The organism is Achromobacter sp. HZ34 (assembly GCF_002209485.1).
Taxonomy (GTDB): Bacteria; Pseudomonadota; Gammaproteobacteria; order Burkholderiales; family Burkholderiaceae_B; genus Bordetella_C.
The window spans coordinates 288358-402221 of sequence record NZ_NJIX01000006.1 but is presented as its reverse complement, the minus strand read 5'-3'; the positions used below and the strand labels follow the sequence as shown (position 1 = coordinate 402221).

The window sequence follows — 113864 nt, the reverse complement described above, 5'->3', positions numbered from 1 at the left end:
AACTGGGCGGCGTGGCAGATCGCCAAGGCCCTGGGCATTTCACAACGCCTGGGCCTGGCGCGCTTCGAGTCGCTGCAGGCCTACTACACCATTGCCGGGCGCGACCTGGAACGCGAACTCGTTCCCATGCTCAAGAGCGAGGGCGTGGGATTGATGGTGTGGAGTCCGCTGGCCGGTGGCCTGCTCAGCGGCAAGTACAGCCGCGACACGCAGGCCGAAAGCGGCAGCCGCCGCGTCAGCTTCGACTTCCCGCCGGTCAATCGCGACCGCGCCTACGACTGCGTCGACGCCATGCGCACGATCGCGCAAACGCACCAGGTCTCGGTGGCCCAGGTGGCCTTGGCCTGGTTGCTGCACCAGCCGGTAGTAACGTCGATAATCATCGGCGCGAAGCGGCTGGAACAACTGCACGACAACGTCGGTGCGACACAGTTGCGCTTGAACGAAGAGGAGTTGGCAATGCTGGACCGTGTCAGCGCCCTGCCCGCCGAATACCCGGGCTGGATGCTGGAACGCCAAGGCGGCGCGCGCCTCAATCAGCTGCACGCCGCTGATAAGCGATAAGCCTTTCAGCAAGGCCATCGCGTTGCACGGCGCGATGGCTGCCACCGCGGCGCCTGCCACCGCGAAGCTGGCCACCACCGGCCCTCGAAATGCTGGCCGTTCCTACGCCGACTCCAAACGCACTGTCGCGCTGACCGATGGCGTCGGCCGCATCACGGTGATTCGTTGTTCGTCGGTGTAGCGCTCCAATGCGCGCATACCCGCCGCGGCAGCGGCACTGGCCGCCATGTAATGCGTGCCGCGATCGACCAAAGTCCCTTTGCCGGTCTCGCGCGACATCGCAATGTAGATCAACCACACATACTCGCCGTTTTCCGCACGCTCTACATCCAGGGCCAACCGGTAGCCATCGGCGACCGCCATGTATAGCTCCATCTTTTCCCCCGCCTTATTTTTGCTAAGGCACTCTATAGCACGACTCGTGGGCTCAATGCACTAGTGGGCGATAAGGTTTTTTGACCGATGAAAGGGGACTGAAGGCAGAACTCAACACAGCGCAATTCTTGGAAATAGACCAACATTGTCGTTGCAAGAACGTAAGCGCGTTCGTTCACGCACCGCTCATTCGGAATCAGTTTCGTTCCGTAAAACAAGGCGATTCCTCGTTGCACGGCGAGAAAAAAATGCAAAAGGCCTTGACGCATTCAGACACAGTCGAAACGCGAGGCGGCGCAGCGCGTGCTACTTGTAATGCGTTGATCAAGCAGCGTCAGTAGCAGTGCGCCACTTGATCGATGCACACGACTTTGGCCACGGTCTTTACACCGTGGCCGCTTTTTTAGCGCGCATCAATTGCCGCGATTCACACTGATCCATGCTCATCTGTTTCCGGGCGAGATCATCCAGAACAATTCCGTGCGCCCTCAGACATATCCCGTCAGCCACGAAGAAACCTGGACGCAAGCTGCCGTTCATCTTTGCTCCCTCCGTGCGCAAAGCATGACAGACACGCTTGGAAACTGCCTCATTTGCACGCCGTCGCAATAAGTATCTGTTCTGCAACGTCGATGGGCCGCGTCTCATGCCCTCCGCCGAACAGGCTTCGTATACTGCCCCGCGATTTTTCCGATTTCTCTAACACTGGAATACCCCGTGCAAAACGCTGGCAGCGTCTTGATTGTCGACGACCACCCCATGATCCGGTTCGCCGTCAAGACCCTTTTTGAACAGAACGGCTGGAAGGTCGTCGCCGAGGCAGGTTCCGGCGTCGATGCCTTGAGCGCGGTTCGTCAACATCAACCGGATCTCATTGTGCTCGACATCGGCATCCCGAAAATGGATGGTCTGATGGTGATCTCGCGGCTACGCGGCGATGACGAGCAACGCGCGCCGCGCATCGTGGTGCTCAGCGCGCAGAATCCCGAACACCTGGCCGCGCGCTGTCTGCACGCGGGCGCGGCGGGCTTCGTCTACAAAGGCAAGGAGCTGACCGAGCTGATCGGCGCGGCCAAGGCTGTCATGCAGGGGAACACGTATTTCCCCAGCGTGGCACTGCGGCCATCCGCCGAAGGCGCGGGCGGCGAAGGCGCGCTGATTCGCCTGCTGTCGGACCGCGAACTGGTGGTGCTGCAGCACCTTGCGCGCGGCGCCCTCAACAAGACCATCGCCGCCACGTTGATGCTCAGCGAAAAGACCGTCAGCACCTACAAGACGCGTCTGCTCGAAAAACTGAACGTCACCTCGCTGCTCGAATTGACGGACATGGCGCGCCGCAACGGCCTGGTGTGATGCCGTGGATCCGATGCCGGGGCGTCCCCCGCCAAGGCTCTCGCGGGTTTTGCCGCGGGCCTTGGTCCGGGCTTCGGCCCTGGCCTTGGCTGTGCTGCTGCCGTACAGCAGTCAGGCCGCGGCCGACGAGCCGCCACCGCCGCGTCCGCACGCGGTCATCCACAGCACCCATTGCGCCGTGCCCGCCGATGGCCTGCGCGCCAGGCTGACGTCCGACGCCGGCGGCCGCGAGGGTGTGCAGCCTGCCGATTGGACGTCCGACTACGTGCCCGACATGGCGCCCGACCAGGAGGCCGATAGCGACAACCTGCTGACGGACCTGTACAACACGGTGGTGCAGTTCTTCACCTCGGACAAGGATGCCGATGACCTGCGCTGCTGGGCGTTCCACGGTCTGAACATGGGCCCGCCGCCGTTGCTGCTGACGGCCGAGGAAAAGCAATGGTTGAAGGCGCACCCTTCGATCAAGGTGGCGCTGGCCGAGCCCGCGATATCGGCGCCGGAGGACGATGGCCGTAACCACGACCCCGGCCTCGTCTACGAATTCCTGGCCGCGATCGCGCAGCGCACCGGTCTGCGCATCGAAGTCACCAACGTGGACAATGCCCAGGCCGCGCCGGCGCTCTTCCCGTACCAGACCTTCGATGTGCTGGGGCCCGTCGACCTGGCGACGTATGACGATCCGGCCTACCAGACCACCCGCGCCTTCGTGAACAACGGCAACGTGCTGCTGGTGCGGCAGGAGCATCCAAACTCCGACATTCCGACCGAGAGCCTGGTCAACAAACATCTGGCCGTGGTGGCGGGCAGCAGCAGCGAAGCCTGGCTGGCCGAGCACTATCCCGAGATCGTGCTGGTGCGCATGGACAGCGACCAGGCCGCGCTGGAAGCGGTCGCCGACGGCTGGGCCGATGCCGCGGTGCTGATCGAACTGCGCGCCAAGTACGCCCTGGCCCACGGCTATGCCAGCAGCCTGCGCATCGGCGGGCATCTGCCCAACGAGCCAAGCCGGATGGGCCTGGCGGTGACCAACTCGCAACCGCAACTGCAAAGCATCGTCGACAAGGCGCTGGCCAGCCTCACCCCCAAGGAGATGGCGACCCTGATCCACCGCTGGCGTTCGACGCAGGAGACCCTGATCGCCCCGCCCAGCGCGCACAGCCAGCAGCTGCATCGCCTGCTGGGGGCGGCCATCGTGCTGGGCATCCTGCTGGCGGCCTGGAACGGCTATCTGCGCCGGCAGATACGCAAGCGCCAGCGCGCGGAGCGCGCGCTCAACGACCAGCTCGAATTCATGCGGGTGCTTATCAACGGCACGCCATACGCCATCTATGTGCGTGACACGCAAAGCCGCCTGGTGGCATGCAACCAGCGCTATCTGGAAGAATTCGCGGTGCAGCGTGAACAGGTCATGAACAAGACGCTGAAGGAAGCCGACATCGAATTCATCACGCCTGAAGACGAACAGCGTTATCAGGCCATCTACAGCGAGGCCCTGCGTGAAGGCCGCGCCATCTTCGCCGACCGCGAAGGGCTGGTGCGCGGTTCGCGCCGGCGCATCCATCACTGGGTACTGCCCTACAACGATTCCTCGGGCGGCATCGCCGGCATCATCGGCGGCTGGATCGACGTGTCCGATCGCGTGCGCCTGCTCAATGAACTGCAGGCCGCCAAGGACCTGGCGGAATCGGCCAATCGCGCCAAGACCGAATTCCTGGTCACCGCCAGCCACGAGATCCGCACCCCCATGAATGCCATCTCCGGCATGCTGGAACTGGCGCTCAAGGGCGACGACGAGCATGCCCTGAAAGACTACGTCACCGTGGCGTACACCTCGACCCAGGCGCTGCTGGCCATCGTCGGCAACATCCTGGACATCGAGAAGATCGAATCGGACCGCCTGGAACTGCTGCCCGAACGCACCAGCCTGACGCAACAGGCCGAATCCGTGCAGCAAATGTTCGACTGCGTCGCGCGCAGCAAGGGCATCACGCTGAAGCTGACCATCAAGCCCGGTGAACCCGACCACGTGCTGATCGACCCCACCCGCTTCAAGCAGGTGCTGTCCAACCTGGTCAGCAATGCCGTCAAGTTCACCGCCTCCGGACAGGTGGAGGTGCGCCTGGCCAGCCGCCAGGTGTCGGCGGACCGCTGCGTGGTCGACGTCATGGTCGTGGATACCGGCATGGGCATCAGCGAAGAGGATCAGCGCCTGCTGTTCCAGCCTTTCACGCAGACCCGTGAAGGCGCGCGCACCCTGGGCGGTACCGGCATGGGCTTATGCATCGCCCGCAAGCTGGTGGAACTGATGGGCGGGGAAATCCGCCTGCACAGCACGCCGGGCCTGGGCACGGAAGTCAGCTTCTCCTTCGAGGCCACGCGCCAGGATCGGCCGGAGCAGGACGATGCCGCCACGCCCGCCGAACCGGAACATGCAGCATCCCTGCATGTGCTGATCGTCGACGACAACGCCCCCAACCGCATGTTGCTGCGCAAGCAGATGGAGCACCTGGGCCACCGCGTGGTACAGGCCAACAGCGGCAACGAGGCCTGGCGCGCCTGGCGCCCCGGCGCCTATGACCTGGTCATGACCGACTGCAATATGGCCCACGGCGACGGCCATACGCTGGCCCGCCGCATCCGCGCCGCGGAACGTGCCGGCGGCCCGCGCTGCGTCATCTTTGCGTATACGGCCAATGCGCGGCAGGAAGAGGTCCACCGCTGCCGCGCCTCCGGCATGGACGCCTGCCTGTTCAAACCGGTGGGCCTGGAAACCCTGCGGCGCAATCTGCGCAGCCATGTGCCACGCGTGAGCACCTTGCAGGCGCCGTGGCGCGCAGGCCTGCTGTTCGATCCGTTGGCCATCGATCACCTGTGCGGCGGCAATGCGCTGAGCAACCGCGCCATGTTCGAGGAGCTGCTGCGTTCCGGCCGCGACGACGCCAAGGCGCTGGCCAGCGCCGCTGAAAGTGGTGACGCAGCCATCATGGACGGCGCCGTGCATGCGGTGCTGGGCGTGGCCCGCATGATAGACGCCCGGCCGTTGATGGAATCCTGCGCACTGGCCCAGCAAACACTGGCCGAGCTGGACGATGCCCCCTGCACCGCCCAGGAACTGGAGAGCGTGCGGCAGCACCTGGACGCCCTGCTCGATTCGGTGCAGGCATGGTTGCACACCGAGCCCGCGGAGGACCCGGCGCAAGCAATCTGACACATTTGTGGCGCACGAACTCTGCCACAATGGCTCTTCGCGCGGTGATGAGTACTCGTCTGGGTACTGCTAATGGGTAGCCTGTGATGACGCCGATGAACGCTGTCCCCGATCGTGTCTTTCTGCTCGATGTCGACAACACCCTGTTCGACAACGACCGCCTGCAAGCCGACCTGCGCCACCACCTGACCAGCGTCCTGGGCCCCGAGGGCAACCAGAATTACTGGCAGCGCTATGAAGACCTGCGCAGCCGTTTCGGTTACGCCGACTACCTGGGCGCGGTCCAGGCCCTGCGCCAACCGGGCCGCAACGACCTGCTGCTGCCCGGCATTTCCCGCTTTCTGCTCGAATATCCTTTCGCCAGTGCCGTGTTCGACGGCGCCCTGGCCGCGATCGACAACCTGGCCCATTGGGGCCGGCCTGTCATCCTTTCAGATGGCGACGCCGTCTACCAACCCCACAAGATCCGTGGCGCCGGCCTGGCCACCGCCGTGGAAGAACGCGTATTCGTCTACGTGCACAAGCAGCACATGCTGGGGCAGATCGAACGGGCCCAGCCGGCGCGCCACTACGTCATGGTGGACGACAAGCTGGCCCTGCTGACCGCGGTCAAGCAGGCCTGGGGGGCGCGCGTCACCACCATCTTCGTGCGGCAAGGCCACTACGCGCTCGATGCCGCCGGCAATGCGCGCTACCCGCCACCCGACCTGACGCTGGAGCGCATCGGCGACCTGGCGCGGTGGCAGCCGGACATGCCCACGACCAGCCTGTCCACACAGGCATGAGGATTGCCAGCCGGCTCCACTTCGAGCACGGCACCGACTACGCGGCCGTCTGATCGCGGCCGTCCGATCCTGCCGCCCGGCCGCGGGCGGCACCACGCACGGGAGCAAGACCGATGACTGATGCGACTCATGCAGCAGCGCCTCTCACAGGCCCTCTACCGGAAGAAGAACTGCGTCTCATGGATGCGTACTGGCGCGCGTCCAACTATCTGGCGGCGGGCATGATCTATCTGCGGGAAAATCCGTTGCTGCGCCAGCCGCTCAAGCCTGAACATCTGAAGAAGCGGCTGCTGGGCCATTGGGGCTCGGCGCCGGGCCAGACCTTCACCCTGGTCCATCTGGACCGCCTGATACGCCAGCGCGACTTGAATGTGATGTTTATCTCCGGCCCGGGCCATGGCGCACCCGCCTCGCTGGCCTGCGCCTGGATGGAAGGCCGCTATTCCGAGGTCTATCCCGACCGCTCGCTGGACGAAGCCGGCATGCAGCGGCTGTTCCGCAAGTTCTCCTTCCCGGGGGGCATTGGATCGCATTGCACGCCGGAGACGCCGGGGTCCATCCACGAGGGCGGTGAACTGGGCTACAGCCTGTCGCACGCTTATGGCGCTGCCTTCGACAATCCCGACCTGATCGTCGCCACCATGGTGGGCGACGGAGAAGCCGAAACCGGGCCACTGGCCGCGTCCTGGCATTCCAACAAGTTCCTCAACCCGGTTCACGATGGCGCGGTGCTGCCCATCCTGCACCTGAACGGCTACAAGATCGCCAATCCCACCATCCTGGCGCGTATTCCGCACGAGGAACTGGAAGCGCTGTTCGTCGGCTATGGCTACAAGCCCTATTTCGTCGAGGGCGACGATCCGTCGCGCATGCACCAACAGATGGCGGCCACGCTGGATGCCTGCATCGATGAAATCCAGGCGATCCAGCAGCAGGCGCGCGCGGAGGCGGGGAAAGCGGGCCGGGCCAAGGACGGTGCCAAAGGCGCCGCCAAGGGCAAGGCCAAAGCGGCCGCCAAGGGTGCCCCCAAGGCTGCGGCCGATGCGGTCCGTCCGCGCTGGCCGATGATCGTGCTGCGCTCGCCCAAGGGCTGGACGGGCCCGAAGACGCTCGACGGCCACCAGGTGGAGAACTCCTGGCGCTCGCACCAGGTGCCGATCGCCGATCCCGCCACCAATCGCAGCAGTTTGCGCGCGCTTGAAGACTGGCTGAAAGGGTATCGGCCCGAGGAACTTTTCGACGCCGCCGGCGCTCCCGTCGAAGCGCTGCGCGCGCTGGCCCCGGTCGGCGACCGCCGCATCAGCGCCAATCCCCACGCCAACGGCGGCCTGCTGCGACGCGACCTGGACCTGCCGCCCTTCGCCGATTACGGCGTGCCGGTGCGCGCGCCAGCCGCGTCCAATGTGTCGCCCACCGCCGTGCTGGGCGGGTTCCTGCGCGACGTCATGCGGCGGAACATGACCAACTTCCGCGTATTCGGCCCCGACGAGACCGCCAGCAACAAGCTGACGGCGATATACGAAGCCAGCGGCAAGACCTGGCTGGCGCGGACGCTGCCGGAAGATGCCGATGGCGGAGCCCTGGCGCCGGACGGTCGCGTCATGGAGATACTCAGCGAACATACGCTGGAGGGCTGGTTCGAAGGTTATGTCCTGACAGGACGCCATGGGCTGTTCGCCACCTACGAAGCCTTCGTCCATGTCATCGACTCGATGTTCAACCAGCATGCGAAATGGCTGGAAAAGTCCAAGACGGAATTGGACTGGCGCGCCCCGGTGCCATCCATCAACCTGCTGATCACGTCGCTGGTCTGGCGCCAGGACCACAACGGCTTCACGCACCAGGACCCGGGTTTTCTGGATGTGGTGGCCAACAAGAGCCCGGGCGTGGTGCGCATCTATCTGCCGCCGGACGCCAACTGCCTGCTTAGCGTGGCCGACCACTGCCTGCGTTCGCGCGATTACGTCAACGTCATCGTCGCCGACAAACAGCCGCATCTGCAGTACCTGGACATGCAGTCCGCCACCATCCATTGCACCAAGGGCATAGGCATCTGGGAATGGGCCAGCACCGACCAGGGCACCGAGCCGGACGTGGTGATGGCTTGCGCGGGTGACATCGCCACGATGGAAGCCCTGGCCGCCACTGAACTGCTGAAAGAGAAATTCCCCGACCTGAAGATCCGCTTTATCAACGTGGTGGATCTTTATCGCCTGGTGTCCGAGACGGAGCACCCGCACGGCTTGAGCGAGCGCGATTTCGACTCGCTATTCACGCGCGACAAGCCGGTGATCTTCAACTTCCACTCCTACCCGTCGCTGGTGCACAAGCTTACGTACAAGCGGGCCAATCACGGGAATATGCATGTGCATGGTTACCAGGAACGGGGCAACATCAACACGCCCTTCGAACTGGCCATGATCAACGAGGTGGACCGCTACCACCTGGCCATCGACGTCATCGACAGGGTGCCCAAGCTGCATGTGGTGGGCGCGCACGTGAAGGAATGGCTGCGCGACCGCATCATCGAGAACATGGCCTATGCGCATGAGGAAGGCATAGACCGAGAAGAAATCCGAGATTGGGTCTGGGGGTAAGGATCAGCCCCCGACAGGCTGGGGTTCTTTACAGCTGGAGCGGGCACGCGACGTGCGCCGATCTGGGTGCGAGGCCGTGGCTCATAGATAGGGCCTGAAGCGGGCTTCGCCTTCCTAATGTGTCCCTTGCAGGAGAATTGCCATGACCAAGAAGCACAAGTCAGAGCCGCAAATGTCGCAGAGCAACGCCGGCGCGGCGCGGCGCGCCGATGACCAGCCGCGTGAGACGCAGTACAGCCACGGCGACACCCAGAACCGCAGCAAGAAGGACGGGCATGCCACCCAATTGGGCACGGGCCAGGACCAGGGGAGTTCGCGCCAGCACGGTGCCGGCGCGCGCCGGGGCAGCTAAGGTTCAGCGCGGCGCCATGGCCTTGGCGAAATCGCTCTGCAGGTAGTGCTCGACGATTTCCTGGCCGGTAGCCAACCACACCCCGGGGTGCTTGCAGATGTATTCCAGCGCCGCATCGAGCGCGCCGATGCGGTGCGGCAAGCCCGTCACGAAAGGATGGACGGCAATGGCCATGACGCGGGCGGACGTCTCGCCCTCGCGGTACAGCGTGTCGAACGTCCGCTTGATCGTGGCCTCGAATTCCGGCACCGACATCTTCATGTCGAAATAGGCCGGCACATCATTGGTCTGCACCGAATACGGCAAGGACACCATGCCCGGCTTGCCCACCGCCATCGTGTAGGGCTGGTCGTCATTGACCCAATCGCACACATAGCGCACGCCTGCCTCGGACAGGTACTCCAGCGTGTTCCACGTCTCCGCCAGGCCCGGCCCCAACCAGCCAGTCGGCCGCACGCCGGACGCTTTCTCGATCCTATCGACGATGTGGAAGATGGCCTCGCGTTCCTGTTCGGGCGGCATCTCGTTCAAGCGGATGGCGTTGGTGATGCCGTGTCCCATGAACTCCCAGCCGCGCCGCACGGCTTCCTCGATGATCTCCGGATGGTGGTCGCAGAGCTCGCTGTTCAGCGCCGCGCTGGCGCGGATGCCGTAGCGGCTGAGCGTGTCCATCAGGCGCCACACGCCCACGCGGTTCCCGTAATCGCGCACCGACCAGTTACGCACATTGGGAATCTTGGCGTGGCCGGCGGCAATGCGCTCGTTGACCACGCCCGGCATGACATCGTCCAGGCCGAAATATTCGACATTGGGATTTATCCACAGCGCCACACGGGCGCCGTTGGGCAACTTGAACGGCGGGCGCGCGGGCTGGGGGATGTAGGGAAACGGGCCGTAGCGACTGACTTGCATCAATGTTCCTTGACAACATAGTCGCGCGAACCCTCATGGTATTTGCGCGCCAACTGCTCGGCCGAAAGCAGTTCGCTTTCCAAGGCCGCAATACGTTCATAGCCGACCAGGTCGGTGATGTCCTGCATACCGACCAGCAGATCGGGGCGATCGATGATGTCATCGCCCTGCACGCCGCCCTGCAAAGCCAGGATCGCCTGGCGCATGCCGTGCAAAGCGGCGGCCGGCAGGAAGCGCGGCAGGCTGATGCGGGCCACGCCCATCTCGCCCAGGCGCTTGAAGGGGATCAAGGGCGTGGTGGGCCGTTGGCGAATACCGAAGCCCATATTGATGTTCACCGGCGTGCCGTCGGCGGCTTCCAGCACGCGCAGGATGTCGTCCTCGGTGCGCACGGCATCGGGATAGATCATGTCGGCGCCGGCGGCCACATACTCACGCACGCGCCTGACCGTGCCTTCGATGCCTTCGACGGCAATCGCATCCGTGCGCGCGTTGATGATGAAGTCGGGATCCTTCTTGGCCTTGAGCGCGGCCTCGATTTTCAAGGCCATTTCCAGCGGCTCGACCAATTCCTTGCCGCGCATGGCGCCGCAGCGCTTGGGCATGAACTGGTCTTCGATATTGATGCCGACCACGCCGGCTTCCTCGAAATACTGCACCACGTGGAAGACGGTCACCGCGTTGCCGTAGCCGGTGTCGGCGTCCGCCATCAGCGGAATGTCGACGGCGTGGGTCAGCCGGCGACAGGCATCCACATTGTCGCGCAGGCTGAACAAGCCGATGTCGGGCTGCCCCAGCAGCGAGTTGGCCAGGCCCGCGCCCGTGGTGGACGCGGTCTTGAAACCCATGGCCTGCGCCAGCAGGCCGCTGTAGCCGTCGTAGATTCCCGGCGATATCAGCGGCCTTGCACTCTTGAGCAGGTCGCGCATTTGTCGGCACTTGGTCATGATTCCTCCTACACCCGGCAGGCGCTATTGGGCCTTGATCCCGCCCTCCTGGATCACGACCTTCCACTTGGCGGTTTCGTCCTTGATCATCTGCGCGAACTCGGCGGGCGTGTCCATCACGATGTCCTGACCCATGTCGTCGAAACGCTTTTTCGTTTCCGGCGCGGCCAGCACCTTGTTCAATGCGGCATTGATCCGGTTGACGATCGCAGGCGGTGTGCCCGCGGGGGCCAGCAGGCCATTCCACGTCGTGGCCGTATAGCCCTTGATGCCCGCTTCTTCCATCGTCGGTACGTCCGGCAGCGTCGGGGACCGTTCCGCCGCCGTCACGGCCAGCGCCTTGAGCTTGCCCGCCTTGATCTGCGGCAGCGCCTGCGGCAACACGTTGAACATCATGTCGACGCGATCCCCCAGCAGGTCGGTCATGGCCGGCGGACCGCCACGATAGGGCACGTGCACGATATTCACGCCGGCATCGCGCTTGAAGAGTTCGGCGGCCAGATGCAGCGACGTGCCGGTACCCGAGGAACCGAAATTCAGCACCCCGGGATGTTCCTTGGCGTAGTGCACCAGGTCGGCAACGGTATCGATGTGCAGCGACGGCCGCACGATCAGCACGTTCTGCACGCTGCCCACCATGCCGATGGGCGCGAAGTCCTTGATCGGATCGAAAGACAGGTCTTTGTACAGGAAGGGGTTGGTGGCCAGGCCGGGCGACCCCATCAGCAGGGTGTAGCCGTCGGGTTCGGCACGCGCCACGGCATCCATGGCCAGGTTGCCGCCCGCGCCAGGGCGGTTGTCGACGATGATGGGCTGGCCCAGTTCTTCGGACAGGCCAGGGGTCACCGAACGCAGCAACACGTCGGCGCCACCGCCGCCAGGGAAGCCCAGGATGATGCGGATGGGTTTTTGCGGATAGGCAGTGTGGCTATCCTTGCTGCCATCGGCGGCGTGCGCGCCGGCGGCCAGCAGCAGCGTGGCCGTGGCAGCCAGCATGGCCCCGGGCAGGGGCTTGCTGGAAAATGGCGCGGGAGACACGGCGGAACGCAGCGACAAGGGAAACTGCGGCTTGCTGGGCGGTGCGGACTTGAAGAGCTTGGCGAGCTTGGCAAGTGGCGCCTTGGAGAACAACTTCGAGGGCAAGGCACCCAACAGCTTGGACAACATCACTTTTTTTCCCCAGGTTTGGCCGCTGTCGCTCTGCGCCGAGGTGGCGGAGGATCCCAGACGAATTCGGCCGTGTACTCGTAGCGATCTTCGCAGAAATAGTTTTCAGTCCAGCGTATGGGCTGGCCGCCGCGCAAGAAAGTCTGCGCCTGGATATGCATCACCGGATCGGCCAGACCGATTTTCAAAAGCTCGGCAATATCGGTATCCGCGCGGCTCAGGCGTACGGTATGCAGGCTCTTTTCGACCTTGAGGCCGAAGTCATGCCAGAAAATCTCGTGCAAGGATTCGCGCAGCATGGCACCGCGCGTGATTTTCGACAGATACGAGGGCATATAACTGATTACGACCGACAGCGGTTCGCCATCGAGATCATGCATGCGCACGATCTTGAAAACGTCGGCGCCCTCTTCCAGGCCCAGGAAGCGCGCCACATGCGCCGGCGCCGGGGCCAGGCCCAGTGTCAATATGCGTGGCTTGCTGGACAAAGTGGCATGCAGCGGATCGCCATTGGAGCGCACATATTTCTTGCGCGGCCCCGCCTCCACGCGTCGCGTACCGACGCCACGGCGGCTGCTCAGCAACCCTTCGCGCTTCAAATAACTGAGCGCGTGCCTTACAGTGGTACGGCTCACACCGAATTCATCGCACAGCGCCTGTTCGGTCGCCATTTGATTACCCGCCCCCAGATCACCAGCTTCCAGACGGCGCCGCAGCACCTGCGCGATCTGGTGGTACATCGGGACTCCCGCGCTCAACGTATGCATGGACATTTGTATGAAGGTGATTACAATGTTTCAAGTTCAACGCCGCACAATCTTAACCGGATAAGTTCGCTTACGCATCATCTTCAACGGCTTAAAGAAGGCGAGGAGTTTTGCTAAATGACCGCGACCCAATCAGGTAATTTCGGATCTATCCCTATTGTCGACATTCGACCGATGTTCGATATAAAGGATCATAGAGGGGCGCTCCGGGTTGCGGAAGAAATTCGTAAAGCCGCGGTAGACGTTGGATTTTTCTACATATCCAACCACAATATCCCGGCCGATCTGCTGCGCGCGGTCTATATGTGCGCAAAGTATTTTTTCCGCCTGCCGGAAGAAATCAAAAAATCGATTTCCATCAATGATGCGCACCGCGGCTATGTCGCTTTCAAGCAAACCGTGCTGGAAGGCGCACGCCTTGCCGATTTGAAAGAGAGCTTCAATTTCGCTTATCCCTTCACCCCGGATCACCCGGAAGTGTTGGCAGGCAAGCCTTTGGTGGGGATGAACCAGTGGCTGCCCAGTGAACAGACCTGGCGCACCATTTTGGAATCTTATTACCAGCACGTCTTTGAGCTAGGTCAGCGGGTGCTCGAAGGGATTGCGCTGTCGCTGGAGCTGAAACGCGATTTTTTTCGCGCTATGTACAAAAATCCGCTGGTGCGCGCGCGGCTGCTGCATTATCCACCGCAGCCGCCCGAGGCGCGGGCCGAGCAGTATGGTGCGGCACCGCATACAGATTTCGGCTGCATCACCATACTCTGGCAGGACGACGTCGGCGGCTTGCAGGTACGTAACCGCAGCGGCGACTGGGTGTCCGCGCCCTATATCGACGGCACGTTCGTGGTGAATATCGGCGACATGCTGGCGCGCTGGTCCAATGACCTGTTCGTCTCGACGCCGCATCGGGTGGTCAATGCGTCGGGCCAGGAACGCTTTTCCATTCCCGTGTTCTACGATCCCGATTTCGATACCGTGGTCGAATGCCTGCCCAATTGCGCCACGCCGGACGCGCCGCCCAAGTACGAACCCATCATTGCCGGCGACTACATCACGGCGAAATACGATGCGTCGTATGCGTATCGGCAGAAGAAGCCGGTAGCGTAATCTTGCGCCAGCGGAGTTGAATCGAGCCATGGCCCGGAGGCGCTGCCCCGGCTCCACGGCCTGGTGTTCACTCACCGAAGAGATTGCGGCGGATCTGTTCCAGGTGCCCCGTCATCAAGGCAGCGGCCTGGGCCGCATCGCGGTCGCGGAGCGCGTCGACGATGGCGCGGTGCTGCTGTTCATACTCCGCGCGACGCTGCGGCGTCAGTGAATTGCGCTTCAGGCGTCCCCACTCGCCCTGCTCCCGGGCGCGGTTGGTCAATTCCAGTATCTGCATGAAAAACGCGTTGTGAGTCGCCAGCGCGAAGGTCTTGTGCAGCTCGCCGTCCCAATGCTCGAAACCTTCGATGGTCGTCGCCGCCTCGGACTGCTCGATGCAGTGCTGCATGGCGGAGAAGTCAGCCGCCGTGGCATTGCGCGCGATCATGGGCGGCAGCAAGGGTTCGACCAGGCGGCGCGCCTCCATCAGTTCCGCCGGGCTGACCGGCACATGGAACCAGGGCACCGCGGCCGGCGGCGCACCCAGCAACGATTCGGCTTGCTCCGACACGAACGTACCGCTGCCCACCGATTGCCGGATCAGCCCCCGGTCGCGCAGATCCGCCAGCACACGCCGCACCGATCCGCGCGACGCGCCGAAACGCTGGCTCAGCTCCCGCTCCGGCGGCAGCTTGACGCCCGCGCGCAAGCGGCCGGCACTGATCTCTTCCTGTAGAAACCGCGCCAATTCCTTGGCGCCCTCGGACCGCACGGCGGAACCCGCTACCCGTTCATCCACGTTCAGGTACTCCCATAGACTTGGCGATTCTACATCAACATGAACCAATTGGTCAGACAATCCATCAAGAATTGTATTGATGAAGATCCATTTTGGTTCTAAATTACGCTTTGCCTCAACCAATTGGATTATCTACGAGTCATGAAATTTGCCAATATCGCGCTTGACGGAACCCCCACCATTGCCCTCGTCGACACGCAGTCGCAGCAATTTTGGCCAGTATCCCAGCTGGCACCGGGATTCAAGGGGGACATGGTCCAACTGGTACATGATTTCGACCGCCTGCGCGAAAAACTGAGTACAGCGGGTGCGGGCAAGCCGCTGGCCGGCGCCAAGATCCTGGCCCCTGTCGATCAGCCCCGCCGCAATATCTTCTGCGTCGGCAAGAACTATCACGAGCACGCCGCCGAATTCAGCAAGTCGGGCTTCGACAGCAGCGCCAAGGAAGGCGAGCTCGCCCCGGAAGCGGCCGTCGTCTTCACCAAGCCGGCCACCACCGTGATCGGTCCGGGCGCACCGATTCCGCCGCACAAGCAGGTCACCCAGCAGATCGACTACGAAGCCGAACTGGCCGTGGTGATCGGCAAGGCCGGCCGCGGCATCCGTAAGGCGGACGCCTTCGACCACGTGTTCGGCTACACCATCGTCAACGACGTCACCGCGCGCGACCTGCAGAAATTGCATCGCCAATGGTTCCTCGGCAAATCCCTGGATGGCTTCTGCCCCATGGGTCCCTACCTGGTCACGCGCGACGAAGTCGATGCCACCAAGCTGGCCGTGAAGTGCTGGGTCAACGGCGAACTGCGCCAGAACGCCAACACGTCGGATCTGATCTTCGACATCCCCACCATCATCGAAACCATCTCGGCCGGCATGGAGTTGCAGCCGGGCGACGTCATCGCCACCGGGACGCCGGCGGGCGTGGGCATCGGCTTCAAGCCGCCGCGCTTCGTGTCGTCGGGTGATGTCATCCGCATCGAGATCGAGGGCCTGGGGACGCTGGAGAACGCGGTGGCGTAAGCCGCGCAGCGCGAATATGCGCGTCGACCGCGAGCATACGCGGCGGCGCGTCCGGTGACATACGCGGCCTCCACAGGAGCCGTGAGGAGACAATCGATGAACGCTTTGATGCGCGGCGGCCTGGCCGCCTTCGCAATGGTGGCCGCCTGGAGCGCCACCACCAACCTGGCCTGGGCCCAGAAGTATCCCAGCCATCCCGTTACCATCATCGTGCCCTTCGGCGCCGGCGGTTCCGCCGACGTCTATGCGCGCGTGCTGGCGCAGCGCCTGGGCCAGGAGACCGGCCAGTCCTTCGTGGTGGAAAACCGGCCGGGCGCCGGCGCGGTGATCGGCACGCAGTACGTCGCCAAGGCGGCGCCGGACGGCTATACCCTGCTGATGATGTCCAATACGCAGACGGTCAACGAGACGCTGTTGAAGAAGCGGCCTTATGACCTGATGCAGGATTTCACCGCGGTGGCGCCCGTCAATGAGGCGCCGCTGGTGCTGGTGGTACGCGCGGGCCTGCCGATCAAGTCGGTCAAGGAACTGGTGGCGCAGGCCAGGCAGTCGCCGGGCAAGCTCAATTACGCATCGTCGGGCACGGGCACGCCGTATCACATGGCCGGCGAACTGTTCAAGAACATGGCCGCGATCAACGTTACCCACATTCCGTACAAGAGCAGCGGCGGCGCGCGCACCGATGTGCTGGGTGGACAGGTCGACATGATGTTCGATGCGGTCAGCACCATGACCGAACTGGTCCAGACGAAGAAGGTAGTGGCGCTGGCGACCACCGGCGCGGAACGCTCCAGCGTTTTCCCCGATACGCCCACCATGGCGGAGGCGGGCGTGCCCGGCTATACAGCGACGATCTGGCTGGGTCTGCTGGCGCCCAAGGGCACCCCGCCTGACGTGGTGAATTTCCTGAACGAGCACATTTCGAAGATCGTCGAACAGCAGGATATCCGGTCGGTGTGGGCGCAAAGCGGTGTCACGCCAATGAAGATGACGCCGGCCCAGTTCACCACCTACCTCAAGCAGGACATCGACAAGTGGGGCGCGATCGTGAAATCGGCCAATATCACGGTTGATTGAGGATGGGCGTGGAAAGCATCGCGCTGACCGTCAATGGGCGGCCCCTGTCGTTGCGGGTGGACCCGAGCCGCAGCCTGCTGGACGTCCTGCGCAATGAGTTTGGGCTGAAGGCCAGCCACTATGGCTGCGGCGCGGGCTTGTGCGGCGCCTGCATGGTGATGATGGACGGCCATGCGGTGCCTGCCTGCGATACGCCGATGTGGTCCGCGGCGGACAAGGAGGTCGTGACGGTGGAAGGCCTGGGCGACGAGCGGGCGCTGCATCCGGTGCAACGGGCTTTCATCGAGGAGCAGGCCGCGCAGTGCGGTTACTGCACGTCGGGGATGATGATCGCGGCGGTTGCCTTGCTACGGCGCTGTCCGCATCCGACAGAGACGGAAATGCGCGCGGGGCTGGAGCGCAACTTGTGCCGTTGCGGCACGCATCCGCGGGTGCTGCGCGCGGTGGCGCGGGCGGCGCGGGACGGTGGCGGTGGCGGTGACTCATCATGATGGACACTGCCGTCAATGCTTTGCCGTTCAGCCTGCGCGCCAATCCGCGCCTGTCGACCTGGCTGGCGTTCGATCCAGCGGGTACGGTGCTGGTGCGTTCCGGCAAGGTGGAAATCGGCCAGGGCATACGCACTGCCCTGGCGCAGATCGCCGCCGAGGAATTGGAGGTGACGTTCGCGCGCATTGCGATGGCCGCGCCACGCACGGCCGTCAGCCCCGACGAAGCGGTGACCTCCGGCAGCTTGTCGATCCAGCATTCCGGCGAGGCGCTGCGTCACGTCTGCGCGCAGGTACGCGCGGTGTACTTGGCCCACGTAGCGGCCGCGCATGGCGTGCCGGCGGCAGCGGTACGGGTCGAGGATGGCATGTTCCTGCATGGGCCGGATCGCCTGGGCAGCTATTGGGATTTGGATCCCGGTTTGCTGGACCGGCCGGTTGACGTGGATGTATCGGTCAGAACGCGCGCTACGTATCGCGAAGTCGGCCAGTCGCGGCAGCGGGACGACATCGCCGAGAAGGTCTACGGACGGTATCGCTATATCCACGATATCGAGTTGCCGGGATTGCTGCACGGGCGCATGCTGCGGCCACCCTCGCCGGCCGCACGATTGGTGGCACTGGACGAGGCGGAAGTGGCCGCATGGCCCGACGTCGTCAGCGTGGCCCGCGACGGCACGCTGGTCGGGGTCGTCGCCACGCAGGAACATGTCGCGGAACGCGCCCTCGTCCATCTGGCGGCGCACGCCACGTGGGAAGAGTCCGCCACGCTGCCCGACGACAGCGCGCTGCCCGCATGGCTGAAGACGCTGCCATGCGAGACTTTACGGTTGGGGAACGGCTCGGCCGAAGCCGGGGCTAAGGCCGGTGCTGGTGCCGCAGCGGGGGCCGAGGCCCCTGGCCTGGTTACCGAAACGTCGCGGAACGACGCCGGCGCGGCAGGTCCCGTTCGCACCCTGCGTGCAGCGTACTCGCGGCCTTTCCTGAAGCATGCTTCGATCGGCCCATCCTGCGCCCTGGCGCGGGATGATGGCACTCGGCTGGAAGTGTGGACGCATAGCCAGTCAATCTATAACTTGCGGCGTGACCTGGCGCTGGCCTTGCGCCGGCCCGAAGACGCCATCGTCGTCGAACACGTGCAGGGCGCCGGCTGCTACGGCCATAACGGCGCCGACGACGTGGCTTACGATGCCGCCTGGTTGGCGGGCCATTGCCCCGGCCAGCCGGTGCGCGTGCAATGGTCGCGCGCCGATGAACTGAACTGGTCTCCACTGGGTCCGGCCATGGCCGTCGAGCTGGAAGCCGACGTCGATGCCGACGGCCATGTGCTGGCCTGGCGCCATCAGGCTTGGAGCCCCGGCCACGGCTTGCGTCCCGGACGTGCGCCCTCGCCCACCCTGCTTGGCAGTTGGCACCTGGCAAGGCCTTTCCCGAAACTGGACGCGGTCGACGCGCCCCGCGCCGCGGGCGGCGGCATGGATCGCAACGCCGAGCCCGGCTACGCCTTCGCCAGCGTCGACGTCGCCTGCCACCGGGTCCGCGATGTGCCCTTGCGGGCATCGGCCTTACGCGCGCTGGGCGCCCACGCCAACGTCTTCGCCATCGAGTCCTTCATGGACGAACTGGCCCTGGCCGCGCATGCCTCCCCGCTCGACTACCGCCTGGCCCACATCGAAGATCCCCGCATGGCGGCGGTACTGCGCGCGGCGTGGCAGGGCAGCGATGCGAGCGATGCCGAGGCTGCGCCATCGAACCCCAACGGCGCCACCGGCGGCGACGCCAAGGCCTCGTCGTCGAATGTCGGCAGTCCCACCGGCGGCGATGCCAAGACCGCGCCCGAGAACGCCGACAGCGTGCGCGGCCGAGGCTGCGGCGTCGCTCGCTATAAGGGCACTGGCGCGTACTGCGCCGTCGTGGCACATGTCGAAGTCGACGACCAGGTCCGCCTGCGTGCCCTGCACATTGCCGTCGACGTCGGCCTGGCCATCAATCCCGACGGCGTGCGGCAGCAGATCGAGGGCGGCGCCTTGCAGGCGGCAAGCTGGACGCTGCAGGAGGCCACCCACTTCGACACCACCCGATTGCTCGATGGCGATTGGGAAAGCTATCCCATCATGCGCTTCAGCCAGATCCCGGCCGTCAGCGTCGACATCGTGAACCAGGTCGACGCCCCGCCATTGGGCGCCGGCGAAGCCGCCCTGGGCCCCACCGCCGCCGCCATCGCCAACGCGGTCGCCACCGCCCTGGGCGTGCGCGTACGCGACATGCCGCTGACACCGGACCGCATCATGCAAGCAATGAATGACGAGGATACGGACGCCGGCTAGCACCCGCAGAGGCGATCCCGGTGCGGCATGGAAGCATATCCGAGGCGGATCCTTAAAAACCACATGCTCCTCAGGAGCGGCATTACCCCTATTCAGGCAAACCAGGGCCTCGATGAAAGGCCCGGCAACACAGGACGAAAAGGAACACGATGGAACTGCATTTATTCAGCGGCGGCGCCGCGCAAGCGGTGGTCAACGGCCTGCGATCGGATTTTGAAGCCGCGCATGGCTGCACGGTTGAGCCCACCTTCGGGGCGGTCGGCACCATGCGGGACAAGCTCCTGGCTGGCGCCCCTTGCGATCTGCTTATCCTGTCCCAGGTACTGATCGACCAATTGACCCAGCAAGGCCATCTCGTCGCAGGCAGTGCACAGGCATTGGGACGCGTGGAAACGGGCGTGGCCGTCTGCGCCGGCAGCCCGCCAGTGGATGTCCACGACGGCGATGCCCTGCGCTCGGCGCTACAGGCCTGCACCGGCCTGTATGTCCCGCACCTGACCCAGTCCACGGCCGGGATCCACATCGCCGGCGTCCTGAAAAAACTGGGCCTGGACGAAAGCCTGGCGGACCGTATCCATGAATTCCCCAACGGCAATGCCGCGATGACGGCCATGGCCAAGGCCGGCGGCCCCGGCCTCATCGGCTGCACCCAGGTGACGGAGATCCGCTACACGCAGGGCGTCACCCTGGTCGGCGATCTGCCGTCCGGCTATGGCCTGAGCACCGTCTACACGGCCGCGGTCTGCACCCACGCCGCCGCGCCGGACCTGGCCGCCGAGTTCGTACGGACCTTGACCGGGCCAGCGTCGTCGGCTTTGCGTAAAGCGTCAGGGTTCGGCGTCTGAAGCGGGCTTGCGGGATGGCCAGGAAGCTGCGGGCGACCTGCCGCCAGGCACGCCGACCGTGACACTCCGGCCTTATCAGGCCCGGGAAGCTTACGTTCGCCGGAACACCCGCCGCATGGCCAAGGTGGCCGCGGCGGAAATCACCAGTGTGAACATGAAAGCCGCCAAGGCCAGCAAGGTGGCCTGGTCGGCGATGGGCCCGTGGCCCGCGAAGTACAGTACCCCACAGGCATTCAAGGTAGCCAGAATCACGCAGGCGCCTAATGAATTGCCCACGTTGCGCAGCAGGGCGAACACGCCGCCGCCCACGATGGCCAGGCCGACGATCGTGGCCATGCCCCAGAACAGGTTTTCATATTGCACGCCGCCGCCCCTCCCTTGGACGAGCGGGCAGTGTATAGGCGGCGCCGGAAGGTGTCGATGAATGCACCGTTCCCGCCGGCGTGCGCCGGCAAGGCAAAGGCCGGCAGCGGCACTTACGCTGCGGTGCGCGAGTACTCCGGCTCGCCATTGGAGCGCACGCCGCTGATGCCCTGGAACAGCACCGCGCAGCTTTTCTCCGCCTCATCCTGGCTGGAGAAATGGCGGCCATCCATCAGGGGCCAGCACTTTTCCGGCGCGTTGGCACCCAATTTACGCGTCCAGATCTGGATCGAATACTTGCGATTCACGGCCTCGACCGCGCAGCGCACACGGAAACCATTAACAGTTCGAGTATTCATGATGTGTTTCCCCTGACAGCAGGACCGATCCCTCCACCGGTCCCACCATGGACGGCGCTGAGTGAATCAGTCAGGTCAGGATTGTGCCGATGTCATTCGACAACTTTATTGCGCAGTTGCAAGCAAAAGCGAACAGTGATTTCAAAGTTAGTAACATCATGATTCGTCGCGAGGCCGCCACAGGGCACTCTAGCGCTCGCCCACAAATACGTAAGCAATTGCAAAATCGACGTCCGCGGACCCTTTAATTCCGACCTGTTTCACCCGATTTCGGAACTTCTCCCCTCCCCTTGCGGTCAAATCCAAGAAATTCCCCAAATCCACAAAACAGCCCAAACCTATCGGGAAGCTGTATAGGATTGTCGCCACTTCTCCTTGCCCTGAAAGGTCTGGAACAGGAGGTTTGAAGGACAATGGGGTCGTTGTCATTAACTTGGCCGCTCAGGCGGCAAAGCGTAGGAACATCATGAATAAGCGTTTGATCGTTGCGGGACTTGGGGCTGCCGCCCTGATGATTTCCAGTGCGGCCATGGCGCGTGTGGACGTGGGTATCGCCATCGGCATCCCGCCCCTGGTGGCCCCGGCGCCCGTCTATGTTGCACCGGCCCCGGTTTATGTGGCACCGCCTCCTGTCTACGCGGCGCCGGTCTATGCGCCCCCGGTCGTGGTCGCGCCCCGTCCGTATTACTACCCCGGTCCCGTCATCTACGGCGGATATCGTGGCGGTTACTACCATGGCGGCCCGCGCCCCTATTACCGCGGCGGCTATCACGGCGGTCCTCACGGCGGCCCCGGCTGGCACCGTTAAACCCAGGCGCGCCTGACCGCGCGCCGGACTAGATCTCGTCAGGCCGCCATCGTGCGGCCTGATCGAAGTCGATAAAAAAGCGCTGCATGGTTTTGAACCATGCAGCGCTTTTTGTTGTTTGACGCCTCAGGCCACCACGTCGCCCCGGGCACCCAGGACTTCGATCCCGCCCATATACGGCCGCAGCACTTCCGGCACCACGACGCTGCCATCGGCCTGCTGGCCATTTTCCAGCACGGCCACCAGGGCACGGCCCACGGCCAGGCCGGAGCCGTTCAAGGTGTGCAGGAATTCCGGCTTGCCCTGGGCATTGCGGAAGCGGGCCTGCATGCGGCGGGCCTGGAAGTTCTCGCAGTTGGACACCGACGAAATCTCGCGCCACGTGTTCTGCGCCGGCAGCCACACTTCCAGGTCATAGGTCTTGGCCGCGCCAAAGCCCATGTCTCCGGTGCACAGCAGCATCACGCGGTAAGGCAGGTTCAGCAGCTGCAGCACCTTTTCGGCGTGGCCGACCATCTGTTCCAGCGCGTCGTAGGACGTGTCGGGACGGACGATCTGCACCATTTCGACCTTGTCGAACTGATGCTGGCGGATCATCCCGCGCGTGTCGCGGCCGCCGCTGCCGGCTTCGGAACGGAAGCACGGCGTATGGGCGGTCAGGCGCAGCGGCAGATCGGCGTCGGCCAGGATGGTGTCGCGCGCCACGCTGGTCAGGGTGATCTCCGAGGTGGAAATCAGGTACTGGTCCTCGCGGGTGTATGCCTTGCCTTGATCGTCGACCTTGGGATCGTCATCGCCGCCGCCCTTGCTGACGGCAAACATGTCGTCCTTGAACTTGGGCAATTGGCCGGTGCCGTACAGCGTCGAGGCGTTGACGATGTAAGGCGTATAGCACTCCGTATAGCCGTGCGTATTGGTCTGCAGGTCCAGCATGAACTGCGCCAGCGCGCGGTGCAGGCGGGCGATGGGGCCCCGCATGAAGGCGTAGCGCGCGCCCGACAGCTTGGCCGCCATGTCGAAATCCAGCCCCAGCGGTTCGCCCAGCGAGACGTGATCCTTGGCTTCGAAATCCAGCGGCCGCGGGTTGCCGTCGGCGGCGGGCTGGGGCACCCAGCGGCGCACTTCCACGTTGTCGTCGCTGGAACCGCCCACCGGTACGCTGGCGTGGGGCAGATTGGGGATGGCCATCAGCCACTCGTTCAGGGTCTGCTGCACCTCGGCCAGGTCTTCTTCCAGCTGCTTCAGGCGCACCGGCACGGCTTGCGATTCCGCCATCACGGCCGAAGCATCCTCGCCCTTGGCCTTGAGCTGGCCGATCTGCTTGGCCAGCGCGTTGCGCTTGGCCTGCAGGGATTCGGTTTCCGTCTGGACGGCCTTGCGGCGGGACTCCAGCGCGTTGAAGCGTTCCGTGTCGAAGTCGACGCCACGGCTCTTCAGCCGGTCGACGACGGTTTGCAGTTCTTTGCGCAGTAGAGTGGGGTCGAGCATGATGATCCAGCGTGAGTTGAACGGAAGGCGGCAAAACCGCCGTCCGGCTGATTTTAACGTCCCGGCGGGGGATGCTGTCCGGATGCCCGGTTTTCCCCCTCGCGGCCGATCGCGGCCATGGCTTCCCGGCCCCGCCCGGGGATTGCGGATCTGGCGGCTGGGGTATAAACGAGGCCCCACGATTCAGTGCGAAGGAAGCTCGTGTCGAGAAAACTTGGGGCATGGCGGTTTATTGCGGCGACGGCGGGTGCCATACGGCGGCAGGGACGGGCCATGCTGGGTGCGGCGCCGTGGGCGCTGCTGGCGTTTACCCTCACGCTGCCGTTCGCCTTGCTGGTGTCCACGATGTACAAGCCCAGCGATCAGCTGTTCGTCATGCTGGCGTGGGTCAATGTGATAGCGCTGGCCCGGATGACGTACGCCTGGCATATGGTGGTCGTCCTGGGTGATGCGCAGGGCACGGCGTCCTCGGCTCCTGGCGGCTTGGGAGAGGCCCAGCATCTGGTTCTGCTCGCTGCAATCACCGTCCCGGTGGCGATACTGGGACGCATCACAGGGGATGTGCCGTACATCCTGTACGGCGTGATGGATGCTCCAACAGACATGGTGTTCGCCGAGACGTTGCTGGCGGTGCTGGCGCTGATCTGGCTGCCTGTGCTGTACGCGCTCTCGGTCTTAGGCTTGAGCCTGCCGCGTTCAGCGGTGACCGGGGCGTACGGATTTCGCGGCAACCGCGCCGCCATGCCTTACCGACGCTGGCCTTTGATACTGATGCTGCTCGTGCTGGTGAGCGTTGCCGGGGAGACTTATGGGCTTGCCTACTCGCTGAAGCACTATTACACCGGTGTCGGGCTGGTCCAGGTCATCGTGGGCACGGGGCTCTGCGTCCTTGTCACGTTCGTGGTGACGGCCATGTACGCGGTGGCGTACCGTGATTCCGCTGTCGCGGCGGTGAAGTAGGCGTCAAGCAACATCCGCCGGCAGCGCCGAATGCGACAGCGTATAGGTTCCCACCACCGGCGCCGCGGACGCGCCTGAAGCTCGAAGCGTAGCTGCGTCCAATTCCGCCGCGACGGCCGCCAGCGCCGCCGCGTCGTACCCAGTCAACAGCACGACCACGTCAGCGACCTGATCGGGCGTTCCGCGGATCTTCTGCTCCGTGGTCTGCGCGATGGCCGGCGTCTCATGGCGCAGCAGATGCGCACCGATGAAACCTGGCCGTCCCGCCAGCGAGGCCAGCCGTTGCGGCAGATCGCGGCATAAGCGATCGATCCCTTCAGGTCCCTCCCCTGTCAGCCGCAACGTGACGGCATGCCGTCCGGCCAGGCTGCCGTGCGAGACCAGGACGTGGGATTGGCAGCGCACCATGTCCCGGTGATAGGGCATCAGCTTGCGCGACCACGGCGTGGGATCGTTGAGCCGCGCAAGATAAGCCGGCGACGACAGCACCCCATGCGTGTCCAGTTCATAGATGACGAACACCCCTTCCCCGCCCCCGTTCTCGGTCCAGCGCGAACTGCGCAGGAAACCCGGCACACGCAACCGTTCCGGAAAATGTTCATGCGTGTGCCAGTCTTCGAATTCCGGCTTCATGGGCCCGGCCATATTCCACCACATGGCCAACGCGGCCTTACCTAATAGCGCCATATTCTCTTCACCTGATAAATACCGTGGAGACCGCCGGCACGGCCGCGATCACGATCAATCCCAATACCAGCACCGCCAGATAGCGCCACATATGCCGGATCACCGCGTCAGGCGTCACCTTGCCGATGGCGCAGGCCGCATAGAAACCGATGCCGAACGGCGGCGCGAACAAGCCGATGCTCATGGCGACCACCACCACCATCGCGTAGTGCACGTCGTTGATGCCGAAGGTATGGGAGACAGGCAGCAGCAAGGGCGCGAATAGCAGGATGGCCGGGATACCCTCCAGGATGTTGCCCAGCAGAAGAAACACCACGACCGTGATCGCGAGGAATCCATAGGCGCCGCCGGATATCGCCGTCATGCCGCGAGCGAGGTCGCTGGAGAAGCCCGATTGAGTCAGAGCCCAGGCCATGCCCGTGGCCGTGCCGATCACGAACAGGATGGCGCCCGACAGCGACGCGGTCTCGACCAATGCCGGATAGAAGCGATTCCACTGAACCGGGCGGTAGATCAGCACGCTGACGACCAGTGCGTAGACAATGCCGATGGTCGATACCTCCGTGGCCGTGGCGACGCCTTCGACCACGGCCCAACGAATGACGAAAGGCAATGCGATCGCGGGAAGCGCGGCAACGAAGGAAGTCCGGATCACGCGCCAGTCCGGACGGGACTCGGCCGGCTTGGGTTCGGCGCGTGAGCGGACGAACGTCAACGCAGCCAGGAAGACCGCCAGCAGCAAGGCCGGCAGCAGCCCTGCGGCGAACAGGCTGGCGATGGAGATGCCCGTGACCGAACCCAAGGTGATCAGCACGATGCTGGGCGGAATGGTATCGGCCATGGCCGCCGAACCGGCGAGCAAGGCGACCAGGTCACCGTCCTTGGCACCGCGTTTGCGCATCTCCGGGAAGAGTCCGGGCGCGATCGCGGCCATGTCGGCGACCTTGGATCCCGAGATACCCGACACCAGCAGCATCGCCACCAGCAGTACGTAGTAAAGGCCGCCCCGCACGAAACCCAGCAACGCCGCCAGGAACGCGATGATGGACTTGGCGAAACCCGTAACGTCGATCAACAGGCCCAGGAAGATGAACAGCGGAATCGCCAGCAGCAAGGGCTGGGACATGCCCTGGTCGAGCCGGTTGACGACGACGCTCATGGGCGTGGTGGTGGTCAGCGACAGATAGCTCAGCGTCGCGATACCGAATGAGAATCCGATGGGCACACCGATGAAGATCGCCACGCCCACGATTACGACGAAGAACACCAACAGATTCAGGTTACCGATCTTGATCAGCCAGGGCGCGACGGCCCACAGCCCCGCGCCGATGACAGCCAGCGCCACCGCCGCGGCGACCGTCGCCAGCACCAGCCTGGCCTTGGCGGCTTGCAGAAGAACGGTCACCAACAGGAGGACGACACCCAGCTCGATGCCGAACACGCGCCAGCTTGCCGGCACGCCCAGGTTGGGCAACACGGCAAAAGACTCGTCTTCCACGTAGTCCATGGCGGGATGCAGCATCAGGCACAGCGTCACGAAGACCACGGCCATGACGGTCGCGCGCAGCATCACCTGCATCTTCGGCGATGCGCCACGGCTCAGTGCGCTGAAGGCCAGGTGCTCGCCTTTGCGCAGGGCGATGGCGGCGCCCAGCATGCCTAGCCAGAGAAACAGGCTGCCGGCCATCTCGTCGGACCAGACGATAGGGCTGTGCAGCGCGTAGCGGGCGATCACCCCCGCGAACAACAGGCAGACTTCGGCCACGATGAGCGCGGCCGCCACCAGGTCCACGACGCGCCCCAGGCCGGCATCGATGATTTCCAGCCAGCGCGGGGCTGGCGCTGCTTGCGCGATACGCGGCGCCGGGGCGAGGCTCATGCCAGTTCCCCGCCGGCGGCCTGCTCCAGCACCTTCCAGGCGGCGTCGCCGAATTTCTTGCGGGCGTCGCCGTAATAGCCGGCGGCCGTGAGCTTCTTGCGGAACGAGTCCACGTCCACGGCGTTGAAGGCCACGCCGCCCTTGGCGATGGCGTCCTTGTAGGACTGTTCCTGGCCCGCCAGGTCCTGGCGCTGGGCCAGGCCGGCTTCGTTCAGGCGTTTCTCGACGATCTCTTGCAGATTGCCCGGCAGATTGCGCCAGACGCGGCCGTTGATCAGGACCCAGTTCCCTTGCCAGATGTGATTCGTCAGCGAGCAGTACTTCTGCACTTCGAAGAACTTCGACGTCACGATCACGCCCAGCGGGTTTTCCTGGCCATCGACGATCTTCGTCTGCAGGGCCGGATAGACCTCGTTGAACTGGATGCTGGTAGGCGCGGCGCCCAAGGCCTTGAACAGGTCGACGTAGGCGGCGGCGCCGGGCACGCGGATTTTCATGCCGCCGATATCGCCCACCGTCTTGATGGCGCGCGTCGACGAGGTGACCTGACGAAAGCCGTAGTCCCACACGGTGGCTGGCGCATACAGATTGGCTTGCTTGAGCGAATTGCGGATCAGCGTACCCAGTTCACCATCCATGCCTTTCATCACCGCGGCCGAGTCCTTGAACACGAAACCGACACCGTCCAGGGCGGCCATGGGCACGACGCTGGAAGCGATCAGGCCGCCGACCACGAACATCTCCACTGCACCCGAGCGGACCTGGTTGAGGAGATCCACTTCGCCGCCCAATTGGTTATTGGGGAAAAGGCGCAGCTCGATGCGGCCATCCGTGTCCTTGGCGATGCGGTCGGCCGCCTGCTGCAGACGCAGATTGGTGGGGTGATTGGCCGCCAATGGGTGGGCAACCTTGAACACGTATTCCGCGGCGCGGGCCCGCGACATGAAGGGCAGGCTCAGGACAGGGGCGGCAGCTAGCGCGCCGAGCAAGTTGCGGCGGGTCAGGGGTTTGGCCATGGTTGTCTCCGTTATGGGTATTTTGACCAAGCGTTGCGGGGAAAGCCCTAGGATTTGCGGGTGGGCAGGGGCTGGTTTGGACGACGTTGAAAGATGGGGGAAATGGCGCTGGCGGCGCCTAGCTCGCTGGCGGTTTCGATGAGCGCGGTGCTCAGTTCATCCATGCGAGCCTGGGTGAGGCGGGTCGTGGGGCCGGCGATGATCAGCACGGCCAGGACATCCTTGTTCGGGCCGAATACCGGCGTGGCCATGGAACTCATGCCGGGAAGGAAGACGTTGACGGTGGTGGCGTAGCCGGGGGCTTTCGTGGCTTCGACCAGGGTCATCAGGGATTTGATCGTGGCGGGGGCGTCCGGGCCGTAGTCCTTGGGGTCGCCCAGGCCTTGCTTGGCGACCAGGCGCAGGGCTTCGTCCTCGGATTTTGTTCCGAGCCACACCATGCCGGCCGCGCTGCATGAGAGGGTGACGGGCTGGCCCATTTCCGGGTCGTAGCGCAGGCCGACGGTAGCGCCTTGGGCCTTGGCGACGTAGATGAGTTGGTCCTCGTCTACAACGGCCAGGCGGACCAGTTCCTTGCTCTTGGCAGCCAGCCGTTCGAGGATGGGCTGGGCGACATCGACGATGCCGCCGGAGCTCAGGTGACGCAGGGCCAGGGAGACGATCGACATCGTCAGCGTGAATTCGCCGTGCCGCTCGTCTTTGCGGACGTAGCCGGCGGCGATGAGGTCGTTGAGGATGCGATGGGTCGCGCTGAGGGGAATGCCTGCTTTTTCCGCCAGCTCGGACAGAGTCCGGCCGTCCCGGTGGTAGGAGAGTTCCTGGAGGATGGTGAAGCAGCGGTCGATGATGTTGCTCATGGCGTCACGTCGGTAAGAGGCGTGACGCCATTCTATGGAAGCCTCTTCAATTTTGGAAGAGGCTTCCAATTTGAAAACTGCTTTCAAGGATAGGGATTTGCCCTAGGATGTTTCGCTCCCGCTTGGATCGGCGTCGGACCTGGCCTACTCGCCTTGTTCACTTACCTCGGCGCGTTCCTTTGCCCAAAGACCGAATTCGCGCATGACCTCGACCACCGGCGCCAGCCTTGCGCCGTCTTCGGTCAATTCATATTCGACCGTCACGGGTACCGTGGGAAAAGCCGTCCGCTTCACCAGGCCCGCCTCTTGAAGGGCTTTCAGATCGAGCGTCAGCATGCGCTGCGAGATGGATGGCATCAGCTTACGCAGCGCATTGAACCGCTTGGGTCCGTCGAGTAGGTAAGAGGCGATAAGCAATCTCCATCGCCCACCCAGCAGGCGCATGGCTTCCTCAACGGAACATCCCGATACGGTGACCTTCATCTCAGACCTCGGTATAAAAAATGTCGCTACATGACATTTTAGTGCCTACTTCATTTTTTATACTTTCACCCACACAATCCGGGGCACGCAAAGCCTTCCGCCTTGCTCCCTTATGGATTTGGGAATGAAGCTGTATTACATACCTGCCGCATGCTCACTGTCGCCACACATCGTCATCAACGAGTTGGGCCTCGACGTCGACCTGGTGAAAGTCGACCATAAAACCCATCACACCGACGACGGGCGTGATTTCCGTGAACTCAGCCCCTTCGGGTATGTGCCGCTGCTGGAACTGGACGATGGGACGTTGCTGCGCGAGGGCAGCGCCATCGTCCAATACCTGGCGGATATGAAGCCCCAGGCAAATCTGGCGCCGGCGCATGGGTCCCTCGATCGATATCGTTTACAGGAGTGGCTGGGTTTTCTGTCATCCGAGATCCACAAGGGATTCATTCCCCTGCTCTATGCCCGGCTGGCCGGGGCTTACGGCACCGAAACGGCCAAGCCCAAACTGGAGCAACGCTACCGCTGGATCGACGAGCAACTTGCCACTTGCGACTACCTGATGGGGCATTACTCGGTGGCTGATGCGTACCTCTACTCGCTGACGCAGTGGGGACAAGCGCAGTGGCTGGCGCCCACATACAAGGCCGACATACATTTCGACGAGTTAGAAAATCTTCGAGCCTGGTATTTGCGCATGCGCGCACGGCCGGCTGTTCGCAGGGCGTTGGATGCAGAGGGGTTGGTGTAGCCTCGCGCGTTGCAGAGTCGGAGGCGACACTTCCGCAGAAGCTTCTTGCAATCCTACCCGGTGATGCATTGGCCACCGCCGTTTCAACCGCTGCGGCAGCAATTTGACCAAGCTTTCCCGCACGGAGCTTTGGTGCCTGACAAGCTTCACTAGTTGATCCAGCATACGCACCTGAGTCGGGAGTGCTGATGTTGATGCAGCGCGTAGGGCGATTGATCCACCTGGCTTACCAGTTCTCAGGCCGCTCTTTGAGCGGCCTGTTTCGCTATGTGAGACTGCGTATCTCCACCGCCTCATCCAGCCTCTATTTCTGATCTTTGCTCTTCCATTCAAACGGTCGCAATCGCGCGCACCCACTCCAACGTGCAGCGTTGCAACACCCGCGACATAATCCCTCAGGCGTCGTGGCGGCTTACGATAGAATTCTTTCGATGCACGCTCAGGGCTCGCCCCGAATGTAATGACTGCATTCCAACTGCAGTCCAAGAATGCGAACAGTTGGACAATTTTCCCAGCAATAAAGTCCACACGGCGCCGTTAGCCATTACGCGCGTTCTTCACGGAGTTTCGATTGACCGTTTTTTCGAGCAACGACCGCGCCGCCGAATTGGCGCGGGCACAGGCCCGCATCCTCGAACTTGCGATGGGCGACACAGGGCTGCATCAAACGCTCGAGGCAATCACACATACCGTAGAAGGTCTGTCGGAAACCAAAGTCCTCGCCTCCATTCTTATCCTCGACGAGGACGGGCTGTGCCTGAGACATGGTGCCGCACCGAGTTTGCCCGACACCTACAACAAGGCCATAGACGGCATTCACGTCGGGCCGGGAGTCGGTTCCTGTGGCACCGTCGCGTTCAGTGGCGAGCCTGTCTACGTCTCGGATATCGCCACCAATCCCTTATGGGCGAACTACCGCGATGTCGCACTGTCCTATGGACTGCGAGCATGCTGGTCCACGCCCGTGAGATCGAGCGCGGGAAAGCTGCTGGGCACATTCGCGCTCTATTACCAGGCGCCGCGCGAGCCGGACGATAACGACATCGAGCTGATCAGCTTCGTCGCTCGCTCCGCCGGCCTGGTCATGGAACGGAAGCAGGCCGAGGAATCCTTGCGCATCGCCAACGAGCGCCAGATCGCCAAGGTGGAAGCGGACCTGGCCGCCTCGCGCGACCTGGTACGTGAACTGGAGACCAGCCGCGCGGCACTCGCCAGCAGCGAAGCGCGCCAGCGCGCAATCTTCCAAAGCGCGATCGACTTCGCCATGGTCATCGTAGACCCCCACGGGATCGTGACGGATTGGAACCCCGGCGCGGAACACGTCATGGGATGGTCCCCCGCGGAAATGATCGGCCAGAACGCCGAACTGTTTTTCACTCCCGAAGATCGGGCGAGCGGCCGGATCAGACATGAGATGAGCCGCGCCTTGCAAGACGGGCGCGCGTCCGACGACCGTTGGCATCTACGCAAGGACGGAAGCAGGTTCTGGGCTTCCGGTGAGCTGATGCCTCTTTCCGACGGAAGCGGCGAACATATCGGCTTCGTGAAGATCCTTCGAGATCGAACCGATGAACATGCCGCGGGTATTGCGCTGAAGCAGGCCAAGGACCGCTTCCAGACGATCGTCGAAACCATAGACGCTGCATTCGCCATCGTGAAAGTCGTGTTCGATGAGAATGACAAGCCCGTCAATTACCGCTTCGTCGAGGTCAACCCGGCGTTCGAGCGTCAGGCAGGCGTGGATCTCCAGGGAAAACTCGTCACCGAGTTCGCACCGGATCTGGAGCAATTCTGGTTCGACACCTATGGCCATGTCGCCAGCACGGGCGAACCGGCCACCTTCGAGAACTACGCCGAGGCATTCAAGCGCTGGTTCGATGTGCGGGCCGTCCGGGTTGGCGATCCCGCCGACCGGCAGATTGCCATCTTGTTTAGCGACGTCACCGCGCGCCACGACACCCAGGAGCGCCTCCGTGCCAGCGAAGCCTCCGCGCGCGAGAATGCAGAGCGTGTGCAACTGGCCCTGGGCGCTGGCGCGATCATCGGGACATGGCATTGGGATTTGCCTAGCGATCAATTCGCGGTCGATGACGGCTTCGCCAAGGCCTTCGGGCTGGATCCGGCGCTCGGCCGCAATGGGATCCCTCTAGCGCAAATTGTCGAAACGGTGCACCCGGACGACAAGGCAGGGCTGGCCGATGCAATCCGCGAAGTCATAAAGCGCGGCGGCCCATATGCCTACCAATACAGGGTTCGGCGCGCCGATGGCCGCTATTACTGGATTGAAGCGAACGGACATGTCGACCATGGCCCGGATGGCACGCCCCTCAGCTTTCCTGGCGTGGTTATCGATGTTGAAGAGCGTCGCAGCATCCAGGCAGAGCGAGATCGCGCGCTCGCCGCGCTGCGAACGCTGAATGAAACGCTTGAGCAGCGCGTTGCAGAGCGCACGGCGGAATTGATGCGTGCCGAAGAAGCGCTTCGCCAGGCCCAGAAGATGGAAGCGGTGGGTCAGCTTACCGGAGGTATTGCACACGACTTCAACAATATGCTCACTGGCGTCATTGGCGGTCTGGCGCTGGTTCAGCGCTACATCGCGCTTGGGCGCATGGATCGCGTAGACAAATATATCGAGACGGCGACAGTCTCGGCGCAACGGGCGGCTGCCCTTACGTCGCGCCTGCTGGCTTTCGGCCGCCGCCAGTCACTGGATCTCAAGCCGACCGATGTGAACGTGCTGGTTGCGAGCATGGAAGATCTTCTGCATCGGACGCTCGGTGAACAGGTGGCACTCGCGGTGCATCTGGATGGCGGCGTCTGGTCCGCCTATAGCGATAGCAATCAACTTGAGAGCGCGCTGCTCAACTTATGCATCAACGCGCGTGACGCCATGCCGGGCGGCGGCAAGTTGACGGTCGAGACAGGCAACACGCAGCTGGATGAACGTTACGCCAACGACTACGCCGACTTGCAGCCGGGCGACTACGTGGTGTTGTCGGTTACCGATACCGGCACGGGCATGTCGGAAAGCACCGTCGAGCGCGCATTCGAACCTTTCTTCACGACCAAACCCATGGGCCAGGGCACCGGCCTGGGGCTCTCGATGATTTACGGTTTTGCCCGGCAATCCGGTGGACATGTCCGGATCTACAGCGAGCTTGGCAAAGGCACGACGGTAAAGCTCTTCTTGCCGCGCCTTCATGGCGCATTGGACGAAGCGCAGAACCTTGCCGACTCGGCGACCCCGCTGGGTGCCGGTGAACTCGTCATGGTCGTCGAGGATGACCCGTCCGTGCGGATGATCATCACTGAAGTATTGGACGAGCTTGGTTATGGCGTAATCGAAGCCGTGGACGCACCGACCGCGATTCCCATCCTTGAGTCGAACAGGCGAGTAGACCTGCTCGTTACCGATGTCGGCCTGCCAGGGATGAACGGTCGGCAACTTGCGGAAGTCGCGCGTCAGTCTCGGCCAGGCCTGAGGATTCTGTTCATCACCGGTTACGCGGAAAACGCGGCGGTGCGGGCGGGGTTTCTGGATACCGGCATGGAGATGATGACCAAGCCGTTCGCCGTGGATGCCCTTGCAGCGAAACTGCGGGACATGCTGGCGAACGCTGGGTCACCTTCCGGCGTTTAGGATTTCAAAAAGAACGTCGCTTCGATTTCCACCGTCGTGTGCCGGGGCAATGCCGCAACGCCTATCGCCGTACGCGCGTGGCGGCCAGCGTCGCCGAAGACTTCCACCAGCAGGTCGGAAGCGCCATTGATCACGGCGGGGACGGATTCGAACGTAGGCGGGGCCAATACGTAGCCGTTGACTTTCAAGCACCCGCCAACGCGATCCAGGTCACCATCGCATGCTTCCTTGAGCGCGGCGAGCATGTTCACGGCACATAAGCGCGCTGCGGCATAACCTCGTTCGATGTCGTCAGCCCCTTGCACCGGGCCGCTGTAGACGGCTTTGCCGTCGCGCGAGCTGGTCTGCCCCGCCATGAACAGGAGATCGCCATGGCGGCGGAAGGGAACATAGCTACCACCGGGCTTGGGCAGGCTGGGCAATTCAACGCCAAGTTCACGCAGGCGGTCGGCAATGGATGTGGTCATGGCAATCCGTAGATAAGAGGGATTCGAAGACAAGCAGGCACAGAATGGGTCTGCCTGGTGGACAAGGATAAGGCCAGGAAGCGATGAGGGGAAGACCGGGGCAGGGACCAAGCCCAATGGGCATGGACGCTAAGGGACTGGGCGGCTGAGGCGCAGAAAAAATCCACTACGCCCCCGCCAACATCCCCGCCTCCCTCTCCTCATCCTGCTGCGCCAGCCGCGCAAAGGCTTCCTCGATCTCCAGAAAATCGAACTTCTGCCGCCGTAACGCCAGCAGCGTTTCCAGTTCGTCCAGGTGATGCGTCATCAGCTTCTCGGCCCGCGCGGCATTGCCATCGAGAATGGCTTGCATGATTCCCTCATGTTCATGCGGCCCCGCACAATTATGCGACGTGCACTCATGCAGCGAAGCCGGCGCGAACAGCGAAAAATGCAGGGAAGACCGCTGCATCAACCCTCGATGCATATCGACCAGATATGGATTGCCGGTCAACTCCACCAGCAGGAAATGAAATTCGGCGGACAGCCGAAATGCCAGCCCCCGGTCATCCCGCTCAGCAGCATTGCGCTCGGAAGCGACATGCTCTGCCAGCCGATTCACCGCCAGCACCCGGCGCCGCTCAGCGACCTGCCGCGTCACGCCCAGTTCCAGGATCTTGCGAGCGTCGTAGATCGCGTGCAGTTCCTCGACGGTCGGCACTGGAATGAAAGTCCCGCGATTGGGCACCGCGTCCAGCCACTTCTCATGGGTCAAGCGCTGCAATGCCTTACGCACTCTCTCGCGGCTGACATTCAGCACCCGCGCGATGGGCGGCTCCTGCAGCTTCAGCCCCGGTCGCAGCAGTCCGGAAAAAATGGCACGCCGGATGAGGTTATAGACATTCTCGTCAGCGTCGCTCGTCCCGGGCTTGGCTCCCTCATTGACTGGCATCGATATCCTCCACAGCGGCCACCAGCAGTTTAAGGCCCTCGGCGAAATCCGCGATTTCCATGGCTTCGTCGGGATTATGACTGCCATGCTCATTGCGCACGAAAATCATCGCGGTGGGAACGCCGCTGATGCCAAAGACCGCGGAGTCGTGCCCCGCGCCGCTGGCCATCTGGACATGCTCGATGCCAAGATCGTTCGCCAACCGGACCAGGCGTTCGCGGTGGACCGGCGCAATCGGGCCAGGCAATGCGTTGGTGTAGGCGCCCAGGTCGATTTTTACGCCGCGCCGGGTGCCGATTTCCTCAGCCATGTCCCGCACGGTCCGATCGATCTGCATAAGCAGATCATTGTCCTGGCTGCGGATATCCATGGTGAACCAGGCTTCGCCAGGAATCTTGGTCATGGTATGCACCTTCGCGTCCGTATGGCATTGCCCCACGGTGCAGACCAGATCCAACCCACGCGACTCGTAATCGATCCACATGGCTTCAAGGCGGTTAAGGAACTCGGCGACCGCGAATACCGCGTCCTGCCGGGAGCGGCGCGGTTCGGCGCCCGCATGGCCATAGCGGCCCACCACATGGCAATTCTTGTAGCGCAGATTCCCCCGGATCCCTGTCACCACGCCCACGGGGATGCTTTCCTGCACCAGCAACGGCCCTTGTTCGATGTGCAACTCCAGGAAACACTCGATATCCGAAGCACGCAACTGAGGTTCGCGCCGGCGTATGCGGTCAGGCTCGAAACCGCACATCGCCATATGCTCGCCCAGCGTTTTCCCGGTGTCGGGGCGTACGCACTGGTCCAGGGCCTCCGCTTCAAGCAGGCCCCACGCGGCACGGCTGCCGATATAAGGCGCGGGAAACCAGGATAGTTCCTCCGCACGCACGCCCATGACAGTAATGTCGTGACGCGGCAAGCGCCCTGCCCGCCGCCAGCGCGCCAGCATTGCCATGCCGGCGACCACGCCAGCCGCGCCATCATAATTGCCGCCATCCGGCACGGAATCCAGATGCGATCCGGTCATGATGGCAGGTAAATCACGCTCAGTTCCCGGCAAGGTCAGATAGAGATTCCCTGCCGCATCGATTCGTTCTTCCAGGTCCAGGCGACGGCCCAAATCGCGCATCAGATCGTGCGCCATTTGTTCGCCCTCGCCGTACGAGGCTCGGGTCACGCCCAACTCACTCCGCGACCTGCTGCGCAAGGTGTCGAACAATTCCGCCGCCAGCGCGGTTTCGGCTTGAAGATCCGCACTCAGCGCGGATTGCATCGACACAGAATCAATGGACGTCGACTCAGCGGACATAGCGAGAAACTCCCAGCACCCGTTCCATGACGAGCGCAAAAACGATGGTGAAGATAATCAATACCCCGGCGACTGCCGCGGCTCGCACGTCCAGCAGGTTCTCTATCAGGTTCCACAAGCGGATCGGCAGCACTTCGCTACGCGCATCCGACAGGAATAGCGATATCGGCACATTATCGAAAGAGAACATGAAAGCGATGAAGCTGCCCGCCAGCACGGCCGGCAGCGCCAGCGGCAGGGTGATGCGGATAAAGGTGCGCGTACCATCGGCGCCCAGGCTGCGCGACGCTTCCAGCAAGCTGGGATCGATCTGGCCAAAGCCGATCAAGGCGGTGCGGATGATGTAAGGCGTGGAAATCGCCATATGGCCGATGACCAGGCTCCAATAGGACAGCGGCACACCTATCGTCTGCAGCCACACCAGCATCGCCAATCCAAGGCTGATCCCGGGCAGCATCATCGGCGACTGGAAGAACGTTTCCAGCGCACGGGCCCAGGCGGTACGCTGCCTGGACAGATACAGGGCCGCCAGCGTCGCCATCAGGCCGGCCCCCAGCGTCGCCAGCAAGGACACACGCAGGCTGATGGCGAAGGCCTGCCAGATGTCGTCGGACTCGTTCCACAGGGCCCCGTACCAGCGCCAGGACATGTCACGCGGGGGAAATCGCAGGGATTCGCCGCCATTGAAGGATGCCGCCAGTGCGATGAACGTCGGCACGAGCAGCAGCAGGACCGCCACCGCCAGCGTGGCGCCCGATGCCAACCGCCAGATGGCGGCGTCGACGCGGCGCCGAATGCGGACGCCGAGCGTGGATTCAGCCATGGATATACCCCTGCGAACGCCGCGCCAGCACGGTGCCGGCGAAGATGATGGCGCTGACCGTGATCATCAGGATCACCGCCAGCGCCGCCGCGAAGCCCCAATCCTGGTTCAGGATGGATTGCTGGTAGATGTACATGGGCATGTACAGCAGGCCGCCGCCACCCAGGATGGTCTGCGACACAAACGCCCCCACCGCCGAAGCGAACACCAAGGCCGCGCCGCCTATCAGGCCCGGCACGCTCAAGGGCAGCAGCACCTGCACGAAGGTGCGCCAATGCCCGGCACCCAACGACCGCGAAGCCAGCGCCAGACTGCCATCGACGCGTGACAGCACGGTGTACAGCGCCAATACCATCATGGGCAGTTCGATCTGCGTCAGGCCGATCACGACAGCGGATTCGGTAAACAGGATGCGAATCGGATGATCGATCCAGCCCAGCCACAGCAGCAACGCGTTGATGGGCCCCTGGTTGCCCAAGGTCACCAGCCAGCCAAAGGTACGCACGATGGCGCTGACCAGCAATGGCAGGATGACGAGCAGCAGCATGGCCGAGCGCAGCCGCGGCCCCACGGTCACCATCGCCAACGCATAGGGAAAGCCCGCCAGAATGGTTGCCACGGTGGCGTAGACGCCCAGGCGCAGCGTGCCGAACAGCACGCCATAGGTCATGGGGTCGGACAGCGCGCGCACGAAGTTCGCCGCCGTCAACGCGCCGTCCTGGCCGCGCACGCTCATGACCAGCAGCACGATCTGCGGCGCCAGCACGAAGATAAGGAAATAGAGAAGCAGCGGAAGCGCCAGCAAGAAGCTGGAGTCCAGCTGCGGTTTGCGCAGCGCAGCGGCCCCGGACATAGGCCTGGGCGTGGGCGTAGGAGCGGAAAGGGGCATGCTGGCGCCGCTCATGGCAGGAACACCGGGCAAAGGGCCTGCGGATTGATCCGCACCCGCACGCGCGCCCCCGCCGGCAGGTTATCGGCGCCCCGCTCACGAGGCGCGGCCAGCTGTAGCTCGGTGCCGTCATCCAGCGTGACCCCCACGCGGGTGCTCGGCCCCATGGGCCTGGCATAACGCACCACCGCGCCAGCCCCGTCGTCGCATAGTTCGATCTGTTCCGGGCGCAGGGCGATGCGCGCCGCGCCTACACGGCGGCACGGGCCTGCTGACTGGAAGCGCAGCTCCACCCCGCCGGCTGTGCGCAGGGTCCAATGGTCGCCATCACTCTTGCCCAGCACACCATCGAGGAAGGTCGAGTTGCCCACGAAGCCGCTGACGAAAGGCGTGCTGGGCGCATCGTAGATTTCGCTGGCGGTACCGAACTGCATGACCTGGCCGGCATTGAGCACGGCGATGCGGTCGGCCATGCTCATCGCTTCCTCCTGGTCGTGGGTGACCATGATGGTGGTGATGCCCAGTTCGCGCTGGATGCGCAGCAGCTCGAACTGCATTTCCTCGCGCAGGTTCTTGTCCAGCGCGCCTAGCGGTTCATCCAGCAACAGCAGGCGTGGCGAAATGGCCAAGGCCCGCGCCAACGCCACCCGTTGCTGCTGTCCGCCGGACAATTGCCGCGGCAGGCGCTTGGCGTAGCCATCCATGCGCACCACGTCCAGCATCTCCTGCACCTTGGGCGCGATGGTTTCCTTGGGCACCCGATGGGAGCGCAGGCCGTAGGCGATGTTGTCGGCCACGGTCATGTGCGGAAACAGCGCGTAGTTCTGGAACACCATGCCGATGCGGCGCGCTTCGGGCGTCAGCGTGGATATGTCCACGCCATCCAGGCGCACCGCGCCGCCGTTGGCGCGCACGAAGCCGGCAATCACCCGCAGCAAGGTGGTCTTGCCGCAGCCACTGGGACCGAGCAAGGCGACGAATTCGCCCGCGTTGATTGCCAGATCGATATGGTCCACGGCCACGGCATCGCCGTAGCGGACCTGGATGTCGTCGAGGGTGAGGAAGGCGCGGTCGGTCACCATGCGTGGCGTCCTTTCAGATGGCGGATGAAAAGCAGGTGCCTAGGGCAATGCAATATCCATGCCATTTTTTCAGGAGCGGCCTCCCCCGGAAAACAAGGCCAGGCTAGACCACGCGGGCCCAAAAACGTGCACACCTGCCACAAAAATGTGCACATATGCGATCCGAATGTGCATCATTTTTGAGCACGGCAACCGCGCACAAGCTCCGCCAACCCTCACTCCATAGAGAGAACCCCGTCCAACGGCCCCGGAACAGCCAAGGGTTTCCCCCATGCAAACTTGGCATATGTATTGCATACAACCCTGGGACGCAATACGTCTGCCATGCATTGTCTTATCCGGCAACCGTCTTGCCCCCCGATACCTGGAACCGACTATGAACGAGCGCGTGATACCTCGCGATCTACATGGCTACGCCGGCAACCCGCCGCGAGCCCGCTTTCCCAACGGCGCCGCCCTGGCGGTATCGCTGGCCGTGAACTTCGAGGAAGGCGCGGAATGGACCATTGCCGATGGTGACGCCACCGCCGAACGCGTCGCGGAGATCCACAGCGTCGTGCCGGCGGGCCGTTGGGATCAAGGCACGGAGCAGCAATTCGCGTATGGCATGCGCGCCGGTGTCTGGCGCATCCTGGAAGCGCTGGAACAGCATAAGCGTCACGCCACCTTCTATATGTGTGGCCGTGCCGTGGAGCGCTCGCCGGAGATCGCGCGCCGCATCGTGCAAGCGGGACACGAGGCCGCCTGCCATGGCTGGCGTTGGCGGCCGCATGCGGACTACGACTCCCGCGAGGCCGAACACGCCGACCTGCGCCGCTGCGTGGCGGTACTGCGTGAAGTCACCGGGGCCGCGCCAGCGGGTTTCTTCTGCCGTGGCAGCGAAAGCCCGTGGACGCGCGCGCTATTGCGCGAGGAGGGCTTCATCTACACCAGCAACGGGCTGGACGATGACCTGCCCTACTGGGCCAATGGCGATGCCGATGCCAATGCGAATACCGCTGGCGCTCGTCCCCTGCTGGTCATCCCCTACGCCTTCGACAGCAACGACATGAAGTTCTTCCATCCCAATGGCTTCGTCCGCGCCGACGACATGGTCGGCTACGTCAAGGACGCCATCGAGGTGCTGTTGGAAGAAGGCCGTCGCGGCGTGCCCAAGCTGCTCAATATCGGCCTGCATCTACGCATCGTCGGCCGTCCCGGGCGCTTTGCCGCCGTCAAACGCATTCTGGATTTGCTGGACAGCTACGGCGACGAGGTCTGGACGCCCCGTCGTATCGACCTCGCCCGCTACTGGCAAGAACATTTTCCCGCGCGCTAATGCGCATCTCTTGGCGTCAGTCCCTCTCTCTGCAAGGAAACGCTTCATGAACGACATCAACCTGTCCCGCCGCCATCTGATGGCCGGCCTCTCCGGCCTGGCCCTCAGCAGCGCGCTGCCGAATCTGGCGCGCGCGCAATCCGACGCTCGCATCGTCGTGCAGACGTTTCCGGGCACGTGGGAACAAGCCGCGCGCAGTGTCATCGTGCCGGCCTTCGCGAAAGCCAGCAAGGGCGAGGTGACGATCAGCCCCGTCCTGGCAGTGGATGCCCTGGCCCGCGTGTCGGCATCCAAGAACGCCCCGCCCTACGATGTGATCCTCATCGATGAACCCGCCGAGATCGTCGCGCGTGCGCAGGACCTGCTGGAACCGCTGCCCGTCGCGCAGATGCCCAACCTGGCGAAGCTGCCGCCTGGCCTGGTCGGCAAGGACGGCTACGGCGCCATGGCCGCGCTGCAGGTCTTCGGCATTGCCTACAACCCGCGCACGGTGAAGGCGCCGCCCACTTCCTGGGAAGACCTGTGGCGTCCGGAGTACAAGGGCCGCGTGTTGATCAACGGCCCCGACACCACGATAGGCGCGACGTGGATGGTGGCGCTGGCAAAAATGCACGGCGGCAGCGAGACGGACCTGGAGCCGGCGTGGAAGGCCCTGGAAAAGCTCAAGCCCAACCTCGCCACCATTCCGCCCAACCCCGGCGCGGTGGGACCGCTGTTCCAACAGGGGCAGGCGGACATCGCGGTGGGGTTTCTCAGCGTGGTCGAGCCGCTGCGGGCGCGCGGTGTGGATATCGCCATCGCCAAGCCCAAGGAAGGCTGGGGCATCGTCAGCAACATCGCGCATCTGGTCAAGGGCTCGAAGAACAAGGCGCTGGCGGCTGCCTATATCAACACCCAGGTCGACGCCGCGGTGCAGGCGCAGTTGGCGAAGGAGCCTTACTACAACGTCCCGAGCAACCGCGATGTGGCCTTCTCCGGGCTGCTGGCACAGGTCGCCCCCAACCTGGACGAACTGTTGAAGTCGCGCAGCATGAACTGGGCGCCCATCGCGGCACAGCGGCGCGAGCTGATCGACCGCTTCAATCGCGAATTCCGGCGCGGCTGATGCGGCTGCTCGTTCTCAACCCCAATACGTCCGAGGCGGTAAGCGGGCGCTTGCGCATGGTGCTGTCGTCCGGCTTGATGCCGGGCGAGCAGCTTCGTGTCGAGACCGCCGCGAGCGGGCTGGCCTATATCGGTGATGTTGCTGCCATGGCCGTCGGCGCGCAGGCGGCGCGCGCGTCCTTGCAAGGCGTCATGGCCGAGCGTGTTGCGCCTGGTGATGGCCGAGCCGCAGGCGCAGGGCTGGGTGACGGCCCGGCCGCCGCTGATCACGCCACCGATGAATGCTTCGACGCCGTGCTGCTGGCCTGCTTCGCGGACTTGGACACAGCGGGATTGCAAGCTTTGGCGGGACGGCCAGCGGTAAGCCTGCTGGGCGCTTCCGTAAGGATGGCCGCCCGCGCGGGCCGGCGCTGGGCGGTGGTCACGGGCGGGGCAGGATGGCAGCAACTGCTGCCGGAGATGTTCGCCGTGGCCGCCGCTTCGCAAGCAGTCGCGGGAGAACTGGTCTGCGTGCGCACCTTTGAAGTGCAGGATCCCGCCATCGCTGGCGATCCTTTGCGCATGCAAGCGGAGATCGCACGCCTGGCCAGGCTATGCGCGGACGAGGACGGCGCCGATGTGGTCATCATCGGTGGCGCGGGATTGGGAGGGTTGGCACCTGCCGGTGCTGTGGGACGCAGAGACGTCCTCGTATTGGATAGCGTTTTGTGCGGACTGCAGGTCGCACGGGAATCGATCAATCCGGCGCCCTTGCGAGCCACGCGGTCCGGGTCTGGGCCAGGGCCTGCTGCTGTTACGGTCGCCGTTGTTCCGGGGAATCACAATCATGACTAACGTCTATCCGCGCGACCTGATCGGCCACGGCGCCAAGCCCCCATTGGCCGACTGGCCCGGTGGCGCACGCGTCGCCGTGCAGTTCGTGCTCAATTATGAAGAGGGGTCTGAGAGTTCAGTCCTCGATGGCGATGCCTTGTCCGAGCGTTTTCTGTCGGAGATCGTCGGTGCCGAGGGCTATCCCGCACGCCACATGAGCATGGAATCGATATACGAATACGGTTCTCGCGTGGGCGTGTGGCGTATCCTGCGCGAGTTCGAGAAGCGTGGCCTGCCGTTGACGGTCTTCGGTGTCGCGCAGGCCTTGCAGCGCAACCCCGACGTCGCCCGTGCCTGCGTCGAGCTGGGCCATGAAATCGCCTGCCATGGCTGGCGCTGGCTGCATTACCAGAACGTCGACGAAGCGACCGAGCGCGAGCACATGAAGCTGGCCACCGCGTGCATACGCGAGTTGACCGGTGGCGTGTGGCCGCTAGGCTGGTATACGGGCCGCGACAGCCCCAACACCCGTCGCCTGCTGGTCGAACATGGCGGTTATGAATACGACAGCGACTATTACGGCGATGACCTGCCGTTCTGGACACGGGTGACGCGCGGGGATGGCGGCTCGTCGCAGCATCTGGTCGTTCCCTATACGCTGGACACCAACGACATGCGATTCGCGACGCCGCAGGGATTCAACACGGCGACGCATTTCTACGAGTATCTGCGTGACAGCTTCGATGTGCTGTATGCCGAAGGCGAAGAGACGCCACGGATGCTATCGATAGGGATGCACTGCCGGCTACTGGGCCGGCCGGGACGCTTCCTGGCGTTGCAACGCTTCCTGGATCACGTGCAGCGGCACGACAACGTGTGGATCTGCCGCCGCATCGACATCGCGCGGCATTGGGCTGGGCGACATCCGAGCTGAGCGTGGCCATATACCCCCGCCCGTCCCGCTACGGCCCGTTTGCAACCTGGCGCTGCCTCGGCGCGCCATTGGCTGCATTCGGCATGCCGCCCCGTATCAATCAGCAAATCTGGGCAATCAAACCGTTCAAACTGAAAGCAGTGAGCCTCTGCCGGTCAGTCTCCAACAGAACGGTCACAACGTGATATCCCAAAAAAATATCTAAAGGGATTCTCAGCCCTAGATCCCGGGATCGTCACGGATTTCGGCATTTATCCTGTCCGCAGGAGATATCTCAGCGGCTCTCGCCGCCCAAAAACAAGCTACGCATTCCACGCGGCCTCGCCTATGCATGGCGTATCAGGTCGCCTTCTCCTATTGAAATTTAAGGCCGACGTCTCATCGTGCGCATATCCAATCTGAAAATTGGCACCCGGCTCGTGCTGGGCTTCGCCATCGTGCTCATCCTGTTGATCGGCGCTTCGTCATTCAGCATGTACCAGCTCCATCACATTGCAGAAGCCAACCGCGTCACGCTGGAAAATCCATTGTTCAAGGAGCGGCTGGCTGCCGACTGGAGCCGCAACACCTTCGGCTCGATACGGCGCACGTCTGTCCTGGCGAAAAGCGCCGACAACTCCCTCATGGCGTATTTCGCCAAGGACGCCGAGCAGATTTCCCAGTCCACCACTGAGATCACCAAACGAATCGAATCCCTTATCGTTGGAGAACAGGAGAAGGCGCTCTTCGCCGAAGTGGGGCGTGCCCGGCAGCGCTATACCGATACGCGCAATGCGGTCATGACGCAAAAGGCGGCAGGAAATATCGACGAAGCCAATCGCATCTTCAACCAGGAATACTCCCCTGCCGCACAGCAGTACGAAGATCGCATCGAGGACTTCGTGAAGACGCAGAGACAGGCCATCGACGAGGCCAAGCAGCTTATCGCCAACGACTACACGCGCGGCACCGAACTGCTTTTCGTCATCACCGCGCTGGGCGTCGTGCTGGGCGCTGTCTGTGCAGTCATCATCAGCCGCGGGATCGTGCGCCCGATCTCCTATGCGGTGCGAGTCGCGAATACGGTAGCCAACGGCGACTTGACGCAACGGATCACCGCCGAATCCAAGGACGAGATGGGCCAACTGCTGCAGTCCTTGCGCACCATGAACCTGAATCTGGCGCGCACGGTGAGCGGCATCCGCACGGGCGCGGAAACGATTTCGACCGCCTCCGCGGAAATCGCCGCAGGCAACGCCGATCTGTCCTCGCGAACCGAAGAACAGGCGGCTTCGCTGGAGGAAACCGCGGCTTCCATGGAGCAGATGGCGTCCACGGTGAAGCAGAACGCCGACAACGCCCGCCAGGCGAACAAGCTGGCGGCCAGCGCGTCGGCAGTTGCCGAACGCGGCGGCGTGGCGGTGGAAGAGGTCGTGCAGACCATGGGCGCCATCTCGGCCAGCTCGAGAAAGATTTCCGACATCGTGTCGGTGATCGACGGCATCGCCTTCCAGACCAACATCCTGGCGCTGAACGCCGCAGTGGAAGCGGCGCGCGCCGGCGAGCAAGGCAAGGGCTTCGCCGTCGTGGCCGGCGAGGTGCGCACCCTGGCACAGCGCAGCGCCAGCGCCGCCAAGGAAATCAAAGGACTGATCGAGGACTCGGTCGGCAAGGTCAACGTCGGGGCCGGACAGGTCGAGCGCGCCGGCACGACCATGCGGGAGATCGTCACGTCGGTCAAGCACGTGACCGACATCATGGGTGAGATCACCACTGCATCGGAGGAACAGGCCCAGGGCGTGGATCAGGTGAACATCGCCATCGCGCAGATGGACGAAGTGACCCAGCAGAACGCAGCGTTGGTCGAGCAGTCGGCCGCCGCCGCGGGCGCCATGCAGGACCAGGCCGCCGAACTGGTCCGCGCCGTGGCAACCTTCAAGGTCGGCAACGACCAGGTGCTGGAAGCGGCGCCCGTATCGTGGCGCCCGCCGCGTGGCGCTACGACGACGCTTTAAAACCGCCAGCGCACAGTGACCGCGCCGCTGTTCTGCCGATTGCCGCCGCCGAACTGCCCGGTATAAGCCAGCCCCACGGTGGCAGCCCGCGTAACAGCCAGATCGGCGCCCAGCGACAATACGGCGGCATCGCGCGCCAGCGGCGCACCGTTCACCGTGAACGACTGGCTGCCCTGGAAAGCCAGGGTAGTGGCCGGGTCCAGGTCGCCGTACGCGTGGCGCCAACCCGCGGTGGCATAAGCGCGCCCCTGCGACCCGGCGCTCTCGAAGGTGCTTTGCACGCGCAGGCCCAAGGTGGTGCTGCCTACCTTGTTGTGGCTATCCTTGCCTGAGAGCGCGGCGTCGCCGCCCGATTCGCTGAAGCCGCGGATGCGCTGGTCGTTGTAGTCCGCGCCAACGAAGGGTTCCAGGCCGATACGGTCGGTAAGCGGCAACGCGTAGCCAAGCTCACCGAACACCTGGCTCGTATTGCCGCCGTAGGACGCCTTGAGCGATTGGTCCACGCCTGCCGCGTCGACGTTGCGGCGCGTGTCGATGTCATGCCAGGTATACCCGGCGCCCAGGCTGACGTTGATCTTGCCCGGCCCGGCGGCGTACGCCTTGCCACCGTAGATCACGCCGCTATAGCTGTCGATGTCCGTGCGCGACGACAGGCCCTTGGCGCTGCTGTGGCTGCCCGTGTAGCCGAGCGCGCCGCCCAGGCGCCAGCCACCGCCCACGTGCTGGTCTCCGCCGACGAACAGGCCACCATCGGATTGCCGGACTTCAGTGCTGCCGTTGCTGCCGCCGAGCGTGCGCCAGTCCCCGAAAACCTGCGCCCACACCGGCTGCGCCGCCGATTGGGGCAAGGACGACGCGTCGCCACGGCCCAACTGCGCCGTCGGTTGGCCGCGCGTCATGCCCGCGTCCAGATTGGCGTGCAGATGCTGCAAGGGAAGTGTGGCGACATTGTCCGCGACACCGAAAAGCGTGCTGCCGGCGCTGGCGTGCGACTCACCCGACAGGGATTGGAACACGCCGGCCGGGGCGCCGTTGGGCAGGTTCAGGACACGCCCGTACAAGGGCGAGTCAGACGGCAAGGACTGCAAGGCATTGGCTGTCGCGCGCTGGTTGCCGTTGCTGGCCAGATCGGCGAAGCGGATGTCTCGTGTGCCGCCGCCATTGGCAGGCGGTGTGGAAGTCCCGCCATCCGCCGGCGGCGTGGAGGTATTGCCATCGTCCGGGACCTGCTTCAGATTGACGACCAGATCGACATTGTTGCCGTGGTAAGCCAGCGTCGGTTCAAGATAGGCAAGGTTGCTGGTCACCTGGCTGAACTGCCCCGTCAGCCCGCCCGTGGCTTGCAGGATGCCATACGTGGTTTGCGCCGCGTAGGGGGCACCGCTGCCGATCTGGACGACCGAGCCACCCAAAGTGGCCGCGCCGTTGACGACCACCGCGCTATTGCTACCGTCCGCGGCCGCCGTGACGCGAAAGGTGGATCCGCTGTCCAGGACGAGATTGCCGTTGACCGTCAACGTGCCGGTCGGGTTGGCAGCGTTGCCGGGCGCCAGCGTGCCACCTTGCGTGATACGCGTCTCGCCCACCTGGCCCGTGCCGGAAAGCGTTCCCGTATCGAGAACAATGACCGGACCTCCCAGCTTGCCGTCGACTTGCATCGTGCCCTGGTCGGCGAAGCTGGCGCCGGCGAATCCGCTGCTATCGCCCGACAATACCAGCGTGCCTGGGCCGACCTTGTTAAGCCAGCCAGTTCCCGTCAAGGAGCTGGAGATGGTCGCCACCGCGCCAAGCGGAGTATCGAGGTTGCCCCCGCTCGGGCCCAGTATGAAACTGCGTGCACTATTGAATCCATCGGCCATTCTCAGCGCGCCCCCGTCCAACGTGACGCTGCCCGAGGGATCGCCGAGATTGCTGTCCGACGAGACGACCAGCTCTCCCCCCTTGATGGTCCAATTCGTGATGGCGCTGGTGCTGCCGGTCAGTGTCCAGTTGCTGGCACCCGTCTTTTCGTAATCCGTGAATCCGTAGAACGACGCGCCCGCGGTCAGGGGTGGGGTCGCCACGATTCGGGATACGTCGAAGGTGGAGTCCGTGTCGCCGCCCAGGGCCAGGGTGTTGGTGACGCCGAACGCCGTTGCCAGGACATTGCCTTGGAAGGAAAAACCGTTGCGCAGTTCCAGGCGGTTGTCGCCGCCGGTGAACATCAGGGCGGTGGGGCCCTGGACGCCCAGGGCATTGCTGCCGGCGTTGATCGCGCCGCTGTTGATCACCACGGTGTTGCTGCCTGCGGTAACGCCCATGCCGGCCAATGCATCTGGCGGGGGCGAACCTGCGCCGATAAACGTCGGTCCGACGAGGCCGGCATCGCCGCCCGTGATCGTACCGGTGTTGATCAACGCGGCGCCGTCGGCGATCTCGACCCCAGTTCCTCCAGCCCCACCCATGCCGCCATAGAAAAGCGTGGAACCGTCGGTACCTCCTAATCCCCCGATGCCGCCGTTTCCTCCGGTGATTATGCCGCTGTTCGAGAGGGTAGCCGTTCCGCGCACCGACACGCCGGTCCCGCCGTCACCGCCATTGCCGCCGCCCGCGTACATGTTCAGGCTCGAGAGTGACAAGCCGCCCGATCCGCCATTCCCGCCGTCGCCACCACTGACGTTCGTGCCGCTCAGGATGAGGGTCGATGTACCGCCCAATACGACCCCATAGCCTCCAGCACCGCCGCCTCCGCCGCCACCCGACGGGGCTGAAGGCGTTGGAATCAGGTTGGAGGCGCCGGCGCCGCCGTCGCCCCCCTTGCCGCCGATTATGGTCAGGCCCGAATACTGGTTCGGGATGCCGGTCACCGTGGTCGTGAATCCGGCTGCGCCACCGCCGCCACCACCGCCGCCGCCGCCGCCAAAACCCATGGCAGGGGGTGCGAAGGCGCCATTCGCGCCGGCGTTACCGGTTAACACGATGCCGTTGCTTGAGGAGCCCGTACCGGCGCTTCCGCCGGCCCCCCAGTTGGAGAAGCCCTCGCCATCTCCATCGTTGCCTGCCGCGCCGGAGCCACCGCCTCCTCCCCCCGAGCCGCCACCACCGGGTATGAACGTGCCCATCCCACCATCGTTGCCGGGCGTACCGCCCGCGCCAGGAACGGCCAGATCCGTGCTATAGCCGCCCGCGCCGCCAAAACTCTGGGCGTGCACGGGAGACGCGGCCACCGCAGCAAAGGCCAGCGCGCTGGCGATCATCAGGGACAGTGGGTGACGGCGGGGAAACGGGACGTCGGAGGAAATGCGGGCAGGGGCTTGATCAGCACGCAGGCCAGTGGCCGAGGTGCTTCGAGGGAACGGATGCATTTGTGCAACGGAATAAAGCGCCGTTTGCAGGCCAAGTGCCCGCTGACAAAGGAAACCAGTTAACGACGCGCGTTGAGGGGATGTCGATGGAAAATCGACGCGGGTAGCGATGCGCGAGCTTATCTTGGATTTCGTGCGGGCCAGGCCCGTGCCGGGATGAGCTTCGCTCATAATCAACTCGTGTATTCCTCACACAACACCACTCGTCGCCAAGGTAGCCTCTACCCTTTTGTGTTTTGACAAAAGGTTGGCAGCACGATGTCCGCAAACTCTGATAGCAATCGCATTCTTACCACCCACGTCGGCAGCCTGCCGCGCCCCGTCGAATTGCTGGACCTGATGAAGGCCAAGGCGCAGGGGCATGGCGATGAAGCCGCGCTGGATGCGTGCGTCAAGCGGGCCGTGAAGCAGTCCGTGCGTGAGCAGGCCGACGCCGGCATGGATATCGTCACCGATGGCGAACAGTCCAAGGTCGGCTTCTTTGCCTATGTCCGCGAACGGATCCAGGGTTTCGAACCCCGTCCGGGCGCGGGTTACGCCGCCTTCGATGCGGAAGTGGAAGCCTTCCCCGAGTACTACAAGGAATACTTCGGTTCGGCCATGCTGGGCGGCAACATCCTGCCCTTCGTGCCGGTGGCCTGCACCGGCCCGGTCGCCTATGTCGGCCTGGACAAGGTGAAAGAGGACATCGAGAACCTGCGCGCCGCGCTGGTGGACGTCCCGCATCACTCAGCCTTTCTGCCCTCGGTCGCGCCCAATGGCGTCGGCAGCAATGAGTATTACAAGAGCGACGCCGACTACCTCGAAGCCGTGGGCGAAGCCCTGCGCATGGAATACAAGGCCATCGTCGATGCCGGTTTCAGCGTGCAGATCGACGATCCCTTCCTGCCGGACCTGTTCGCCGACCGCCACCTGGACAACGTCGCCATCCGCCGCAAGGCCGACGATTACGTGCAGATCCTGAATCACGCCCTGCGCGGCCTGCCGGCGGAGCGTGTGCGTTACCACACCTGCTACAGCATCAACGAAGGTCCCCGCATCCATGACGTTCCCTTCATCGAGTTCGTCGCCTGGATGCTGCGTATCAATGCGGGGGCCTACTCCTTCGAAGCAGGCAATGTGCGCCACGAGCACGAGTACCACCTGTGGGAAGAGGTCAAGCTTCCGGCAGGCAAGAAACTCATCCCCGGCGTCATTTGCCATGCCAGCAATACCGTCGAGCATCCGGAATTGATCGCGGAGCGCCTGGTCCGCTTCGCCGACCGCGTCGGCCGCGAGAATGTGATTGCAGGCGCGGACTGCGGGTTTTCGTCGCAGGCAACCTACAAGACCGAAGTACACCCGACCGTCATGTGGGAAAAATTCCGCGCCATGCGCGCGGGTGCCGACCTGGCGACCAGCAAGCTCTGGCGCTGAGGACGACGGGCTCGGGTGCAGCGGCTTCCTGTCGGCGGCCTGCTGCGCCCAACCTCGCAAGGTCGCTAGCGCGCGGGCTGCGCGGCGCCCATCGAAGCGCGCTGCGCTTGCAGCAAGCTATCGATCTGATCCAGGCGTATATAGCCGACGCGGGGAAACTCGAGGTCGACAATGACATAGAGCGTGGCCGTCATGACCGCGGCATACAGATTCTGGTGAAACCAGGCGCGTCCGCCGCCGCCCAGGTTCAGGCCTACGATCTACGCGCATACCAGGTCGCGCTGCCACGGAAAAACGTGAAGGGCGAGACCGCCATGCGTCCATAACGCAATGGCACCAGCGCTTCGACGCGCCCTGCGCTATTGGCACGCAGCAGATCGACGGGATCACGGACGGTATTACCGATTTCCCGGTGCAGCGCCCGTTTTGCGCGCGTCCGGGCTTGCCGCCCTACCTCTTTCCGCTCCACTAGCGTCTGTGGCTCAACCATTTGCGCACCTCGTGCATGACCGCCGGCGTGTATTAATTTCGGGTCTGGGACGCGGCCTTCCATTGCCCATCGGCGCGGCGGCAGAAAAGAAATGTCCAGCGCTCATCGGTCTTGCCGCGCCGTAGCGTGGCGTGCAGCGGCCTGCAGGGCATGCCGTTCTGCTCGTGGGCCGCATCGGCATGGACTTCGCCGGTCAACGCTGCCTTGCCGGCAGCACCAGCGCCCGTCCACGGGAAGCGCTTGCCCGTCTGGGGATCCTGCAGCGCCTGCACGACGGTCCGGTCGAAGCTGTCCCTGTCACTGCCCTTGAGCGTGCCGTATAGCGTGTCGTTGTTGAAGGCGCCATACCCCTGGGCGCTGGCAAGCGCTGGCGCGCCGCACAGAATGAGATTTATCAAGCCGCGTAGTGCAAGATATTTCCGCATTTTCGCCTCCATGGCGTCGCGCGCTCTCGCGGAATGCCGCATGTGGGCAATACCGCTGACCTAGGCCGAATTTTTCTCATACTAACGACTATTTGCAATATCGTGCAATATTATTGCTCATCCATTAGAACGATCCAGAATGGCTGAGAGCGTCGGCCACAGTGCCGTCCGGCTCAAATGTAGAGCGCTTTGCTCACGCTCGTCGGGTTTCGCACGCGGTGCGCAAAACCTTCGAAAAAGAAGGGAATGTTGTCGCCGGCATCGCCCCCCAAGCGGCCGCGGACTTTATTCCACGTCGCAATGGCGGTGTGGTTATCTGCATCACCCACCACGAGTACAGGCTGGTTCCGTTCTTCAAGCCATGAATAGGTACCGCCAAATTGCTGGCGCCCGACTTCCAGGATGTAGCAACCGAAGCGGGTGACGATGCCTTCCACCGCTTTCGGCGAAAGATCGTCGCGGTAGGTCGAAGCCTCCGCCAGCATCTCCTCGACCACCTGCAAGCTCGCTTCCGAAAAATCCAGCTTCCCCTCGGCCCGATCGTTGAAGTCCGCTTGAGCTTTGGCGGCGAGGCGTTGTATTTCCTGTTGAAGTTCGTTCATATATTGAATTTGCTTATGGGGCGTAGCGCCTGGCATTCGCGTCGAACACGAAGATGCCGGATCAACCCAAATGAGGCAGCATGTCGAACAGCAATACCATCAGCAGTCCAACGAAGGACACGATGGACTGTACGACCGTAATCGTGCGGGTCGCTTCGCCCATGGTCATGCCGAACGATTCCTTGACCATCCAGAAGCCCGCATGGTTCGCATAGTTGAAGAACAGCGAACCGCAGCCGACCGACAGCGCCAGCAGGGACAGGTTCAGGTTCGGATCAGCGCCGGCCAAGGGCGCCAGCAGTCCGGCCGCGCCGACGATGCCAACGGTGGCCGAACCGGTGGAGACCGACAGCAGCATGGCGATCAGCCAACCCAGCACCAGCGGCGGGAAATTGAACTGCTGCGTCAGGTGCACGATGGCATCCCCGACTTTCGCGCTGGTGAGGATCTGCTGGAATGCGCCCCCGCCTGCGATGATCATGACGATGCCCGTGATCGGCTTGAGGCTGCCCGCCAACGAATCGCGCAGCTTTTCAGCATCGCCACCACGGACCAGCACCAGCGCCACGGACGCGAACAGTACCCCCAGCAGCATCGCGATGACCGGATTGCCCAGGAACGCCGCTACACCCAGTACCGCCGAACCCTTGGGCAACAAGACCTCCGCCAGGGCGTGGACCAGCATCAGCAGCGCGGGCAGGAGTGCCGCCAGTATGCCCAGTCCCGCGCTGGGCAGCGTCTGGTCATCGGCCGCCGTGCCGGCGGTGAAGTGATCGACCAGCGATTGCTCGGGGCGAGTCGTCATACGCGGCGCGATGAACTTGCCGTACAGGGGACCGCCCAGGATCATGGCCGGGATGGCGGCGACGAACCCGTAAAGCATCGTCGGGCCCACGCTCGCTTTCAGTGACGCGATGGCGGTGAGCGGACCCGGGTGCGGCGGCACCATGCCGTGCATCGCGGCTAGCGCCGAAATCACCGGGACCCCTACGTAGACATAAGCCGAACCCTTGAACCGGGCCTGTTCTTCCAGCTTGCGCGCCACGCTGAAGATCAGCGGCAGCATCACCACCAGTCCGACTTCGAAGAACATGGGGATGCCGATGATGAAGGCCACCAGCGTCATGGCCCAGGGAATCAGCCGCTCCGGCGTGTGACTGAGGATGGCTTTCGCCACGCGCTCGGTAGTGCCGGCGTCAGCCAGGATTTTCCCCAACATTGCGCCCAGCGCGATCACCAGGCCCACCGCGCCCAGCGTCTTGCCGGCGCCATCGATGATGTGCTTGACGATGGTTTCCGGCGCCATGCCGGTGGCAAAGCCCACACCGACGCAAACCACCAGCAGCGCCAGCAGCGGATGTAAACGAAGGCGAGAAATAATCAGCGCCACCAACGCCAGCACGCTCACCAGGGCGGTGACCAGCAGTTCAATGTCAAGCGAAGACATGCCACAAATCCGGGAAAAACAAGCGTTCCAGATTAGCACGCCGTATCGGTGGGCCGATTCTGCTACTGCCTCATTTGATTTCGATCACCACCTTGCCAAAATGCGCGCCCGACGCCAGGTACGCATAGGCATCGGCAGCCGCCTCAAAGGGAAAAACCCGATCGATCACCGGTTCGATGCGCGCCTGCTCGATGGCTTGCACGGCGCCCGCCAGGTCGCTGGTCGAACCCGTCTGGCTGCCCAGGATATTCAGCGTCTTCACCATCACGGGCAACACGGGCATCGTCACTTCCATACCGCCGATGAAACCCACCACATACACCGTTCCGCCTATCTTCGCCGCGCTGATGGACTTGGCGAACGTCCCGCCGCCCACCGTTTCGACCACCAGGTCGGCACCTTTGCCATCCGTGGCTTCGAGCAGGGCTTCGTCCCACGCGGGCCGGCTGCGGTAATTGATCAATACATCGGCACCAAGCTGGCGCGCACGTTCGAGCTTCTCATCCGAGGACGACGACAGGATCACTCGCGCGCCCGCGGCCTTGGCGAACTGCAATGCGAACAGGCTTACACCGCCCGTGCCCAGGAGCGCCACGGTCGACGCGGGTCCGATACGGCCTTTCACGATCGCGTTCCACGCGGTGGTGGCGGCAATGGGCAGCGTGGCAGCCTGCACGTACGGCATGCCGTCGGGAATGCGCACCAGCGCGCTGGCGGGAACCAACGCATATTCGGCAAGGGACCCCGGCATGGTGACGCCGCGGATGCGTTGCCCAGTGTTCTCCGTAAGCAAGCCGTTCGCCCAGTCAACGAATGCCCCCGCAATCACACGGTCACCTAAGGACCATCCACGGACGCACTCTCCAATTTCGACGATCTCGCCTGCGCCATCCGTACCGGGGACGAACGGTGGCGCCGTATCGCCCAGTCGGCCACGCGCCACCATCAAGTCCAGGTAGTTCAAGCCGGCTGCATGCAACCGAATCAGTACTTCATCCGCCGCCGGACGTGGCACGGCTGCTTCTCCCAGGAGAAGCACCCAGGTGTCACCAGGGATCAGCTGGAACGCTTGCATCATTTATCGCTCCCTTTTCGTTATCGACACGCCATGCTATCCCTGAGCAACTACCTATAATCTCTCCTCAGGGCAGGACATTCCTGCATGGAGTGCACGAATGAACAGTATGGAAGCCGACGAAATGGCCGCGCTGGTGGCCGTGCTGGAAACGGGCAGTTTCGCCGCCGCGGGCCGGCAACTCGGGCGCGACAGTTCAGTCATTTCGCGACGCTTGAAAGCGCTGGAAACACGCCTCGGCACCCGCCTGGTCGAACGTTCGACACGCCGGCTTTCGCCTACGGACGCCGGCCAGCGCCTGCGCGAGCGCGTGCAGGAGGCCATGCAACTTATCCACAACGGCGAAGAAGAAGCACGCTCGCTGAGTGCATCGCCCATCGGGCTCTTGCGCTTGACGCTGCCGACCGGTTTCGGGCGCCGCTGGATCGCACCGCGCTTGCCCGAATTTCTCGCGCGCTACCCGTCCCTGGACTTAGAAACCGTCTTTACCGATCGCTTCGTCGACCTGATCGCGGAGCGCTTCGATGCAGGCGTGCGCATCGGACGCCTGGAGGACAGCCGGCTCGTCGCGCGACAGGTGTTGACGATGCGCCGTCTGTTGTGCGCGTCGCCGGCGTATCTGAAAGCGCATCCGCCCATCCGTCATCCGCGCGATCTGGCGCAGCACGCATGCATAGGCTTCTCACCCATGGCATCGCATCCGGTCTGGCACCTGTCGCGCGACGGCAAGCAGCATGCCGTGCGCACGCGATCACGGCTAGCCACCGACGACATCGATGCCCTGATGCACGCGGCCTTGCAAGGCACAGGCGTGGCCTATTGCGCGGATTGGATCGTCGCCAACGAGTTGCGTGAAAAACGCCTCGTCGAGGTACTGCCGGCCTGGCAAGTGGTAGGCGATGAAACGATGCACGTCATTCGCGCTTCGGCACAGTACACGCCAGCAAAAGTGCGCGCGTTCGTCGACTGGATGACGGAGGAATTCCAACATCTGGCGTGGCCCAGCAAGGCGCCATAGCCGCTATCTCAGACGCTGGCCCGGGTGGCGTTTTCAAGTCCTTCCGAAAATCTGCCCATCAGTTTCACCAGCAGCCTCACATCGGCCTCTTCCCACTCCTCGAAGATCGCCCGGCCGATGCGTTCGCGTGCAGCGTCGATGGCGGTGGTCATCGCCTTGCCCTGCGCCGTCACTGTCATCTGCCGGACGCGCCGGTCCGTCGGGCTCGGTTCGCTCTGGGTCAAGCCCAGGCTCTCCAGCTTGCTCACCTGGCGGCTGACCGTCGAGTAGTCGCGGCCGACACCGTCGGCGAGTTCGCCCACGCCGATCGGACCCTTGCGCTCGATGCCCACCAGCAGCGGGAAAAGCGCGCGATCCAGCGTGATCCCAGCGGCACGCACCATCGCCTCGTCGTTCTGCGGGCGATTCATCACGACGGCAATTCGCACCATCGCGTCATGCAGCGATCTCAGGTCCTGCCGCGAGATATGTGTATCTTGCACTCTTTTCGGTTTTGTCATAGCATGCTCTCAATTTATGTGCATAGTACACCTATTGGAGCGATGATGGCCTCGACCCCTTCCCCCGATGTGCTGATTTGCGGTGCCGGCGCGGCCGGTCTCACCCTGGCGATCGACCTGGCGCGGCGCGGCGTCCGCGCCCGCGTGATCGAGAAACTGGCAAGCCCCTTCCAGGGTTCGCGCGGCAAGGGCATTCAGCCGCGCACGCTGGAGGTGTTCGAGGACCTGGGCGTACTGGATCGCCTGGTGGCCATCGGCGGCCCCTACCCGCCGCAACGGATCCACGCGGCCGACGGCAGCTTCGTCGAGTCGCCCTTGATGGAGACTTCGCCCGCCACGCCCGCGGAGCCTTTCCAGCAACCGCTGATGCTGCCGCAGTTCCTTACTGAAGGCGTGCTGCGCGACCGGCTGGTCGAACTGGGCGGCCAGGTGGACTTCGCTTGCGAACTGGTCGGCTTGGAGCAGGACGAAGCGGGCGTCACCGCAAGCCTGCGCGGCTCGCAAGGCGATGAGATGCTGCGCGTGCGTTATCTGGTGGGCGCGGACGGCGGCCGTAGTTTCGTGCGCAAGTCGCTGGGAATAGACTTCCCCGGCAAGACGCTGGGCGTGCGGGCCATCGTGGCCGACGTAGTGCTGACCGGCCTGGATCGCGACGCGTGGCATCGGTTCCAGGACGGCGACATGGCGCAGCAAGTGATGATCTGCCCCCTCGCGGGCACCGACCTGTTCCAGGTGCAGGCGCCCATTCCCCATGGTGTCGATGTGGATCTCTCGGCGGAAGGGCTGTCGGCACTCCTCCTGGCGCGCACGGGCCGCCCGCAAATCCAGGTCCACGCTGTGCACTGGGCCTCGGCCTACGAGATGAACGCGCGCCTGGCCGACCGCTACCGCGCCGGCCGCGTGCTGCTGGTCGGCGACGCGGCGCACATCCACCCGCCTACTGGCGGCCAGGGCCTGAACACCAGCGTGCAGGATGCGTACAACCTGGGCTGGAAACTGGCCGCGGTGGCAGGCGGTGCTGACCGCGCGCTGCTGGACACCTTCGAGGCGGAACGCCGCCCGGTCGCCGCACAGATGCTGGGACTGGCCACGCGACTGCTCGACGAAGCGAAAGCCGGGCAGATGATGCGGCGCCGGCGCGATGTGCAGCAGCTCGACATAGCTTATCCCGCAAGCCCCCTGGCGGTGGAGCGCCCCGCGCGCGCTGCCGGTGTGCGCGCCGGCGACCGCGCCCCTGACGCCCCCATGATCGGCGCCGCCGGCCAGCCGCGGCGCCTGTTCGACCTTCTCCAGGGACCGCACTGGACGTTGCTGGGCTACGAAACGCAGCGCGCGGACGTCGAGCCGCGGGCGGGACTGCGCATTCATCGCATCGGCGCCAAGGGCGAATTGCGCGATGACGCCGGTCACTTCCGCGCCGCCTACGCGCCTCAGGAAGGCGACTGGGTACTGGTGCGTCCCGATGGCTACATCGGAGCGATCGTCGGCGCCGAGGACGTGGGCGAATTGCAGGACTACTTCCCCCGGGTCGGACTGGGCCGTTCGCACTGAATGCGGCGGACCACCGTCGGCCTGAGACATCAAACACGGCGCTCTACAACCAGGTTCTAGAGCGCTGACTTTTTCTCCGGCGATTCCTCGGGCAGAACATCCCACCCGCCACCCAAGGCCTTGTACAAGGACACCAGATTGGTCGAAATCGTGGCCGTGCTGTCGACCCATTGCTGCTCGTTGGTCAGCAAGGTCTTCTGCGCGGTCAGCACATCGAGGTAATTCGAGAAGCCGCGGATATAACGCTTGTTCGCCAGATCCAACGCCCGTTTCGACGCCTGCACGCTGGCTTCCAGGCGATCGCGGCGCCGCTGTTCGGCAGCGAAGCCCGTCATGGCATCGTCGACTTCCCGGAACGCGGTCAACACCGTCTTGCGATATGTGATCGCCGCCTCTTGCTGCTGCGCTTCCCGTAAGGCCAAGGTCGCACGCAGGCGGCCACCCTCGAAAATGGGAATGGAAAGGCTGGGGCCGAAGCTATAGCTGCGCGCGTCCCAGCTGCCCAGGTTCGAGAACTGCGTGGCCTGCATGGCGGCACTGCCGGATAGCGTGATCTTCGGGAAAAAATCCGCCTTGGCCGCACCGATGCTCGCGGTCGCCGCGTGCAATTGCGCCTCTGCCTGGCGTATGTCCGGCCGGCGGCGCGCCAGCTCCGACGGCAGGCCTACCGGCACGCGCGGTGGCACCGCGGGCACCACGGGCGCTTCCTTCAGTTGCGCGGCGAGCGCCTGTGGATACTCTCCCAGCAGAATGCCTATGGCATTGATCAGCTGTGCTTCCTGCTGTTCACCCTGCGGAATCTCGGCGGCATTCGACTCAGCCTGGCTTTGCGCATTGGCAACGTCGAGGTCCGTAGACAATCCGTGCTTTGCGCGCTCGGTCGTCAGTTCAACGGTGCGCTGCGCGAACGCCAGGTTCTCCCGGGTGATGCGCAGCCTCGCCTGCGTACCGCGCAGGTTCAGATAGTCGCGGGCGACTTCGGCGGCGGTGGATACGATGGCATCGTGCCGCGCTTCGTTCTGCGCCTCCACCGTGGCCTGGGCATTTTCCGTCGTGCGCCTTACCCTGCCCCACAGGTCGAGTTCCCACGAGGTGTCGAAGCCATATTGGTACAGATTGAATGCCGGCAAGGCCGTCCCGGAGGACTGGGGCACACCGCCCTGCCTGCCACCCAGCCCGTTGGTATCCGTGGCCGACGACGAGCCGCTGCCGCCAAGCAGGCCGATGACGCCGTCCGCGCTTTCCAACTGGCGCGTGTAGGAAGCGTTGCCGTTCAAGGTGGGAAAGGCGTCCGCCCTGGTCTGCCCCAACTGCGCCCGCGACTCGGCCAGTCGCGCCATGGCGATCTTGATATCGAGATTGCTGTCCATGGCACGCGTGACCAGCTCGGTCAGCAAGGGATCGCCGAAGCTGTTCCACCACCGTGTATCGACAGGCTCGGGGACCGCCACCGCGTGCGCGGCATCGGCAGCCGCGGCCGGGGACCGTGACCATTGTGACGGCGTCTGCAACTCGGGATGCTGGAAATCGGGTCCCATCGTGCAGGACGCCAGAAAGGCGACGAGTGGAACCCACAGAAGATTAGTGCGCATTTACCTGTGCCCCCTTCGGCAGCTTAGGCAACAACAAACAAAGTGGACACAGCAGCAACGCGATGATGCCCAGGACGACGAACACGTCCAGATAGCTCATCACCGAAGCCTGCTGTTGTACCTGTGTGGCGATCGACCCGAGCGAGCCGGAGAAACCGTTGTAGGGCGTAACGTGCTCGGCCAGGCGCGCATGATGAAACTGCGCCCGCCACGCCAGTTGCGTGGTCACCAGCGATACCCCGAAACTTCCACCGACGTTGCGCATCATGTTGATGAGCGCCGACGCATTGTTGTTCTCTTTCGGCGGGATGCCGATGAACTGCACGGTCGACAGCGGGATGAACAGGAACGGCAGCCAGATGACCTGGTAGAGCCGGGCCATCGATACGTCCGAGAACCCCACATTCAGACTGAGGCCCGACGCGTGAAGCAACGCCACGCCCGTGCCGGCAAGCGACATCATGACCAGCCACTTGGGCTGGAATACACGTCCGGTCACGGCACCCGCTATCGGCATGATCAACAACAGGATGGCACCACCCAGCCCCAGCGTCAGTCCGGCGTTGGTGGCGTCATAGTGCAGCAATTCCTGTGTGAACTGCGGCAGGATCTGGGTTGAACTGTTGATGATGAAGCCGAAGGCAAACATCACGCTGCAACTGACGGCAAAGGCGCGTGACTTGAACAGGCGCAGGTTCACGATCGGGTGAGGCGTGGTCAATTCCCGTATGACCAGCGCCACCAAGGCAATGACCGCGATTGCCGTGAATGCGCAGATGAAATTCGACGAAAAGCCATCCTCGCGCTCGAACTTGTCGAACACGATCTGCAGGCTGCCGAATCCGGCCGCCACCAGGGCGAAACCCAGGTAGTCGATGCGCAACCCCTTAGCGAGCAGGGCACGCCTTTCCTCTTTCACCAGCTTGCTGTCACTGACGAACATTCCTGTCAGCACCAGCGAGAGCACGCCCACGGGCAGATTGATCAGGAACACCCAGTGCCACGAATAGTTGTCTGTAATCCAGCCGCCCAGCATCGGCCCGATGGCCGGCGCCGCTACGACAGTGAATCCGTATAGCGCGAACGCCATCGCGCGCTTTTCCGGCGGGAAGGTATCGGCGAAGATGCTCTGTTCGACCGGTGCCAGGCCGCCGCCGCCGAAGCCCTGCAACACGCGGAAGAAGATCATCATCTCCAGCGATGTGGCGAACCCGCACGCTACGGAACTGACCGTGAACAGGATGACGCAAATCATGTAGAAGCGTTTGCGGCCGATCACGTTCGCCAGCCATCCGCTGATCGGCAGGACGATCGCATTGGCGACGAGATAGCTGGTGGTGATATAGGTGCTCTGGTCCAGGCTCGCGCCCAGGCCGCCGGCGATATGGCGCAGCGCCACGTTCGCGATGGTGGTGTCGAGCACCTCCATGAACGTCGCGATCGATACGATGACCGCGATCAACCAGGGGTTGTAGGGGCCCGCCGCCGATCTGGGTAACGCTGCGTAGGGATCTGCCATGCTTATTGCACCGTGACACGCGGGGTGACGGAAAGGCCGGGTGCCAGCGGCACATGGCGCCAGTCGTCGCCGTCGAAGACGATCTTCACGGGAACGCGCTGCACGACCTTGACATAGTTACCCGTGGCGTTTTCAGCCGGCAAGCTGCTGAAGACCGAGCCGGTCCCGCGCTGCAGGCTTTCTATGTGTGCGTGCAGCTTTTCGTCCGGGTAGGCATCAACGCTGACCTCGACCGCCTGCCCCACTTTCATATGGGTCAGCTGCGTTTCCTTGAAATTGGCCGTGACCCACATTTCGTCCGGGACGACCGCCACCAAGGCCTGGCCTGGCGTAACGTAGTTGCCCAGATTCACGGTGCGGCGGGTGACCTTGCCTGCTCGCGGCGCCAGCACTTCGGTGTAGCTCAGTTGCAGCTTCGCGTTGTCGACGTCAGCCTTGTTCTGCCGTACCAATGCCTGCGCCGCATCGATTTTCGTGCGTTGCGACGCCACCTGGGCCTCAGCCGCCCGCACGGCCTGCCTGGCGCTGTCCAGCCGGGCGATCGCGCTTTTGGTGGTCGCCTGGCTCTGCTCCAGTTGCTGGCGCGTAATGGCGGCCGGGTCGGTGCCCGTAAACCGTGCCAGATCCTGGCGCGCCTGCGTCAGGTCTGCCTGCGCGACCTGGACCTGCGCCGTCTGCTGGCCCAGATTGGCAATCTGGTACTGCAGGTCGGCCTGTGCTTGCGCAACCTGAGCCTCGGAGTTCGCCTGCTGCGCTTGCGCCTGTTCAAGCTTCACTTCGTAGTCGCGCGGGTCCAGCCTGAGCAGCGGCTGGTCTTTTTCGACGTGCTGGTTATCGGTGACCAGCAGGGCGACCACGCGGCCGTTCACCTGCGACGCGATCTGGCTTTGATCGCTGTCGATGAAGGCGTCGTCGGTGCTCTCGTAATGGGCGCCGCGCAGCCACCAGGCCGTGCCTGCCACCACGCAGACCAGCAGCACCGCCACACCTATGATCGTTCTCAGGCGCTTGCTGCGCGGGCGCGCGGGCTGGATGGGCTGGCCCGTTTCGTCTACCAGATCCTTCCCGCCATCAACCTGTTCCGCGCCGGCCGGCGTACTGTTGTCGCTTTCACTTCCCGCCATGGGAATCTCCAAGATGACTGTGGAATGGATTCTATAATAGAACGGAACGGTTTCGTTCTATTTCTGGAAAAGTGGGATAATTCGAAAAATTTGCCTGATGAGCCCCCTCCCCTTGTTCGAGAAAGACTCGTGACACGCGCATCCAAGCCCACCGATGCCACGCCTGCGCACTGCTTGTTGCTGAAAACGATGTTTTCGCGCAAGAAGGGCCGGCCGTCGAGCGCGATGGCGGGAGACGTCGAAGAGCGGATACTCGATGCCGCCACGACCATCTTCCTTGAGCGTGGCTTCGGCCAGGCATCGCTGGACGCCATCGCCAAGGCGGCGGGCGCCAGCAAGGCAACGCTCTACAGCCGTTACAGCGGCAAGGAAGCGTTGTTTGCCGAAGTGGTCAAGCGAAACTGCGAACGCAGCCTGCGCGCCGCGTACGAGGCGCCGCAATCGGCATCGCTGGAGCAGCACCTGATATTGCTGGCCGAAACGGTCGCCATGCGATTACTAAGCGATGAGGTCATCGGCTTGATCAGGATGGTGATTGCCGAGGCGCCGCGTTTTCCGGCGCTGGCTCAACTGACAAACGAAGCCGGCAAGTCGCGCACGCTGGACGCGGTGGCGAAGATAATGGCTGAACACTCGCCGCGCGCGCTCGAGGGCGCTGCGCTCGCAGCAAGCAGGCGCCAAGCGCGGATCGTTGCCGCCCAGATGCTCGACGCGATCATCCCACCCATGATTTTGAAAGCCTTGATGGGCGAAGACCTTGCCGCCCTCCGCGGCAATCTGCGGTCGCAGGTGAAGCAGACCATCGGCGTTTTCGCGGCGGCCGGTGCGCTGGACGCTTTCCAGTAGGCCGCGGAACAATGGCGCTCATGGCATCGAGCATTTACTCGGAAGCGTGCGCTCCCAATAGCAGCGCCAGGCTGAAGTCTGCCGCCTCGTCGGTGGACTCATTGAAGTCCTGGTAACGCTTGCCCTCGTTGTACGCGAGGTTGTCCAGCAGCTGCCGCAATACGGGAATGTCCGCCGCAAGCTTGCTCCTGTCGCTCGTCAGCCTCAGCTCGATCAAGCCCTCTCGTCCAAGCATCACGCCGGAGCAACGCTCACTCCCATTGGCCCGCCGTGGCACACCCTTTACCCCGCCATCGATCGCCCATATCAGGCTGTGGTGCACCCGGTCATATTCCGGCGGCTGCAGCCAGCCTCTCGCCTCGATTTCAAGTTCGCCAGAGCCGCGTCCCTGCTCGTTCAATCGCTCATAGTTGCGCTGCAGATTCCGCAGCAGCTTCTTTTGGTCCCAGTCCTTGGTATCGTCGTCCTTGATATGGCCGTACTGCTTGAAGTAGACCTCGACCATCCAGTTTTTCCCGGACTTGGCCGCGGGAGTGAAGACGCCCACCGCATCGTCGGGTTCTCCCCCCAGAGCCAGCAGGCGCTGATTGAATGCGTCCGCGGGAATGAAGTCCACGCCCGCGGGCAGGGTGACCTTCGCCTGATCGATCACGCTGACGACACCCGAGTGCACCGTGGCCCGTTCGACAGCTTCGTCGGCGGCCTGCAACGCCTGCATCTGGCTTTTCGTCTGGGCTGGCGCCGCCGGAGCGAATACGAGGGCAGTGAAGGCAATCACGCAGGACGCATGGAATCTGGCGAACATGGGGTTCCTGTAAAAAACTCGAGGGATGTCAGCAAGACATGGCGCCGGACGACCGGACAGGAGCCAATTTCCTGCTGCGATCAGTATAGAAAAATGGCGCCTGGCAAGGCGCCTGATTTGCATCAGTAGATTTCTGCACGGCGATCACTCTCAGTCTCCGGGGAGGCTAGCCCGCATATAGGCGCTCAAGCCTGCGGTCAGTGCAGCGAACGTCACCGCGCAACGAGGGCTGGCCCGTAGATCCTCGTGCATCGCTACCCATGTGTCCATCTTGTACGAGAACTGCCTGGGCAGGATATGGACCATTGCAGGATCCCTTGCCGCCAATCCGACCTGGCAGACGCCAATGCCGAAGCCGGCACGAATGGCGGCCAGTTGCGCCAGGTCGCTGTTGGTCCTGAATGCCAACGCCTCGCGCGAGAACCAGGGGAAGCGCCTCTGGAACTTGCGAAGAAAAGCGTTCTCGCCGTCGAAACCGATAAGCGCATGTCCCGCCAACGCGGCGATGGAGTCGGGCGTGCCGCGGCCGGCCAGGTAGCGTTTGTGCGCATGCAGTCCCACCTCGATGCTGCCCAGGCGCTTGGCCACCAATGCGTCCTGCTCGGGTTTGAACATGCGCACGGCGATGTCTGCTTCTCGCTGAAGCAGGTCATCTGCCCTGTTGGACATGAGCAACTCGACGTTCAGCGCGGGATGGTCTCTTCTAAGCTTGGCCAGGATAGGCGGCAATACTTCCACGCTGATGATTTCGCTGGCCGTCAGCCGTACGGTGCCGCGAACCTCCGTGCCGTGGCTGCCGGCAGCCCGGCGCAGCGCCGCGGAGTGGGCGGCGATACCGACGGCGTAGGGCTTGAGTTCCAACGCCGCATCTGTCGGAGAGAATCCGTCGAAGGAACGGACGAACAGCTTGAGCCCCAGCGCCGCTTCGAGGTTATCCACATGGCGGCCCACGGTCGGCTGGGTCAAGCCCATCTCACGCCCAGCCGCCGAGAGCGATCCGGTTTCCAGGACCTTGAGGAACGTGCGATACCACTCCCAGTTCGGTTCTATGCTGGCCACCCTATTCATTTATGTATAGCTGCTAGCAGAATTTATGCAATTTTCATTTATGGGTCAACTTCGCATAATGAGGTTCTTGCAACAACAATCTCACAGGGAGTAGACGCTTTGCCCAAGATCGCATTGTTCGGCGCCGCCGGCGCCCTGGGCCAGGGCATTGCCTCGGCCCTCAGCGCACAAGGCCTGCCATACCGCGTTGTCGGGCGCAATGACGCCCGCCTGCGCCAGGCATTCGATGACTATCCCCACGCCGAGATCGTTACATGGAATCCCGATATACCATCATCGGTCGAGGCGGCGGCCCAAGGCGTCGAGACACTGGTCTATCTGGTCGGCGTCGACTACACGCGGTTCGACCTGCACCCGCAGTTGATGCGCAAGACCTTGGCCGGCGCCATTCGTGCAGGCGTCAAGAACATTCTCCTGATCGGCACCGTGTATCCCTATGGCCTGCCCCGGTCTTTACCGGTGCATGAGGATCATCCCCGCGAGCCCCACACCTTCAAGGGGCGCATGCGCAAGGAGCAGGAAGACATCCTGATGCAGGCGCACGCGGCCGGAAGCATCAATGCGGCGGTGCTGCGTTTGCCGGACTTCTACGGTCCAGGCGTGGAGGCCAGCCTGTTGCATGGTGCGATCCAGGCGGCTGCCCATGGCGGGACGGCGGACATGGTTGGGCCGCTGGACCGCCCGCATGAATTCGTGTTCCTGCCCGACGTAGGCGCCGTCGTCGCCAGGCTGATCAGCACTCCCGCGGCATACGGCAAGATCTGGCACCTGGCCGGGGCAGGCGTGACGACTCAACAGGAGTTGTTAGCCGAGATGGAACGCCTGACCGGCAGAAGACTGAAACGGCGGGTGGCAGGCAAGGCCATGCTGCGCCTGATCGGCCTGTTCAACCCGTTCATGCGCGAGATGGTGGAGATGCACTATCTATTGACCCAACCCGTCATCATGGACGACTCGGCGCTGCAGGCATTGATCGGGCCAGTAAAAAAGACGCCTTATCCCGAGGGGATAAGGCAGTGCCTGAACAAAGCAAACCCCTGACACCAGACATCAGTTCCAGCCTTAACCCACCTGCCGGTCGCGGTCCGCCCAGTATCCATCGCGCAATTGCTTGCGGGCCAGCTTGCCGTTAGCGTTCTTGGGCAGCTCGCCGACGATTTCTATGCTGCGCGGTTTCTTGAAATCCGCAAGCAGCCCACGGCAGTGCTCGGAAAGTTGCGCCTGCGTCGCCGTCGCGCCCGGCTTGAGCACCAGGACCGCCTTCACCGCCTCCCCCCACTTGTCGTCGGGAACGCCGAATACGCAAGCCTCATAGACCTCCGGATGCTGGTACAGCGCCTGTTCCACTTCCGTGGGATAGACGTTGAAGCCACCAGTGATGATCATGTCCTTCTTGCGATCGACGATGAAGAGATATCCTTCCTCGTCCATGCGCGCCAGATCGCCGCTGTGCAGCCAGCCGTCGTGCAGCGCGTTCGCGCTCAGTTCAGGCTCACGCCAATAGCCAGCGAAGACATCCGGGCCCCGCACGGTGATCTCCCCCACTTCTCCCGGTTCCGCCTCGCGGCCGTCGTCGGTCACCAGCCGCAGCTCCCCTTCCCCAAATACGCGCCCGCAGGACCCCAGCAGTTCGGGCCGTCGGGACATGGCATAGGCGTGGTCGCTGCGATCCAGCATCACCATGCCGCCGGTCGTCTCACCGGCACCATAACCTTGGCTGAGGATGGGTCCCAGCGTCTCCCAGGCCTCGCGGATGCGCGCGGGCGCCATGGGCGCGCCGCCGTAGGAAATCTGGCGCAGCGCGCTGAGATCGTGCCGGCGCAAGTCCGGATGCGCGATCAACATATTGAGCATGGTGGGCACCATGAAGCTGAACGCCGCGCGATGGCGCGCCGCCGCGGCCAGGAAAACATCTGGATCGTAGCGGTCCTGCAGCAGGATGGTGCCCCCCTGGAATAGAAACGGCTGCATGAACATGCCGCTGGCATGCGTGATGGGCCCCGCCAGCGCGAGTACTTCGCCAGGGGCCGCACGCATGCGGCCCATGACCACTTTGCGCAATGACGCCAGACGATTGCCCACGGTTTGCATGGCAGCCTTCAGCTTGCCCGTCGAGCCGGACGTGAAATGCAACACGGCAAGGTCGTCCGGTGCGACAGCTACGTCCGGGTTGCTGTCAGCCGCGCAGGCGATCCACGTTTCGTACGGCCGCCAGACCTCGGGCGCTTCACCGCCCATTGCGCTATTGCCTGTCACGATGATATGGCGCACGTCGTCCAGCTTGCCGCGGATCGATGCGAGTTGTTCAGTATGGGCCGGATCTACGATCAGGACCGTGGCCGCCGCGTTGTTGAGGGTATCCACCACTTCCTGTGCAGAGAGCCGCGCGTTCAAGGCGACCTTGACCAGCCCCGCTTTGTACAGCGCGCACTCCAGCTCGATGATTTCCGGGCAGTTCCATGCCAGGATGGCCACGCGGTCGCCTTTGCCCAGACCCAGCGCCAGCAAGGCATTCGCCAGGCGGTTGGACCGTGTCTCCAATTCACCGAAACTGATCTTTCTGTCGCCGAACAGGATGGCCGGTCGGTCGCGCCAGTAGCGCGCATTGCGAGTGGTATATCGTCCCTGATTCATGGATGTCTCCTTCGTCGGCGGCAACGCCCGCCTTGCTCGTGTAAGCGGATGGTGCGGCAGTGCGTTGCCGCAAGGCATAACGGACACGCAAAATCCGATGCCGCCGCGTTATCGGTCGCCATCATGACGCCGCGTTATCGGATTCCGCCGCGTCGGCATCGGCGTACCCAGGCGGGCGGGTTACATCTAAGCCGTCCCGGAACGCGCTTCCTGCGTCGGTCCGTGACACGCGCCGTCCACGAACGCGCGCGTCGGTTCCAATCAAATACGAGGAGACATCGTGCCTATGCGCTTCATCACCCTTTGCCTGGCAGCCGCCGTGTCGCTCGGCGCCGCGCCCACTGCCGCGCGAGCCGACAGCTACCCAGCCAAGCCCATCCGCTTCATCGTGCCGTTCTCCGCCGGGGGCCAGCTGGATTACGTGGCACGCCTGGTGGCCCAGCCCATGAGCGAAAATCTCAAGCAGAATGTCATCGTCGAAAACGTCAGCGGCGGCGGGGGCAACATCGGCGGCATGAAGGCGGCCAATGCCGCGCCGGATGGCTACACCGTGCTGGAATACGGCGGCAACTTTCCCATCGCCAAGCATCTGGCGCCGGACCTTGCCTATGACCCGATCGGCGGCTTCGAACTGGTCAGCGGCATCAGCATCTCGCCGCATGTGGTGCTGGTCGCGGACAAATTGCCTATCCATGACCTGCGAGAATTGGCCGCCTATGGAAAGGCGCATCCAGGCGTGCTGAATTACGGCAGTCCTGGCATAGGCTCGTCCATGAACCTGACCTTTGAAGTCATCAAGCAGCACTTCGGCATCGATGCGATACACGTGCCTTATCGCGGCGGCTCCAATGTGCTGAACGATCTTGCCGGCGGCCAGATTTCGGTGGGCGTGGTGGCGGTGGCGCCGGCGATGGCCATGATCAAGGCCGGCAAGATACGGGCCATCGCCGTGACCAGCAGCGAACGCGTGGCGGCCCTGCCAGACGTGGCCACCGTAGCGGAGTCCGGCTTCCCCGGCTACAGCAGCGGCAGCTGGGCGGGGCTCGCCGTACCCAAGGGCACACCAAAGGCAGTGGTGGACAGGCTGAACCAGGCCGTGCGCGCCGCCGTCGCACAGGACAGGGTGCGGCAAGATCTGCTGACGCAATCGTTCACGCCGATCGCGGGCACACCCGATGAACTGGCCACGCGCGTCCGCGCTGAGTCGGACAGTTACGGGCCGCTCATCAAGCAGTTGGGACTGCACGCGGAATAAACGCCCATCAACCCGGCGCCTTGCGCCATGCGGCCGCATGATCCGTCAGGATGTCGATCAGGCGTTGCGCCAGGGGCGACCGGTAGCTGCCCCGCGGCGCAAGGATGCCGATCTCCCGGTGCCAGGTCACATCCTCCAGCGGCACCACGCCCAGGTTTCGCCCCGCGCTGGACCGCAGCGTGATCTCGCTGGTCAGCGTCAGCAGATCGGTGTTGAGCAGGATGCTGACAAGGTTGGCCGCCGCGGCATTGGATTCGATCACCACCTCCGGCGGCGGCGCGCCACGCTGCTCGAAGCGCGTTTCCAGCCACCGCCGCGCGGCGACTTGCGGACCGGGCAACAGCCAGCGATATTGCGCCAGATCCGCAAGCACGATGCGGCTGCGGTTGAACAGCGGATGGCTGGCGCGCGCGGCCACATAGAGATTGTCAGGAAACAGCGGCATGCGCTCGAACTCGGACGACAATGTCGACTCATGCAGCGAGCAAACCATGAAATCCAGCTCGCCCTGCCGCAATGCCGTCAGCAATGCGTCGTTCAGATTCACGGTGACACTGAAGCGGGCCGCCGGCCGCTGGGCCAGAAGTTCGACACAGGCCGGATTGAAGAAATGCTCGGCCAGCAGCGGGGTGACGCCCACGCGCACCAGACCTACCGTGCCACGGTGCAGGTCCGCGGCCTCACGCAGCGCATCGTCCAGCCCCAGTCGGGCCTGTTGCGAGCGCTGGTAGAACGCCTGGCCTGGCAAGGTCAGCTCCATGCCCTTGGGCGTGCGATTGAACAGCTGCAGTCTCAGCTCTTCCTCCAGGCGGCGGATACCCTTGGTCAGAGCCGGCTGGCTTACGCCCAACTGCTCGGCCGCGCGCCCTACGTGCCCGCTGCGCGCCACCGCCAGAAAGTAGTCCAGGTCTTCCAGTCTCATTTGATTCCGCCCGGTTATCGAAAGCAGGCGGAAGATAATCGCGGTTGCCCCCGTTGACTGTCAAGCTTTGCTTCGTACACAACATACGGAGGAGAGTGCGCCATGACTCGCATCGAGGACCCGCTGCTACCGCGCCTGCGCGAGACCTTGCAGCGCTACCTGCAAGAAGAGCTGATCCCCATGGAGAAGGACCAGGGGCTCGGTTATGAAGACAAGTTTTCGCGCGAACTGGTGCGATCCGTATGGCGACGGGCGCATGCGCTGGGCCTGTATGGCCCGCAACTGCCACCGGAGCTGGGCGGCCAGGGCCTGAGCTATCGCGCCCTTTGTGTTTTGAAGGACGACGTGGCGGCCTCGGGCGCCATCCTGTTCCCTCATGTGCTGGGCGACTGGGGCGGGCCTTCGCGCATCGGCAGCCTGGCGCAATACGCCACGCCGTATCAGCGCGAGCGCTACATCCTGCCGGTGGTCAACGCCGAACGCGGCGCATGCTTCGCCATGACCGAACCGCAGTCAGGGTCCGATGCGACCCGCCTGCAAACCACGGCGGTCATCGATGGCGAGGACTATATCCTCAACGGCACAAAGCACTATATCTCCGCATCGACGTTCGCGGACTTCGCCGTGGTGATGTGCGTGACAGACCCGGACAAGGGCGCCGACGGCATATCCGCCCTGCTCGTGGACCTGGACCAGCCGGGCGTGACGCTCACCTACGATTGCGTACCCATGACCGGGCAATATGTCGATGCCGACATCCTCTTCGACCAGGTACGCGTGCCGCGCCGCAATCTCATCGGCGAGCCGGGCCAGGGCTTTCGCATTGCCATGAACCGCGTCAGCGTCAACCGCCTGCTGCACTGTCCGACCATGATCGGCCTGGCGCGGCAAGCCCTGCGGCTGGCATTGGAGTACGCCCACCACCGCCAGCAATTCGGCGGCCCCATCAGTCGTTTCCAGGCCATCCAGCACATGCTGGCCGATATGGCGACAGCACTGTACGCCTGCGAGCAGATGGTGCTGGCGACGGCAGAGCGCGCCGATGCCGGGGAGGACGTGCGGGAGACGGCGTCGATGTGCAAGCTGTTCGTGTCCGAACGCTGCTTCGAGATCGCCGACAAGGCCATGCAGATACACGGCAATGTGGGCGTGACGAAAAATCATCCGGTCGAATTCATCTTTCGGCGTCTGCGCCTGTACCGCATCGTCACGGGCACCAGCGAGATTCAGCGCAATACGATCGCCAAGGGACTGCTGCGATGAGCCTGCACGGCATCGACACGAGCACGCACGGAGGGTATCTGAGCGGACTGGTGGTGCTCGACCTGGGCCAACTGCATCCTGGGCCCTACACCGCTCAGCTATTGCAGCAATTGGGCGCAACGGTCATCAAGGTCGAAAAGCCGGGGGGCGACACGTCACGCGCGCTCGGCCGCGATACCTATGCGAAGTACAACCGCGGCAAGCCGTCGATCATGCTGGATCTCAAACAAGCGGACGATCGCGCGACATTGCTGAGATTGGCACGGGCCAGCGATGTCCTGATCGAAGGCTTCCGCCCTGGGGTGATGGCACGCCTGGGTCTGGCCCCCGCGACCCTTGCCTTGGAGAATCCCCGCCTGGTGATCTGCTCGATTACCGGATTTGGCCAGACCGGCCCCTACGCCGACCGCCCCGGCCACGATATCAACTACCTGGCATTGAGCGGCTATTGGGCGGTGCCGTCGCAAGTTCGCGACGTCGCGGCGCGGCCACGGCTGCGCCTGTCGGATTACTGCGCAGCCATGCATGCCGCCCTGGCCATCCTGGCCGCGGCGGACCACGCGCGCAAGACAGGCGAGGGGCAGCATCTGGATGTGTCCATCCATGATGCCATGACGGCCTGGATGGCGCCGGGCGTCGACGCCGTACAACGTCATGGCGGGCCAGGCATGGGCCTGGACCATGTCATGCCGGACAACGACATTTTCGAAACCGCCGACGGCCGGCATATCGCGCTGGGCATCCTGGAAGAGAAGTTCTGGGACGCGCTGGTCAATGCCTTAGGCGCGGACTTTCCACTTCTGCGCGATCCGGCCTATGCGCAAAGAGCGGGGCGGCTCGCCGCCAAGCGCGATCTGAACCGCCAGTTGCGCGAGATCTTCGCCAGCCGCACGCGGGCACAATGGGAGGAACGGCTGGCAGGCCTGGACCTGCCGTGGGCGCCTGTCCTGGAGTATGACGAGGTGTTCGAGAACGATCATGTCCGGCATCGCGGCGTGGTGAACGCGCAAGCCCGGGGGGACGGGCCGGGCTTTCCGGTTCGCTTCTCCCAGTCCTTGCCCGCCACGGCGGGACGTGTCGCGGAGCTGAACGAGGACAGGACGGATATCCTGGACTGGTTGCGACGAAAAGAAGATGAAGCACGGTAGCAACTACCCGTTCACTTCTTCCTGGCTTCCTCATCCCACTGCTTCAAAACAGCCAGTTTCTCGCCGATCTTGATTTCCAGGCCGCGCGGGACCGGCTGGTACCAACCCGGTTCGCGCATGCCGTCGGGCAGGTACGTTTCACCGGCCGCATACGCGTTGGGTTCGTCGTGCGCATAGCGGTAGGCATGGCCGTGGCCCAGCTCTTTCATCAGCTTGGTGGGGGCGTTGCGCAGGTGGATGGGGACTTCGCGGCTGCGGTCCTGTTTCACGAAAGCGCGGGCCTGGTTGAAGGCGTTGTAGCCGGCATTGCTCTTGGCGGCGACCGCCAGATAGATGACGGCCTGGCCTAGCGCCAGTTCCCCTTCCGGGCTGCCCAGGCGTTCGAAGGTCGATGCGGCGTCGTTGGCGATCTGCATGGCGCGCGGGTCGGCCAGCCCGATGTCTTCCCACGCCATGCGCACGATGCGGCGCATCAGGTATTTGGGATCGACACCGCCATCGAGCATGCGCGTGAACCAGTACAAGGCGGCATCCGGGTTGGAGCCGCGTACGGATTTGTGCAGGGCCGAGATCTGGTCGTAGAAATTGTCGCCGCCTTTGTCGAAACGGCGTGCGTTCAGGGTCAGCGCGTTCTCGATGAACGTGGCGTCGATGTCCGTGATCTTCGCGGCCTGTGCCGCCGAACTGGTCTGCTCCAGCAGATTGAGCATGCGGCGGGCATCGCCGTCCGCCAGGCCGACCAGGGTTTCGACCGCTTTCTCGTCGAAGTTCAGATGAGACAGGACCTGTTCGCGCGCTTTTTCGACCAGGAGCTTCAGTTCGTCCTCGGTCAGGGATTTCAGGACGTAGACCTGGGAACGGGACAGCAGCGCCGAGTTGACTTCGAAGGACGGGTTTTCGGTGGTGGCGCCGATGAGGGTCACCAGTCCCGATTCCGCATACGGCAGCAACGCGTCCTGCTGCGATTTGTTGAAACGGTGGATTTCGTCGACGAACAGGATGGTGCGTTTGTGCAGGCTGAGGTTGCGCTCGGCCTGGTCCATGGCGGCGCGGATGTCCTTCACGCCGGAAAACACCGCCGACAAGGCGATGAATTCACAGTCGAAGGCCGAGGCGGTGAGGCGCGCCAGGGTGGTCTTGCCTACACCGGGTGGGCCCCAGAGGATCATCGAATGGGGGCGGCCCGATTCGAAGGACAGGCGCAGGGGCTTGCCTGGCCCCAACAGGTGTGACTGCCCAACCACCTCGTCCAACGTCGTCGGCCGCAACGCTTCGGCCAGAGGGGGAATGGGTTTGGCCTTGAAAAGATCGTTCATCGCGGTATTACACCAGATGTGAAGCCGGTGAAGGGGCCTTGCCCCTAACCGCCCTCTCCCCCTTCCCCCTGGGAAAACCCCGACTGCGGCTGTAAATTATTTTCAGGATAATTAAAAAAATACGGTGATCTGGTAATTATTTTCAGCCTAGCCATCACCGACGCTTGAAAACGATCCCTGCCAGAAAGCGCGGCCGCGGCCCGCCAAGGCGCCCGATCACCCGCCAGCCGAGGTTATCCATGACGACGATCCACCCCTATCCTCCCCTCGACGCAGACGGCAAAGGCCTGGGCCGGCTGGACGGCTCCTGTAGCCTGGAGCAGGTTCCGGCCATGGCCTGGAATCTGCTCGCCGAGGACGTCAGCCTGCCAGTGGCGGTGCTCTACGAAACCCGCGTGCGCCACAACCTGGAATGGATGCAGCGCTTCATCCGTGCCTACAAGGTGCAACTGGCCCCCCACGGCAAGACCACCATGAGCCCGGCGCTGTTCAAGCGCCAGCTCGACGGCGGCGCCTGGGGCATCACGCTGGCCACCGCGCCCCAGGTCAACGCCGCCTACCGGCATGGCGTGCGCCGCATCCTCATGGCCAATCAACTGGTCGGCCGCGCCAACATGGCCCTGGTTGCCGACCTGCTGCGCGACCCCGATTTCACCTTCTACTGCATCGTCGACTCGGCCGCCAACGCCGCCGCCCTGGGCGCCTTCTTCGCCGCACGCGGCCAGACGCTGCGCGTGCTGGTCGAACTGGGCGTGGCCGGCGGCCGTACCGGCGTGCGCGACGACCAGCAACTGGACACCCTGCTGGCCGAGATCGCCAAGTGGCCCGGCGCCCTGGCCCTGTCCGGCATCGAGATCTACGAAGGCGTACTGCAAGACGAAGCCCAGATCCGCGCCTTCCTGCGCCGCGCCACCGGCACTCTGCGCAACCTGCAGGATAACGGCCAGCTGGCCACCGACAGCCCGGCGCTGATCTCCGGCGCCGGCTCGGCCTGGTATGACGTGGTGGCCGAGGAATTCTCCGGGCTGGACATCGGCCGGCCGCTGGAAATCGTGCTGCGTCCCGGTTGCTACCTGAGCCACGACGTCGGCATCTACCGCGGCGCCGCCACCCGCATCAACGCCAACAACGAGGTGGCGCGCCATATGGAACCGGGCCTGCTGCCGGCGCTGCAGGTCTGGGCCTATGTGCAATCCCTGCCGGAGCCGGGCCGCGCCATCATCGGCCTGGGCAAGCGCGACGCCGCCTTCGACGCCGGCCTGCCCACGCCCGCCCTGCACTACCGCCCCAATCAGCAGACCGGCCAGACCGCCAAGGCCGCCGCAACCGCAGCCACGCCAGCGACAGCCGCCGCGGCCACCAAGCCCGCCAACGCGCCGCCAGCCTGGAAGCTGACGGCCATGATGGACCAGCACGCCTTCATGCAGATCGACGACGGCGCGGACATCCAGGTCGGCGACATGATCGGCTTCGACATCTCGCACCCCTGCCTGACCTTCGACAAGTGGAAGCAGGTCCTGCTGGTGAACGACGACTATCAAGTCCTCGAAGCGGTACAGACTTTTTTCTGAAGCACGGCAACAAGAAATACATCAGGCCGTTTGGGCCCCCCACCTTTGGAGCACGCTACATGAACGCAACGATCTCCCGTCGCCGCGACGGGCTGAAGAACTTCCTGCTCGCCAGCGCCCTGGGCTTGGCCTTCCTGGCCGGCGGCGCGCACGCGGCCGACCCCGTCAAGGGTGGCACCCTGTCGGTCGCCACCATCGGCGAGCCGCCCACGCTGGATCCCATGGCCAGCACGGCCGACCTGGTGGGCATCCTCAGCCAGCACATCTTCGAAACCCTGTACACCTTCGACGCCAAGTGGAACGTGACGCCGCTGCTGGCCGACACGCTGCCCAAGATCAGCACCGACGGCCTGACCTACACCATCCCCCTGCGCCAGGACGTCACCTTCCACGACGGCAGCAAGATGACCGCGGCTGACGTCGTGGCGTCGCTGCAGCGCTGGACCACGGTGGCCTCGCGCGGCAAGCAGGCCGCCCAGTTGATCACCGGCATCACCGCCACCGACGACCATACGGTGACGATCACGCTGAAGCAGCCCTACGCCCCGTTGACCGCCCTGCTGGCGATGAACAACGCCGCCGCCGTCGTCCTGCCCAAGGCCAAGATCGCCAACCCACTGACCGAGTTCATTGGCACCGGCCCCTACAAGCTGAAGGCGCGCGTGCCCGACCAGTACCTGCAATTGGTGCGCTTCGACGGCTACAAGTCGCGCGCCGGCGAACCGGACGGCTATGGCGGCGCCCGCAAGCAGTACCTGGACGAAATCCGCTTCGTGCCGGTCAGCAATGCCAACACCCGCATCGAAGCCGCGGTGGCCGGCCAATATGAATACGTCGATTCCATCGCGGTGGAGTCCGCCGGCAAGCTGAAGTCGAGCAAATCCGAAGCCGTCCTGCTCAAGCCCTTCGGCTGGCCACGCCTGGTGCTCAACACCAAGCAAGGCATCATGTCCAACGTGAAGGTGCGCCAGGCCGTGCAGATGGCGCTGAACGAAGAAGACATGCTGTTCGCCGCCTTCGGCGACAAAGCCTACTACGCGGTCGACGGCGCCATGTACCCGGAAGGCTACCCCTGGCACACGACACAGGGCACCCAGGTGTACAACAAGGGCGACGTGGCCGGCGCCAAGAAGCTGCTTGAGTCCTCCGGTTCCAGCGATCGCACCATCCGCATCCTGACCAGCCAGCAATACGAGTTCCACTACAAGATGGCGCTGGTCGCCGCCGAATACCTGAAGCAGGCCGGCTTCAAGGTCGACATGCAGGTCGTCGACTGGGCCACCCTGACGCAACGCCGCCAGGACCCCGCCCTGTGGGACATCTTCATCACCCACAGCCCCTTCCTGCCCGAACCGGCGCTGATCGACTTCCCGTCCAAGGACGCGCCGGGCTGGTGGGACACGCCCCGCCGCAACCAGGTGCTGGATGCCTTCAACCGCGCCACCAACCAGGACGAACGCGTCAAGCGCTGGGCCGACGTGCAACAGGCCATCTTCGACGAAGTGCCCTTCATCAAGGTCGGCGACTTCAACGCCGTGGCTGCCAAATCCCCGGCGCTGCAGGGCGTGACCCCGGCCCCGTGGCCCTACTTCTGGAACGCCTGGAAGGCGGCGAAATAAATGCGCTATCTGATCAACCGTCTGCTGGGCCTGGTCGCGGTCATGTTCCTGGTGGCCACGATCGTGTTCGTGATCATCCGGGTCACGCCGGGTGATCCGGCGGCGGTGATGCTGGGACCGGAGGCCAGCCAGCAGGACATCGCCGCGCTGCGCACCCGCCTGGGACTGGACCAGCCATTACCGGTGCAATACGTCACCTGGCTGGGCCAGTTGGCCAAAGGCGACCTGGGCCAGTCCATCTTCCTGAACAAGCCGGTGCTGTCGGCTCTGGCCGACCGCGCCGAGCCCACGTTCTGGCTGACCTTGATGGCGCTGGTCATCGCCAGCGCCATCGCCCTGCCGGTGGGGATACTGTCCGCGGTCAAGCGCGGCACCACGCTGGACCAGTCCGTCCTCAGCTTCTCCATGTTCACCTCCAGCGTGCCCAGTTTCTGGCTGGGCCTGCTGCTGATGCAGGTGTTCTCGGTGAAGCTGGGCTGGCTACCGGTGTCGGGCTACGGCGGTCCCGATGCGTCCATCGGCACACGGCTGACGCACCTGATCCTGCCGGCCGTGGTGCTGGGCCTGGTCAACTCCGCGCTGATCACCCGCTTCATCCGCGCCAGCATGCTGGACGTTCTGCGTGACGATTACGTGCGCACGGCACGCGCCAAGGGCCTGCCGGAACGCAAGGTGATCCTCAAGCACGCGGTGCGCAACGCGCTGATTCCCATCCTGACGGTACTGGGCCTGACCACGGCCCTGCTGGTCAGTGGCGCCGTGGTCACTGAAACGGTGTTCGGCCTGCCCGGCGTGGGCAGCCTGGTGGTGTCGGCGGTACTGCGGCGCGACTACCCGGTGATCCAGGGTGCGCTGCTGGTGATCGCCGCCATCTATGTCTTGATCAATCTGCTCATCGACCTGCTCTACCTGCTGGTCGATCCTCGGGTGCGCTACTGATGTCTTCTCCCGTTACTGTCCAGGCCGGCGCGGATCGTTGGCAGGTGCTACGCCTGCTGGTGTCGCGCAAGACCGTGCTGATCAGCCTGATCGTGCTGGTGGTGCTGATCGCCGCCGCGCTGCTGGCGCCCATGATCAGCCCCTACGATCCCTACAAGCTGTCCATCATGAACCGCCTCAAGGCGCCCAGCGGCGCGCACTGGTTCGGCACCGACGACTTCGGCCGCGACGTGTTCAGCCGCGTGGTCTACGGCGGCCGCCTGTCGCTGACCGTGGGCTTCGCGGTGGTGATCCTGTCCAGCGTGCTGGGCATCGCCCTGGGCCTGCTGGCCGGCTTCTTCCGTGGCGCCGACAAGTTCGTGTCGCGCCTGATCGACGCCATGATGGCCTTTCCCGACATCCTGCTGGCCATCTCGCTGGTGGCGGCATTGGGGCCGTCGGTGATCAACGTGGTGATCGCCCTGGGCATCGTGTACACGCCGCGGCTGGCGCGCATTGTGCGGGCCTCCACCCTGGTGATCCGCGAACTGCCCTTCGTCGAGGCCGCGCGCGCCCTTGGCGTATCGACCTGGCGCATCGTCACCGTGCACGTGCTGCGCAACCTGGTGTCGCCCATCCTGGTGCAGGGCACGTTCATCTTCGCCTACGCCATCCTGGCGGAGGCCGGCCTGTCCTTCCTGGGCGTGGGCGTGTCGCCCGACATTCCCACGTGGGGCACGATGATCAACGCCGGCCAGCAGTACATGGGCTCGGCCGACTGGATCATGATCTTTCCGGGCATCGCCATCGTGTTGTCGGTGTTGTCCCTGCAGTTGGTGGGCGACGGTCTGCGCGACGTGCTCGATCCGCGCCTGCGCAAGGAGCTTTGAAGAATGAGCGCGAACATGAGTACCAGCGTGAGCGCCGACTACGCCGATGGCGCCGCGGCAATGGGCCAGGACGTGGTGCTGTCCGTCCAGGGCCTGAAGACCTGGTTCCACAGCCGCGACGGCGTCGCCAAGTCGGTGGACGGCGTCACCTTCGAACTGGCGAAGGGCGAAACCCTGGCCATCGTCGGTGAATCCGGTTCCGGCAAGTCGGTGACCAGCCTGTCCATCATGGGCCTGCTGCCCAAGCCGGCGGGCCGCATCGAAGGCGGCAGCATCCACTTCCGCGACCGCGCCGGCGCCGTGCACGACCTGGCCCACGCCAGCGCCGCCACCTTGCGGCGCATCCGCGGCGCCGAGATCGCCATGATCTTCCAGGAGCCGATGACCAGCCTGAATCCGCTGTACACGGTGGGCGACCAGATCGCCGAAGCCGTGCTGCAGCACGAAGGCGGCAGCCGCGCGGCGGCCATGGCGCGTGCCCGCGAGATGCTGGAGCGCGTCGAAATCCCCGCCGCCGCCAAACGCATCGGCGAGTATCCGCACCAGATGTCGGGCGGCATGCGCCAACGCGTCATGATCGCCCTGGCGCTGGCCTGCAACCCATCCGTACTGATCGCCGACGAACCCACCACCGCGCTGGACGTCACCGTGCAGGCGCAGATTCTGGACCTGCTGCGGCGCCTGCAGGAAGAGCTGCACATGAGCATCCTGTTCATCACCCACAACCTGGGCGTGGTGGCGGAGATCGCCCATCGCGTGGCGGTGATGTATGCGGGCCGCGTGGTCGAGGACGCCGGCGTCTACGACCTGTTCGAACGCCCCACGCACCCGTACACACGCGGGCTGCTGTCCTGCCTGCCCACCGACGCGCTGCTGGCGTCCGGCGAACGGCTGCGCGCCATCCCGGGCAATGTGCCCAGCGTGCTGGCCCTGCCCGCCGGCTGTACTTTCGCGCCGCGCTGTCCCCTGGCTGACGAGGCCTGTACCCGCGCGGTGCCGGAACTGCTACCCGTGCGCCCGGAGCATCGCGCGCGCTGCATCAAGGTTGCGACGATATGACTGCATCTTCATCCACCGATCCGCTGCTGAGCGTGCGCGACCTGCGCGTGCACTTCCCCACATCGTCGCGCCGCGACGCGCCGGTGGTACGCGCGGTCGACGGCGTCAGCTTCGACGTGCCGCGCAACACCATCGTCGGCCTGGTCGGCGAGTCCGGCTCCGGCAAGACCACCACCGGCCGCGCGCTGCTGCGCCTGCTGGCGGCCACCAGCGGCCAGATCAGTTTCGACGGCACCGACATCAGCAAGCTGGACGAAAAGCGCATGCTGCCCTGGCGCCGCCGCATGCAGATCGTGTTCCAGGATCCCTACGCCAGCCTCAACCCCCGCATGACGGTGGCCGAGATCATCGGCGAGGCGCTGGATACCCACGGCCTGGCGCGCGACCGCCGCGAAGCGCGCATCAGCGAACTGCTGACCCGCGTCGGCCTGAATGCCGATCATCGCAAGCGCTATCCGCATGAGTTCTCCGGCGGCCAGCGCCAACGCATCGGCATCGCCCGCGCGCTGGCCGTGGAGCCGGACTTCATCGTGGCCGACGAGCCGGTGTCGGCGCTGGATGTGTCCGTCCAGGCCCAGGTACTGAACCTGCTGCAGGATCTGCAGCGCGACCTGGGCCTGACCATGCTGTTCGTGGCGCACGACCTGGCGGTGGTCAACTACCTGTGCGACGAGGTGGTGGTGCTGTATCTGGGCCGCGTGATGGAGCGCGGACCGACCCGCGAGGTCTATGCCCGGCCCCGCCACCCGTATACTCGCGCGCTGTTGTCCGCCGCGCCGGTGCCCGATCCGCGCGCCGCGCGCAAGCGCATCCTGCTGAAGGGAGACATCCCCAGCCCCATGAATCCGCCTTCGGGCTGCGTGTTCCGTACCCGCTGTCCGCACGCCCTGCCGGTCTGCGCCGAACAGGTACCCGAGGCCACTGCCGTGGGCACCAACCATTTTGCGGCCTGCGTGCGGGTCGATGAACTGCAGAACGCCTGAATGCCCACGCCCGGAGCCCCCGCATGAATACCGTCCGCGATATCGTCTACCAGATCCGCAGCCGCCGCGATGCGCTTAGCGCCACCGAGCGCAAGGTGGCCGACGCCATCCTGGACGACATCATCCACGCCGCCGCCGCCACGGTCGAGCAGCTGGCCGAGAAGGCCGGGGTGAGCAATGCCACGATCTCGCGCTTCGCCCGATCGGTGGGCTGCGACGATACGCGCGACCTGAAGATGAAGCTGGCGCAGGCCAGCGCGGTGGGCACGCGCTTCCTGGACCGGGCCGCGCCGGCGGAGGAAAGCACGTTCTACGCCCGCATCTACGCCGATATCGAAAGCACCCTGCGCGCCCACCTGCCGATGTACACGGAAAACCTGTTCGAACAGGCCATGGACATCGTGCGCAATGCGCGCATGATCTACGTGTTCGGCATGGGCGGCGCCTCCGCCGTGCTGGCGCAGGAAATGCAGTCGCGCCTGGTGCGGCTGGGCTATCCGGTGGCGGCCTATAGCGACGCCGTGCTGATGCGCATGGTGGCGGCCACGCTGGAAGAACGCGATGCGGTCATCATGCTGTCGGCCTCCGGCCTGACACCGGAAATGCTGTCCGGCGCGCGCATCGTCAAGCAGTACAGCGCCCGCATCGTGGCGCTGACCGATGCGGACTCGCCCCTGGCCCGGATTGCCGATGTAGTGCTGCCCGTGCGCACCGACGAAACCGACTTCATCTACAAACCGTCCGCCTCCCGCTACGCCATGATGCTGGCCATCGACCTGCTGGCCACCGAGCTGGCCATGGCGCGCCAGGAGGAGACCCGTGACCGCCTGCGCCGCATCAAGCTGGCGCTGGACGAATACCGGGGTGGCCCGAACCGGCTGCCCCTGGGAGATTGAGAAGATGTACGACACCCTGATTGCCTCTGTCCGCGTGCTCGACGGCAGCGGCGCGGCCGGTTACGAGGCCGACGTGGCCTTGCGCGGCGGCCGTATCGCGGCCATTGCCGGGCCGGGCGAGCTGGCCGCGGCCGGCGCCGTGGAAACCGTGGATGGCACGGGCTACGTGCTGGCCCCGGGTTTCATCGACGTGCACACCCATGACGACACCAACGTCATCCGCACCCCGGGCATGCTGCCCAAGCTGTCGCAAGGCGTGACCACCGTGGTGGTGGGTAATTGCGGCATCAGCGCGGCGCCGGTGACCCTGCGCGGCGACCCGCCCGACCCCATGAACCTGCTGGGACAGCGCGAGGATTTCCAGTACGCCAGCTTCGCCGACTACACCCAGGCCATTGAAACGGCGCGGCCGGCGGTCAACGTGGCCGCCTTGGTCGGCCACACTGCCCTGCGCAACAATCATATGGACAGCCTGGACCGCAAGGCCAGCGCGGCGGAAATCGACGGCATGCGCGGGCAGTTGCGCGAGGCGCTGGCGCATGGCGCCATCGGCCTGAGCACCGGGCTGGCCTATGCGTCGGCGTACGAGGCCGACACCGCCGAGGTCAAGGCCCTGGCCGAAGTGCTGGACGAGTTCGGCGCCTTATACACCACACACCTGCGTTCCGAGTTCGCCGCCATCCTGCAGGCGATGGAAGAAGCCTATGAAGTGGCTGCCCATGCACGCGTGCCGCTGGTGGTGTCGCACCTGAAATGCGCCGGTGCCGGCAACTGGGGCCGCACGACGGAAGTGCTGGCCAGCCTGGAAGGCGCGGGCCGCCTGCAACCGGTGGGTTGCGATTGTTATCCCTATTCCGCCAGCTCGTCGACGCTGGACCTGAAGCAGGTTACCAGCGATTTTCCTATCGACATCACGTGGTCCACGCCCCATCCGGATCAAGCGGGCCGGACGCTGGCCGACATCGCCGCGGAATGGAACGTGCCGTTGATGGAAGCGGCCAAGCGGCTGCAACCGGCCGGGGCGGTGTATCACGGCATGCGCGAGGATGACGTGCAGCGGGTGTTGAAGCATCGCTTGACGATGATAGGGTCGGATGGGCTGCCCAATGATCCTCATCCGCACCCGCGCCTGTGGGGGGCTTTTCCACGCGTGCTGGGGCATTACAGCCGCGACCTGGGGCTGTTTCCGCTGGCCGAGGCGGTGCACAAGATGACCGGGCTGTCGGCGGCGCGCTTCGGCCTGGCCGAACGCGGACTGGTGCGCGAGGGGTATCACGCGGACCTGGTGCTGTTCGATCCGCTTACGGTGAAGGACGAGGCGACGTTCAGCGCACCGGTACAGGCCAGCAGCGGTATCGCGGCGGTGTGGGTCAACGGCGTGCTGTCCTACCGCGAGGGGACCGCCAGCGGTCGCCGGGCCGGACGCTGGCTGCCGCGCGCAGGCGATTTGCGGGCGAGCTTCGCCAGCGGCGTACCGGGCTAAGGGCGGCGGTTGCCGCGCCGCGCAAGGATTTCGCCGATGGCGTGCCGGGCCGGCGCAGGCAGCGCCGGCGGCAGGGTATGTAGTGACTTATCAACAGAATTCACAGGAGCAGCATCATGAGCAATGCACCCAAGACTGACGCCAATGGCATTACCCGCTACGGCGTTGCCGGTGGGACCGGACAGGGCGGTTCGCACATGCCTTTTGCGCGGGCGGTGGCGGCCGGCGGCTGGCTGTTCGTTTCCGGCCAGGTGCCGATGGAGAATGGCGAGGTGATCGAAGGCGGCATCGTGGCGCAGTCGCACAAGGCCATCCAGCAGGTGCTGGCAATCCTGGAAGAAGCCGGCTACGGTCCGGAGCACGTCGTACGCTGCGGCGTGTGGCTGGACGACGCCCGCGATTTCGCGTCCTTCAACAAGGTGTTCAAGACCTATTTCGGCGACAACCCGCCAGCCCGCGCCTGCGTGGAATCACGGCTGGTGGTCGATGCCAAAGTGGAAGTCGACTGCGTCGCGTATAAACAGCCCTGATCCCGCGCGGGGATATGGCGGGGCGCAGCCCCGCCAGATGAAACTACATCTTCACCGTATCGACACCCTTGGGCGGGGTGAACTGGAAGTCCTTGTCGCCCAGGCGCGGGTTGGGCGTGATGCCGGACAGGTCGACCCGGGTGGTCTGGCCGAAGGCATCCAGCAGTTCGATGCGCGCCGGCAGATTGTCCTTGAAACCGATGTCCACGCGCGAGAAACCGGCATCGCTGCTGCGCGGCTTGGCGCGCAGCCAATCCAGGCCGTCCTTGGCCGGCAGCGGGCTGACGTCGAAGGACTGCTCCAGGGAACCCGAACCGAACAGGATGGCCGCCGGCGACGTGCCGATGGCCTGGTCGACCTTGCGCACGGTTACCTGCGCCAGGTCGGGGTCGTACTGGTAGACCTGCTTGCCGTCGGACACGATCAGCTGTTCATACGGCTTCTGCACCGCCCAGCGGAAACGGCCCGGACGCTGGAAGGAAAACGTGCCGCTTTGCGGCGCCTTGGCGCGCGCGGACTGCTGCGCGCCCGTGGCGCCGCTGGTCACCTGGCTGAAGTTGCCGCTGGCCGAGGTCACCGTGGCGACGAAGGACTTCAGTTGCTCCTGCGCGCTGGCCGCCCAGGCGGCCCCGGGCGCCAGGACCGGCGCCAACGCCAAGGTCAGCAGCGCGATGCCGCGCGCGGCGCGGGCCCGCAGGCCATGGTCCTGCGTGGCGCCGCCCGACGCGGCACTTGCCCGCGCGCAACGGGCCGGCGCGGAGCCTTCCTGAATACCACCAATCTGCATAAACGAAATCATCAAGCTTCCTCGCTGGCGGATGCGGCCGCGGATACCGGCACCAGGATTTCCCGGTTGCCGTTGGACTGCATGGCCGACACCATGCCCGAATGTTCCATCTGCTCCAACAGGCGCGCCGCCCGGTTGTAGCCGATGCGCAGGTGACGCTGCACCAGCGAAATCGACGCGCGGCGATGTTTCAGCACCACCTCGCAGGCCTGGTCGTACATCGGATCGGATTCGGCATCGTTGAAGCCGGTCACGCTGCTGGCACCTTCGCCGGTCTCGCCTTCGACGCTGCCTTCCAGCAGACCGTCGACATAATTCGGCTCGCCCTGCGATTTCAACTGCTCGACCACCCGATGCACTTCCTCGTCGGAAACGAAGGCGCCGTGCACCCGCACCGGCAGCCCCGTGCCCGGCGGCATATAGAGCATATCGCCCTGCCCCAGCAGGGTTTCCGCGCCCATCTGGTCGAGAATGGTGCGCGAGTCGATCTTGGACGAAACCTGGAAAGCGATACGCGTCGGAATATTGGCCTTGATCAGCCCGGTGATCACGTCCACGCTGGGCCGCTGCGTCGCCAGGATCAGGTGGATACCCGCCGCGCGCGCCTTCTGCGCCAGACGAGCGATCAGCTCTTCGATCTTCTTGCCCACCACCATCATCAAGTCCGCCAGCTCGTCGATGACCACCACGATGGTGGGCAGCGGCTGCAGCGGCTCGGGCTGGTCCGGCGTCAAGGAGAAGGGATTCGGGATGGGCTCTTCGCGCTTGATGGCGTCGCGGATCTTGGCGTTGTAGCCGGCCAGGTTGCGCACGCCCATCTTGCTCATCAGGCGATAGCGCTTCTCCATCTCGCCCACGCACCAGTTCAAGGCGTTGGCGGCATGGCGCATGTCCGTCACCACGGGCGCCAGCAGGTGGGGAATGCCTTCGTAGACGCTCATTTCGAGCATCTTGGGATCGATCAGGATCAGGCGCGTATGCGTGGCATCCGCCTTGTACAGCAGGGACAGAATCATGGCGTTGATCCCCACCGATTTGCCGGAACCGGTCGTACCGGCCACCAGCAGGTGAGGCATCTTGGCCAGGTCGGCCACCACGGGGTTGCCCGCGATGTCCTTGCCCAGCGCCATGGTCACCACCGAGGCGTTGCTGTGATAAGTCTGCGATCCCAGGATTTCCGACAGGCGCACGGTCTGGCGGCGCGGATTGGGCAGCTCCAGCCCCATCAGGTTCTTGCCGGGGATGGTTTCCACCACGCGGATGCTGACCAGGCTAAGGGCCCGCGCCAGATCCTTGGCCAGGTTGACCACCTGGCTGCCCTTGACGCCGGTCGCGGGCTCGATTTCATAGCGCGTGATGACCGGGCCGGCCTGCGCCGCCACCACGGTGACGCTGACGCCGAAGTCGGCCAGTTTCTTCTCGATCAGGCGCGAGGTGAACTCGATGGTCTCGGCCGAGACGGTTTCCTGGTTGGTGGCCGGCGGATCCAGCAGGCTGACCGCGGGCAGGTCGCCCGCTTCGCCGACGTCCGCGGCGGTGAACAGCGATTGCTGTTTCTCGCGCTGGACGCGGTCCGACTTGGGCACCACGGTGATCGCCGGCTCGATGCGCACCGGCTGCTCATGCACCAGCTTTTCCTGCTTGGCGACGACCTGCTCGCTGCGCTCGGCATAAGCCACTTCGCCCAGCTTGCGATCCTCTCGCGCCGCCACCGAGTCGCGGGTGCGGCGGATCATGCGTTCCATCCCGCCGCCCAGGCGCTCGGCCAGGGTCAACCAGGAAAAGGCAAAAAACAGGCTCAGGCCCGCGGCCACCAGCACCAGGAACACCAGGGTGCCGCCGGTGAAACCGATGGCATTGGCCAGCATGCCGGCCAGGGAATGACCAATCACGCCGCCCGAACCGTTACCGCCGTCCGAACCGCCCGGCAGATGCGAACCATGGGTGTACAGGCGGAGGGCCTCCAGGCCCATGGAGCCCACCAGCAACAGGGCAAAACCCAGGCCCTGCTCCCAGTGCACACGCGGCAGCTCGGTGTCCCCATTACCGGTTACACGCAGATGGCTGGCCAGGCGGCGGTAGCCGGCGCGCACGCGGTGCAGCAGCAGGATGACCCACCACCAGGCCGAATAGCCGAACAAATACAGGAGGATGTCTGAAAGATAGGCACCCAGCGTGCCACCCTTGTTGTGGATCACGCCGGCCGGCACGGAGTGCGACCAGCCCGGATCGGCGGAATTCCACGTGACCAGCACCAGCGTCAGCCAGGCAGCCATGGCGGCGAACAGGATCCAACGGGCTTCCCGCAGCAGCGACGACAATCGTGTTTGCAGGGGGGAAGGCCCGTTACGGGTATTGCGCGAGGCGCGCGGAGAAGCGGTTGAAATACGCGGCATAGGCCTCATTATAATTGGGCATCCACTTTGCTCTGTGTGCCCGATGACTACTCCGAAACATGCCCAATTGCTGATCCTCGGCTCCGGCCCCGCCGGCTATACCGCCGCCGTGTACGCCGCCCGCGCCAACCTGAAACCGGTTTTGGTGACTGGCCTGGCCCAGGGCGGCCAGCTCATGACCACCACGGAGGTCGACAACTGGCCGGCCGACGTGAACGGTGTGCAGGGCCCCGATCTGATGCAGCGTTTCCAGCAGCACGCGGAACGTTTTAACACCGAAATCATTTTCGACCACATCGCCAGCGTTGATTTGACGCAACGGCCGTTCAAGCTGACCGGTGACGGCGGTAATGTTTATACCTGCGACGCCCTGATCATCTCGACCGGGGCCTCCGCCAAATACCTCGGCCTGCCCTCGGAAGAGACCTTCATGGGCAAGGGCGTGTCCGGCTGCGCCACCTGCGACGGCTTTTTCTACCGTAACCAGGACGTGGTGGTGGTGGGCGGCGGCAATACCGCCGTGGAAGAAGCCCTGTACCTGTCCCATATCGCCCGCAAGGTGACGGTGATCCATCGCCGCGACAAGTTCCGCGCCGAACCCATCCTGATCGACCGCATGATGGAAAAGGTGCACAACGGCAATATGGAACTGAAGCTGTTCGCCGAACTGGACGAAGTGCTGGGCGATGACAGCGGCGTGACCGGCGTGCGCATCCGCGGCACCAAGGACGGCGCCACCGAGGACATCGCCGTGAAAGGCGCGTTCATTGCCATCGGCCACCATCCCAACACGGATATCTTCCAGGGCCAGGTCGACATGAAGGACGGTTACATCGTCACGCGCAGCGGCTTGTCCGGCATGGCGACCATGACGTCCGTGCCGGGTGTCTTCGCCGCCGGCGACGTGCAGGATCACGTCTACCGCCAGGCGATCACCAGCGCCGCTACCGGCTGCATGGCCGCCCTGGACGCACAACGGTGGTTGGAGAATGCGGGGCAGCAATAAGCCGGGCGCGCGCCCCGATCCCGCCAATGCCGGGGGCAAGCGCACCAAGGGCAGCCTGGCGGATAGCGCGGACCTGAAGGACTTGCGGGACAGCCTGCGGGAGTCGTCGCGGGCGCAAGCCCTGCGGCCGTCCGCTGCCATGGTGGCCGCGCAGGCCGCCAAGGCGGCGGCCAAGGACGATGGCCTGAGCGGCGCCGGCCTGCCCGACGATCCCAAGTTGTTCGAGCGCGCCATGCGCAACGTGCAGAAGCAGGCGCCGGCGCGAGTCGCCCAGGTGGCGCCCGTCACGCCGCCGGCCGAACCCAAGGAACCCACCTTGGCCCAGGCCATGCGGCGCGCCCACGCCTTGGGCGAACAGGGCGCGCGCGCCGACGGCGGCGTGTCGGACGGCGCCGACATCACGCGTTTCCTGTCGGAAAACGGCACTGCCTTCGTCCGCCACGACGCCGCGCCGGATACCGCGCGCAACTTGCGCCGCGGTGCCTGGCGCACGGGCGCGGAACTGGATCTGCATGGTTTGCGGGTCGAACAGGCCCGCCATGCGCTGTTTTCCTTCCTGGATGAGTGCCTGGAGTTCGGCATCCGCTGCGTACGGGTGGTGCACGGCAAGGGACATGGCTCGCTGGACATGGAGCCGGTACTCAAGGACAAGGTGCGCACCTGGCTGGTGCAGAAGCCAGAAGTCATGGCTTTTGCCGAAAGCGAAGAGCGGCATGGCGGCGCGGGTGCGCTGCTGGTGTTGCTGAAGCTGGTGGACGACGTCAAGCGATAGCGAAGGTATCGTTGCCGACGCGGGTGGACGACGTCTGGCGATAGCGAAGGAATCGTTGCCGACGCGGGTAGACGACGTGTGGCGACAGCAAAGGAACCGTTGATGAAGTGGATGTACCTGGCGATAGCCATCGTCGCCGAATTGATCGCCACCAGCTCCTTGAAGGCCAGCGAAGGGTTCACGCGCCTGTTGCCTTCGGCGATTACCGTGGTGGGTTATCTGGTGTCGTTCTATTTTCTTTCGCAGACGCTGCGGGAGATTCCGGTCGGCATTGCGTATGCCATCTGGTCCGGGGTCGGCATCGTGCTGATTTCCCTCATTGGCCTGGTGTTCTTCAAGCAGCACCTGGACCTGCCCGCCCTCATCGGCATCGGCCTGATCGTGGCCGGCGTCATCGTGATGAACGTGTTCTCCGACACGGTGAAGCACTAGCCCGGGGAGGCCAAAGCGGCTCCGCCCCTTTGCGATCCCCTGCCGCTGAAAGCGGGCTCAAAGGGGCTCCGCCCCTTTGCGATCCCCTGCCGCTGGAAGCGGGGTCAAAGGGGCAAAGCCCCTTTATCTTCTCGCGCGGGGCGCGCGGAAGCGGGGTCGCGCACGTAGTCGACCAAGGCGCGCGTCGCGGCGTCCGGCGCCGGTGTCAGCAACGAAAACACCACGATGGTAAGGAAAGCAGCCGGCGCACCGAACACGCCGGCGGCGATGGGCTGTATGCCCCACCACAAGGTCACCGGCTGCGTGCGGTCGATGTTGAACACCAGTTCCCGCAGCCACGGATGCGTGTGGGCCATGTAGGTGAAGGTCACCGCCAGCCCGGCCGCCATGCCCAGCGTGGCGCCCCATTTATTGGCGCGCTTCCAGAAGATCCCCATCACCAGCACGGGGAAGAAAGACGACGCCGCGAAGGAAAACGCCGCCGACACCATGAACAAGATATCGGCCGGCTTGCGCGCCGCCACCCAGGCCGCCGCGAAAGCCACCCCCAGCAACAGCACCTTGGACACCAGCACCCGCCGATTGGCCGGCATGCGCGGCGACACCACTCGATACCACATGTCATGCGACAGGGAATTGGACAAGGTCAGCAGCAGGCCATCGGCCGTGGACAAGGCGGCTGCCAGACCACCCGCCGCCACCAGCCCCGAAACCACATAAGGCAAACCGCCCATCTCCGGCGCGGCCAGCACCATCATGTCCGCGCCCATGCTGATCTCATCCAGCTGCACCAGGCCATCGCCGTTGACGTCGGTGACATCCAGCAGCCCCGGACTGACCGCGCTCCAGGCATGCACCCAATCCGGCAGCCCCGTATAAGGCGACCCCACCAGCGTGCTGTAGATCACCTGCTTGATCAACACTGCCAGGGCCGGCGCCATCAGGTACAGCAGCAGGATGAACAGCAGCGACCACGCCACCGAGCGCCGCGCCGCCCCCACCGACGGCGTGGTGTAGGAACGCATCAGGACATGCGGCAGCCCGGCCGTCCCCATCATCAGGCACAGCACCAGTGCCAGGAAGTTGTTGCGCAGGTCCTTGCGTTCGGCCGGCGTGGCGCCCGGATAAGGCTGGGCCGCCGGCACCGGCGGTTGCGCCCGCGCCAGATAATCGTTGCGCGCCTGGAACCAGGCCAGGCGCGCCTGCTCGGGATCGGCGGGATAAGCCGTCAGTTCGCGCTCGACCGAACGAATCTCCACCGACGGCGCATCGGCCGCCATCAAGGCCGCCAGCCGGTCGCGCAAGATGACCTTCTCGGTCACCCACGACTGCGGCAGATTGCGCAGGCGCGTGTCCATCTGTTCAGCGCGGGCCTGCCACAGGCGGCGTACCGCCACTTCCTTGGGATCGTCGCGCAGGCGCTCTTCGGTCTGGATCACCTGCTGCATGACGGGGCCGGCCGACCACGGCGGCACCGGACCGCCCGCCACCTTCATCGACAGCCAGATCACCGGCACCAGGTAGCCGATGATGAGAATGATGAACTGCCCTACCTGGGTCCAGGTGACGGCGCGCATGCCGCCCAGGAACGAGCACACCAGCATGCCGCCCAGCGCCACGAAAATGCCCAGCTCGAAAGAGATCCCGGTCATGCGCGTGGTGATGATGCCCACGCCATAGATCTGCGCCACCAGGTAGGTGAAGGAACACAGGAAGGCACAGGCCACGCCGGCCAGCCGCGGCAGGTTGCCGCCATAACGCGCGCCGAGAAAATCCGGCAAGGTGTATTGGCCGAACTTGCGCAGATACGGCGCCAGCAGCAGTCCCACCAGCACGAAGCCGCCGGTCCATCCCATCACATAGGCCAGGCCGCCATAGCCGCTCAGGTACAGGGTGCCCGCCACGCCGATGAAGGACGCCACCGACATCCAGTCGGCCGCCGTGGCCATGCCGTTGTAGAAGGCGGGCACGCGCCGGCCGGCCACGTAGTACTCGACCGGGTCCGAGGTGCGGCAGATGATGCCTATGCCCGCATACAGGCAGACGGTGACCAGCAGGAAGACATAGCCTATCCACGTACGCGCCATGCCCAGCACTTCGCACAAGGTCAGCACCAGGATCAGCAGGGCGAAGCCGGCGGCGTACAGCACGTAGATACGGCGCAGTTGCACATCCAGTTCGCGCTGTGTCGCGCCGCCGAACAGCATCAGTCGTCCCAGGCGTCGTCACCCCGGTTCATGACGCGGGCATGGACGACGACGATGAAGAGATAAGCCAGGGGCGCGCCGTAAGCGGCCATCCAATAGGAAAGCGGCCAACCGAGTACGGTATAGGGAACGTCGCGGGCGAACCACGCGGGCAGGAAAGTCAGGACAGCCCAGATGGACAGCAGAAGCAGGATCACGCGGCGATTGCGGCGCCAGCCAGGCGCACGGCAGGAATCGTCAGGCATCTCCAGCATCTCGTCTGCCCCTGAATTCGGCGGCTGAATGCGACAACGGCTGGCACTGCCTGGTGCCAGCCGTTGCGCGTTTTGCTTTTATTAAGGTACAGCTTTTTTATATTTACCGGTGCCGCCCGGTTTTGCCTTGCAGAGGCATTTGTCTCCTCACCTGCATGGAACGAATAATGCACCAATGCCGTGAATGTGACACTAGGGGTATGCCCTAGGAAGGGGCATTCATTTACTTAAATTACGCACCATATTGGTGCTTTTGCCGAGATTTCGGCTTTTTTTGCGGTTTGGCACAGCGGCCAGGCGGCATTTGTATTCAAAGTGGTGCAAAAAAACGGCGTCCGGGAAGTCATCCAAATGACCGAGGAATGCCCGCTTCCGTGCGTTCCGGCTGTCATGCGACCTCGATTCTTTCGAGCCTCGGCTGAGATTTGGCCAGAAATTGCCCGGGATTTGCCTGCAAACCGCCCCTGTCGACCCGCGTTTATATCTTCTTTACACCCCCGCCGCCAAGCTTTACCCCGTTTTTATCGCCGCTTCCCTAATCTGCCTACCGTCCCGCCAGCCCCTTCGCGCCGGTGGACAGGGGCGCTACGCCCTTAGGGAGAAACGATATGGACGTTGTCTATCTGGCCACTCTGGCCATCTGCGCCGCCTTGACGATGGCGCTGTACGAATTTTGTGACCTGCTGCAGCGAGGAGACCAGTCATGAGTTGGCTCTACCTGATCAGCGGCACCCTGGCCCTGCTGCTGTTCATCTATCTGCTGGTGGCCCTCTTCAAGCCGGAGAAATTCTGATGGACAGCCGCTTTGTTGGCTTGCTGGGGTGCTTTCTTGCCGTACTCCTGCTGCTTGCGCCCTTGGTAGGGCGCTATATCCGTATCGTCATGGAGGATGGGCGATCGCGCCTGACCGCCTGGGGCCGCCCGCTGGAGCGGCTGATCTATCGCATCGGCGGCATCCGCCCCGAGGCGGAGATGGGCTGGAAGCGCTACGCCGCCGCCGTCCTGGTATTCAGCGTGCTGGGTGCGCTGGCCACCTATGTGTTGCAGCGCGCGCAAGGCCTGCTGCCGCTGAATCCGGCCGGCTTCGGGCCGGTGACGCCGGACTCCGCGCTGAATACCGCCATCAGCTTCGTCACCAACACCAATTGGCAAGGCTATGGCGGCGAATCGACCATGAGCTACCTGACGCAGATGCTGGTGCTGACGGTACAGAACTTCGTGTCCGCCGCCACCGGCATCGGCGTGGTGCTGGCCCTGATCCGCGGCTTCGCCCGTCACAACGCCAGCACGGTCGGCAATTTCTGGGTCGACATGACGCGCAGCACGCTGTACGTGCTGTTGCCGCTGTCCTTCATCGTGGCGCTGTTCTTCGTCGGCCAGGGTGTGATCCAGAACTTCGACGAGTACAAGCAGGTGCCGCTGGTCGAGTCCGTGCAATACACGCAGCCCAAGCTGGATGCGGCTGGCCAGCCCGTGCTGGACCAGGCGGGACAAGCGCTTACCGAGAACGCCACCGCCACGACGCAGACTTTGGCCATGGGTCCGGTGGCTTCGCAGGAAGCCATCAAGCTGCTGGGCGTCAACGGCGGCGGCTTCTTCAATGCCAACTCCGCGCATCCCTACGAGAACCCGACCGCGCTGTCGAATTTCGTGCAGATGCTGGCCATCCTGCTGCTGCCCGCCGCCCTGTGCTTCACCTTCGGTGAAATGGTCGGCGACCGGCGCCAGGGCCTGGCGGTGCTGGCGTCGATGACGGTGCTGTTCATCGTCTTCGCGCTGGTGGCCGGGCACTATGAAACGGCCAGCCCGCTGGCGACGGCCAACCCCATGCTGGCGCAGCAAGGCGTGGATGCCACCAGCGGTGCGTTCAGTCCGGGCGGCAATATGGAGGGCAAGGAGACGCGCTTCGGCCTGAATGCCACCACGCTGTTCGTCACGGTGACCACGGCGGCGTCCTGCGGCGCGGTCAACGCCATGCACGATTCGCTGTCGGCCATGGGCGGATTCGTACCCATGCTGCTGATGCAGCTGAGCGAGGTGGTGTTTGGCGGCGTCGGCACGGGGCTCTACAGCATGCTGGCCTTCGCCATCCTGGCGGTATTCATCGCCGGCTTGATGATAGGCCGCACGCCGGAATACCTGGGCAAGAAGATCGAGGCGCACGAGATGAAGATGACCTCCATCGTCATCCTGGCCACGCCCCTGCTGGTGCTGGTGGGCGCCGCGGTGGCCGTCAGCGTGGCGGCGGGCCAGGTTGGCGTGGCCAATCCGGGCGCGCATGGATTCTCGGAAATCCTGTACGGCGTTACCTCGGCCGCCAACAACAATGGCAGCGCCTTCGCGGGGCTGTCCGCCAACACACCCTTCTACAACGTGCTGCTGGGCCTGGCGATGTGGTTCGGACGTTTCGCTGTCATCGTGCCCATCCTGGCCATGGCCGGTTCGCTGGCCGCCAAGCGGCGCGTCCCGGCGAGCGCCGGCACCATGCCCACCCATGGCCCGCTGTTCGTCGTGCTGCTGATCGGCGCGGTGCTGCTGGTCGGCGCGTTGACCTACGTACCGGCGCTGGCGCTGGGTCCGGTCGCGGAACATTTGCAACGCTAGGACCTGCCGCCGCGCCGGCGCCCCTCGGACATTTTCCGGGCGCCCGTCCGGGACCCACCCGGATGCCGCGCGGCCGGCGTCCGCCCCTTATTGAAAGGCTGAAACCATCATGGCCCTTACCAACAACGATACCGCCGCCGGTTTGACGCCGGTGCAGGACGGCGCCGTGCCGGCCCCGCGGCACTTCAACTTCTTTTCCATGACCTTGCTCTTCCCGGCCGTCGTCGAAAGCCTGCGCAAGCTGGCGCCGTCGGCGCAGGTCAAGAACCCTGTCATGTTCGTGGTCTACGTCGGCAGCATCCTGACGACGCTGCTGTGGATCATGGCGCTGCGGGGACAGGCGGAAGCCCCCGCTGGCTTCATCCTGGGCGTGGCCCTGTGGCTGTGGTTCACCGTGCTGTTCGCCAACTTCGCCGAAGCCCTGGCAGAAGGCCGCGGCAAGCAGCAGGCAGCCGCGCTGCGCGGGCTGCGCACCACGCTGACGGCCAATCTGCTGCGCGATTTCAAGCCGGCGGACATCGCCCATGCCCACCCGGACGATTGGCGCGCGCGCGCCATCGCACGCGCTTCCGGCGACCTGCGCAAGGACGATGTGGTGCTGGTCGAAGCGGGCGGCACCATCCCCGGCGACGGTCTGGTGCTGGCCGGCGTGGCCTCGGTGGACGAAAGCGCCATTACCGGTGAGTCGGCGCCGGTGATCCGCGAGGCGGGGGGTGACTTTTCGTCCGTGACCGGCGGCACGCGGGTGCTGTCCGATTGGCTGTTCGTGCGTGTCGCCGCCGATCCAGGCGAAAGCTTCCTCGACCGCATGATCTCCATGGTGGAAGGCGCCAAGCGCCAGAAGACGCCCAACGAACTGGCATTGACCATCCTGCTGGTGGGTTTGACGGTGGTCTTCCTGCTGGTCACCGTCACGCTGCTGCCCTTCGCGCAATATGCGGTGCTGGTCAGCAAGGCCGGCGTGGTGGTCAGCGTGACGGCCCTGGTGGCGCTGCTGGTGTGCCTGATCCCGACCACCATCGGCGGCCTGCTGTCGGCCATCGGGGTGGCCGGCATGAGCCGCATGATGCAGGCGAATGTGATGGCGATGTCGGGCCGCGCGGTGGAAGCCGCTGGTGACGTCGATGTGCTGTTGCTGGACAAGACCGGCACCATCACGTTCGGCAACCGCCAGGCCTCGGCGTTCATGCCCGCGCCGGGGGTGTCGCCGCGGGAGCTGGCCGAGGCGGCCCGCCTGGCCTCGCTGGCCGACGAGACGCCGGAAGGCCGCAGCATCGTGGTGCTGGCGGAGAAGACGCTCGGGATGGTGCATGGACGCGCGGTGCGTGGCGCCGAAGGCGATCGCGGAGCGGTTGCCGGCGTACTTGCCGGCAGCGAGCAGGCTGTTGCGGGGAACGCCGCGGTTGCGCCCGGATCCGCCATGGAAGTCATCCCCTTCACCGCGCAGACGCGCATGAGCGGCGTCGACGTCGATGGCCGCCAATTGCGCAAGGGCGCGGTGGATGCCGTGCGGCGCTGGCTGGCCGAGCACGGCGTCACCATGGATGCCGCGGTGACGCGCGCCGCCGATGACGTAGCGCGGCGGGGCAGCACGCCGTTGGCGGTGGCTGATGGCAACCGCGTGCTGGGCGTGGTGGAACTGAAGGACATCGTCAAGCCGGCCATCAAGGAACGCTTCGGCGAGCTGCGCCGCATGGGCATCAAGACCGTGATGATCACCGGCGACAACAAGCTGACCGCAGCGGCGATCGCCGCTGAAGCGGGCGTCGATGACTATCTGGCCGAGGCCACGCCGGAAGCCAAGCTGAAGCTGATCCGCACCTACCAGGCTGAAGGGCGCCTGGTGGCGATGACCGGCGACGGCACCAACGACGCGCCGGCGCTGGCCCAGGCGGACGTGGCGGTGGCGATGAATTCCGGCACGCAGGCGGCCAAGGAAGCCGGCAATATGGTGGACCTGGATTCCAATCCCACCAAGCTGATCGAGATCGTCGAGATCGGCAAGCAGATGCTGATGACGCGCGGCGCGTTGACCACCTTCAGCGTGGCCAACGATGTGGCGAAGTACTTCGCCATCATTCCGGCGGCCTTCGCCAGCGTGTATCCGCAGTTGGGGGTGCTCAACGTGATGGGCCTGGCCACGCCGGCCTCGGCCATCATGTCGGCGGTGATCTTCAACGCCCTGATCATCGTGGTGTTGATCCCGCTGGCGCTCAAGGGCGTGCGCTATCGCCCGCTGGGGGCCGCCACGCTGCTGCGGCGCAACCTGCTGGTCTACGGCCTGGGCGGCCTGCTGGTGCCCTTCGCCGGCATCAAGGTGATCGACATGGTGCTGGCGGCACTGGGCTGGACGTGATCACGCGGCATGGTCGCACGGCACGCCACGGCCACGTTCCCGAGCCATCCCGCGAAAGATCCCCGGCGCCGGGATGGGGAGGTAAAGGCGGGTCCCCCGCCTTTGATTCAAACAATCTCTGCAAGCAATTGACGCTACAGCGAATAGGACACCCATCATGAAAACCACTGACATCAAACGTAGCGGCGCGCTGCCGCAAGACGGGGCGCCTGTCCAAGGCGGCCTGCTGCGCCCGGCGCTGGCCGTTTTCCTGGCACTGAGCGTGATCACCGGCATCATCTATCCCTACGCCACCACGGGCGCGGCGCAGGCGCTGTTTCCCTACGAGGCACATGGCTCGGTCCTGCAGGCCAACGGCAAGGCGGTAGGCTCGGACCTGATCGGCCAGCCTTTCTCGTCGCCGCGCTACTTCTGGGGCCGGCCGTCGGCGACCGCGCCCATGCCTTACAACGCGGCCGCTTCGGGCGGTTCCAACATGGGGCCACGCAATCCGGCCCTGGCCGAGGCCGTGCAGGCTCGCGTCGCCGCCCTGCATGCGGCCGACCCGGGCAATACGGCGCCCATCCCGGTGGACCTGATCGCCGCCTCGGGCAGCGGGCTGGATCCGGACATCAGCGTCGCCGCCGCCCGCTACCAGGCGCCCCGCGTGGCGCGCGAACGTGGCCTGGCGTTGGCCGAGGTGGAGCAGCGCATCGCCGTCCACACCCGCAAGCCATGGCTTGGTTTGCTGGGCGAGCCGGGGGTCAACGTACTGGCGTTGAACCTGGACCTGGATGGCGTGAAGACCGGTCGCTAAACGCCTTGCCGAGCATGAAGGACACAAGCGTCATGCAAATCGTCATCCATCCCCCAGGGGGGATGGAATGACCTGCGCAAGGATGGATTTTCTGGGGAAAGGAGTCATGGTTTCTTCCGGCCTGGCCGATGAGAACATCGGTCCACGCATTCAGGACGACGCCGACGCCGCATCGGTTCTCCTGCCGCCGCGTATAGTGGCGGCTGGCCCGGTCGGTGTGTGTGACCGACGGCTGTATCGATCGCAAGGATAGCCACTTCATGTCCGCCTCCGCTCGCGCCCGTCCCGATCCGGATGCCCTGCTGCGCGATATCGACGCCGCTGAAAAGCGCGCCGTGCGCGGTCGGCTGCGGGTGTATTTCGGCGCGTCGGCCGGCGTCGGCAAGACCTATGCCATGCTGACCGCCGCCCGCGCCCTGCACGCCCAGGCCACCCAGGTGCTGGCCGGCGTCGTCGAAACCCACGGCCGCAACGACACCGCCGCCCTGCTGCGCGACCTGGACGTCCTGCCACGCGCCGCCCTGACGCATCGCGGCCACACCCTGCATGAATTCGACCTCGACGGCGCCCTGCGCCGCCACCCGCAACTGATACTCGTCGATGAACTGGCCCACAGCAATGCCCCCGGTTCCCGCCACGCCAAGCGCTGGCAGGACGTGGAGGAACTGCTGGCCGCAGGCATCGACGTCTGGACCACCCTCAACGCCCAGCACCTGGACAGCCTGAACGAAGCCGTGGGCAGCATCACCGGCGTGCGCGTCTGGGAAACGGTCCCCGACGCGGTATTCGACGCCGCCGACGAAGTGGTGCTGGTCGACCTGCCTCCCGACGAACTGCTGCGCCGCCTGCGCGAAGGCAAGGTTTATCTGCCCGACCAGGCCCGCCACGCCGCCCGCAATTTCTTCCGCAAGGGCAATCTGATCGCCCTGCGTGAACTGGCCCTGCGCCGCACCGCCGACCGCGTCGATGACGACGTCCAGGCCTACCGGCGCGACAGCGCCATCGCCAACGTCTGGCGTACGCGCGAAGCCGTGCTGGCCTGCCTGGCCGCCGCCGATGGCGCCGAGTCCGTCGTGCGCGGCGCGCATCGCCTGGCGCAACAGCTGGACTGCGATCTGCACGTGATCACGGTGGAAGTGCCGCGCGCGGCGCCGCTGCCTGCGTCGCGGGCCAGGGCGCTGCAGGCCGCGCTGGCATTGGCGCAAAGCCTCGAGGCCCACGTCGAAACCCTGTCCGGCACCGATATGGTGGAAGCGGTCAGCGCCTATGTGCGGCGCCACAACATCACCAAGGCGGTATTGGGGCGCACGGAAACCAGCAGCGGCTTGCTGGCCGGCCTGGCGAGCCCGGCTGGCCTGGCCGGGTGGCTCACGGCCGCCCTGTCCAGCGTCGGCCCCTGGCGCCGCCAGCGCTTCGCCGACCGCCTGGCGGCAGGCTGCCCGGACCTGGACGTGATCCGCCTGGCAGCACCGGTGCACGCCCCGCCAGCGCGGGCGATGTCCGGCCACGGGCGAGAGCCCAGGACCGCGGATGGCGGCGATCTGAGCAGTAGCGGCAGCCGGCCCGGTCGCGGACGCGACATCGGCGCCGGCGACGGCGCTCGCGGCACCGAAAGCGGGCGCGGCAATGACATCGGCAGCGTTCGACGTGGCGCGCCATCCTTCATGCCCTACGTGTGGTCGGGCGCCTACTGCGCCATCGCCACGCTGGTTTCGCTGGTCGCCTATCCGGCGCTGCACCAGACCAATATCGTCATGTTCTATCTGCTGGCGGTGATGGCGGTGGCGCTGCGCCACGGCCGCGGACCGGCCGCCCTGGCGTCGGTCATCAGCGTGATGGCCTTCGATTTCTTCTTCGTCCTGCCGCTCAAATCCTTCGCGGTGTCGGACGTGCAATACCTGCTGACCTTCCTGGTGCTGCTGGCCGTCGGCCTGCTGGTGGGGCAACTCACCGCGGGCCTGCGCGAACAAGCCCGGCTGTCCGCCCGCCGCGCGAGCGTGGCGCATGGCCTGTATGAATTCGCCCGCGAACTGTCGTCGGCCTTGCTGCCCGAGCAGATCGTCGCATCGGCCGTTTCCTTCATCGACGCCGCCTTCAGCACCCCTTGCGCGCTGCTGGTGCTGGACGAGCACGACCGCTTGCGGCTGGCCAGCACGGAAACGCCGCTGAATGTGGAGATGGCGCTGGGCCAATGGGTGTTCGACCATGCCCAGCCCGCCGGGGCCGGTACGGCCACGCTGTCCGCCAGCCCGCTGTTCTACCTGCCGCTGAAGGCGCCCATGCGCACCCGCGGCGTGCTGGTGATCCAGCCGCCCGGCGGCGCGGCCTTCGCGGCCACGGAAGCACGCCGCCAGCTGGAGACCTATGCCGCCGTCATCGCCATTGCCATCGAGCGCCTGCATTATGTGGAAGTGGCGCAGACGGCGCTGGTCGACATGACGTCGGAACAGTTGCGCAACTCCCTGCTGGCGGCCGTCTCGCACGACCTGCGCACGCCCTTGACCAGCCTGGTCGGCATGAGCGAGAACCTGCTGGCCGCCACGCCGCCCTTGCCGGCGTCCCAACGCGAGATCGCCGCCGCCATGCGCCAGCAGGCCTACCGCATGCACGCGCTGGTGGTGAATCTGCTGGACATGGCGCGGCTGCAGAATCGCGAAGTGACGCTGCGCAAGGAATGGCAATCGGTGGAGGAACTGGTGGGCGCGGCCCTGGCCGACACGCGTGAGCCCCTGCGCGGCCATCGGGTGTCGGTGGCGCCGCTGTCCGATCTGCCGCTGGTGGAATGCGACGGCGTGCTGCTGCAGCGGGTGCTGTGCAATCTGCTGGAGAACGCCGCCAAGTACACGCCGCCGGGCAGCCAGGTGCGTATCGAGGCCGATGTCGTTGAAGCGGAGATGCACATCGCCGTGGCCGATGATGGCCCGGGCGTAGCACCGGGCGCCGAGCGCAGCATCTTCCAGAAATTCGTTCGGGGCGAACGCGAGTCCGCCACGCCCGGCGTCGGGCTGGGCCTGGCGGTGTGCCAGGCCATCATGAGCGCGCACGATGGCCGCATCTGGGTGGAAGCGGGAACACCCAGGGGCGCACGCTTTATCATCGCGCTGCCCTTGCGGCCGGCGCCGGACCTGGATCCCGAAGCCGGCGCGGACGCGCACTAAAAACGCGGCACACACTGAAGCCCGGACACAGCTGAAGCCCGGACAGAAACTGAACCCCAGACAGCAACTGAACCCAATATGTTCGATTTCCAACCCACCGTGCTGTTGATCGAGGACGATCCCCATATCCGCCGCTTCGTGCGCGACGCGCTGGAGAGCGAGGGCTGCCAGGTCTTCGACGCACAGACCGTCAAGCGTGGCCTGATCGAGGCAGGCACCCGCCAGCCCGACGCCGTGGTGCTGGACCTGGGGCTGCCCGACGGCGACGGCATGGACCTGATCACCGACCTGCGCGGCTGGACCGAGGTGCCGGTGCTGGTGCTGTCGGCCCGCAGCGCCGAAGCCGACAAGATCGCCGCGCTGGATGCGGGCGCGGACGATTACCTGGCCAAACCCTTCGGCGTCGGAGAGTTGCTGGCACGGCTACGCGTGCTGCTGCGCCGCCACGGGCGCGGCGGCGCGGGCAATTCGGCCGAGATCACTTTCGGTGGCGTGAGCGTGGATTTCGCGCGGCGTGTGGTGACACGCGATGGCAGCCACGTGCACCTGACCGCGATGGAATATCGCCTGCTTGCTGTCTTGCTGGCGCATCGCGGCAAGGTCATGACGCACCGGGAATTGCTGCGTGAGGTGTGGGGACCGTCGCATGTGGAAAGCAGCCATTACTTGCGTATCTACATGGGGCATCTGCGGCAGAAGCTGGAAGCCGATCCCGCTCAGCCCGTCTACCTGTTGACGGAAGTAGGGGTGGGGTATCGCTTCGCCGGTTAAGGCGAGGCGAGGCGCGAGGGTTCTTATTTTTATAGCTTGTTGATACGCGTGGCTCGCCTTTTGAGTCGGCCTTTAGGCGTTTCTTCCTATCGTTGCGCAGCCTCTCGCGCGTGCGAGGCGCAACACAGGAGAGAAACACCATGCAGTTCACGTTCACGCAAGCATCGATGGCCCGGACAAGGTCCCATATCGCGGTCCTTGCCGCAGCCTTGACGGCTGCATTGGCGCTGGGCTACCCCGCCACCAGCCGCGCGGACAACGCCCCCGGCACGACGGCGGACAGCGTCCCAGGCGGCACCGCCGCCCCCGCGCCTGACTACACGCTCAGCGCCAATCTGACGTTGGCATCGCAATACCGCTATCGCGGCATCATGCAGACGGACAACAAGCCTGCCATCCAGGGCGGCTTCGACTTTGCCCACAGCAGCGGCTTCTACATCGGCAACTGGAATTCCAGCATCAGCTGGCTGGCCGACAGCAACAGTGACGTGTCCGCGCCGGTGGAGATGGATTTCTACGGCGGCTATCGGGGCAACTTCGCCGCTGACGTTCCCTTCGATTTCGGCGTGCTCAGGTACTACTACCCTGGTGACTATCCGTCCGGTTATACCAACCCCGACACCACGGAAATCTATGGCAGCGTGGGCTATGGCCCGGTAGCCTTGAAGTACTCCTACGCGCCGACCAATCTGTTCGGCTTCGCCCGCTCCAAGGGCAGCCAGTATGTCGAACTGAATGGCAACTTCGACACCGGCGTGTGGGGCCTCACGGTCAACACGCACGTCGGCTATCAATACCTGCGCAACGTCGACAACGGTTCCTACTACGACTGGAAGCTGGGCCTCACCAAGGACCTGGGCCAGGGCTTCAGCGTCGCGGTGGCCTACATCGACACCAACGCTGACCGCGCCGTCTACACCAACACCAAAGGTCGCGACATGGGCCGCGGCACGGTGCTGGCGTCCTTGACCAAGACGTTCTAGGCAAGCCAGGGCCCGCGCGGTTGACACGATTTTTATACGGAAGGCGTGCATTTTTCGCAGGCGTTTATCCGCGCGGTCCTACAGTGGAATCGTCATCCACCACTGGCCTCCCCCGCCCGCCGGGCGCGGCGCCTTCCCCTGACATGCCCCTGATCTCCGATTTCATCGCCGCTACCCATCCCGCTGCCCACGGCCGCCGCGCCGCCGCCTCCACGGTATTGCCCGCAACCGCGCGTGCACGCACCGCCGACGTCCGCCTGACCGTGCGCGTACCCACCGCCGATACGCAGGCGGTGCGCCGCGCCCTGCATCGTGCCCTGGGCGACCGCATCGACATCTACACACTCAAGGCCGAGACGCGAACGGCGGACGCGCGCGGCGTGACGACGCTGCAATTGCAGGCCTGCCGCAGCGAACTGGCGGCCTTGATGGACGCCATCATGGCAGGCATCCCTGAAGCGGAATTCGGCGCCATCCTCGCTACCCCGGTCAACGCAGAAGTTGGCCGCGACCTGACGGTGCTGCATTGATGGCCGCCGCCATGCCGGTACCAACCGGGCTGTGGCTGCCGATGGTGACCCCCATGCGCCTGGGTCGCGTCGACGAAGACGCCGCGGTGCGCCTGGCGCGCTACTATCGGCGCGCCGGCATCGACGGCCTGGTGCTGTTCGGATCCACCGGCGAAGGCAGCCTGCTGAGCCTGGCCGAACGCTGCGACATGGTGGCCGCCCTGCGCGCAGACGCCGAGGCCAGCGCGCTGCCGATCATGCTGGGGCTGGGCGGCGTCGACACGAATGGCGTGGCGGCGGCGATGCGACGGCTGAACCGCCTGGAGCCCGTGGCTTACCTGATCCCGCCACCCTACTACCTGTGTCCCACGCAGGCAGGCATGCGTTGGCATTACCGCCAACTGGCCTGGGCCACCGAGTACCCCATCATGCTTTACAACGTGCCCAAGCGCACCGGTTCGGCGCTGACCGTGGAGAGCATGGAAACGCTGGCCGCCACCCAGCCGATCGCCGGCGTGAAGGAATGCGACGCCACGCGGCTGATGGCCATCCTGCAGCGCGGCCAGGTGCCCGCGGTATGTGGCGAAGACGCGGCCTTGTGTGATTTTTTCCTGGCCGGCGGGCAGACCGCCATCGCGGCGTCGGCCCATGTTCGCCCGGATCTGTTCGTCGCCATGATGCGGCTGGCGCAAGCCGGCCAAGCCAGCGCGGCGCGCGCGCTGGAAGACCAGCTCAAGCCCCTGGTGCGTCTGTTGTTCTCCGAACCGAATCCGGCCCCGGTGAAAAAAGCCCTGGCCATGGCCGGCCTGATCCAGGACGAATTGCGGCCGCCATTGATGCCGGCCAGCAATGCGCTGGCCGGTCGCCTGCGGCGCCTGCTGGAGAGGCTGCCGCCGACACCTGCTGAAGAAGCTGCCGGCGGCACCTGCCGCCATGGCCGATCAATCGACCAGCGCGGCCTCGGTGAACATATAGCCCCAGCGGCGCACCGAACGTAGCGGCAGCGGCATGCCCATCGCCTGTGCCTTGCGGCGCAGGCGGCTGACCATGACGTCCACGCCTCGCGGCGACGATGCCGGATGCTCACCGCTCTCACCGGTCGATGGCGCCAGCGCGCTGAGTTCCGCGCGCGCCAGGCTGCGGCTGGCCGCGCCGAACAAGGACAGCATGAATTTGCGCTCCAGCGTCGTCAGCACCAGGCGCTGGCCGCGCGGCGACACCAGCGTCCAGCCGCCGTCGCGCAAACGCCATTGCTCGCTGCCCGCCTCCACGGCAAGCGCCGGGGGTGAGGACGGTGCAACCGGCATCGCATCGATGACGCCCGGCAGGGCACGCGGTGGCATCTGTCGCACGACGGGCGCTGCGTTGGCCGCATCATCCAGGGGAGCCCCCGGAAGACAATGCAATAAGGCATGAACTGTCGAGGTCAGCTTACGCAGATCAGCGTCCAGTTGCTGAAGCGTCGCCTGCAGTTCACGGGTAGTAGAAGGGATCACGTGCACACTCAACTCCGGGCCCGGCAGGCCCGCTTACGTTCACATGTAGAGGCAGGTATACAAGCGAGTCGATTTGGCACGACCTCGCCGGTACACCTTGCTCGCAAATTTGCCGGTATTTGCGTACCTAGCGACCAAAGCCCCCATACTGCGCGGATACCACCGGCGCGGACACCGGATTGTAGTATTCCGTAACGTCGAGGGATTGATCAAAAAGGCGCCAATTTGCTTGGCTATATCGGGAATTAGCCCCAGGAGACCTACAGGTATTCCCCAAATAGACACCGTTCGCGGCGGGTTCAAAATAGGCACAACCGCAGCACTGCCGCATACCTTAGCCCAGTTTGTCGACAATGTCGCGCGGAGAAACATTGTTTCAAATTCTGACTCTTCTAGCACTACGAAAATCTTAGGAAGCGGTCAAGCGAAATCTACGACCATCCTGAGCTTTTGAATCCCTCATATCTGGTCGCTCATATGCTCACATCGAGGCTCAAGGAAGCGCGCTTGCGTGCCGGGATTTCCCAGGAGCGGTTGGGCGTACTGGCCGGACTGGACGAAATGTCCGCCAGTTCCCGCATGAACCAGTACGAGCGTGGCAAGCATACGCCCGGCTTTTTTCTCATCGAAAGACTGGCTTCGGCCCTGGATATCCCCGCGCCCTGGTTTTATGCCCGCGACGACGACATGGCAGAAATGCTGATGGCCTATCACAGCCTGCCACCGGCGCTGAAACTGGAAGCGCTGGCCCACATGCGGCAATTGCAGGATCGCGCGGAAGGCGAAGCGGCATGACGCAAGTTGCGTGATTGAGACGAATATCGGCGACCCACGGGTCGCCGATATTATTTTCCATTGCGAGACCAGATTCGGATATCAACCACCGATATCAATCACGAACAACAGCTCCCAAAATACCAGCCGAAAAATATCAGCCGGCCGATATCCGAGGCGGAATATCCGCCGCCAGGAGTCGCTCAGCGGCGTCGCGCCGTCAGACGCACCAGCAGCGAACCCACCGCCGCCAAGGTAGTCAGGCCCACCACGCCCATCCAGCCCCATTGCGCCAGGGCCAGGCTGCCCAGTGCCGCCCCCACGGACATGCCGACGAACACGCTGGTGAACAGCAATGCGTTCAAGCGGCTACGGGCGCCCGGATCGATGCCGTAGACGATGGTCTGGTGCGCCACCAGCGTGGCCTGGATGCCGAAGTCGAAGCCGATGGCGCTGGCCACGATCAGCATGATCTGGCTATGCGTGGTGGGCAACAGCGGCGCCAAGGCCATGGCCAGGAATGACAGCGCCGCCAGGCCCGCGCCCAGCCGCGTCACGCGCTCAGGACCGCTGCGGTCGGCAATCCGGCCCGCCAGGGGCGCGGCCAGGGCGCCCGCCGCGCCGGCCAGGCCGAAGGAACCCGCCGCCGCGCTGCCCATGTGGAACGGGGCTTCATGCAGCATCACCGCCAGGGTCGACCAGAAAGCGCTGAAGCCCAGGGACAGCAGGCCTTGCGCCACGGCGGCCCGACGCAGCGCCGGATGCTGGCGCCACAGGCTGAACAGCGAACCCATCAAGGCGCCGTAGGACACCGAAGTCGTCGGTGCGAAGCGCGGCAGGCCGCGCCACAAGGCGACGCCGATCACGGCCAGGCCCGCGGCGGCCGCCACGTACATGGCGCGCCAGCCGAACTGCTCGGCGACGAAGCCGCTGACCACGCGCGACAGCAGTATCCCCAGCAGCAGGCCGGTCATGACGATGCCGACCACCCTGCCCCGGTGCGCCACCGGCGCCAGCGTGGCCGCGGCGGGCACCAGGTCCTGGGCCATGGTGGCCGACAGGCCGACGGCCAGGCTGGCCGCCAGCAGGAAGCCGAGCGACGGCGCCAGGCCTGCGGCCAGCAGGGACAGCGCCAAGAGCGTGCCCTTTATCAGGATGATGTTGCGGCGATCGTAACGATCACCCAGTGGCGCCAGCAACAGCAGGCCCAGCGCATAACCCAATTGGGTCAGGGTCGGCACCATCCCGACCTGGCGCTCGCTGGCGTGGATGGCGCCGCTCAGCACGCCCAGCATGGGTTGGCTGTAGTACAGCGAGGCCACGCTGACGCCCGTGCCCACGGCCAGCAGCAGGATCAGCCCGCCGGATAGGTTTTCCTGGGATCCCGTGCCGGGGGTGGCCGCAGCGGCCTGTGGATTCTGATTCATGGGTAGAGAAGACATGGTGGATGTCCCGGAGGAATGTTCGACGGTTCGCATTCTCCAGACGAATGACACGCTGCGGTAGTAGCATGGTGCGCAGATAGCTTATACGCTATGCGCATGACCGAATCGAAGATAACCGCGCAAACAGCCCCTGGTGTCGACCGGATCGAGCTGATGCAGACTTTCATCCGCATCGTCGAGACGGGCAGCCTGTCCGCCGCCGCCGCGCGCCTGGGCACCACGCAGCCGACCATCAGCCGCCGCCTGCAGGCGCTGGAACGCTTTCTGGGCCTGCGGCTGCTGCAACGCACGACCCACGTCATGAAGCTGACCGAGGACGGCGAACGCTGTTACGCCCGCGCCCGCGACCTGCTGGACAACTGGCGCGCCATGGAAGAAGACCTGCGTGGCGTGGCCGATGAGCCCGAAGGCACGCTGCGGGTGCTGGTGCCGCACGCCTTCGGCCAGCGCCAGCTGATGCCGCTGCTGGCCGACTATCTGGCCCGCTACCCCAAGGTTTCGGTGGAATGGCTGCTGCAGGACCGGCGTCCCGACTTCGTCGCGGAAGGCATCGATTGCGCCTTGCACGTGGGGGAAGTGGGCGATGTCGAGCTGGTGGCCAGCCGGGTTTCGGAAATACCCCGGATCGTCGTCGCCGCCCCGGCGCTGGCCGCGACGGTGGCCGAGGCACGCCATCCTGGCGATCTGGCCGGGCTGCCTTGGGCGGCTTTGCGCACGTTCTACCGTGATGCCGTCACGCTGCGGCATGACGCCGACCGGACCGAATACCGCTTGCCCATCCAGCCGCGCGTACTGACCGACAATCTGTATGCCCTGCACAACGCCGCCCTGCTGGGGATGGGTGCCGCCGTCGAGTCCGCCTGGATGACCACGGAAGACATCAAGGCTGGACGGCTGTGCCAGTTGATTCCCGCATGGCAGGCCGATCCCCTGCCTATCTACCTGATGCATCCCTATGCGCGGTACTACCCGGCGCGCCTGCGGCGCTTCCTGGAGCTGGTGCGGCAGGCCATGCCCGCCGTCATGGATGGGGCTGCACTGATACCTTCGGCGTAAAGGCAAGCAGGCGCAATGGGCAGTGGCCGGTGCTCCGCGTCCAGGCCCACGGGATAGTGCGGCAACGACGGCAAGGGGCGCAGCGGCGGCGGCTTACGCGCCGCCGCGAGCCCATCACATCTTGCCTATCATCACCTGCCCGAAGCCGGAGCAGGACACTTGCGCGGCGCCGGGCAGCAGGCGGGCGAAGTCATAGGTCACCTGCTTGGACAGGATGGCTTTTTCCATGCTGGAGATGATCAGGTCGGCGGCATCGGCCCAGCCGATATGGCGCAACATCATTTCGGCCGAGAGTATCTCCGAACCGGGATTCACATAGTCCTTGCCCGCATACTTGGGCGCGGTGCCGTGCGTGGCTTCGAACATGGCCACGGAGTCCGACATATTGGCGCCCGGGGCGATGCCCACGCCCCCAACCTGGGCGGCCAGCGCGTCCGACAGGTAATCGCCGTTGAGGTTGGTCGAGGCGATCACGTCGCACTCGCCCGGCCGCAGCAGGATGGTCTGCATGAACGCATCGGCGATGGCGTCCTTGACGATGATGTCGCGCCCGGTGCGCGGATTGCGCACCTTGCACCACGGGCCGCCATCGATTTGTTCACCAGCGAATTCCTTGCGCACCAGGCCATAGCCCCAGTCGCGGAAACCGCCTTCGGTGAACTTCATGATGTTGCCCTTGTGCACCAGGGTCACCGACGTCCGGTCGTGGTCGATGGCGTACTGCACCGCCTTGCGCACCAGGCGCTCGGTGCCTTCGCGCGACACCGGCTTGATGCCGATGGCGGAAGTTTCAGGGAAACGGATGGAGGTGGCGCCCAGCTGCGTGCGCAGGAAATCGATCAGCGCGCGCGCGTCCTTGGACTCGGCCGGATATTCGATACCGGCATAGATGTCTTCCGAGTTCTCGCGGAACACCACCATGTCGGTCTTTTCCGGTTCGCGCAGCGGCGAAGGCACGCCCTTGAAATAGCGCACCGGCCGCAGACAGACATACAGGTCCAGTTCCTGCCGCAGGGTGACGTTAAGCGATCGGTAACCGCCGCCGATGGGGGTGGTCAGCGGCCCCTTGATGGCAACCAGGTATTCCTTGACGGCATCGATGGTCTCGCGCGGCAGCCAGGTATCGTCGCCGTACAACTTGCGGGCTTTTTCGCCGGCGAAGATCTCCATCCAGTGGATGCGCCGCTTGCCGCCGTAGGCCTTGGACACCGCCGCGTCGACGACCTTGATCATGACGGGCGTAATGTCCACGCCCGCGCCGTCGCCTTCGATGAAGGGGATGATGGGCTGGTCCGGGACGTTAAGGGTCTGGTCGGCGTTCGCGGTGATTTTCTGGCCCGCGGACGGGACAACGATATGCTGGTAGCTCATGACAACGGCTCTCTGCGGTTACGGACGAGGCAAGGCTCATTCTATATCGCCGGCACCGCCCCTCGCGCGCTTGACCCCGCGCGGCGGGAGTAAAATGCCATGACGCAGCGCACAACGGTATCAGCCCTCTCTCCGCATGTTCAATCCTTCACGCGATCAAGTCCGCGAATTTTTCATCGAATCCTGGCGCAAGCATCGGGCTTCGGAAGTCCTTACGCCTTTGGAATCGATGGCCCTGGACTGGCTGGTCGAGCATCCCGAATATCACGGCGACATGGAAGACCCCGACGCCATGACCAAGGATTACTCGGTCGAAAAAGGCCGCACCAATCCCTTCCTGCATCTGTCCATGCACCTGGCGATCGCCGAGCAATTGTCGATCGATCATCCGCCCGGCATCCGCGCCGCCTACCAGCGCCTGACGGCGCGCAGCGATGCACATCATGCCGCGCATGAAATCATGGAATGCCTGGGCCAGGTGGTATGGGAAGCGCAGCGGCTGGGCAAGCCGCTGGACAGCGATACGTATATCGATTTGATACGCCAAAGGGCAGAACGCTAACGGTGCGGACGGCTGGCGGCGTACGCCGTCCGGCCATGCCCGGCCCCCTGCCGACCTTATCTGCCTATTTCCGCACGCCCAGGTCGCTGGGCAGGCTGGCCAGCCAGGCCGTGACGTTGTCGATGTCATCCGGCGACAGCTGCACCGCGAAGGCCCCCATCACTGGATTCTTGCGGATATTGGCCGACGCCGCGGCGCCTGACTGGCCACGCTGATAGGCCTTGAGCGCATGCCGCAGGTAATCTTCATGCTGGCCCGCCAGCACCGGATAAGCGGGATCGACCGAGGTCTTGGCGTCCGCGCCATGGCAGGACGCGCAATTGAATTTCTGGAAGACGGCCTTGCCGGCGTCCAGGTCGGCGGCCTGCGCCAGGCTGAACGAGGCCAGCAGCGCGGCACCCGCGCAAGCGAGAAAATAGCGTTTCATGGATGCCCCCGGGTTACTTGAGATTGGCGTAATACGCAGCCAGGTCGGTAATGTCCTGGTCGGACAGGCTGGCCGCAACGGCATCCATGGTGGGATGACTGCGCGCGCCGCTCTTGTATCCATTCAAGGCGGCCTCGATGTACTTGGCATTCTGCCCGGCGATCATGGGCACGTGGTAAATCTCGGGGAAACTGGCTTTATATCCCGGGATGCCATGACAACCGATGCACATCGAAATCTTGTCACGCGCCGCCTGCAAATTGGGCGCCGCGGGGGTCGCGGCGGCAGCGGCGGGCGCGGCATCGGCCGCGTGGGTCACACCCGGGATCGCACAGGATGCCGTCAAGGCCATCACTGCAACCGTACGCAATACATTCGTTCGCAACTTCATTGGGGGCTCTTGTCTCGGCTGTTCTTGGTTGCTGGAACTACTGTTGGTACTTCTGCGAGGACCTCACGCCAGCCCTCCAGCCGGACGCAAAGTCCTGGCGATTGTACGATAATTGCCCGATCGACCACGCATGGGCGCTGCCCCGTGCCCTGCCCGTGGAGGCTCACGTTTCATGTCCGCTGCACAATCCGCTGCCCCCGCCGCCCGCTTCGACGGCACCGAACGCTACGTCGCCACCGAGGATCTGAAGCTGGCGGTCAATGCCGCCCTGACACTGCAGCGCCCGCTTCTGATCAAGGGCGAACCCGGCACCGGCAAGACCATGCTGGCCGAGGAAGTAGCGGCCGCGTTGGGCCGGCCCCTGCTGCAATGGCATATCAAGTCGACCACCAAGGCGCACCAGGGTTTATACGAATATGACGCGGTCTCGCGTCTGCGCGACTCGCAGCTGGGCGACGAGAAGGTGCGCGACATTCGCAACTACATCGTCGAAGGCGTGCTGTGGCAGGCTTTCGAGGCCGACGAGCCGGTGGTGCTGTTGATCGACGAGATCGACAAGGCGGATATCGAATTTCCCAATGACCTGCTGCGCGAACTGGACCGCATGGAATTCCATGTGTACGAAACGCGCCAGACCATAAGCGCGCGCCACCGGCCGCTGGTGATCATCACCTCGAACAACGAAAAGGACCTGCCCGACGCTTTCCTGCGCCGCTGCTTCTTCCACTACATCCGTTTTCCGGATCGCGACACGATGCGCGACATCGTGGCGGTGCACTATCCCGATCTCAAGCAAGACGTGCTGCGCGCCGCGCTGGACACATTCTTCGCCTTGCGCGAAGCGCCCGGGCTGAAGAAGAAGCCCTCTACCTCGGAACTGCTCGACTGGCTGCGCCTGCTGCTGGCCGAGGACGTGGCCGCGGCCGAGATCGACGCCCACGCGGCCACCGCGGTGCCGCTGATGGCAGGCGCCCTGTTGAAGAACGAACAGGACATGCAGCTGCTGGAACGCCTGGCGGCGATGACGCGCACCGGCACGCGGCGCTGACGGGGCGGCCGGCGCCATGCTGATCGACTTCTTCTACCACTTGCGGGCCCACAAGCTGCCCGTGTCGGTGCAGGAATACCTGACGCTGCTCGATGCCATGCGCCACGACCTGATGGCGCCCACGCTGGACGACTTCTATTTCCTGGCGCGTACCGCCCTGGTCAAGGACGAGACCCTTTACGACCGCTTCGACCAGGCCTTCGGCGCCTACTACAAGGGCATCGAGGCCGCCTTGCCCGCCGGCAAGGACATTCCCCTGGATTGGCTGATCAAGCAATTCGAGCGCACCCTGACGCCCGAGCAGAAAGCCGCCATCGAGAAGCACGGCTGGGACAAGTTGATGGAAATGTTCCGCGAGCGGCTGGAGGAACAGAAGGGGCGCCACGCCGGCGGCAACCGCTGGATAGGCACCGGCGGCACATCGCCCTTCGGCAACGGCGGCTATCACCCGGAAGGGATACGCGTGGGGGGCGAGTCGGCCGGTAACCGCAGCGCGGTCAAGGTGTGGGACATGCGCCAGTTCCGCGACTACGACGATCGGCTCGAATTGGGCACCCGCAATTTCAAGGTGGCGCTGCGCCGCCTGCGCCGCTTCGCCCGCGCGGGCGCGGAACTGGAACTGGACCTGGACGACACCATCGCCAGCACCGCGCGCAACGCTGGACATCTGGACCTGCGCCTGGTGCCCGAGCGCCACAACACCGTCAAGGTGCTGATGCTGCTGGACGTCGGCGGCAGCATGGACGATCACATCGGCCGGGTCGAGGAACTGTTCTCCGCGGCGCGCAGCGAATTCCGCAACCTGGACGTCTACTATTTCCACAACTGCCCCTACGACAGCCTGTGGCAAAGCGCGCGCCGGCGCAGCAATGAACGCTTCGACACCTGGGACATCCTGCGCAAGTACAACGCCGACTGGCGCCTGATCATCGTCGGCGATGCCACCATGAGCCCGTACGAGATCCTGCAACCGGGCGGATCGGTCGAATACGCCAACAAGGAAGCCGGTGCGGTGTGGCTGCAGCGCCTGCTGGAGGCCTGGCCCAAGGCGGCCTGGCTCAACCCCGAGCCGACCGCGTCCTGGACCTATCGGCAGTCCATCGCGCTGCTGCGCGACATCATGCACGACCGCATGTATCCGGTGACGGTGGCGGGCCTGGAGCAGGCCATGCGAACGCTGTCCAAATAAAGGCAGGCGGGAAGCCCTGGCCGGCCATGCGCCACGTACGCGCCGGCCATGGGCAATTCAGCCATCGACCGGCTGGCGCGGCGTTTCCAGTTGCAATTGGTAGAACAGGAGGTCCAGCCAGCGGCCGAACTTGAAGCCCGCCTGCTTGATCTCGCCCGCCCGCGTGAACCCCAGCTTCTCGTGCAATGCGCAGCTGACGGCATTGGTGGAGTCGATGGCGCCCACCACGACGTGATAGTCCTGCTGGCGCGCCCGTTCGACGACGGCGCGCAACAGCGCTTCGCCCAGCCCGCGACCGCGGAAACGCTGGTCGACATAGACCGAATGTTCCACCGAGTACTTGAAAGCCGGGAAAGGCCGGAACGGACCGTAGCTGGCGAAGCCCATCAGCACACCGGTCTCGTCTTCGAAACCGACCACCGGATAGTTGCCCTTGCGCTTGGCGTCGAACCAGGCCTGCATCGACGCTTCGCTGCGGGCCTGGTAGTCGTACAAGGCGGTGGAAGTCAGGATGGCGTGATTGAAAATCGCCAGGATGGCGCCAGCGTGGCGCTCATGAGTGCAATCGACCGCGATCATGCCAGCCTCAGTCCGGTTCCTTGGGCGCAGCCATGACTTCGGACTCCAGGCGGCCGCGCGGGAAAGCCGAGCCGGTCTGGGGCACCACTTCGGTCACCATCGAGCGTTCGCTGTCCATGGTGAAGAAACGAACCTGCTTCATGCCGGCCTGGGTTACCAGGGTGACCAGGCCGTTCAGATCCGACAGGGTCATATCGGTGCTCACCAGGATGGCAACCGGAGTCATGGGACCGCGCGCCTTGTCCTTGGCGACCACGCCCAGGGCCGCGCCAAGCTTGGCGGCGTCCAGGCGGGTAGCGTCCTCGCCTACCGTGAACTGCGGTTGGTGCGCACCCTTGGCCGGCGGGAAGACTTCCACCACCACGGGGCCGCGCTGCGTGTCCTTGGCGGCATCGGCGGCCGGGGCCGCGGGGGCTGCTGCGGGGGCCGCGGCCGGTGTCGCGGCCGGGGCCGCCTTGTCGCCTTCCTTGGCCACGGGCTTGTCGGCTTCCTTGGCGGGTGCCTTGCCGGCATCCTTGGGAGCGTCCTTAGGGGCGTCCTTCGGGGCTTCCTTGGCGGCGGCCGGCTTGGCTGGCTCCTTCGCGGGTTCCTTGGCCGGCGCCTTGGCGGGTGCGGCGTCCTTGGGGGGCGCCGCATCCTTGGCCGGGGGCGTGGCGTCCTTGGCGGGCGCGTTGTCCGGCGTGGATTGGGTTTGCGCGGGCTGGGCCGCCGCGGGCGCCTGGGCCTGCGCGGCAAGCGCGTTCAGACCTAGCCCGCAGCCCAGCAGGATGGAGAGGAGGGTTCCCGTCATGGCGCGCGGCGCCGGCGTCTTCTTAAGCACTTCTCGAATTCCCAGGATGCGTTCATTCAGCCGCCGGCGGCTCACCCACCACGGCTCGACCTAGGAATATACCCGGCCGGAACGAAATCGTCCGAAAGATTCCGGACATTGTCGCCAATCGATCTCGTCACCGTCCATGTCCAAATCGAACATACGGGCATAAGCGGGCCGTGTCCGGACATCCTTGCCCTGCCCCTCCATTTCCAGGACGTGGCCGGTAAACCCGCAAGGTGCGACGCTGCCCTCGGCACAATACCGGCCGGCGGGCAGATCGACGACATAGGTCATGTGATCGTGCGTCAGGATGGCGACGTACCTGCCGTCATCGCTGGCATACGCATAGCGGAAGGTTCCCTTGAGCCTTTCCCTTGGCAGCTCATTGCCTGCCAGATGCGACAGGGCGCGGGAGACGATATCAGTCAACATGATGCAATCCTCCATGAGCAGGCCGGCTCCCCGCCGGCCGCAAGCGGCACGTTCAAACCTTCCGCCCCGGGCGGCGTCCGCGGCCGCGTATGAAACGAACGTCGGCCCTGCTTGGAGCCGGAAGGAATGGTTGTAACGATGCGATGGGCTGGTGCATCGCCCCTCGCGCTGAGCCGGCGAAGGGCGGTCCGCGCGTCGGACTGCGGCGCGCGGCATCTATCTGTCAGTACCAGACTACTCTCGGCTCTGGACGTCGCCAAGTCGCCGGCCTCCTCTGCAATGAGGTCGGCAGCCGGTATATTGCCCCATC

General features: G+C 64.5%; 102 protein-coding genes and 1 pseudogene (1 of these 103 running past the window's edge). 55 read left to right on the top strand and 48 right to left on the bottom strand.

Annotation, left to right across the window (positions count from 1 at the left end; all coding sequences use genetic code 11):
• Positions 1-564, top strand: the 3' portion of a protein-coding gene (locus tag CEY05_RS23855; RefSeq protein WP_088599741.1) for an aldo/keto reductase. Its footprint begins 486 nt before the window's first position; the window shows 564 of its 1050 coding nt (coding positions 487-1050); its start codon lies beyond the left edge, outside the window; the stop codon is at positions 562-564.
• A gap of 102 nt (positions 565-666) precedes the next feature.
• Here CEY05_RS23855 and CEY05_RS23850 read toward each other — a convergent pair whose 3' ends face one another.
• Complete coding sequence (locus CEY05_RS23850) at positions 667-927, bottom strand: hypothetical protein (protein WP_088599740.1); 261 nt, start codon at positions 925-927, stop codon at positions 667-669.
• A 729-nt stretch (positions 928-1656) separates the two neighbouring features.
• On the opposite strand from CEY05_RS23850, the gene CEY05_RS23845 reads away from it, so the two are divergent.
• The 5 genes from CEY05_RS23845 to CEY05_RS23825 all read left to right on the top strand — a co-directional run bounded on the left by CEY05_RS23845 (position 1657) and on the right by CEY05_RS23825 (position 9237).
• On the top strand, positions 1657-2292 hold the full coding sequence (locus tag CEY05_RS23845) for a response regulator transcription factor (RefSeq protein ID WP_233161685.1): 636 nt from the start codon (positions 1657-1659) through the stop codon (positions 2290-2292).
• A 91-nt stretch (positions 2293-2383) separates the two neighbouring features.
• The gene (locus CEY05_RS23840; protein ID WP_233161692.1) at positions 2384-5503 is read left to right on the top strand and encodes an ATP-binding protein; all 3120 of its coding nucleotides are present in this window, start codon (positions 2384-2386) and stop codon (positions 5501-5503) included.
• 95 nt (positions 5504-5598) lie between these two features.
• Positions 5599-6288, top strand: a complete 690-nt coding sequence (locus CEY05_RS23835) for a haloacid dehalogenase (protein WP_088599853.1) — start codon at positions 5599-5601, stop codon at positions 6286-6288.
• A 179-nt stretch (positions 6289-6467) separates the two neighbouring features.
• Complete coding sequence (locus CEY05_RS23830) at positions 6468-8885, top strand: phosphoketolase family protein (protein WP_233161684.1); 2418 nt, start codon at positions 6468-6470, stop codon at positions 8883-8885.
• A gap of 142 nt (positions 8886-9027) precedes the next feature.
• Positions 9028-9237: a hypothetical protein gene (locus CEY05_RS23825; RefSeq protein ID WP_233161683.1), complete on the top strand. Its 210-nt coding sequence runs from the start codon at positions 9028-9030 to the stop codon at positions 9235-9237.
• Positions 9238-9240: 3 nt separating this feature from the next.
• Here CEY05_RS23825 and CEY05_RS23820 read toward each other — a convergent pair whose 3' ends face one another.
• From CEY05_RS23820 to CEY05_RS23805, 4 genes are read right to left on the bottom strand one after another with little or no spacing between them, the layout of a single operon-like run.
• Positions 9241-10149: a polysaccharide deacetylase family protein gene (locus CEY05_RS23820; RefSeq protein ID WP_088599737.1), complete on the bottom strand. Its 909-nt coding sequence runs from the start codon at positions 10147-10149 to the stop codon at positions 9241-9243.
• Positions 10149-11096 (bottom strand): oxaloacetate decarboxylase, encoded by a 948-nt coding sequence (locus CEY05_RS23815; protein WP_088599736.1) that lies wholly within the window; start codon positions 11094-11096, stop codon positions 10149-10151. Before CEY05_RS23815 ends, CEY05_RS23820 begins: the two co-directional genes overlap by 1 nt.
• A gap of 24 nt (positions 11097-11120) precedes the next feature.
• The gene (locus tag CEY05_RS23810) at positions 11121-12263 is read right to left on the bottom strand and encodes a tripartite tricarboxylate transporter substrate binding protein (RefSeq protein WP_233161682.1); all 1143 of its coding nucleotides are present in this window, start codon (positions 12261-12263) and stop codon (positions 11121-11123) included.
• The gene (locus CEY05_RS23805) at positions 12263-13003 is read right to left on the bottom strand and encodes a GntR family transcriptional regulator (protein WP_158219407.1); all 741 of its coding nucleotides are present in this window, start codon (positions 13001-13003) and stop codon (positions 12263-12265) included. Before CEY05_RS23805 ends, CEY05_RS23810 begins: the two co-directional genes overlap by 1 nt.
• 144 nt (positions 13004-13147) lie before the next feature.
• Here CEY05_RS23805 and CEY05_RS23800 point away from each other — a divergent pair, with 144 nt between their 5' ends.
• Positions 13148-14137, top strand: a complete 990-nt coding sequence (locus tag CEY05_RS23800) for an isopenicillin N synthase family oxygenase (RefSeq protein WP_088599734.1) — start codon at positions 13148-13150, stop codon at positions 14135-14137.
• 67 nt (positions 14138-14204) lie between these two features.
• Here the strand turns inward: CEY05_RS23800 and CEY05_RS23795 are convergent, their stop codons facing one another.
• On the bottom strand, positions 14205-14915 hold the full coding sequence (locus CEY05_RS23795; protein WP_088599733.1) for a FadR/GntR family transcriptional regulator: 711 nt from the start codon (positions 14913-14915) through the stop codon (positions 14205-14207).
• Between the two features lie 141 nt (positions 14916-15056).
• On the opposite strand from CEY05_RS23795, the gene CEY05_RS23790 reads away from it, so the two are divergent.
• The 5 genes from CEY05_RS23790 (at position 15057) to CEY05_RS23770 (ending at position 20672) form a co-directional block, all read left to right on the top strand.
• The gene (locus CEY05_RS23790; protein WP_088599732.1) at positions 15057-15935 is read left to right on the top strand and encodes a fumarylacetoacetate hydrolase family protein; all 879 of its coding nucleotides are present in this window, start codon (positions 15057-15059) and stop codon (positions 15933-15935) included.
• A gap of 96 nt (positions 15936-16031) precedes the next feature.
• Positions 16032-17012 carry a tripartite tricarboxylate transporter substrate binding protein gene (locus tag CEY05_RS23785; RefSeq protein WP_233161681.1) on the top strand — a complete coding sequence of 327 codons (981 nt, stop codon included), beginning with the start codon at positions 16032-16034 and terminating at the stop codon, positions 17010-17012.
• 2 nt (positions 17013-17014) lie between these two features.
• Positions 17015-17503 carry a (2Fe-2S)-binding protein gene (locus tag CEY05_RS23780; protein ID WP_088599731.1) on the top strand — a complete coding sequence of 163 codons (489 nt, stop codon included), beginning with the start codon at positions 17015-17017 and terminating at the stop codon, positions 17501-17503.
• A complete protein-coding gene (locus tag CEY05_RS23775) occupies positions 17500-19827 on the top strand; it encodes a xanthine dehydrogenase family protein molybdopterin-binding subunit (protein ID WP_198952883.1) in 2328 nt (775 codons plus the stop codon). Before CEY05_RS23780 ends, CEY05_RS23775 begins: the two co-directional genes overlap by 4 nt.
• Before the next feature lie 149 nt (positions 19828-19976).
• Positions 19977-20672, top strand: coding sequence for a substrate-binding domain-containing protein (locus CEY05_RS23770; RefSeq protein WP_088599730.1), 696 nt, complete (start codon positions 19977-19979; stop codon positions 20670-20672).
• Positions 20673-20762: 90 nt separating this feature from the next.
• Here CEY05_RS23770 and CEY05_RS23765 read toward each other — a convergent pair whose 3' ends face one another.
• Together CEY05_RS23765 and CEY05_RS23760 are read right to left on the bottom strand one after the other, a co-directional pair.
• Positions 20763-21035 carry a hypothetical protein gene (locus CEY05_RS23765; RefSeq protein WP_143220610.1) on the bottom strand — a complete coding sequence of 91 codons (273 nt, stop codon included), beginning with the start codon at positions 21033-21035 and terminating at the stop codon, positions 20763-20765.
• A 113-nt stretch (positions 21036-21148) separates the two neighbouring features.
• Entirely contained in the window at positions 21149-21394 is a 246-nt protein-coding gene (locus CEY05_RS23760; RefSeq protein WP_088599728.1) for a hypothetical protein, read from the bottom strand.
• A gap of 466 nt (positions 21395-21860) precedes the next feature.
• Here CEY05_RS23760 and CEY05_RS23755 point away from each other — a divergent pair, with 466 nt between their 5' ends.
• On the top strand, positions 21861-22202 hold the full coding sequence (locus CEY05_RS23755; RefSeq protein ID WP_088599727.1) for a virulence factor: 342 nt from the start codon (positions 21861-21863) through the stop codon (positions 22200-22202).
• Positions 22203-22328: 126 nt separating this feature from the next.
• On the opposite strand, the gene serS is transcribed toward CEY05_RS23755, so the two are convergent.
• The gene (serS, locus tag CEY05_RS23750; protein ID WP_088599726.1) at positions 22329-23690 is read right to left on the bottom strand and encodes a serine--tRNA ligase; all 1362 of its coding nucleotides are present in this window, start codon (positions 23688-23690) and stop codon (positions 22329-22331) included.
• A gap of 201 nt (positions 23691-23891) precedes the next feature.
• Between serS and CEY05_RS23745 the strand changes: the two genes are divergently transcribed.
• Positions 23892-24650, top strand: coding sequence for a hypothetical protein (locus CEY05_RS23745; RefSeq protein WP_233161680.1), 759 nt, complete (start codon positions 23892-23894; stop codon positions 24648-24650).
• Between the two features lie 3 nt (positions 24651-24653).
• Here CEY05_RS23745 and CEY05_RS23740 read toward each other — a convergent pair whose 3' ends face one another.
• The 5 genes from CEY05_RS23740 to CEY05_RS23720 all read right to left on the bottom strand — a co-directional run bounded on the left by CEY05_RS23740 (position 24654) and on the right by CEY05_RS23720 (position 29572).
• Positions 24654-25337, bottom strand: a complete 684-nt coding sequence (locus CEY05_RS23740) for a hypothetical protein (RefSeq protein WP_088599724.1) — start codon at positions 25335-25337, stop codon at positions 24654-24656.
• Positions 25338-25344: 7 nt separating this feature from the next.
• Positions 25345-27216: a TRAP transporter large permease subunit gene (locus tag CEY05_RS23735; protein ID WP_088599723.1), complete on the bottom strand. Its 1872-nt coding sequence runs from the start codon at positions 27214-27216 to the stop codon at positions 25345-25347.
• Entirely contained in the window at positions 27213-28232 is a 1020-nt protein-coding gene (locus CEY05_RS23730; protein WP_088599722.1) for a TRAP transporter substrate-binding protein, read from the bottom strand. Before CEY05_RS23730 ends, CEY05_RS23735 begins: the two co-directional genes overlap by 4 nt.
• Before the next feature lie 47 nt (positions 28233-28279).
• Entirely contained in the window at positions 28280-29089 is an 810-nt protein-coding gene (locus CEY05_RS23725; protein ID WP_088599721.1) for an IclR family transcriptional regulator, read from the bottom strand.
• A gap of 144 nt (positions 29090-29233) precedes the next feature.
• Positions 29234-29572: a helix-turn-helix domain-containing protein gene (locus tag CEY05_RS23720; protein ID WP_088599720.1), complete on the bottom strand. Its 339-nt coding sequence runs from the start codon at positions 29570-29572 to the stop codon at positions 29234-29236.
• A gap of 124 nt (positions 29573-29696) precedes the next feature.
• Between CEY05_RS23720 and CEY05_RS23715 the strand changes: the two genes are divergently transcribed.
• Positions 29697-30326 carry a glutathione S-transferase N-terminal domain-containing protein gene (locus tag CEY05_RS23715; protein ID WP_088599719.1) on the top strand — a complete coding sequence of 210 codons (630 nt, stop codon included), beginning with the start codon at positions 29697-29699 and terminating at the stop codon, positions 30324-30326.
• A 571-nt stretch (positions 30327-30897) separates the two neighbouring features.
• On the top strand, positions 30898-33966 hold the full coding sequence (locus tag CEY05_RS23710; RefSeq protein ID WP_143220608.1) for a PAS domain S-box protein: 3069 nt from the start codon (positions 30898-30900) through the stop codon (positions 33964-33966).
• Here CEY05_RS23710 and CEY05_RS23705 read toward each other — a convergent pair.
• The 6 genes from CEY05_RS23705 to CEY05_RS23680 all read right to left on the bottom strand — a co-directional run bounded on the left by CEY05_RS23705 (position 33963) and on the right by CEY05_RS23680 (position 39467).
• Complete coding sequence (locus CEY05_RS23705; RefSeq protein ID WP_088599718.1) at positions 33963-34433, bottom strand: RidA family protein; 471 nt, start codon at positions 34431-34433, stop codon at positions 33963-33965. The genes CEY05_RS23710 and CEY05_RS23705 overlap by 4 nt on opposite strands.
• A gap of 166 nt (positions 34434-34599) precedes the next feature.
• Positions 34600-35364, bottom strand: a complete 765-nt coding sequence (locus tag CEY05_RS23700) for a GntR family transcriptional regulator (RefSeq protein WP_158219406.1) — start codon at positions 35362-35364, stop codon at positions 34600-34602.
• Positions 35351-36673, bottom strand: a complete 1323-nt coding sequence (locus CEY05_RS23695) for a Zn-dependent hydrolase (protein WP_233161679.1) — start codon at positions 36671-36673, stop codon at positions 35351-35353. The genes CEY05_RS23700 and CEY05_RS23695 overlap by 14 nt, the downstream gene beginning before the upstream one ends.
• A complete protein-coding gene (locus CEY05_RS23690; RefSeq protein ID WP_088599715.1) occupies positions 36663-37496 on the bottom strand; it encodes an ABC transporter permease in 834 nt (277 codons plus the stop codon). The genes CEY05_RS23695 and CEY05_RS23690 overlap by 11 nt, the downstream gene beginning before the upstream one ends.
• Positions 37489-38385 carry an ABC transporter permease gene (locus tag CEY05_RS23685; RefSeq protein ID WP_158219405.1) on the bottom strand — a complete coding sequence of 299 codons (897 nt, stop codon included), beginning with the start codon at positions 38383-38385 and terminating at the stop codon, positions 37489-37491. The genes CEY05_RS23690 and CEY05_RS23685 overlap by 8 nt, the downstream gene beginning before the upstream one ends.
• An 11-nt stretch (positions 38386-38396) precedes the next feature.
• Entirely contained in the window at positions 38397-39467 is a 1071-nt protein-coding gene (locus tag CEY05_RS23680) for an ABC transporter ATP-binding protein (protein WP_088599713.1), read from the bottom strand.
• 376 nt (positions 39468-39843) lie between these two features.
• Here CEY05_RS23680 and CEY05_RS23675 point away from each other — a divergent pair, with 376 nt between their 5' ends.
• From CEY05_RS23675 to CEY05_RS23655, 5 genes are all read left to right on the top strand, one after another.
• Entirely contained in the window at positions 39844-40785 is a 942-nt protein-coding gene (locus CEY05_RS23675; protein WP_198952882.1) for a polysaccharide deacetylase family protein, read from the top strand.
• 46 nt (positions 40786-40831) lie between these two features.
• On the top strand, positions 40832-41890 hold the full coding sequence (locus CEY05_RS23670) for an ABC transporter substrate-binding protein (RefSeq protein WP_088599712.1): 1059 nt from the start codon (positions 40832-40834) through the stop codon (positions 41888-41890).
• On the top strand, positions 41890-42723 hold the full coding sequence (locus tag CEY05_RS23665; protein WP_088599711.1) for an aspartate/glutamate racemase family protein: 834 nt from the start codon (positions 41890-41892) through the stop codon (positions 42721-42723). The genes CEY05_RS23670 and CEY05_RS23665 overlap by 1 nt, the downstream gene beginning before the upstream one ends.
• Positions 42716-43636 carry an allantoinase PuuE gene (gene puuE / locus CEY05_RS23660; protein ID WP_088599710.1) on the top strand — a complete coding sequence of 307 codons (921 nt, stop codon included), beginning with the start codon at positions 42716-42718 and terminating at the stop codon, positions 43634-43636. The genes CEY05_RS23665 and puuE overlap by 8 nt, the downstream gene beginning before the upstream one ends.
• A gap of 383 nt (positions 43637-44019) precedes the next feature.
• Positions 44020-45630 carry a methyl-accepting chemotaxis protein gene (locus CEY05_RS23655; RefSeq protein WP_198952881.1) on the top strand — a complete coding sequence of 537 codons (1611 nt, stop codon included), beginning with the start codon at positions 44020-44022 and terminating at the stop codon, positions 45628-45630.
• Here CEY05_RS23655 and CEY05_RS23650 read toward each other — a convergent pair.
• Positions 45627-48866, bottom strand: coding sequence for an autotransporter outer membrane beta-barrel domain-containing protein (locus CEY05_RS23650; RefSeq protein WP_088599708.1), 3240 nt, complete (start codon positions 48864-48866; stop codon positions 45627-45629). The two genes, CEY05_RS23655 and CEY05_RS23650, sit on opposite strands and share 4 nt — an antisense overlap.
• A 366-nt stretch (positions 48867-49232) precedes the next feature.
• Between CEY05_RS23650 and CEY05_RS23645 the strand changes: the two genes are divergently transcribed.
• Positions 49233-50390 (top strand): cobalamin-independent methionine synthase II family protein, encoded by a 1158-nt coding sequence (locus CEY05_RS23645; protein WP_088599707.1) that lies wholly within the window; start codon positions 49233-49235, stop codon positions 50388-50390.
• A gap of 65 nt (positions 50391-50455) precedes the next feature.
• On the opposite strand, the gene CEY05_RS31935 is transcribed toward CEY05_RS23645, so the two are convergent.
• From CEY05_RS31935 to CEY05_RS23620, 6 genes and pseudogenes are all read right to left on the bottom strand, one after another.
• Complete coding sequence (locus CEY05_RS31935; protein WP_255407783.1) at positions 50456-50584, bottom strand: hypothetical protein; 129 nt, start codon at positions 50582-50584, stop codon at positions 50456-50458.
• An 83-nt stretch (positions 50585-50667) separates the two neighbouring features.
• Positions 50668-50880, bottom strand: a pseudogene (locus tag CEY05_RS32015) (DUF2252 family protein); the annotation flags it as partial.
• A 32-nt stretch (positions 50881-50912) separates the two neighbouring features.
• On the bottom strand, positions 50913-51305 hold the full coding sequence (locus CEY05_RS23635) for a hypothetical protein (RefSeq protein WP_143220605.1): 393 nt from the start codon (positions 51303-51305) through the stop codon (positions 50913-50915).
• A 173-nt stretch (positions 51306-51478) separates the two neighbouring features.
• Entirely contained in the window at positions 51479-51907 is a 429-nt protein-coding gene (locus CEY05_RS23630) for a hypothetical protein (protein WP_088599705.1), read from the bottom strand.
• 61 nt (positions 51908-51968) lie between these two features.
• On the bottom strand, positions 51969-53354 hold the full coding sequence (locus CEY05_RS23625) for a GntP family permease (RefSeq protein ID WP_088599704.1): 1386 nt from the start codon (positions 53352-53354) through the stop codon (positions 51969-51971).
• Between the two features lie 70 nt (positions 53355-53424).
• Positions 53425-54432 (bottom strand): NAD(P)-dependent alcohol dehydrogenase, encoded by a 1008-nt coding sequence (locus tag CEY05_RS23620; protein ID WP_088599703.1) that lies wholly within the window; start codon positions 54430-54432, stop codon positions 53425-53427.
• A gap of 97 nt (positions 54433-54529) precedes the next feature.
• Between CEY05_RS23620 and CEY05_RS23615 the strand changes: the two genes are divergently transcribed.
• Positions 54530-55447 carry a LysR family transcriptional regulator gene (locus tag CEY05_RS23615; protein ID WP_088599702.1) on the top strand — a complete coding sequence of 306 codons (918 nt, stop codon included), beginning with the start codon at positions 54530-54532 and terminating at the stop codon, positions 55445-55447.
• 8 nt (positions 55448-55455) lie between these two features.
• Here the strand turns inward: CEY05_RS23615 and CEY05_RS23610 are convergent, their stop codons facing one another.
• Entirely contained in the window at positions 55456-55947 is a 492-nt protein-coding gene (locus tag CEY05_RS23610; protein WP_088599701.1) for a MarR family winged helix-turn-helix transcriptional regulator, read from the bottom strand.
• Between the two features lie 45 nt (positions 55948-55992).
• Between CEY05_RS23610 and CEY05_RS23605 the strand changes: the two genes are divergently transcribed.
• The gene (locus CEY05_RS23605; protein ID WP_088599700.1) at positions 55993-57498 is read left to right on the top strand and encodes an FAD-dependent oxidoreductase; all 1506 of its coding nucleotides are present in this window, start codon (positions 55993-55995) and stop codon (positions 57496-57498) included.
• A gap of 56 nt (positions 57499-57554) precedes the next feature.
• Here CEY05_RS23605 and CEY05_RS23600 read toward each other — a convergent pair whose 3' ends face one another.
• Genes CEY05_RS23600 through CEY05_RS23590 form a run of 3 tightly spaced genes read right to left on the bottom strand, consistent with a single transcriptional unit; the run spans position 57555 to position 61733 of the window.
• Positions 57555-59090 carry an efflux transporter outer membrane subunit gene (locus tag CEY05_RS23600; protein ID WP_088599699.1) on the bottom strand — a complete coding sequence of 512 codons (1536 nt, stop codon included), beginning with the start codon at positions 59088-59090 and terminating at the stop codon, positions 57555-57557.
• Entirely contained in the window at positions 59080-60609 is a 1530-nt protein-coding gene (locus tag CEY05_RS23595) for an MFS transporter (protein ID WP_088599698.1), read from the bottom strand. The genes CEY05_RS23600 and CEY05_RS23595 overlap by 11 nt, the downstream gene beginning before the upstream one ends.
• 2 nt (positions 60610-60611) lie before the next feature.
• Positions 60612-61733 (bottom strand): HlyD family secretion protein, encoded by a 1122-nt coding sequence (locus CEY05_RS23590; RefSeq protein WP_088599697.1) that lies wholly within the window; start codon positions 61731-61733, stop codon positions 60612-60614.
• Positions 61734-61862: 129 nt separating this feature from the next.
• Here CEY05_RS23590 and CEY05_RS23585 point away from each other — a divergent pair, with 129 nt between their 5' ends.
• Positions 61863-62579, top strand: coding sequence for a TetR/AcrR family transcriptional regulator (locus CEY05_RS23585; protein WP_158219404.1), 717 nt, complete (start codon positions 61863-61865; stop codon positions 62577-62579).
• A gap of 34 nt (positions 62580-62613) precedes the next feature.
• Here the strand turns inward: CEY05_RS23585 and CEY05_RS23580 are convergent, their stop codons facing one another.
• Positions 62614-63384, bottom strand: coding sequence for a DUF2167 domain-containing protein (locus tag CEY05_RS23580; protein WP_158219403.1), 771 nt, complete (start codon positions 63382-63384; stop codon positions 62614-62616).
• Between the two features lie 150 nt (positions 63385-63534).
• On the bottom strand, positions 63535-64452 hold the full coding sequence (locus CEY05_RS23575; protein ID WP_369825983.1) for a LysR family transcriptional regulator: 918 nt from the start codon (positions 64450-64452) through the stop codon (positions 63535-63537).
• Between the two features lie 99 nt (positions 64453-64551).
• Between CEY05_RS23575 and CEY05_RS23570 the strand changes: the two genes are divergently transcribed.
• Positions 64552-65493 carry an NAD-dependent epimerase/dehydratase family protein gene (locus CEY05_RS23570; RefSeq protein ID WP_088599695.1) on the top strand — a complete coding sequence of 314 codons (942 nt, stop codon included), beginning with the start codon at positions 64552-64554 and terminating at the stop codon, positions 65491-65493.
• 21 nt (positions 65494-65514) lie between these two features.
• Here the strand turns inward: CEY05_RS23570 and CEY05_RS23565 are convergent, their stop codons facing one another.
• The gene (locus tag CEY05_RS23565) at positions 65515-67086 is read right to left on the bottom strand and encodes an AMP-binding protein (protein WP_088599694.1); all 1572 of its coding nucleotides are present in this window, start codon (positions 67084-67086) and stop codon (positions 65515-65517) included.
• 286 nt (positions 67087-67372) lie between these two features.
• On the opposite strand from CEY05_RS23565, the gene CEY05_RS23560 reads away from it, so the two are divergent.
• A complete protein-coding gene (locus tag CEY05_RS23560) occupies positions 67373-68341 on the top strand; it encodes a tripartite tricarboxylate transporter substrate binding protein (protein WP_088599693.1) in 969 nt (322 codons plus the stop codon).
• A 7-nt stretch (positions 68342-68348) separates the two neighbouring features.
• Here CEY05_RS23560 and CEY05_RS23555 read toward each other — a convergent pair whose 3' ends face one another.
• Positions 68349-69263, bottom strand: coding sequence for a LysR family transcriptional regulator (locus CEY05_RS23555; RefSeq protein WP_088599692.1), 915 nt, complete (start codon positions 69261-69263; stop codon positions 68349-68351).
• Positions 69264-69365: 102 nt separating this feature from the next.
• Between CEY05_RS23555 and CEY05_RS23550 the strand changes: the two genes are divergently transcribed.
• The gene (locus tag CEY05_RS23550) at positions 69366-70526 is read left to right on the top strand and encodes an acyl-CoA dehydrogenase family protein (protein WP_088599691.1); all 1161 of its coding nucleotides are present in this window, start codon (positions 69366-69368) and stop codon (positions 70524-70526) included.
• Positions 70523-71674, top strand: coding sequence for a CaiB/BaiF CoA-transferase family protein (locus CEY05_RS23545; RefSeq protein ID WP_088599690.1), 1152 nt, complete (start codon positions 70523-70525; stop codon positions 71672-71674). The genes CEY05_RS23550 and CEY05_RS23545 overlap by 4 nt, the downstream gene beginning before the upstream one ends.
• Before the next feature lie 11 nt (positions 71675-71685).
• Here the strand turns inward: CEY05_RS23545 and CEY05_RS23540 are convergent, their stop codons facing one another.
• Positions 71686-72990 (bottom strand): replication-associated recombination protein A, encoded by a 1305-nt coding sequence (locus tag CEY05_RS23540; RefSeq protein WP_088599689.1) that lies wholly within the window; start codon positions 72988-72990, stop codon positions 71686-71688.
• Positions 72991-73229: 239 nt separating this feature from the next.
• Here CEY05_RS23540 and CEY05_RS23535 point away from each other — a divergent pair, with 239 nt between their 5' ends.
• From CEY05_RS23535 to CEY05_RS23495, 9 genes are all read left to right on the top strand, one after another.
• A complete protein-coding gene (locus tag CEY05_RS23535; RefSeq protein WP_088599688.1) occupies positions 73230-74561 on the top strand; it encodes an amino acid deaminase in 1332 nt (443 codons plus the stop codon).
• Between the two features lie 59 nt (positions 74562-74620).
• The gene (locus CEY05_RS23530; RefSeq protein ID WP_088599687.1) at positions 74621-76180 is read left to right on the top strand and encodes an ABC transporter substrate-binding protein; all 1560 of its coding nucleotides are present in this window, start codon (positions 74621-74623) and stop codon (positions 76178-76180) included.
• Entirely contained in the window at positions 76181-77119 is a 939-nt protein-coding gene (locus CEY05_RS23525) for an ABC transporter permease (protein ID WP_088599686.1), read from the top strand. It begins immediately after the preceding gene.
• On the top strand, positions 77119-77988 hold the full coding sequence (locus CEY05_RS23520; RefSeq protein WP_088599685.1) for an ABC transporter permease: 870 nt from the start codon (positions 77119-77121) through the stop codon (positions 77986-77988). Before CEY05_RS23525 ends, CEY05_RS23520 begins: the two co-directional genes overlap by 1 nt.
• A gap of 15 nt (positions 77989-78003) precedes the next feature.
• On the top strand, positions 78004-79047 hold the full coding sequence (locus CEY05_RS23515; protein WP_233161678.1) for an ABC transporter ATP-binding protein: 1044 nt from the start codon (positions 78004-78006) through the stop codon (positions 79045-79047).
• The gene (locus CEY05_RS23510; protein ID WP_088599684.1) at positions 79044-80030 is read left to right on the top strand and encodes an ABC transporter ATP-binding protein; all 987 of its coding nucleotides are present in this window, start codon (positions 79044-79046) and stop codon (positions 80028-80030) included. Before CEY05_RS23515 ends, CEY05_RS23510 begins: the two co-directional genes overlap by 4 nt.
• Positions 80031-80053: 23 nt before the next feature.
• Entirely contained in the window at positions 80054-80926 is an 873-nt protein-coding gene (locus CEY05_RS23505; RefSeq protein WP_088599683.1) for a MurR/RpiR family transcriptional regulator, read from the top strand.
• A gap of 4 nt (positions 80927-80930) precedes the next feature.
• Positions 80931-82409, top strand: coding sequence for an amidohydrolase family protein (locus CEY05_RS23500; protein WP_088599682.1), 1479 nt, complete (start codon positions 80931-80933; stop codon positions 82407-82409).
• A 116-nt stretch (positions 82410-82525) separates the two neighbouring features.
• Positions 82526-82939: a RidA family protein gene (locus CEY05_RS23495; RefSeq protein WP_088599681.1), complete on the top strand. Its 414-nt coding sequence runs from the start codon at positions 82526-82528 to the stop codon at positions 82937-82939.
• 43 nt (positions 82940-82982) lie between these two features.
• Here the strand turns inward: CEY05_RS23495 and lolA are convergent, their stop codons facing one another.
• Positions 82983-83738 (bottom strand): outer membrane lipoprotein chaperone LolA, encoded by a 756-nt coding sequence (gene lolA / locus CEY05_RS23490; RefSeq protein WP_233161677.1) that lies wholly within the window; start codon positions 83736-83738, stop codon positions 82983-82985.
• Complete coding sequence (locus CEY05_RS23485; RefSeq protein WP_088599680.1) at positions 83738-86122, bottom strand: DNA translocase FtsK; 2385 nt, start codon at positions 86120-86122, stop codon at positions 83738-83740. The genes lolA and CEY05_RS23485 overlap by 1 nt, the downstream gene beginning before the upstream one ends.
• Positions 86123-86165: 43 nt before the next feature.
• On the opposite strand from CEY05_RS23485, the gene trxB reads away from it, so the two are divergent.
• From trxB to CEY05_RS23470, 3 genes are all read left to right on the top strand, one after another.
• Complete coding sequence (gene trxB / locus CEY05_RS23480) at positions 86166-87128, top strand: thioredoxin-disulfide reductase (protein ID WP_088599679.1); 963 nt, start codon at positions 86166-86168, stop codon at positions 87126-87128.
• Entirely contained in the window at positions 87112-87900 is a 789-nt protein-coding gene (locus CEY05_RS23475) for a Smr/MutS family protein (RefSeq protein ID WP_088599678.1), read from the top strand. Before trxB ends, CEY05_RS23475 begins: the two co-directional genes overlap by 17 nt.
• A gap of 99 nt (positions 87901-87999) precedes the next feature.
• Entirely contained in the window at positions 88000-88332 is a 333-nt protein-coding gene (locus CEY05_RS23470) for a multidrug efflux SMR transporter (protein WP_369825986.1), read from the top strand.
• Positions 88333-88436: 104 nt separating this feature from the next.
• Here the strand turns inward: CEY05_RS23470 and CEY05_RS23465 are convergent, their stop codons facing one another.
• On the bottom strand, positions 88437-90539 hold the full coding sequence (locus CEY05_RS23465) for a sodium:solute symporter family protein (RefSeq protein ID WP_088599676.1): 2103 nt from the start codon (positions 90537-90539) through the stop codon (positions 88437-88439).
• Positions 90539-90784: a DUF4212 domain-containing protein gene (locus CEY05_RS23460; RefSeq protein ID WP_198952880.1), complete on the bottom strand. Its 246-nt coding sequence runs from the start codon at positions 90782-90784 to the stop codon at positions 90539-90541. Before CEY05_RS23460 ends, CEY05_RS23465 begins: the two co-directional genes overlap by 1 nt.
• 712 nt (positions 90785-91496) lie before the next feature.
• Between CEY05_RS23460 and kdpF the strand changes: the two genes are divergently transcribed.
• The 9 genes from kdpF to CEY05_RS23415 all read left to right on the top strand — a co-directional run bounded on the left by kdpF (position 91497) and on the right by CEY05_RS23415 (position 102968).
• Positions 91497-91586 (top strand): K(+)-transporting ATPase subunit F, encoded by a 90-nt coding sequence (kdpF, locus tag CEY05_RS23455; RefSeq protein ID WP_088599674.1) that lies wholly within the window; start codon positions 91497-91499, stop codon positions 91584-91586.
• The gene (kdpA, locus tag CEY05_RS23450) at positions 91586-93397 is read left to right on the top strand and encodes a potassium-transporting ATPase subunit KdpA (protein ID WP_088599673.1); all 1812 of its coding nucleotides are present in this window, start codon (positions 91586-91588) and stop codon (positions 93395-93397) included. The genes kdpF and kdpA overlap by 1 nt, the downstream gene beginning before the upstream one ends.
• 109 nt (positions 93398-93506) lie before the next feature.
• Complete coding sequence (gene kdpB / locus CEY05_RS23445; RefSeq protein ID WP_088599672.1) at positions 93507-95753, top strand: potassium-transporting ATPase subunit KdpB; 2247 nt, start codon at positions 93507-93509, stop codon at positions 95751-95753.
• Between the two features lie 157 nt (positions 95754-95910).
• Positions 95911-96549, top strand: a complete 639-nt coding sequence (gene kdpC / locus CEY05_RS23440; protein WP_088599671.1) for a potassium-transporting ATPase subunit KdpC — start codon at positions 95911-95913, stop codon at positions 96547-96549.
• A gap of 260 nt (positions 96550-96809) precedes the next feature.
• Positions 96810-99707, top strand: coding sequence for a DUF4118 domain-containing protein (locus CEY05_RS23435; RefSeq protein ID WP_088599670.1), 2898 nt, complete (start codon positions 96810-96812; stop codon positions 99705-99707).
• 78 nt (positions 99708-99785) lie between these two features.
• On the top strand, positions 99786-100478 hold the full coding sequence (gene kdpE / locus CEY05_RS23430) for a two-component system response regulator KdpE (RefSeq protein ID WP_088599669.1): 693 nt from the start codon (positions 99786-99788) through the stop codon (positions 100476-100478).
• A 167-nt stretch (positions 100479-100645) separates the two neighbouring features.
• Positions 100646-101461: a TorF family putative porin gene (locus CEY05_RS23425; protein WP_088599842.1), complete on the top strand. Its 816-nt coding sequence runs from the start codon at positions 100646-100648 to the stop codon at positions 101459-101461.
• 143 nt (positions 101462-101604) lie between these two features.
• On the top strand, positions 101605-101991 hold the full coding sequence (locus tag CEY05_RS23420; RefSeq protein WP_233161676.1) for a hypothetical protein: 387 nt from the start codon (positions 101605-101607) through the stop codon (positions 101989-101991).
• 11 nt (positions 101992-102002) lie between these two features.
• Positions 102003-102968, top strand: a complete 966-nt coding sequence (locus CEY05_RS23415; RefSeq protein WP_233161675.1) for a dihydrodipicolinate synthase family protein — start codon at positions 102003-102005, stop codon at positions 102966-102968.
• Here CEY05_RS23415 and CEY05_RS23410 read toward each other — a convergent pair.
• Entirely contained in the window at positions 102912-103313 is a 402-nt protein-coding gene (locus tag CEY05_RS23410; protein WP_088599667.1) for a helix-turn-helix domain-containing protein, read from the bottom strand. The genes CEY05_RS23415 and CEY05_RS23410 overlap by 57 nt on opposite strands.
• 630 nt (positions 103314-103943) lie before the next feature.
• On the opposite strand from CEY05_RS23410, the gene CEY05_RS23405 reads away from it, so the two are divergent.
• Positions 103944-104261 (top strand): helix-turn-helix domain-containing protein, encoded by a 318-nt coding sequence (locus tag CEY05_RS23405; RefSeq protein WP_088599666.1) that lies wholly within the window; start codon positions 103944-103946, stop codon positions 104259-104261.
• Positions 104262-104443: 182 nt separating this feature from the next.
• Here the strand turns inward: CEY05_RS23405 and CEY05_RS23400 are convergent, their stop codons facing one another.
• Positions 104444-105682, bottom strand: coding sequence for an MFS transporter (locus CEY05_RS23400; RefSeq protein WP_088599665.1), 1239 nt, complete (start codon positions 105680-105682; stop codon positions 104444-104446).
• A gap of 99 nt (positions 105683-105781) precedes the next feature.
• Between CEY05_RS23400 and CEY05_RS23395 the strand changes: the two genes are divergently transcribed.
• Positions 105782-106741, top strand: a complete 960-nt coding sequence (locus tag CEY05_RS23395) for a LysR family transcriptional regulator (RefSeq protein WP_088599840.1) — start codon at positions 105782-105784, stop codon at positions 106739-106741.
• Between the two features lie 114 nt (positions 106742-106855).
• Here CEY05_RS23395 and icd read toward each other — a convergent pair whose 3' ends face one another.
• Positions 106856-108112, bottom strand: a complete 1257-nt coding sequence (gene icd, locus CEY05_RS23390; RefSeq protein WP_088599664.1) for an NADP-dependent isocitrate dehydrogenase — start codon at positions 108110-108112, stop codon at positions 106856-106858.
• Between the two features lie 136 nt (positions 108113-108248).
• Between icd and CEY05_RS23385 the strand changes: the two genes are divergently transcribed.
• Positions 108249-108674, top strand: coding sequence for a DUF1841 family protein (locus CEY05_RS23385; protein WP_088599663.1), 426 nt, complete (start codon positions 108249-108251; stop codon positions 108672-108674).
• Positions 108675-108738: 64 nt separating this feature from the next.
• Here the strand turns inward: CEY05_RS23385 and CEY05_RS23380 are convergent, their stop codons facing one another.
• Positions 108739-109101, bottom strand: a complete 363-nt coding sequence (locus CEY05_RS23380) for a cytochrome c (protein WP_088599662.1) — start codon at positions 109099-109101, stop codon at positions 108739-108741.
• A gap of 13 nt (positions 109102-109114) precedes the next feature.
• Positions 109115-109492 carry a c-type cytochrome gene (locus CEY05_RS23375; protein WP_088599661.1) on the bottom strand — a complete coding sequence of 126 codons (378 nt, stop codon included), beginning with the start codon at positions 109490-109492 and terminating at the stop codon, positions 109115-109117.
• 172 nt (positions 109493-109664) lie between these two features.
• Between CEY05_RS23375 and CEY05_RS23370 the strand changes: the two genes are divergently transcribed.
• The gene (locus CEY05_RS23370) at positions 109665-110540 is read left to right on the top strand and encodes a MoxR family ATPase (RefSeq protein WP_088599660.1); all 876 of its coding nucleotides are present in this window, start codon (positions 109665-109667) and stop codon (positions 110538-110540) included.
• Between the two features lie 16 nt (positions 110541-110556).
• Positions 110557-111729, top strand: coding sequence for a VWA domain-containing protein (locus tag CEY05_RS23365; RefSeq protein ID WP_088599659.1), 1173 nt, complete (start codon positions 110557-110559; stop codon positions 111727-111729).
• Between the two features lie 57 nt (positions 111730-111786).
• Here CEY05_RS23365 and CEY05_RS23360 read toward each other — a convergent pair whose 3' ends face one another.
• The 3 genes from CEY05_RS23360 to CEY05_RS23350 all read right to left on the bottom strand — a co-directional run bounded on the left by CEY05_RS23360 (position 111787) and on the right by CEY05_RS23350 (position 113554).
• Positions 111787-112308 carry a GNAT family N-acetyltransferase gene (locus tag CEY05_RS23360; protein WP_088599658.1) on the bottom strand — a complete coding sequence of 174 codons (522 nt, stop codon included), beginning with the start codon at positions 112306-112308 and terminating at the stop codon, positions 111787-111789.
• Between the two features lie 7 nt (positions 112309-112315).
• The gene (locus CEY05_RS23355) at positions 112316-113098 is read right to left on the bottom strand and encodes a hypothetical protein (RefSeq protein WP_143220600.1); all 783 of its coding nucleotides are present in this window, start codon (positions 113096-113098) and stop codon (positions 112316-112318) included.
• A gap of 90 nt (positions 113099-113188) precedes the next feature.
• The gene (locus tag CEY05_RS23350) at positions 113189-113554 is read right to left on the bottom strand and encodes a hypothetical protein (protein ID WP_088599839.1); all 366 of its coding nucleotides are present in this window, start codon (positions 113552-113554) and stop codon (positions 113189-113191) included.
• Positions 113555-113864: the final 310 nt, after the last annotated feature.

What these genes read in the sequence shown, in the direction of transcription:
- CEY05_RS23515 (WP_233161678.1), top strand. Translation starts at nt 78,004, where the DNA reads ATGAGTACCAGCGTGAGCGCCGACTACGCCGATGGCGCCGCGGCAATG.
- CEY05_RS23510 (WP_088599684.1), top strand. Translation starts at nt 79,044, where the DNA reads ATGACTGCATCTTCATCCACCGATCCGCTGCTGAGCGTGCGCGACCTG.
- CEY05_RS23800 (WP_088599734.1), top strand. Translation starts at nt 13,148, where the DNA reads ATGACCGCGACCCAATCAGGTAATTTCGGATCTATCCCTATTGTCGAC.
- CEY05_RS23360 (WP_088599658.1), bottom strand. Translation starts at nt 112,308, where the DNA reads ATGATCGCGGTCGATTGCACTCATGAGCGCCACGCTGGCGCCATCCTG.
- CEY05_RS23650 (WP_088599708.1), bottom strand. Translation starts at nt 48,866, where the DNA reads ATGATCGCCAGCGCGCTGGCCTTTGCTGCGGTGGCCGCGTCTCCCGTG.
- CEY05_RS23675 (WP_198952882.1), top strand. Translation starts at nt 39,844, where the DNA reads ATGAACGAGCGCGTGATACCTCGCGATCTACATGGCTACGCCGGCAAC.
- CEY05_RS23785 (WP_233161681.1), top strand. Translation starts at nt 16,032, where the DNA reads ATGAACGCTTTGATGCGCGGCGGCCTGGCCGCCTTCGCAATGGTGGCC.
- CEY05_RS23645 (WP_088599707.1), top strand. Translation starts at nt 49,233, where the DNA reads ATGTCCGCAAACTCTGATAGCAATCGCATTCTTACCACCCACGTCGGC.
- CEY05_RS23755 (WP_088599727.1), top strand. Translation starts at nt 21,861, where the DNA reads ATGAATAAGCGTTTGATCGTTGCGGGACTTGGGGCTGCCGCCCTGATG.
- CEY05_RS23595 (WP_088599698.1), bottom strand. Translation starts at nt 60,609, where the DNA reads ATGGCAGATCCCTACGCAGCGTTACCCAGATCGGCGGCGGGCCCCTAC.
- CEY05_RS23425 (WP_088599842.1), top strand. Translation starts at nt 100,646, where the DNA reads ATGGCCCGGACAAGGTCCCATATCGCGGTCCTTGCCGCAGCCTTGACG.
- CEY05_RS23410 (WP_088599667.1), bottom strand. Translation starts at nt 103,313, where the DNA reads ATGCCACCGCGTGCCCTGCCGGGCGTCATCGATGCGATGCCGGTTGCA.
- CEY05_RS23850 (WP_088599740.1), bottom strand. Translation starts at nt 927, where the DNA reads ATGGCGGTCGCCGATGGCTACCGGTTGGCCCTGGATGTAGAGCGTGCG.
- CEY05_RS23695 (WP_233161679.1), bottom strand. Translation starts at nt 36,673, where the DNA reads ATGTCCGCTGAGTCGACGTCCATTGATTCTGTGTCGATGCAATCCGCG.
- CEY05_RS23700 (WP_158219406.1), bottom strand. Translation starts at nt 35,364, where the DNA reads ATGCCAGTCAATGAGGGAGCCAAGCCCGGGACGAGCGACGCTGACGAG.
- CEY05_RS23495 (WP_088599681.1), top strand. Translation starts at nt 82,526, where the DNA reads ATGAGCAATGCACCCAAGACTGACGCCAATGGCATTACCCGCTACGGC.
- CEY05_RS23605 (WP_088599700.1), top strand. Translation starts at nt 55,993, where the DNA reads ATGGCCTCGACCCCTTCCCCCGATGTGCTGATTTGCGGTGCCGGCGCG.
- CEY05_RS23780 (WP_088599731.1), top strand. Translation starts at nt 17,015, where the DNA reads ATGGGCGTGGAAAGCATCGCGCTGACCGTCAATGGGCGGCCCCTGTCG.
- CEY05_RS23435 (WP_088599670.1), top strand. Translation starts at nt 96,810, where the DNA reads ATGTCCGCCTCCGCTCGCGCCCGTCCCGATCCGGATGCCCTGCTGCGC.
- CEY05_RS23830 (WP_233161684.1), top strand. Translation starts at nt 6,468, where the DNA reads ATGGATGCGTACTGGCGCGCGTCCAACTATCTGGCGGCGGGCATGATC.
- CEY05_RS23825 (WP_233161683.1), top strand. Translation starts at nt 9,028, where the DNA reads ATGACCAAGAAGCACAAGTCAGAGCCGCAAATGTCGCAGAGCAACGCC.
- CEY05_RS23770 (WP_088599730.1), top strand. Translation starts at nt 19,977, where the DNA reads ATGGAACTGCATTTATTCAGCGGCGGCGCCGCGCAAGCGGTGGTCAAC.
- CEY05_RS23670 (WP_088599712.1), top strand. Translation starts at nt 40,832, where the DNA reads ATGAACGACATCAACCTGTCCCGCCGCCATCTGATGGCCGGCCTCTCC.
- CEY05_RS23705 (WP_088599718.1), bottom strand. Translation starts at nt 34,433, where the DNA reads ATGACCACATCCATTGCCGACCGCCTGCGTGAACTTGGCGTTGAATTG.
- CEY05_RS23810 (WP_233161682.1), bottom strand. Translation starts at nt 12,263, where the DNA reads ATGTTGTCCAAGCTGTTGGGTGCCTTGCCCTCGAAGTTGTTCTCCAAG.
- CEY05_RS23630 (WP_088599705.1), bottom strand. Translation starts at nt 51,907, where the DNA reads ATGAACGAACTTCAACAGGAAATACAACGCCTCGCCGCCAAAGCTCAA.
- CEY05_RS23820 (WP_088599737.1), bottom strand. Translation starts at nt 10,149, where the DNA reads ATGCAAGTCAGTCGCTACGGCCCGTTTCCCTACATCCCCCAGCCCGCG.
- CEY05_RS23505 (WP_088599683.1), top strand. Translation starts at nt 80,054, where the DNA reads ATGAATACCGTCCGCGATATCGTCTACCAGATCCGCAGCCGCCGCGAT.
- CEY05_RS23550 (WP_088599691.1), top strand. Translation starts at nt 69,366, where the DNA reads ATGACTCGCATCGAGGACCCGCTGCTACCGCGCCTGCGCGAGACCTTG.
- CEY05_RS23415 (WP_233161675.1), top strand. Translation starts at nt 102,003, where the DNA reads ATGCCGGTACCAACCGGGCTGTGGCTGCCGATGGTGACCCCCATGCGC.
- CEY05_RS23565 (WP_088599694.1), bottom strand. Translation starts at nt 67,086, where the DNA reads ATGAATCAGGGACGATATACCACTCGCAATGCGCGCTACTGGCGCGAC.
- kdpE (WP_088599669.1), top strand. Translation starts at nt 99,786, where the DNA reads ATGTTCGATTTCCAACCCACCGTGCTGTTGATCGAGGACGATCCCCAT.
- CEY05_RS23735 (WP_088599723.1), bottom strand. Translation starts at nt 27,216, where the DNA reads ATGAGCCTCGCCCCGGCGCCGCGTATCGCGCAAGCAGCGCCAGCCCCG.
- CEY05_RS23635 (WP_143220605.1), bottom strand. Translation starts at nt 51,305, where the DNA reads ATGCGGAAATATCTTGCACTACGCGGCTTGATAAATCTCATTCTGTGC.
- lolA (WP_233161677.1), bottom strand. Translation starts at nt 83,738, where the DNA reads ATGATTTCGTTTATGCAGATTGGTGGTATTCAGGAAGGCTCCGCGCCG.
- CEY05_RS23540 (WP_088599689.1), bottom strand. Translation starts at nt 72,990, where the DNA reads ATGAACGATCTTTTCAAGGCCAAACCCATTCCCCCTCTGGCCGAAGCG.
- kdpA (WP_088599673.1), top strand. Translation starts at nt 91,586, where the DNA reads ATGGACAGCCGCTTTGTTGGCTTGCTGGGGTGCTTTCTTGCCGTACTC.
- CEY05_RS23690 (WP_088599715.1), bottom strand. Translation starts at nt 37,496, where the DNA reads ATGGCTGAATCCACGCTCGGCGTCCGCATTCGGCGCCGCGTCGACGCC.
- CEY05_RS23740 (WP_088599724.1), bottom strand. Translation starts at nt 25,337, where the DNA reads ATGGCGCTATTAGGTAAGGCCGCGTTGGCCATGTGGTGGAATATGGCC.
- CEY05_RS23835 (WP_088599853.1), top strand. Translation starts at nt 5,599, where the DNA reads ATGAACGCTGTCCCCGATCGTGTCTTTCTGCTCGATGTCGACAACACC.
- CEY05_RS23485 (WP_088599680.1), bottom strand. Translation starts at nt 86,122, where the DNA reads ATGCCGCGTATTTCAACCGCTTCTCCGCGCGCCTCGCGCAATACCCGT.
- CEY05_RS23685 (WP_158219405.1), bottom strand. Translation starts at nt 38,385, where the DNA reads ATGCCCCTTTCCGCTCCTACGCCCACGCCCAGGCCTATGTCCGGGGCC.
- CEY05_RS23760 (WP_088599728.1), bottom strand. Translation starts at nt 21,394, where the DNA reads ATGAATACTCGAACTGTTAATGGTTTCCGTGTGCGCTGCGCGGTCGAG.
- CEY05_RS23815 (WP_088599736.1), bottom strand. Translation starts at nt 11,096, where the DNA reads ATGACCAAGTGCCGACAAATGCGCGACCTGCTCAAGAGTGCAAGGCCG.
- CEY05_RS23615 (WP_088599702.1), top strand. Translation starts at nt 54,530, where the DNA reads ATGAACAGTATGGAAGCCGACGAAATGGCCGCGCTGGTGGCCGTGCTG.
- CEY05_RS23590 (WP_088599697.1), bottom strand. Translation starts at nt 61,733, where the DNA reads ATGGCGGGAAGTGAAAGCGACAACAGTACGCCGGCCGGCGCGGAACAG.
- CEY05_RS23545 (WP_088599690.1), top strand. Translation starts at nt 70,523, where the DNA reads ATGAGCCTGCACGGCATCGACACGAGCACGCACGGAGGGTATCTGAGC.
- CEY05_RS23680 (WP_088599713.1), bottom strand. Translation starts at nt 39,467, where the DNA reads ATGGTGACCGACCGCGCCTTCCTCACCCTCGACGACATCCAGGTCCGC.
- CEY05_RS23530 (WP_088599687.1), top strand. Translation starts at nt 74,621, where the DNA reads ATGAACGCAACGATCTCCCGTCGCCGCGACGGGCTGAAGAACTTCCTG.
- CEY05_RS23420 (WP_233161676.1), top strand. Translation starts at nt 101,605, where the DNA reads ATGCCCCTGATCTCCGATTTCATCGCCGCTACCCATCCCGCTGCCCAC.
- CEY05_RS23610 (WP_088599701.1), bottom strand. Translation starts at nt 55,947, where the DNA reads ATGACAAAACCGAAAAGAGTGCAAGATACACATATCTCGCGGCAGGAC.
- CEY05_RS23805 (WP_158219407.1), bottom strand. Translation starts at nt 13,003, where the DNA reads ATGTACCACCAGATCGCGCAGGTGCTGCGGCGCCGTCTGGAAGCTGGT.
- CEY05_RS23730 (WP_088599722.1), bottom strand. Translation starts at nt 28,232, where the DNA reads ATGGCCAAACCCCTGACCCGCCGCAACTTGCTCGGCGCGCTAGCTGCC.
- CEY05_RS23600 (WP_088599699.1), bottom strand. Translation starts at nt 59,090, where the DNA reads ATGCGCACTAATCTTCTGTGGGTTCCACTCGTCGCCTTTCTGGCGTCC.
- CEY05_RS23380 (WP_088599662.1), bottom strand. Translation starts at nt 109,101, where the DNA reads ATGAAACGCTATTTTCTCGCTTGCGCGGGTGCCGCGCTGCTGGCCTCG.
- CEY05_RS23385 (WP_088599663.1), top strand. Translation starts at nt 108,249, where the DNA reads ATGTTCAATCCTTCACGCGATCAAGTCCGCGAATTTTTCATCGAATCC.
- CEY05_RS23375 (WP_088599661.1), bottom strand. Translation starts at nt 109,492, where the DNA reads ATGAAGTTGCGAACGAATGTATTGCGTACGGTTGCAGTGATGGCCTTG.
- CEY05_RS31935 (WP_255407783.1), bottom strand. Translation starts at nt 50,584, where the DNA reads ATGACGGCCACGCTCTATGTCATTGTCGACCTCGAGTTTCCCCGCGTC.
- kdpF (WP_088599674.1), top strand. Translation starts at nt 91,497, where the DNA reads ATGAGTTGGCTCTACCTGATCAGCGGCACCCTGGCCCTGCTGCTGTTC.
- CEY05_RS23460 (WP_198952880.1), bottom strand. Translation starts at nt 90,784, where the DNA reads ATGCCTGACGATTCCTGCCGTGCGCCTGGCTGGCGCCGCAATCGCCGC.
- CEY05_RS23720 (WP_088599720.1), bottom strand. Translation starts at nt 29,572, where the DNA reads ATGAAGGTCACCGTATCGGGATGTTCCGTTGAGGAAGCCATGCGCCTG.
- icd (WP_088599664.1), bottom strand. Translation starts at nt 108,112, where the DNA reads ATGAGCTACCAGCATATCGTTGTCCCGTCCGCGGGCCAGAAAATCACC.
- CEY05_RS23555 (WP_088599692.1), bottom strand. Translation starts at nt 69,263, where the DNA reads ATGAGACTGGAAGACCTGGACTACTTTCTGGCGGTGGCGCGCAGCGGG.
- CEY05_RS23520 (WP_088599685.1), top strand. Translation starts at nt 77,119, where the DNA reads ATGTCTTCTCCCGTTACTGTCCAGGCCGGCGCGGATCGTTGGCAGGTG.
- CEY05_RS23525 (WP_088599686.1), top strand. Translation starts at nt 76,181, where the DNA reads ATGCGCTATCTGATCAACCGTCTGCTGGGCCTGGTCGCGGTCATGTTC.
- kdpC (WP_088599671.1), top strand. Translation starts at nt 95,911, where the DNA reads ATGAAAACCACTGACATCAAACGTAGCGGCGCGCTGCCGCAAGACGGG.
- CEY05_RS23775 (WP_198952883.1), top strand. Translation starts at nt 17,500, where the DNA reads ATGATGGACACTGCCGTCAATGCTTTGCCGTTCAGCCTGCGCGCCAAT.
- CEY05_RS23535 (WP_088599688.1), top strand. Translation starts at nt 73,230, where the DNA reads ATGACGACGATCCACCCCTATCCTCCCCTCGACGCAGACGGCAAAGGC.
- CEY05_RS23475 (WP_088599678.1), top strand. Translation starts at nt 87,112, where the DNA reads ATGCGGGGCAGCAATAAGCCGGGCGCGCGCCCCGATCCCGCCAATGCC.
- CEY05_RS23560 (WP_088599693.1), top strand. Translation starts at nt 67,373, where the DNA reads ATGCGCTTCATCACCCTTTGCCTGGCAGCCGCCGTGTCGCTCGGCGCC.
- CEY05_RS23665 (WP_088599711.1), top strand. Translation starts at nt 41,890, where the DNA reads ATGCGGCTGCTCGTTCTCAACCCCAATACGTCCGAGGCGGTAAGCGGG.
- CEY05_RS23355 (WP_143220600.1), bottom strand. Translation starts at nt 113,098, where the DNA reads ATGACGGGAACCCTCCTCTCCATCCTGCTGGGCTGCGGGCTAGGTCTG.
- CEY05_RS23365 (WP_088599659.1), top strand. Translation starts at nt 110,557, where the DNA reads ATGCTGATCGACTTCTTCTACCACTTGCGGGCCCACAAGCTGCCCGTG.
- CEY05_RS23350 (WP_088599839.1), bottom strand. Translation starts at nt 113,554, where the DNA reads ATGTTGACTGATATCGTCTCCCGCGCCCTGTCGCATCTGGCAGGCAAT.
- CEY05_RS23580 (WP_158219403.1), bottom strand. Translation starts at nt 63,384, where the DNA reads ATGTTCGCCAGATTCCATGCGTCCTGCGTGATTGCCTTCACTGCCCTC.
- trxB (WP_088599679.1), top strand. Translation starts at nt 86,166, where the DNA reads ATGACTACTCCGAAACATGCCCAATTGCTGATCCTCGGCTCCGGCCCC.
- CEY05_RS23395 (WP_088599840.1), top strand. Translation starts at nt 105,782, where the DNA reads ATGACCGAATCGAAGATAACCGCGCAAACAGCCCCTGGTGTCGACCGG.
- CEY05_RS23620 (WP_088599703.1), bottom strand. Translation starts at nt 54,432, where the DNA reads ATGATGCAAGCGTTCCAGCTGATCCCTGGTGACACCTGGGTGCTTCTC.
- CEY05_RS23790 (WP_088599732.1), top strand. Translation starts at nt 15,057, where the DNA reads ATGAAATTTGCCAATATCGCGCTTGACGGAACCCCCACCATTGCCCTC.
- CEY05_RS23575 (WP_369825983.1), bottom strand. Translation starts at nt 64,452, where the DNA reads ATGAATAGGGTGGCCAGCATAGAACCGAACTGGGAGTGGTATCGCACG.
- CEY05_RS23725 (WP_088599721.1), bottom strand. Translation starts at nt 29,089, where the DNA reads ATGAGCAACATCATCGACCGCTGCTTCACCATCCTCCAGGAACTCTCC.
- CEY05_RS23500 (WP_088599682.1), top strand. Translation starts at nt 80,931, where the DNA reads ATGTACGACACCCTGATTGCCTCTGTCCGCGTGCTCGACGGCAGCGGC.
- CEY05_RS23370 (WP_088599660.1), top strand. Translation starts at nt 109,665, where the DNA reads ATGTCCGCTGCACAATCCGCTGCCCCCGCCGCCCGCTTCGACGGCACC.
- kdpB (WP_088599672.1), top strand. Translation starts at nt 93,507, where the DNA reads ATGGCCCTTACCAACAACGATACCGCCGCCGGTTTGACGCCGGTGCAG.
- CEY05_RS23405 (WP_088599666.1), top strand. Translation starts at nt 103,944, where the DNA reads ATGCTCACATCGAGGCTCAAGGAAGCGCGCTTGCGTGCCGGGATTTCC.
- puuE (WP_088599710.1), top strand. Translation starts at nt 42,716, where the DNA reads ATGACTAACGTCTATCCGCGCGACCTGATCGGCCACGGCGCCAAGCCC.
- CEY05_RS23625 (WP_088599704.1), bottom strand. Translation starts at nt 53,354, where the DNA reads ATGTCTTCGCTTGACATTGAACTGCTGGTCACCGCCCTGGTGAGCGTG.
- CEY05_RS23715 (WP_088599719.1), top strand. Translation starts at nt 29,697, where the DNA reads ATGAAGCTGTATTACATACCTGCCGCATGCTCACTGTCGCCACACATC.
- CEY05_RS23465 (WP_088599676.1), bottom strand. Translation starts at nt 90,539, where the DNA reads ATGCTGTTCGGCGGCGCGACACAGCGCGAACTGGATGTGCAACTGCGC.
- serS (WP_088599726.1), bottom strand. Translation starts at nt 23,690, where the DNA reads ATGCTCGACCCCACTCTACTGCGCAAAGAACTGCAAACCGTCGTCGAC.
- CEY05_RS23400 (WP_088599665.1), bottom strand. Translation starts at nt 105,682, where the DNA reads ATGTCTTCTCTACCCATGAATCAGAATCCACAGGCCGCTGCGGCCACC.